Origin of the sequence: Flavobacterium sp. EDS, from assembly GCF_020991525.1 — a bacterium.
In the GTDB taxonomy this organism is placed as follows: domain Bacteria; phylum Bacteroidota; class Bacteroidia; order Flavobacteriales; family Flavobacteriaceae; genus Flavobacterium.
The window spans coordinates 173,014-288,356 of record NZ_JAJMOZ010000005.1; the positions used below are offsets into that span (position 1 = coordinate 173,014).

General features: G+C 31.5%; 94 protein-coding genes, 2 tRNA genes and 1 pseudogene (2 of these 97 only partly in view). 47 read left to right on the plus strand and 50 right to left on the minus strand.

Annotated features, from left to right (window positions below):
- From LPB87_RS09735 to LPB87_RS09745, 3 genes are all read left to right on the plus strand, one after another.
- On the plus strand, positions 1-534 hold the end of the coding sequence (locus LPB87_RS09735; RefSeq protein WP_129539232.1) for an AMP-dependent synthetase/ligase. It extends 1,242 nt beyond the left edge of the window; 534 of the gene's 1,776 nt are visible here — the last part of the coding sequence; its start codon lies off the left edge, out of view; the stop codon is at positions 532-534.
- Positions 535-708: 174 nt separating this feature from the next.
- Positions 709-1,758 (plus strand): proline iminopeptidase-family hydrolase, encoded by a 1,050-nt coding sequence (locus tag LPB87_RS09740; protein WP_230727773.1) that lies wholly within the window; start codon positions 709-711, stop codon positions 1,756-1,758.
- Positions 1,759-1,857: 99 nt separating this feature from the next.
- Entirely contained in the window at positions 1,858-2,982 is a 1,125-nt protein-coding gene (locus tag LPB87_RS09745) for an acyltransferase (RefSeq protein ID WP_230727774.1), read from the plus strand.
- Positions 2,983-3,027: 45 nt separating this feature from the next.
- Here the strand turns inward: LPB87_RS09745 and LPB87_RS09750 are convergent, their stop codons facing one another.
- Positions 3,028-5,268, minus strand: a complete 2,241-nt coding sequence (locus LPB87_RS09750; protein WP_230727775.1) for a hypothetical protein — start codon at positions 5,266-5,268, stop codon at positions 3,028-3,030.
- A gap of 86 nt (positions 5,269-5,354) precedes the next feature.
- A tRNA-OTHER gene (locus LPB87_RS09755) sits at positions 5,355-5,472 on the minus strand.
- 222 nt (positions 5,473-5,694) lie between these two features.
- On the opposite strand from LPB87_RS09755, the gene LPB87_RS09760 reads away from it, so the two are divergent.
- From LPB87_RS09760 to LPB87_RS09770, 3 genes are all read left to right on the plus strand, one after another.
- Entirely contained in the window at positions 5,695-7,116 is a 1,422-nt protein-coding gene (locus LPB87_RS09760; protein ID WP_230727776.1) for a hypothetical protein, read from the plus strand.
- An 18-nt stretch (positions 7,117-7,134) separates the two neighbouring features.
- Positions 7,135-7,527, plus strand: coding sequence for a hypothetical protein (locus LPB87_RS09765; RefSeq protein WP_129539237.1), 393 nt, complete (start codon positions 7,135-7,137; stop codon positions 7,525-7,527).
- 255 nt (positions 7,528-7,782) lie between these two features.
- On the plus strand, positions 7,783-8,253 hold the full coding sequence (locus LPB87_RS09770; protein ID WP_129539238.1) for a hypothetical protein: 471 nt from the start codon (positions 7,783-7,785) through the stop codon (positions 8,251-8,253).
- Positions 8,254-8,464: 211 nt separating this feature from the next.
- On the opposite strand, the gene LPB87_RS09775 is transcribed toward LPB87_RS09770, so the two are convergent.
- From LPB87_RS09775 to LPB87_RS09785, 3 genes are all read right to left on the minus strand, one after another.
- Complete coding sequence (locus LPB87_RS09775; RefSeq protein WP_230727777.1) at positions 8,465-9,010, minus strand: 3'-5' exonuclease; 546 nt, start codon at positions 9,008-9,010, stop codon at positions 8,465-8,467.
- Between the two features lie 49 nt (positions 9,011-9,059).
- The gene (locus LPB87_RS09780; RefSeq protein WP_230727778.1) at positions 9,060-10,157 is read right to left on the minus strand and encodes a slipin family protein; all 1,098 of its coding nucleotides are present in this window, start codon (positions 10,155-10,157) and stop codon (positions 9,060-9,062) included.
- Positions 10,158-11,288: 1,131 nt separating this feature from the next.
- Positions 11,289-11,361, minus strand: a tRNA-Asp gene (locus LPB87_RS09785).
- Positions 11,362-12,348: 987 nt separating this feature from the next.
- Here LPB87_RS09785 and LPB87_RS09790 point away from each other — a divergent pair.
- The 3 genes from LPB87_RS09790 to LPB87_RS09800 all read left to right on the plus strand — a co-directional run bounded on the left by LPB87_RS09790 (position 12,349) and on the right by LPB87_RS09800 (position 17,298).
- Entirely contained in the window at positions 12,349-15,441 is a 3,093-nt protein-coding gene (locus LPB87_RS09790) for a DUF6493 family protein (RefSeq protein WP_230727779.1), read from the plus strand.
- 6 nt (positions 15,442-15,447) lie between these two features.
- Positions 15,448-16,776, plus strand: a complete 1,329-nt coding sequence (locus LPB87_RS09795; protein ID WP_230727780.1) for an SWIM zinc finger family protein — start codon at positions 15,448-15,450, stop codon at positions 16,774-16,776.
- 126 nt (positions 16,777-16,902) lie between these two features.
- Positions 16,903-17,298, plus strand: coding sequence for a helix-turn-helix transcriptional regulator (locus tag LPB87_RS09800; protein ID WP_230727781.1), 396 nt, complete (start codon positions 16,903-16,905; stop codon positions 17,296-17,298).
- A 152-nt stretch (positions 17,299-17,450) separates the two neighbouring features.
- Here the strand turns inward: LPB87_RS09800 and LPB87_RS09805 are convergent, their stop codons facing one another.
- From LPB87_RS09805 to LPB87_RS09860, 12 genes are all read right to left on the minus strand, one after another.
- On the minus strand, positions 17,451-19,262 hold the full coding sequence (locus tag LPB87_RS09805; RefSeq protein ID WP_230727782.1) for an AAA family ATPase: 1,812 nt from the start codon (positions 19,260-19,262) through the stop codon (positions 17,451-17,453).
- Position 19,263: 1 nt separating this feature from the next.
- On the minus strand, positions 19,264-19,734 hold the full coding sequence (locus LPB87_RS09810) for an ABC-three component system middle component 2 (RefSeq protein ID WP_230727783.1): 471 nt from the start codon (positions 19,732-19,734) through the stop codon (positions 19,264-19,266).
- The gene (locus LPB87_RS09815) at positions 19,727-20,779 is read right to left on the minus strand and encodes an ABC-three component system protein (protein WP_230727784.1); all 1,053 of its coding nucleotides are present in this window, start codon (positions 20,777-20,779) and stop codon (positions 19,727-19,729) included. The genes LPB87_RS09810 and LPB87_RS09815 overlap by 8 nt, the downstream gene beginning before the upstream one ends.
- A gap of 132 nt (positions 20,780-20,911) precedes the next feature.
- On the minus strand, positions 20,912-21,166 hold the full coding sequence (locus LPB87_RS09820) for a hypothetical protein (protein WP_230727785.1): 255 nt from the start codon (positions 21,164-21,166) through the stop codon (positions 20,912-20,914).
- A gap of 258 nt (positions 21,167-21,424) precedes the next feature.
- Complete coding sequence (locus LPB87_RS09825; protein WP_230727786.1) at positions 21,425-23,077, minus strand: hypothetical protein; 1,653 nt, start codon at positions 23,075-23,077, stop codon at positions 21,425-21,427.
- Positions 23,078-23,145: 68 nt separating this feature from the next.
- Complete coding sequence (locus LPB87_RS09830) at positions 23,146-24,297, minus strand: hypothetical protein (RefSeq protein WP_230727787.1); 1,152 nt, start codon at positions 24,295-24,297, stop codon at positions 23,146-23,148.
- A gap of 156 nt (positions 24,298-24,453) precedes the next feature.
- A complete protein-coding gene (locus LPB87_RS09835) occupies positions 24,454-25,254 on the minus strand; it encodes a TatD family hydrolase (RefSeq protein ID WP_230727788.1) in 801 nt (266 codons plus the stop codon).
- A gap of 434 nt (positions 25,255-25,688) precedes the next feature.
- Positions 25,689-26,588, minus strand: coding sequence for an AAA family ATPase (locus tag LPB87_RS09840; RefSeq protein WP_230727789.1), 900 nt, complete (start codon positions 26,586-26,588; stop codon positions 25,689-25,691).
- 4 nt (positions 26,589-26,592) lie between these two features.
- On the minus strand, positions 26,593-27,777 hold the full coding sequence (locus LPB87_RS09845) for a hypothetical protein (protein WP_230727790.1): 1,185 nt from the start codon (positions 27,775-27,777) through the stop codon (positions 26,593-26,595).
- Between the two features lie 3 nt (positions 27,778-27,780).
- The gene (locus LPB87_RS09850; RefSeq protein WP_230727791.1) at positions 27,781-29,058 is read right to left on the minus strand and encodes a class I SAM-dependent methyltransferase; all 1,278 of its coding nucleotides are present in this window, start codon (positions 29,056-29,058) and stop codon (positions 27,781-27,783) included.
- 70 nt (positions 29,059-29,128) lie between these two features.
- A complete protein-coding gene (locus LPB87_RS09855; RefSeq protein WP_230727792.1) occupies positions 29,129-30,145 on the minus strand; it encodes a T4 RnlA family RNA ligase in 1,017 nt (338 codons plus the stop codon).
- A 548-nt stretch (positions 30,146-30,693) separates the two neighbouring features.
- The gene (locus LPB87_RS09860; protein WP_230727793.1) at positions 30,694-31,137 is read right to left on the minus strand and encodes a hypothetical protein; all 444 of its coding nucleotides are present in this window, start codon (positions 31,135-31,137) and stop codon (positions 30,694-30,696) included.
- 1,174 nt (positions 31,138-32,311) lie between these two features.
- Here LPB87_RS09860 and LPB87_RS09865 point away from each other — a divergent pair.
- The 5 genes from LPB87_RS09865 (at position 32,312) to LPB87_RS09885 (ending at position 39,836) form a co-directional block, all read left to right on the plus strand.
- Positions 32,312-33,325 carry a WYL domain-containing protein gene (locus LPB87_RS09865; protein WP_230727794.1) on the plus strand — a complete coding sequence of 338 codons (1,014 nt, stop codon included), beginning with the start codon at positions 32,312-32,314 and terminating at the stop codon, positions 33,323-33,325.
- Positions 33,326-33,666: 341 nt separating this feature from the next.
- Positions 33,667-34,134 (plus strand): MarR family transcriptional regulator, encoded by a 468-nt coding sequence (locus LPB87_RS09870; protein ID WP_129539263.1) that lies wholly within the window; start codon positions 33,667-33,669, stop codon positions 34,132-34,134.
- Positions 34,118-36,508 carry a 3-hydroxyacyl-CoA dehydrogenase/enoyl-CoA hydratase family protein gene (locus LPB87_RS09875; RefSeq protein ID WP_129539264.1) on the plus strand — a complete coding sequence of 797 codons (2,391 nt, stop codon included), beginning with the start codon at positions 34,118-34,120 and terminating at the stop codon, positions 36,506-36,508. Before LPB87_RS09870 ends, LPB87_RS09875 begins: the two co-directional genes overlap by 17 nt.
- A 94-nt stretch (positions 36,509-36,602) precedes the next feature.
- On the plus strand, positions 36,603-37,784 hold the full coding sequence (locus LPB87_RS09880) for an acetyl-CoA C-acyltransferase (protein ID WP_230727795.1): 1,182 nt from the start codon (positions 36,603-36,605) through the stop codon (positions 37,782-37,784).
- Positions 37,785-38,045: 261 nt separating this feature from the next.
- Positions 38,046-39,836, plus strand: a complete 1,791-nt coding sequence (locus LPB87_RS09885; RefSeq protein ID WP_230727796.1) for an acyl-CoA dehydrogenase family protein — start codon at positions 38,046-38,048, stop codon at positions 39,834-39,836.
- Between the two features lie 203 nt (positions 39,837-40,039).
- On the opposite strand, the gene LPB87_RS09890 is transcribed toward LPB87_RS09885, so the two are convergent.
- Positions 40,040-42,052: a BCCT family transporter gene (locus LPB87_RS09890; RefSeq protein WP_230727797.1), complete on the minus strand. Its 2,013-nt coding sequence runs from the start codon at positions 42,050-42,052 to the stop codon at positions 40,040-40,042.
- A gap of 284 nt (positions 42,053-42,336) precedes the next feature.
- On the opposite strand from LPB87_RS09890, the gene LPB87_RS09895 reads away from it, so the two are divergent.
- Complete coding sequence (locus LPB87_RS09895; protein ID WP_230727798.1) at positions 42,337-43,431, plus strand: glycoside hydrolase family 18 protein; 1,095 nt, start codon at positions 42,337-42,339, stop codon at positions 43,429-43,431.
- Between the two features lie 77 nt (positions 43,432-43,508).
- On the opposite strand, the gene LPB87_RS09900 is transcribed toward LPB87_RS09895, so the two are convergent.
- The 3 genes from LPB87_RS09900 to LPB87_RS09910 form a co-directional block, all read right to left on the minus strand.
- Entirely contained in the window at positions 43,509-43,991 is a 483-nt protein-coding gene (locus LPB87_RS09900; RefSeq protein WP_129539268.1) for a hypothetical protein, read from the minus strand.
- A gap of 70 nt (positions 43,992-44,061) precedes the next feature.
- Complete coding sequence (locus LPB87_RS09905; protein WP_129539269.1) at positions 44,062-44,583, minus strand: DUF4251 domain-containing protein; 522 nt, start codon at positions 44,581-44,583, stop codon at positions 44,062-44,064.
- Positions 44,584-44,619: 36 nt separating this feature from the next.
- Positions 44,620-45,060 carry an META domain-containing protein gene (locus tag LPB87_RS09910; RefSeq protein ID WP_129539270.1) on the minus strand — a complete coding sequence of 147 codons (441 nt, stop codon included), beginning with the start codon at positions 45,058-45,060 and terminating at the stop codon, positions 44,620-44,622.
- Positions 45,061-45,275: 215 nt separating this feature from the next.
- On the opposite strand from LPB87_RS09910, the gene LPB87_RS09915 reads away from it, so the two are divergent.
- The gene (locus tag LPB87_RS09915) at positions 45,276-45,803 is read left to right on the plus strand and encodes a superoxide dismutase family protein (RefSeq protein ID WP_129539271.1); all 528 of its coding nucleotides are present in this window, start codon (positions 45,276-45,278) and stop codon (positions 45,801-45,803) included.
- 106 nt (positions 45,804-45,909) lie between these two features.
- Positions 45,910-47,115, plus strand: a complete 1,206-nt coding sequence (locus tag LPB87_RS09920; RefSeq protein ID WP_129539272.1) for an LETM1-related biofilm-associated protein — start codon at positions 45,910-45,912, stop codon at positions 47,113-47,115.
- A 41-nt stretch (positions 47,116-47,156) separates the two neighbouring features.
- On the opposite strand, the gene can is transcribed toward LPB87_RS09920, so the two are convergent.
- From can to LPB87_RS09940, 4 genes are all read right to left on the minus strand, one after another.
- A complete protein-coding gene (can, locus tag LPB87_RS09925) occupies positions 47,157-47,792 on the minus strand; it encodes a carbonate dehydratase (protein ID WP_129539273.1) in 636 nt (211 codons plus the stop codon).
- Positions 47,793-47,914: 122 nt separating this feature from the next.
- Positions 47,915-49,561: a SulP family inorganic anion transporter gene (locus LPB87_RS09930; RefSeq protein WP_129539274.1), complete on the minus strand. Its 1,647-nt coding sequence runs from the start codon at positions 49,559-49,561 to the stop codon at positions 47,915-47,917.
- A gap of 83 nt (positions 49,562-49,644) precedes the next feature.
- A complete protein-coding gene (locus LPB87_RS09935; RefSeq protein ID WP_129539275.1) occupies positions 49,645-49,929 on the minus strand; it encodes a hypothetical protein in 285 nt (94 codons plus the stop codon).
- Positions 49,930-50,065: 136 nt separating this feature from the next.
- Complete coding sequence (locus tag LPB87_RS09940; protein ID WP_129539276.1) at positions 50,066-50,545, minus strand: Dps family protein; 480 nt, start codon at positions 50,543-50,545, stop codon at positions 50,066-50,068.
- 110 nt (positions 50,546-50,655) lie between these two features.
- On the opposite strand from LPB87_RS09940, the gene LPB87_RS09945 reads away from it, so the two are divergent.
- Positions 50,656-51,597, plus strand: a complete 942-nt coding sequence (locus LPB87_RS09945) for a LysR substrate-binding domain-containing protein (protein ID WP_129539277.1) — start codon at positions 50,656-50,658, stop codon at positions 51,595-51,597.
- 37 nt (positions 51,598-51,634) lie between these two features.
- On the opposite strand, the gene LPB87_RS09950 is transcribed toward LPB87_RS09945, so the two are convergent.
- Together LPB87_RS09950 and mnmD are read right to left on the minus strand one after the other, a co-directional pair.
- Positions 51,635-51,832, minus strand: a complete 198-nt coding sequence (locus LPB87_RS09950; RefSeq protein ID WP_129539278.1) for a hypothetical protein — start codon at positions 51,830-51,832, stop codon at positions 51,635-51,637.
- Between the two features lie 167 nt (positions 51,833-51,999).
- The gene (mnmD, locus tag LPB87_RS09955; RefSeq protein WP_129539279.1) at positions 52,000-52,665 is read right to left on the minus strand and encodes a tRNA (5-methylaminomethyl-2-thiouridine)(34)-methyltransferase MnmD; all 666 of its coding nucleotides are present in this window, start codon (positions 52,663-52,665) and stop codon (positions 52,000-52,002) included.
- Positions 52,666-52,969: 304 nt separating this feature from the next.
- Between mnmD and LPB87_RS09960 the strand changes: the two genes are divergently transcribed.
- Together LPB87_RS09960 and LPB87_RS09965 are read left to right on the plus strand one after the other, a co-directional pair.
- Positions 52,970-54,040 (plus strand): branched-chain amino acid aminotransferase, encoded by a 1,071-nt coding sequence (locus LPB87_RS09960; protein WP_129539280.1) that lies wholly within the window; start codon positions 52,970-52,972, stop codon positions 54,038-54,040.
- Between the two features lie 79 nt (positions 54,041-54,119).
- The gene (locus LPB87_RS09965) at positions 54,120-55,259 is read left to right on the plus strand and encodes a lactonase family protein (protein ID WP_129539281.1); all 1,140 of its coding nucleotides are present in this window, start codon (positions 54,120-54,122) and stop codon (positions 55,257-55,259) included.
- A gap of 142 nt (positions 55,260-55,401) precedes the next feature.
- Here LPB87_RS09965 and LPB87_RS09970 read toward each other — a convergent pair whose 3' ends face one another.
- Entirely contained in the window at positions 55,402-55,785 is a 384-nt protein-coding gene (locus LPB87_RS09970; RefSeq protein ID WP_129539282.1) for a nucleoside triphosphate pyrophosphohydrolase family protein, read from the minus strand.
- A gap of 82 nt (positions 55,786-55,867) precedes the next feature.
- Here LPB87_RS09970 and LPB87_RS09975 point away from each other — a divergent pair, with 82 nt between their 5' ends.
- Entirely contained in the window at positions 55,868-56,056 is a 189-nt protein-coding gene (locus LPB87_RS09975) for a hypothetical protein (RefSeq protein ID WP_035624553.1), read from the plus strand.
- Between the two features lie 60 nt (positions 56,057-56,116).
- Here LPB87_RS09975 and LPB87_RS09980 read toward each other — a convergent pair whose 3' ends face one another.
- Positions 56,117-58,153: a dipeptidyl peptidase 3 gene (locus LPB87_RS09980; RefSeq protein ID WP_230727799.1), complete on the minus strand. Its 2,037-nt coding sequence runs from the start codon at positions 58,151-58,153 to the stop codon at positions 56,117-56,119.
- 274 nt (positions 58,154-58,427) lie between these two features.
- Between LPB87_RS09980 and LPB87_RS09985 the strand changes: the two genes are divergently transcribed.
- The 4 genes from LPB87_RS09985 to LPB87_RS10000 all read left to right on the plus strand — a co-directional run bounded on the left by LPB87_RS09985 (position 58,428) and on the right by LPB87_RS10000 (position 61,083).
- Entirely contained in the window at positions 58,428-59,543 is a 1,116-nt protein-coding gene (locus tag LPB87_RS09985) for a transcriptional regulator (RefSeq protein WP_230727800.1), read from the plus strand.
- Between the two features lie 63 nt (positions 59,544-59,606).
- The gene (locus LPB87_RS09990) at positions 59,607-60,149 is read left to right on the plus strand and encodes a sigma-70 family RNA polymerase sigma factor (RefSeq protein ID WP_129539285.1); all 543 of its coding nucleotides are present in this window, start codon (positions 59,607-59,609) and stop codon (positions 60,147-60,149) included.
- Between the two features lie 33 nt (positions 60,150-60,182).
- Complete coding sequence (locus LPB87_RS09995; RefSeq protein WP_230727801.1) at positions 60,183-60,596, plus strand: hypothetical protein; 414 nt, start codon at positions 60,183-60,185, stop codon at positions 60,594-60,596.
- A gap of 28 nt (positions 60,597-60,624) precedes the next feature.
- Positions 60,625-61,083: a sensor of ECF-type sigma factor gene (locus LPB87_RS10000; protein ID WP_129539287.1), complete on the plus strand. Its 459-nt coding sequence runs from the start codon at positions 60,625-60,627 to the stop codon at positions 61,081-61,083.
- Between the two features lie 64 nt (positions 61,084-61,147).
- Here LPB87_RS10000 and LPB87_RS10005 read toward each other — a convergent pair whose 3' ends face one another.
- The gene (locus LPB87_RS10005) at positions 61,148-62,203 is read right to left on the minus strand and encodes an oxidoreductase (protein ID WP_129541088.1); all 1,056 of its coding nucleotides are present in this window, start codon (positions 62,201-62,203) and stop codon (positions 61,148-61,150) included.
- Between the two features lie 117 nt (positions 62,204-62,320).
- Between LPB87_RS10005 and LPB87_RS10010 the strand changes: the two genes are divergently transcribed.
- The 3 genes from LPB87_RS10010 to LPB87_RS10020 all read left to right on the plus strand — a co-directional run bounded on the left by LPB87_RS10010 (position 62,321) and on the right by LPB87_RS10020 (position 67,073).
- On the plus strand, positions 62,321-63,595 hold the full coding sequence (locus LPB87_RS10010) for a hypothetical protein (RefSeq protein WP_230727802.1): 1,275 nt from the start codon (positions 62,321-62,323) through the stop codon (positions 63,593-63,595).
- Between the two features lie 136 nt (positions 63,596-63,731).
- Positions 63,732-65,690 (plus strand): KUP/HAK/KT family potassium transporter, encoded by a 1,959-nt coding sequence (locus LPB87_RS10015; protein ID WP_129539289.1) that lies wholly within the window; start codon positions 63,732-63,734, stop codon positions 65,688-65,690.
- 141 nt (positions 65,691-65,831) lie between these two features.
- Positions 65,832-67,073: a methyltransferase domain-containing protein gene (locus LPB87_RS10020; RefSeq protein WP_129539290.1), complete on the plus strand. Its 1,242-nt coding sequence runs from the start codon at positions 65,832-65,834 to the stop codon at positions 67,071-67,073.
- Positions 67,074-67,128: 55 nt separating this feature from the next.
- Here the strand turns inward: LPB87_RS10020 and LPB87_RS20745 are convergent, their stop codons facing one another.
- Complete coding sequence (locus LPB87_RS20745) at positions 67,129-67,242, minus strand: hypothetical protein (protein ID WP_347349508.1); 114 nt, start codon at positions 67,240-67,242, stop codon at positions 67,129-67,131.
- Between the two features lie 58 nt (positions 67,243-67,300).
- On the opposite strand from LPB87_RS20745, the gene LPB87_RS10025 reads away from it, so the two are divergent.
- Positions 67,301-68,809 (plus strand): recombinase family protein, encoded by a 1,509-nt coding sequence (locus LPB87_RS10025; RefSeq protein ID WP_230727803.1) that lies wholly within the window; start codon positions 67,301-67,303, stop codon positions 68,807-68,809.
- Positions 68,810-68,855: 46 nt separating this feature from the next.
- Here LPB87_RS10025 and LPB87_RS10030 read toward each other — a convergent pair whose 3' ends face one another.
- Positions 68,856-69,107 (minus strand): helix-turn-helix transcriptional regulator, encoded by a 252-nt coding sequence (locus LPB87_RS10030; RefSeq protein ID WP_230727804.1) that lies wholly within the window; start codon positions 69,105-69,107, stop codon positions 68,856-68,858.
- Between the two features lie 117 nt (positions 69,108-69,224).
- Between LPB87_RS10030 and LPB87_RS10035 the strand changes: the two genes are divergently transcribed.
- Positions 69,225-69,752 carry a hypothetical protein gene (locus LPB87_RS10035; RefSeq protein WP_230727805.1) on the plus strand — a complete coding sequence of 176 codons (528 nt, stop codon included), beginning with the start codon at positions 69,225-69,227 and terminating at the stop codon, positions 69,750-69,752.
- A 102-nt stretch (positions 69,753-69,854) separates the two neighbouring features.
- On the opposite strand, the gene LPB87_RS10040 is transcribed toward LPB87_RS10035, so the two are convergent.
- Positions 69,855-70,442 carry a recombinase family protein gene (locus tag LPB87_RS10040; protein ID WP_230727806.1) on the minus strand — a complete coding sequence of 196 codons (588 nt, stop codon included), beginning with the start codon at positions 70,440-70,442 and terminating at the stop codon, positions 69,855-69,857.
- A 1,009-nt stretch (positions 70,443-71,451) separates the two neighbouring features.
- On the opposite strand from LPB87_RS10040, the gene LPB87_RS10045 reads away from it, so the two are divergent.
- Together LPB87_RS10045 and LPB87_RS10050 are read left to right on the plus strand one after the other, a co-directional pair.
- On the plus strand, positions 71,452-71,781 hold the full coding sequence (locus tag LPB87_RS10045; RefSeq protein ID WP_230727807.1) for a hypothetical protein: 330 nt from the start codon (positions 71,452-71,454) through the stop codon (positions 71,779-71,781).
- A gap of 163 nt (positions 71,782-71,944) precedes the next feature.
- Positions 71,945-72,688 carry a hypothetical protein gene (locus LPB87_RS10050; RefSeq protein ID WP_230727808.1) on the plus strand — a complete coding sequence of 248 codons (744 nt, stop codon included), beginning with the start codon at positions 71,945-71,947 and terminating at the stop codon, positions 72,686-72,688.
- A gap of 84 nt (positions 72,689-72,772) precedes the next feature.
- On the opposite strand, the pseudogene LPB87_RS10055 reads toward LPB87_RS10050, so the two are convergent.
- The 3 genes and pseudogenes from LPB87_RS10055 to LPB87_RS10065 all read right to left on the minus strand — a co-directional run.
- A pseudogene (locus tag LPB87_RS10055) lies at positions 72,773-74,197 on the minus strand (YifB family Mg chelatase-like AAA ATPase); the annotation flags it as partial.
- 123 nt (positions 74,198-74,320) lie between these two features.
- Positions 74,321-74,782 (minus strand): GNAT family N-acetyltransferase, encoded by a 462-nt coding sequence (locus LPB87_RS10060; RefSeq protein ID WP_255673203.1) that lies wholly within the window; start codon positions 74,780-74,782, stop codon positions 74,321-74,323.
- Between the two features lie 162 nt (positions 74,783-74,944).
- A complete protein-coding gene (locus LPB87_RS10065; protein WP_230727810.1) occupies positions 74,945-75,874 on the minus strand; it encodes an AraC family transcriptional regulator in 930 nt (309 codons plus the stop codon).
- Positions 75,875-76,040: 166 nt separating this feature from the next.
- Between LPB87_RS10065 and LPB87_RS10070 the strand changes: the two genes are divergently transcribed.
- Positions 76,041-77,060, plus strand: coding sequence for an LLM class oxidoreductase (locus LPB87_RS10070; RefSeq protein ID WP_230727811.1), 1,020 nt, complete (start codon positions 76,041-76,043; stop codon positions 77,058-77,060).
- A 617-nt stretch (positions 77,061-77,677) separates the two neighbouring features.
- On the opposite strand, the gene LPB87_RS10075 is transcribed toward LPB87_RS10070, so the two are convergent.
- Positions 77,678-78,223, minus strand: a complete 546-nt coding sequence (locus LPB87_RS10075) for a GNAT family N-acetyltransferase (RefSeq protein WP_129539294.1) — start codon at positions 78,221-78,223, stop codon at positions 77,678-77,680.
- Between the two features lie 405 nt (positions 78,224-78,628).
- Here LPB87_RS10075 and LPB87_RS10080 point away from each other — a divergent pair, with 405 nt between their 5' ends.
- From LPB87_RS10080 to LPB87_RS10090, 3 genes are all read left to right on the plus strand, one after another.
- Positions 78,629-79,066 (plus strand): hypothetical protein, encoded by a 438-nt coding sequence (locus LPB87_RS10080; protein WP_230727812.1) that lies wholly within the window; start codon positions 78,629-78,631, stop codon positions 79,064-79,066.
- Between the two features lie 391 nt (positions 79,067-79,457).
- Positions 79,458-79,892, plus strand: coding sequence for a GNAT family N-acetyltransferase (locus LPB87_RS10085; RefSeq protein WP_230727813.1), 435 nt, complete (start codon positions 79,458-79,460; stop codon positions 79,890-79,892).
- Positions 79,893-79,933: 41 nt separating this feature from the next.
- A complete protein-coding gene (locus tag LPB87_RS10090; RefSeq protein ID WP_230727814.1) occupies positions 79,934-81,007 on the plus strand; it encodes an alanine/ornithine racemase family PLP-dependent enzyme in 1,074 nt (357 codons plus the stop codon).
- A gap of 56 nt (positions 81,008-81,063) precedes the next feature.
- Here the strand turns inward: LPB87_RS10090 and LPB87_RS10095 are convergent, their stop codons facing one another.
- Positions 81,064-81,471: a RidA family protein gene (locus LPB87_RS10095; RefSeq protein WP_129539298.1), complete on the minus strand. Its 408-nt coding sequence runs from the start codon at positions 81,469-81,471 to the stop codon at positions 81,064-81,066.
- A gap of 355 nt (positions 81,472-81,826) precedes the next feature.
- On the opposite strand from LPB87_RS10095, the gene LPB87_RS10100 reads away from it, so the two are divergent.
- The 4 genes from LPB87_RS10100 (at position 81,827) to LPB87_RS10115 (ending at position 89,394) form a co-directional block, all read left to right on the plus strand.
- Positions 81,827-83,242: a S41 family peptidase gene (locus LPB87_RS10100; RefSeq protein WP_230727815.1), complete on the plus strand. Its 1,416-nt coding sequence runs from the start codon at positions 81,827-81,829 to the stop codon at positions 83,240-83,242.
- 160 nt (positions 83,243-83,402) lie between these two features.
- A complete protein-coding gene (locus tag LPB87_RS10105) occupies positions 83,403-86,390 on the plus strand; it encodes an amidohydrolase family protein (protein ID WP_230727816.1) in 2,988 nt (995 codons plus the stop codon).
- 35 nt (positions 86,391-86,425) lie between these two features.
- Positions 86,426-87,733, plus strand: a complete 1,308-nt coding sequence (locus LPB87_RS10110; protein WP_129539301.1) for an amidohydrolase family protein — start codon at positions 86,426-86,428, stop codon at positions 87,731-87,733.
- Between the two features lie 344 nt (positions 87,734-88,077).
- Positions 88,078-89,394: an ammonium transporter gene (locus tag LPB87_RS10115; RefSeq protein WP_129539302.1), complete on the plus strand. Its 1,317-nt coding sequence runs from the start codon at positions 88,078-88,080 to the stop codon at positions 89,392-89,394.
- 90 nt (positions 89,395-89,484) lie between these two features.
- Here LPB87_RS10115 and LPB87_RS10120 read toward each other — a convergent pair whose 3' ends face one another.
- The 3 genes from LPB87_RS10120 to LPB87_RS10130 all read right to left on the minus strand — a co-directional run bounded on the left by LPB87_RS10120 (position 89,485) and on the right by LPB87_RS10130 (position 94,243).
- Entirely contained in the window at positions 89,485-91,575 is a 2,091-nt protein-coding gene (locus tag LPB87_RS10120; RefSeq protein WP_230727817.1) for a thioredoxin family protein, read from the minus strand.
- Positions 91,575-92,882 carry a tRNA lysidine(34) synthetase TilS gene (gene tilS, locus LPB87_RS10125; protein ID WP_129539304.1) on the minus strand — a complete coding sequence of 436 codons (1,308 nt, stop codon included), beginning with the start codon at positions 92,880-92,882 and terminating at the stop codon, positions 91,575-91,577. Before tilS ends, LPB87_RS10120 begins: the two co-directional genes overlap by 1 nt.
- A 74-nt stretch (positions 92,883-92,956) precedes the next feature.
- Positions 92,957-94,243, minus strand: a complete 1,287-nt coding sequence (locus LPB87_RS10130; protein WP_230727818.1) for an anthranilate synthase component I family protein — start codon at positions 94,241-94,243, stop codon at positions 92,957-92,959.
- Positions 94,244-94,453: 210 nt separating this feature from the next.
- Here LPB87_RS10130 and LPB87_RS10135 point away from each other — a divergent pair, with 210 nt between their 5' ends.
- Positions 94,454-95,353 (plus strand): DUF4349 domain-containing protein, encoded by a 900-nt coding sequence (locus LPB87_RS10135; RefSeq protein WP_230727819.1) that lies wholly within the window; start codon positions 94,454-94,456, stop codon positions 95,351-95,353.
- A 196-nt stretch (positions 95,354-95,549) separates the two neighbouring features.
- Entirely contained in the window at positions 95,550-95,924 is a 375-nt protein-coding gene (locus tag LPB87_RS10140; RefSeq protein WP_129539306.1) for a DoxX family membrane protein, read from the plus strand.
- A 131-nt stretch (positions 95,925-96,055) separates the two neighbouring features.
- On the opposite strand, the gene lpdA is transcribed toward LPB87_RS10140, so the two are convergent.
- On the minus strand, positions 96,056-97,459 hold the full coding sequence (gene lpdA / locus LPB87_RS10145) for a dihydrolipoyl dehydrogenase (protein WP_129539307.1): 1,404 nt from the start codon (positions 97,457-97,459) through the stop codon (positions 96,056-96,058).
- Between the two features lie 602 nt (positions 97,460-98,061).
- Positions 98,062-98,520, minus strand: coding sequence for an Lrp/AsnC family transcriptional regulator (locus tag LPB87_RS10150; protein WP_129539309.1), 459 nt, complete (start codon positions 98,518-98,520; stop codon positions 98,062-98,064).
- Positions 98,521-98,857: 337 nt separating this feature from the next.
- On the opposite strand from LPB87_RS10150, the gene LPB87_RS10155 reads away from it, so the two are divergent.
- Positions 98,858-100,060, plus strand: coding sequence for an aminotransferase class I/II-fold pyridoxal phosphate-dependent enzyme (locus LPB87_RS10155; protein ID WP_129539310.1), 1,203 nt, complete (start codon positions 98,858-98,860; stop codon positions 100,058-100,060).
- Positions 100,061-100,310: 250 nt separating this feature from the next.
- Here the strand turns inward: LPB87_RS10155 and LPB87_RS10160 are convergent, their stop codons facing one another.
- Together LPB87_RS10160 and LPB87_RS10165 are read right to left on the minus strand one after the other, a co-directional pair.
- A complete protein-coding gene (locus LPB87_RS10160) occupies positions 100,311-102,242 on the minus strand; it encodes an amino acid permease (protein ID WP_129539311.1) in 1,932 nt (643 codons plus the stop codon).
- A gap of 615 nt (positions 102,243-102,857) precedes the next feature.
- Complete coding sequence (locus tag LPB87_RS10165) at positions 102,858-103,802, minus strand: hypothetical protein (RefSeq protein ID WP_230727820.1); 945 nt, start codon at positions 103,800-103,802, stop codon at positions 102,858-102,860.
- A gap of 365 nt (positions 103,803-104,167) precedes the next feature.
- On the opposite strand from LPB87_RS10165, the gene LPB87_RS10170 reads away from it, so the two are divergent.
- Both LPB87_RS10170 and LPB87_RS10175 read left to right on the plus strand, forming a co-directional pair.
- Complete coding sequence (locus LPB87_RS10170) at positions 104,168-104,605, plus strand: MarR family transcriptional regulator (RefSeq protein ID WP_230727821.1); 438 nt, start codon at positions 104,168-104,170, stop codon at positions 104,603-104,605.
- Between the two features lies 1 nt (position 104,606).
- Positions 104,607-105,935: a serine hydrolase gene (locus LPB87_RS10175; protein ID WP_230727822.1), complete on the plus strand. Its 1,329-nt coding sequence runs from the start codon at positions 104,607-104,609 to the stop codon at positions 105,933-105,935.
- Between the two features lie 226 nt (positions 105,936-106,161).
- Here the strand turns inward: LPB87_RS10175 and LPB87_RS10180 are convergent, their stop codons facing one another.
- The 5 genes from LPB87_RS10180 to LPB87_RS10200 form a co-directional block, all read right to left on the minus strand.
- Positions 106,162-106,506: a hypothetical protein gene (locus tag LPB87_RS10180; RefSeq protein WP_129539316.1), complete on the minus strand. Its 345-nt coding sequence runs from the start codon at positions 106,504-106,506 to the stop codon at positions 106,162-106,164.
- 224 nt (positions 106,507-106,730) lie between these two features.
- A complete protein-coding gene (locus LPB87_RS10185) occupies positions 106,731-107,846 on the minus strand; it encodes an NAD(P)/FAD-dependent oxidoreductase (RefSeq protein WP_347349511.1) in 1,116 nt (371 codons plus the stop codon).
- Positions 107,825-109,699, minus strand: coding sequence for a LodA/GoxA family CTQ-dependent oxidase (locus LPB87_RS10190; RefSeq protein WP_230727824.1), 1,875 nt, complete (start codon positions 109,697-109,699; stop codon positions 107,825-107,827). The genes LPB87_RS10185 and LPB87_RS10190 overlap by 22 nt, the downstream gene beginning before the upstream one ends.
- An 8-nt stretch (positions 109,700-109,707) precedes the next feature.
- Entirely contained in the window at positions 109,708-110,730 is a 1,023-nt protein-coding gene (locus tag LPB87_RS10195; protein WP_230727825.1) for a hypothetical protein, read from the minus strand.
- 120 nt (positions 110,731-110,850) lie between these two features.
- Positions 110,851-113,565, minus strand: coding sequence for a S8 family serine peptidase (locus LPB87_RS10200; protein ID WP_230727826.1), 2,715 nt, complete (start codon positions 113,563-113,565; stop codon positions 110,851-110,853).
- A gap of 582 nt (positions 113,566-114,147) precedes the next feature.
- Here LPB87_RS10200 and LPB87_RS10205 point away from each other — a divergent pair.
- Positions 114,148-114,975, plus strand: coding sequence for a M57 family metalloprotease (locus LPB87_RS10205; protein ID WP_230727827.1), 828 nt, complete (start codon positions 114,148-114,150; stop codon positions 114,973-114,975).
- Between the two features lie 346 nt (positions 114,976-115,321).
- Positions 115,322-115,343 carry the start of a serine hydrolase domain-containing protein gene (locus tag LPB87_RS10210; RefSeq protein WP_230727828.1) on the plus strand. It continues 1,175 nt past the right edge of the window, so the window shows 22 of its 1,197 coding nt (coding positions 1-22); it begins with the start codon at positions 115,322-115,324; the stop codon falls past the right edge of the window.

Below are 115,343 nucleotides of genomic sequence, written 5' to 3' on the forward strand. Positions count from 1 at the left end.
TTGGGCTATTATAAAGATCCTGAAAAAACTGCAGAAGCTTTACAAAATGGTTATTTCCATACAGGAGATATCGGAGAAATCGACAGCGAAGGTTTCCTTAAAATTACTGATCGTAAGAAAGAAATGTTCAAAACTTCGGGAGGGAAATATATTGCTCCTCAAATGATTGAGAACATGATGAAACAATCTCGTTTTATCGAACAAATAATGGTTATTGGTGAAGGCGAAAAAATGCCAGCTGCCTTTATCCAGCCTAACTTTGAATTTGTAAAAGAATGGGCTAAAATTCATAAAATAGTTTTAGGAAACTCTAACGATGATATCATTACAAACGTTCAAGTAATCAAGCGTATCAATGAAGAAGTTGAATCTGTAAATGAAAAATTTGGACATTGGGAAAAAATCAAACGTTTTGAACTTACTCCAGATGTTTGGTCTATTGATGGTGGTCAATTAACACCAACTTTAAAACTAAAACGTAAAATAATCAAAGAAATTTACGCGCCACTTTATAAGAAAATCTACGGCGAATAAATACAATCGCTCCTTATCACATAATAGATTTAAAAGTTCATTCTTTAGTTAACACATAAGAAACTGTAAATCTGATATTAAATAAAAATTCCACCAATTAATTTCTATTAATTCGTGGAATTTTTTGCAATAAAAAGATTAGATTCGTTCCGAACAATCATAAAAATAAAAATCATGAGAATAAAATTCATCATTTGTTTCTTAAGCATTATATTATTTTCTAGTTGTAAAGAAGAAACTAAAATCGATCCCGTTAAAGCAACTTATTTAGATTTTTCTAAACGCGATGACCAACTTACTGGTGGGATAAAGATGATTCCGATTACTACACCAAAAGGAAAATTTAAAGTATGGACAAAAACTGTTGGTAACAATCCTACTATAAAAGTTTTATTACTGCATGGTGGCCCTGGACTTACTCATGAATTATATGAATGCTTTGACGGTTATTTCCCTAACGAAAGTATCGAATACATCTATTATGATCAATTAGGTTCTTATTATAGTGATCAGCCTACTGATAGTAGCTTGTGGACAAATGAGCGCTTTGTTGAAGAAGTTGAACAAGTACGTATTGCATTAGGGCTAGACAATTCTAACTTTTATATTTTAGGTCAATCCTGGGGCGGAATCCTTGCTATGGAATATGCTCTGAAATATCAGAAAAACTTAAAAGGCCTTATCATTTCCAATATGATGGCTAGTGTTCCTGAATATAATAAATATGCCAAAGATGTTCTCGCTCCACAAATGGATCCAAAAATCTTAAAAGAACTACAGGATATTGAAGCTAAGAATGATTTTGAAAATCCAAAATACAGCGAACTCCTTTTTAAAAATTATTACACACAGCATATTCTAAGAATGCCTCTTGAAGAATGGCCAGAATCTATAAACAGGTGTTTTAAACACATCAACCCAAATGTATATGTTTATATGCAAGGCCCTAGCGAATTTGGGATAACCGGAAATGCTACTTTAAAAAACTGGGATATCAAATCAAGATTAAAAACAATTACAGTTCCCACTTTGGCAATTGGCTCTAAATACGATACCATGGATCCGGAACATATGAAATGGATCGCAAACGAAGTACAAAACGGTCGCTTTTTATTTTGTCCAGACGGAAGTCATCTTTCTCAATATGATGATCCTAAACATTATTTCCCTGGCGTAATAAAATTCTTAAAAGATGTAGACAGCGGAAGCTTTAAAAAAGGATAAATTTTTATCACAAAAAATTAAAACCACGAATTTATATTCGTGGTTTTTTATTATATTTTTACGAAAAAAAATAATTATTTCTAATCCATCTACTATTTAATGAAAGAAGTGACAGATTTAAAAAGTTCTAAACCACATTATGAAATACTTGACGGTTTAAGAGGTGTAGCTGCCATTTTGGTTGTTATATTTCATGTTTTTGAAGTCCATTCTCATGGCGATTTTACAAAACTAATTATTAACCATGCCTATTTAGCAGTTGATTTTTTCTTTTTGCTATCTGGTTTTGTACTTGCGTATGCTTATGATGATCGTTGGGGTACAATGTCTTTAAAAGATTTCTTCAAGCGTCGTATCGTTCGTTTACAGCCAATGATTATAGCAGGAATGCTAATCGGGGCAATATTATTCTATTTTCAGGATTCACCTGGTATGGGTTGGGGAGGCATACATGATGTTCCTTTATGGAAAATGTTATTGGTTATGCTAATTGGCTTTACCGTAATTCCTGTAGGCAGAGGATTAGATATAAGAGGATGGAGTGAAATGCACCCATTAAATGGCCCTGCTTGGTCTTTATTCTTCGAGTATATTGCTAATATTGCGTATGCACTTGTTTTAAGAAAAACATCTAAAATTGTTTTATCTATTCTAACAATACTAGCTGCTGGAATAACCATTCATTATGCTTTAACGAATCCTGCTGGTAATATTATCGGAGGCTGGACAATTGATGATCCTACACAATTAAGAATAGGATTTACCCGCTTAACATTTCCGTTTTTGGCAGGATTATTATTAGCCAGAATCGGGAAACTACGTTATACTAAAAATGCATTTTTATCTGCGAGTTTATTATTAATTGTATTTTTATCTGTACCGCATTTAGGAGGAGATAATAATATATGGAATCGTCTATTTGAATGTTTTTGCATAATCATATTGTTTCCTTTTGTTATATGGCTAGGTGCTGGAGGAAAAGTACAAGGAAAGAAAGCAGCTGGAGTTTGTAAGTTTCTGGGAGATATATCTTATCCTGTTTATATAACTCATTACCCTATTGCCTATGTATATATGGCTTGGGTAACCAATAATAAACTATCATTAGCACAATCATGGCCTTATTTTTTACTAACTGTTATCGTTTCTATAGCAGTAGCCTATCTTACGATGAAATGCTATGATATACCGATTAGAAACTGGCTACGAAAGAAAGTCTTATAATTAAATCGAAAAACCACGAATAGTACATTCGTGGTTTTCTTTTTTTTAATCTATTAATAATTGAGTAACTGCAGCCGAATTGATTGCCCAATTTGCATCGTACACCTCATCGGCAGTTGTTGTTTCTACAATTTCCAATCCTTGTGCTTCGGCTTTAAGAGTCAAAAGACTACCTATGTTTAATTTACTGCTTAGCTTAGACAATAACGCTTTTACACCTTTATAATCTAATCCTTGTACAACTTGGCCTCCAAAAGTCATCTCTAACCAAATAATTTCTTTTTTGGCTACATCCAGCACTCCAAAAACTAGCCCTTTTGCAACATTTTGTGTTACTCGTACCTGATGATCTACACAAGATGGATCATAAGCAACTCCTGTTTTCTCAGATATTTTCATCGGATGTTTGCTATTCATCCAACCTACTATTAAATTTGGAGTTATACTTCCGTTACTATACGCATTACAAGTAAAGGTTACAAACTTGGCATTTGCTTTTGCTAATTCGGCAATATTAATGTTTATATATTCAGCTGTTCCAATTTTATTCGGAATATATCTGATATCTCCACTATGCTTACAACCTGTGGTTTCTAATCGGCTAAAAGAACAAATATCGGCACTATTTTCATAAGCAATATGACAGCTTAAATCCATATCCAGATGTTGTGCAGGTAAATCATTACCCCATTGCATAAATAATCGTACTTCATTACCTTCAATCGGAAAACGTGTTCCCATTAAAGCAACTGGTAAATCCTGAACAGTTTCGCTTCTATCTCCTATTGAAACTGGCATATTAAACAATTGTGGATCTATATAAATTGTCTTATTATCATTTGGCATAGCCGCAAATCTTTTCTTCATCGCCAAGACACACATATCTTCAATTTGCTTTTTCATTGCATCCAATTGCTCATCAGTATATAATGATAATAATCGATTTGGTTCAATTCTTTTATTAGTACCTCCCAATGGTTTCACACTTCTTTGAATCGTTTTATCAAAATAATTTTGAGCATACATATTCAAAGTAAAAACCAAGCGCGCTGGCACTTTATCAATGATTTCATTAAAATGTTCAATTGTTTCATCTGCTCCAAACCAAAGCATATTCGAAAATAACGAACGAGCGAATAATCCTGGGCGTTGTTTTAGCAAAGCAAAAGTTTTATCTGCATCTAATTTCAAACGAAAGTGATTCAGATTTCCTTGCCAAACTTCGTAAGTCTGGTTATAAAAAGTATCTAATAAAACGGCTAATTTTTCAAAGCCTTTTCTTTTACTATATTCTGGTAAACGTAATGCTCGTATAAAACGAACCCACATTCCTCTTTTTGGATGCATGATTTCGCAAGCGGCATCGGCACTCATTTCCAAGTTATTCAACCAATTGGCAACCATCAAACATTCTTTTCTAGAATATTTAAGTTTTAAGTTCTCTTTAGCTGTTAGCTTAGACTTAGCACTATTATCCAAGAAATGAGCCAAATGCTGGTTGTTCTTTTCAACTCTTTGAATGATTGTTTTTGGATCTATAATTTGCAATAAATTGGTTTTCTTATACCATAAATACCTCAAAATATCTGTTGGTGTTTTAAAATATTGTGTTGCTTTTTCGGCTTGATCTTGTTCGATTAAAGCGTCGATAACAAGCATCAACGTTTCTTTCATTCCAATAGCAACATCTGGCAATGGCAAATACGCAATTAAAGTTTTTAAACTTTCTACCTGAGTAGCATCCAAAGCTGTTTTTGATGTTAATAACGAAACAAAGAAATCATTCAACTCTTTTTCCGACCATAACTCTAAAACTTTTAGTTTACTTCCTTGTCCAAAATTTTCAATTTCTCCAAACTCGAATGGAGTTCCACAAAAAGGGCAACCATTATATCTTTCTAAAGGAAAAGTACCATTAGGAATAATATGCCCACATTGCAAAGTAATTCCGTTACTAGATTTAAAAAGATTAGCAAACCAAGTTACCATATGATCTAAAATCGATTCTCCAGTAGGAACGTTCCATTCTTTAACCAATGGAGTCCAGTTTTTATTAGTTCCTAAAACGTCTTTTAAAACGTCTAAAACTTCAACTTTATAATTTGGATTTACATTGTTTAAAGCATGCAATAACGATTCAGAAAAAGTGAATCCCAGTTTTGAAACGTTGGCGGCTAAAGCCAATGTTGTTCCTGATATTATTTGAACATCATTTGCAATTAATTCTGTTGGAATAAAAATTGCATTCTGACGTAAACTTATTTTTAAAAATTCTTTTGTTTTCATTTTTAATGATTTTAATAATTAGATAATTGTGTTTCTGGTTCTACCTAAAAGATTTTTGAAGTAAGAAACACTTGACCTTAATTTTGTGGAGCAGGTGGGATTCGAACCCACGACCTGGGCATTAAAAGTGCTAGAAGTAAGTTAAGATTGACCTTTAGGGATAATTTCAAAACTAACCTGCTCTAACCGCTGAGCTACTGCCCCATTATTTATAAATGTATTAATCGGTAATTGTCAAAGTATATCTTAAAGGTTATTGAAGTAACTTTAACTTGACCTGATCAATTCATTTATTGTATTTAAAAGAACGTGTTTTTAATTTCTTAAGCAAATATTCAAATTAAAGTACGCAATTATTTTGCGTAGATTAAATTTATTTTCAATTAAGTAAAAAAAATCTTATATTGTGATTTAAAAATCATAAACATGGATAAAAATACTTACAAATTAATAAATTATATCTTATCTTTTCTTGTTTTTTTTATTTTTGTTTGCTCCTGTAGCACTGAAGAAACTACATCAAATCAAACCTTAGATGTTCAAACTTGGTTTGAAAAGTACGAAGCTGAAAGCCCAAATTTTGATTTATTTCAAGATTTAGAATACAATTGGAGTCAAGCCAAAATAACAACCTCAGAAGATGGGACTGAAACCATTATTGTTCCTATCGTTGAACGCAAAAGAAATTCATCAGAAATTTGGAAACAAAATTTGTATCTTTATAAGATAAGTGAAAATAATTATGAAGCAATAATCTTTGAGATATTTCCCGATAAAAAATCAAAAAAAAGTAGTCAATCAATAGATGATGGTGATTTTAATGGATACATTAGTTCTTGGGATTTGAAAAATGGTTTTATAAAAGCGGCTCAATTTGAGAACAATAAAGTTGTTCAAGAAGGGATAATAGCAATGTTATCATCTGCCAGTAACAATGAACAAAGCAAAATGGTAGCTGACCCTTGTTATTATTGTCCTGATGAAGAAGAACCAACTGGTGGTAGCGGTGGTTCTCCAATACCGCTTAGAGAGGTTATAATTACATCTCCATCAGCACCACCATCGTTCCCTCCTATGACTTTTATCCCGCGTGGCCCCTCATCTGGTGGTGTGGTTAATCCACCTGAATATACAAATCCTCCTCGAGGCGGTGGTGGTGGTTCAAGTTCTCCTTCAGTAGAACAAATAATAAATAACCTAACAGGCAAAGCAAAATGTTTGAACACTTTATTAGATGAAAGGGGAAGTTCTTTTGTAAAAAAACTACTAGCAAACTTCCAAGGACCAACATCTGAGTTTGATATTGAAATCATTTCTAAAGACAAAGTAATTAATCCTGATAAGAATGGTATTCTTAGAGAAATAAATGGAAGAACAATCCATAGAGTGGGAAATAAGGTAATAACAATTGAAATAAGTACATCAAAAACAAATGAAAATTCTTCTTTGGAAGCAGCAAGAACAATTTTACATGAATATATACATGCCGATCTTTTTAGAAAACTTAATACAAAATCTGACGAAATTGGTGACTCAGGAGAAGATTTTAAAAAAACATATGATAAATATAAAAATGATCACGGGAACATTGCTACACTATATTTACAAAGTATGAAGACTGCATTAAAAGAATTTCATAAAGATGTCCTTACAAGTGATTATAATGGTTATAAAAAATATTTTGGAGAAGAACCAAGTGATTTATTTTACGAAGCAATGGCATGGCACGGACTACAAGAAAGTGGTGTTGATGCATGGACATCTTTATCAGAAGAAAGAAAAAAGGAAATTGCTAATTTAGATAAAAGAAGTAACTTATTAACAAAAACAGTTACTTGCTCAAACTAACATTATAAAATTTTAATTATGAAAACAACAATTATAATTACACTCTCAATATTTTGTTTTATTTCTTCAAGAGCACAACAAATAAAAAAAGACTCTATTTTTTTCGAATATGACAGTAATTATATACGGAACTTTATTGAAGCACCTACGGATTACTATTTAAAAGATAGTAGCGGTGGCAGTAAAGGTGCTTTTTTCTTTAAAGAAGTAAACGTTACTAATGATTTTAAAAACAAAAATACATTATGTTTAAAAAAGTTTATTAGAGCATCTAACTTTTATGACAAAAAAGAAAAACTACAGGATTATAAACTTACAGGGTATTTTGATCAATACGTCATTTTTCTAGTACGCAAAAAAGGTAAAAACACAGAATATATTCAGGTTGAACCATTTTTTTCGATTGAATAATAAAGGAACAACATTTCACTTAGGATTGGTGTTTCCATATTGATAAAAAAAATTAAATAGATTCAGAAAAGATCATAAATCTTGATATTGTGAAAATTAAAAAAACGAGCGATTACATGGGTAGGCTTAGGAGTCTTAGATAAAGAAAGAGGACTTACTACAATAGCTTGGGATAATTTAACTCCTAGTCAAAAAATAGATATAAATATTTTAATTAGGAATAATTTTTATAATGGTCCTAAAAATTGTAATTAAATGAAAAAAAAAATTAGCATACTCATGATTTTAGTGTTTGGTATAATAACAGCACAAACAAATAAAACTTGTTTTGATAAGTTTTATAGTGGTGATGAAAATTATAATAAACCAATTAAACATGTCTTTTTTGATGAGTCAAAGGGAGACAAAAAAATAAAAGATGGTACTAAAATATATTTTCACATGCAGGGAGAGTCTTTTATTTTTGATTCTAAAATAAATACTCTAAGTATTGAAAATTTCAAAAAATATCATTTAGAAGATCCTAAGAATCTAGTAGATAATGAATATTTATATTTCAAAAAAAAAATAAGTGAGTTTCAAAAAGGAACAAAAACAAAGATTCCTTTATCTAATGCAATGCCAATATCAAGAAATCACAAATACTTTAAAGTATATGTAATAGAAAAAACGAAGGGAAATATTTTTCTTAAATATGAAGTAGATTGGATATATTCAACATTTTAATTTAAGTATAGTAAAAGACGATGAATCGCATTCAATAGTTATGCTTATAAGTGTTATATCAACCTATTACACAATTAGAAACATAAAACAATAAAATTATTTTTATATAAGTATGTCTATCAGTATAATTGCTTTTGTCTACTATTTTTTTGTAAAACCACGAATAGTAAATTCGTGGTTTTTCTTATTTAATGCATGACATAACATACTTTTAATTATGCAAAGACCAATGCAAAATTTTAGCGATATTCTTTGCATCATCAACACCTCGGTGATGTGTTCCTTCTAACGGAATATTTAATAAATGCAAAGCACCATTCATTCCCGTTGGCTTTTGTAAACCGAATTTCTCTGCAAAATGAACTTTCACATTAATGTGCTCCTCTCCCATTGGATATGGAACACCAAACAACCTACATTGTTTTTTAAGCATATTAAGGTCGTACTGACCGTAACTTGCCCAAGTATATAAATCGGGTTGATACTCATCTGTCAATTTTTCAATCGCTTCTTCAAAAATTACTCCATTTTTATCCAGTAAATCCTGAGTGATGGTCGTTAATTCTGTACAAAACGGACTCACACTGGAGCGTTGTGGTTTTATCAAAATGCCCTGATTTTTAGTAATGATTCCTGTTTGGGAGTCCAAGACGGCTAATCCAATTTCAATAATTTCATTTTGCTGCCCTTTCGGGACTTCACCTTGCCAACATGTCGCTTCTAAATCTATGATAATAATTTTATCTGTAGTTTTCATTTTTTCTTTTTTTCAATATTTTAAATTTCTCTTTCATTTAAAAGAGCCTTTATTTAACGAAGATTTCCTTCAATTGACCAATGACGTTTCCACCACCTGAAATTGTAATCTCACCGATCTTATCAGCGATTTTTTCTACATATTCCATTTCTTTCAATTTCCACAACATTTCGTTTTCTTCCATCAACTTTGCTGTGTTTAACAAACTTCTTGTTGAGGCAGTTTCCTCTCTTCGCATAATGCTATTGGCTTGTGCTTTTTTCTCAGCAACCAAAACCTGATTCATGATTTCTTTCATATCTCCTGGCAAGATTACATCTCGAATACCTGCATCAGAAATTACCAATCCTAACTCATTTATCTTAGTTGTTACTTCATCTAAAATGTTTTCTGCAATCGTATCTTTTTTAGCTAACAATTCATCCAAAGTTAAACCTCCTACGAATGCTCTCAAAGCTAATTGCATGGCAACATACAATTGTTTTTCAAAATCTTTATTATCTACCAAAGCTTTCATGACGTCCACCACTTGGTATCGCACAAAGAAATTAATTCTCAATCCTGCTTTATCTTTAGTCAATAACTCCTGACCAGAAATCTCAACATGCTGCTGTCTGGCATCAACTGTTTTTACTTCGATTGTAATCGCATTATTCCAAAAATAATGAGTTCCAGCTCTTAATTCGGTTGTAAAGGCTCCGTTAACAAATAACAATGCTTTATCATTACTGGCAACAATGAATTTTCTTATGTACAACCTCAATTTTGCGTTCTCCAATAAATTCATTGGAATATTTTCGGTGATATAAATTTTAGATAAATCTATTTTAGTAAATTCATTTTTCACAATACCTTTCCAGAAAGCATATCTACCTGCGGTTAAAACTTCTTTAAAGTTACCATTTACAAATTGCATTACAATTTCGTTATCGGCTACCTCAACTATTTCAAGCATAGAAGCCAATACTTCATTTTGCAATATTATATTCAATTCATATGGCGCCTGAAATGGCAACCCCATATCATAAATCATAACATTTTTGTTTCCAAAAACCCAGTGTAAACCTTCTTCTAGTACTCTAACCAATTTTCTGTTCTCGAATACCAACCCTACTTGATATGCATTAATTTTAATTCTATTTATCATCACTATTTTTGTTTTTAGTTTTCTTTGTTTCAAGTTCAAACAAAGATTTTCTATTTTATTTACTATTTATTTCAAAAGCCAAATGCTTGACTTCTATTTTTTAACGGTTTGTTTTGCCACAGATTTCAAGGATTAAAATGATTTTCTCTAATCTCTATAAATCGTCTATCCTCTTTTCTCTTTCCTAATCTTTAAATAAAAAAACTTCATTGTCTCTCTCCTCAGAGAAAAACGGACGAATAGTTTGTTATTTGTTTGCTCCAATTGTTTTGCGATTCTATTTTGTAAAAGCGATTCTAAATTCTAAAAAAATCACTCAAACAATCAAATCGAAAAGAAAACGAGTTTTTCAAAATACATTGCTATTCGCACTGGTTTTATCATGAGTGTGAAATTTTGAACTTTACAATCCTAGTTCCACAGACAAAGACAAATCAGTTTTCTTTGGTTATGCATCTTTTTAAGAGTGATGCGCTCTAAATACAGATTTTCAGTCTGCTGATTACCATTTATCAAACCGAAACGAGTTCGGTGCAGGATTCGAACCTGCAGAAATTTCTATTGTTCTAACCTGACTGAACTATCACATTGCTGTGAGTGGGAGTCGAACCCACGACCGATAGAGAGATCGTTTTTTGGAAAACAATCAAAACCTCCAAATCAAGTTGCATAGAAAAACATAATACGCTTTCGCGAAAAGTTCCCTACAATGGTGCTATACAGAAACACGCAACAGGACTTGTTTGATATTTTTAAAACCATAGACCATCTTGCCTATAATTTCTTTATTTACTTTATTTAAAAGAACGTGTTTTATTTCTTGAGCAAATATTCAAATCATACTGCGCAACTATTCTGCGTAGACAATTAGAAACTAGAAAACTTTTTTATTTAGCATCTGAAAAGAGACTTTTAAGCTCTTGAAAAAATGCAACCAAAGCACAAAACCACTTCGTTTCACTTTGCGTATCTGCGACTTAGCAAGAAATTGATAAAGTATAATGCGCAAAATTATTTTCTCGCAAAGACGCCAAGGGGCTAAGTTTTAAAATCTTTATTCCGACAGCTATCGGAACTCTGTACCTCTGCACCTTTGAACCTTTCCTCCTCTATGCCTTCAAAAAAAATTAGCGGCTCATACGGGAGTCGAACCCGTTTCTCCCGAGAGACAGTCGGGAAGGTTAGCCAGTAACCCCAATGAGCCAGTTCCTTCTAGAGAACAATGTAATTCCGGAAGGACTCGAACCTCCATTCTACCAATTGAAATACGGAATTATTTATTTTCGAGCATAAAAAAAGCACCCGATTAAAGGTGCTTCATGAGATTTGATAAGATATACGTATCCTATTGCCAGTATCTATGCACCTGTATTGTAATAAATCCAAGATCGAAACTCGGGTTTAATAGTTGTTTTTTATATGTGTTATGAGTGAAATTCATTTTGTGTATTTTATTATATATTGAAATCATTGTCATTATTAGAAATTCGTTTTCCAAATTTTCTTCGGCAAAGATAAAGTCTAAAAAATCAATTATCCAAATCATTTTTAAATTTATTTTACTGATAATCAACCAATTAACTTCTGTTTAAAATCATAGAAATCCCTGTCCGCTTACATAAGCAGATCCTTAATTGTATCAAATGACTGTCTCTCATCAGATTACTTCTCAAGATTATATTTCGCTATTAGGTTTAATCATTAAACATTTTATCCTTTATTTTTTCAATTATTTTTATTTAAAAGTTATTTCCAGTCCAATTAGCATCATGTTGGACCGCATTATTATCACATTAAGCGAAGCCAAAATGTATCAAAAACAAAAAAAGCGCCCCGATATCAGGACGCTTTTATATTTTTATGTTGAATTTGAAACTACAATCTACTCTTCAATTCTATAAAATACATATCACATCCATAACCATCAGCAGGGAAATTCCCTACCAAACGATCGGTATATTGTTTTACTAACAGGTTCATATGTATATTCTTTATTTTCATTTCGAGGGCAAATGTAGGTCTTTTATTAATATAATTAAATAATCCTATGTAATTAATCCTGAAACATTTATCATTCTATCAAAAATAGCGACCAATAATCCCACATGTTTTTTTGGTTTACGTCAGAATAATTCCATATTTTTAAATATCTAATTATAAGATTCTATATCAATTCAGTCCCTATAATAGCATGAAAAAACACCTAAAATACATAGATGGGAATTCCGATAAATTTTGGCAAATTGAAGTTACAGGATTAGAATATACTGTTACTTATGGAAAAAATGGAACCAGTGGTACATCCCAAACAAAAAGTTTTGAAACAAATGATGCCTGCTTAAAAACCGCCGAAAAATTAGTAGCCGAAAAAGAAAAAAAAGGATACTCAGAAACTGGTGATGTCACAATAGCCTCAAAACCAAAAACAGCCAAAAGCGCAAATGCTGATCTAATTTTACAAGAATACGATGCCATTATAAAATCTAAAAACATTGATTTAATATTGCCTTTCCTGCAAGAGAAATCAAAAGGAAATATTGAAGCCTTAAAAAAGCACATCAAGAAAAACAAACGCTATTGGATGACGTACACTGAGTTGTCTAAAGATCCAGATTACGTAAAAAAAGGCAAACATGATTACGGATGGGGAACTCGTGGAGATAAAATACAAAGTGATATCATTACATTAAGTGCTATTGCATTATTTGACAAAACTGAGATTAATTCCTGGGATGAAACTCTAAATTTATTAAACGAAATAGACGAGAAAAAACAAGTTCTGGATGTTTTAGTATGGGCAAAACCCAACTGGCTAGGAACTTTTATTTTAGACAAGATAAAGAAACAAGACTGGGTTGGCTTTAATTATCATATTCTACGAAAACTAGAAGATCAGGATTTATTACAATTTAATCCAGAATTATATGCTTTGACTTTAGCAGCAACTAATGAATGGCGAGCCAAGATGAAAACTCGAAAGTTCATTACTAATTCATTAAATGACAGGCTGACTTACCAAAGAGATATTCCGGAATTGTTTAATTATGAAACGATTCTTCATAACAGTTTCTTTAGAGATAATGATTCTCAAGCACATGATGAGTTTCAAACTTGGGCAGTACTTTATAAATCGTTATTAGACGATAATAAAATGGAACGCCCTTTCTTTATCGAAAATGCCATCCTGATTCAAACCAAAGAATGGAACAATAACCTGAAATCTTTTTTCAGAAAAAGAATCGAAGAGTTTAATGTAACAGCAGAAGAACTTATTATCCATCAGGAAAATATTTTCTCTTATTTACATAATCCGTATCCGCCAATAACAAGTTACGGAATCGAGCTTGTAAAAAAAATGTACGAGCATCCTAAATTCAAAACCAAATCATTTTTTGAATGGCTAGAACCTTTAATGATGCGTAGTGATTGCAAAGCTGCGATCAAAAGTGTACTGCCTGTTTTAGAAAAAATCGGTAAATCGAACCCTAAATTAAACAAAACGATTGCATCAATTATAGCTGACGTTTTTGTAATTTCAGATTTGGCATTACAAGAACGAGCGAGTAAGATAATTGTAAAAATTGCAACCGAAAAAGATGCTGTTCTTAAAGAAAAACTATCTTCTTATGTTACTTTGATGCAAGGAAATATAAAATCGGGATTAAGCAATTTTATTGATAATGAAGCTTTAGCGGTTGACGACTCTAGTCTCGAAGAATATATATTTGCTCCTAAAAAAGAAGTCTTACTTATCGAAGAAGTACAGCTCCCTACTGATTGGAATGACGTTGTATTTCAGTTCGGAAACTTTATCGGTTCAGAAGAAGTACTGGATACTGAAATTCTATTGAACGTATATATCACGCAAAGGGATTTATTCCCATCTGATTATTCAGCACAATTACAACCTTATTTAAAACAACTGCAAAAGAGCTATTTTGAAAGTGTAAATAAAGATTATGTAAAAACCTTTTTGATGGATAAAATTATAAACATCGAAAATAAATTCAATAGCAAGCATAAACACTATTCTAAAATCAATACGCTGCTGTTAGCACAACCATTATTGGAGAAAGTACAGCAAAAAATAAATGAAAATTCGGCTTTACCACTACTCTCTTTCCCTAGCCATAAACCGTATTGGGTTGCTCCTAAGGTTTTATTAGAAAGGATTATTGCCTATCAAAATACAAACGAAGAAATTGATTTTCTAGATTTAAGCATTGCTATTTCGCGAATGCCAAGAGAAAATACCGAAGAAGCTATGTCGCTATTGGATAAAATAGAAGGAGAACTGAAACAGTTATTATCCTTTTGTTTGGGAGTAGATCAAAAATTAAATTTAGGTTCCGAATCTCTATTTTCGAAACTATTGGCAACAATGGGAAAGACAACCAAAGAAACAGGAATATTATCTCTTTGGGCTGTAGCAGCAAGAACATTTTATCCAAATGATACTTTCACCGAATTTGAAAATACATATTTAAAAGAGGTTCCTTTTGTGGTTTCTCCATTTGTACCTCAGGTTAAATTTAAAGAAAAATGGAATGAATGGACCAACTATCAAACCAAACAAAAAGAGAGAACTCCATCTTGGTATGAGCTACGATTTGACTTGCCTAATTACTCAAAAATTCCAAATTATTTATTGTACAGCCTAGATATCTATCAACGCCCTAATAGCTGGGATTATTTACTTAACTCTGCAGGAAATACCAATTACTGGCACAGTCTAACGCCACAAAATGATGATGCACTTGCTATAACACTATTACAAAATTGTGGTACTGGCGATGGATCAAAACCTGATTTAAAAGGTTTTCTGGATATTATAAATCGTCCTGAGTTTATATTTTCAGACACTTCTTTGCTTTTATATGCTTGTAGTTTCTTTCAGGAAAAGAAAGACATCCGATTAATGGCTTCTGAAGTTTTGATTAATTTGATCGAAAAACAAGCGATTGATATGGAAGTATTTGCTCATAAACTGGCTTTCTTAGCAACTGGAAAATATGGCGTATTCTTACGAATGGTTGATGGATTAATTGCCATAAAAGATGTTTCGCCATTGCATAACGATGCTTTACTGAAGTTGTTTAATTCCTTTTTTGAAAATCTTGATCTAAAAGACAAGTTACCAACGAGCTTCAAAAAAATCGTCGAAAACTATCTTGATGTTTTGACCAAAACAAATCAAAAACCATCGCCTAAAGCAACTGTTTTCTTTGAGCAATGGAAAGATAATGCTTCGCTTAAATCATTGATTAAGCAAATTTTAAAATAAAGAAAAATGACTGATTTAGAATATAATTATAAAGGAATCTCTACATATAGCAAATCCAAAGGAATTAATAATTTGGTTTTGGCACATCAAACCGAAATAGAAGAAGTTAATAATATCCCTTGCTTTTTCTGGGGAAGTTTAACCGATCCTTATGTTACTGCAAAATGTTGGAGTACAATTGCCAAAGTGGTTCGTTCTAGTTTTGGCCCTGTTCCTCCAAGTCTTCGTGATCCGATTGTATCGGCAGGAGCTGAACGATTGCGTTTTGAAGGATTTTCGTCCTGCAATGGTGTTTATGTAAGATTAGACATGAAACCCGAAGCTATTGATGGCGAATTTATTGCCAACGGAACAACCAATGTCGATTTTAATGACCCAATGCTAAATGCACTGAATGCCATTCAAAAAAACGAAAAAGTAACCCTTGCCGTTGGTCAGCAAGAAGTACAGGTCATTACAACCAAAGCTAAAGTGACCGAAAAGAAAGTGACTTTACCCATGCGATGGATTAAAGGTTTAACGAGTGTGCAGCTTTATCTTGCCGACATGGATGTTAAATATGAATTGAATAAAATTCAGACCATTCAGTTATTTCAAAGTTTGCCAAAGGGAAGCGTAAAAGGAGATTTTTTTATCACCAAAAGAGCGGGGAAATTCATGTTCTCGACTTTGGCTACAAACGATAGCGTACGAATTGGCGGTGTACAGCGTTTGCGATTGTTAGAAGGAATTCTAGCAATTGTAGATAAAATTTACATCTACGAATCTTCAGATAAACAAACTTGTGCGATAGTTTCTGAATTTGGGAAAATGCAATTGTTAATGGCTTTTTCTCCCGATTCGTACCGTGGATTTTCGGGCGAAGGAAATGTTCTTGAAACCATGACCGAAAACTTACCAATAGAATGGGTTTACGGATTGAACAGTTTACTCAAATCAAATGAAACTTTTGATCCTACGATGCTTTCTATAGAAAATGACATTGATTTTGGTACAATGGATAATCTAACTTCTAACTTATCCTCAATGGGATTATTAGGCTATGATTTAAGCGAAAAAGCCCATTTTTACCGTCGTCTTCCTTTTAAAACTGAGCGTATTTTGTCTTTAAATCCAAGGCTCAAAAATGCCAAAAAATTAATCGATAATGAAGACATTGAAATCGTAGAACGCAGAGCCGATTATATCGAAGCCAAAGTAAAAGGTTCTGGTGTAATACACAAAGTAATTATCGAAGGATCAAACCAAAGATGTACTTGTGATTGGTTTACTGCTTATCAAGGTAAAAGAGGTATTTGCAAACATATTCTAGGCGTAAAAATGACTATTTCTTAAAGAGTTGGATTTTATATAAAATAATTTAATTCAAATAAGAAGAAACATAATTTTACTCTTTACCAAATCAAACGCGTTTTTTACGAATCTCTATTTTTTTTAAAAAATTTTAATACCTTTGAATTTATGAGCACAGCAACTAAACCAAAACACATTGGCAGAAATATTAGCCGAATAAGAGAACTTCGTGGCATGAAACAAGAAGCGCTTGCACAAGCCATTGGTTCAAACCAACAAGCTATTTCCGGAATTGAAGGTAGCGAAGAAGTGGATGCTAAAAAACTGGTTGAAATTGCAAAAGCACTTGGCGTTACAGTAGAAGCTATTGAAAACTTTTCGGAAGAATCTGTTTTTAATTATTTCAACACTTATTATGATACTAGTTCTAATAATGGTCCTCAAGGAACTGGTAATACTTGTAATTTCAATCCTCTTGATAAAGTTGTGGAACTTTACGAACGTTTGGTTCAATCTGAAAAAGATAAGGTTGAATTTTTAGAAAAATTGATGAAAGGGAAATAATATTCTTTTTCTTTTATATAATTGAAAAAGCGCAAATCTTTGAGGTTTGCGCTTTTTTAATTCTTAAACAGTAATCTCCATCAAACAATTAGTCTGAAAGTAAATTAATTATGGATGATACTGCTTTTTGATTTTAAAGGTATGTTTTAAAGTTATTTTGGAATAAAACCAAATCTTCCCATTCCTTCTTTTTTTGTAAACTTAATATGATTAATTACTTTCAAAATATCAGACGGAGGCTCTTCATTTTCAAAAATTATTACTTGTGGACAAGAAGTTTTAGTTGCGCAATAACGATAAAAATCCATTGCTAAATCTTCAGTTATTCCTTCTCCATCTGAATCAGGTTTTTTATATGTAACCAAAGGAGAATCAAAAATCGGAACTCCCATTTTATATTCTTTGTGTTCTAAATACTCAGACAAAGCTAAAACAAATGTCGCATAAGTTATTGCTCTTTCTCCTTTACCAGATAAATTTCTATTTTTAGAACCAATAACAAAATCGTTTGTTTTTTCACTAAATGATATTGTTGAAATATCTGAATAATTACATTCATCTAAAATTTTATATATCTTTTCTGAAATAGAATTCATTATCGAAGTCGACAAATCATCATAAATATTCTCTTCATTATTTTCGAATGTATCCGATATTTCAGACCTAAATTGAGTAAATTTCCCTATACTTTCTTTTATAAAAGTCTCCTCTAAAACTTTATCTCTTTTTTTATATAATAATTCCAATTCTTTTTTTAAATCAAGTAATGATGAATTAATATCTTTTTCAATTAAAATTTCGACATCATTCAATAAATATTTTTCGAAATATAAATTACTTTCAACTTCAACTTTCTCTTTATTTAGCAGTAATAGAGATGCTTTTAATTCGTTTTGTAAAAAAAATATTTTTTCAATTTCTTTCTCACATGATGAAATAGTTTTTGATATTTCATCATTACTTGACAACGAATTAATTTCGTTATCACAATATGGACATGAATTTAGGTTTTCAGTATTTCCTAATAATAATGAGCCAGCTTCAATCGTCGCCTTCAATCTTTTCTTATCACTTGAATAATATTCATTAAGTAACTCAGATCTTGATAGGGTTTCTTGTAGTGCTTCTATTTTTTTTTCAAAATCAAAAATATTTTTACTATAGTTCTTTCTTTGATTATCATAAATAGAAAATTGCTTCAATAATTTATCTTGTTCTCTTTTTACAAATAATATAGTTTGATCTAATGAATCCAATTTAACATCTACAGTTTTATCCTTAGAAATATCAAATGTAAATTTTGCAATCAATTCATCTAATAGCTCAACTTTTCCCTTTTTGAAATTAATTATTTTTTCGTCTGGTTCAGTAATGATAGAAGAATCGTCTTTTCCAGTTACTAAAAATTTAACTACGTTTAATTCTTTTGTTTTTTGAAATCCGCCTTGTGCAAAAATTGGTGATTGAGTTTTTGTTATTTCAGTTTCAGATATTAAGCATAAATGACATAAATCCCTAAAAGATAACGAATTCTTAGTTCCCTTTGTTTTATTTTTTCTAATATCTATATTCTCCAAATTACAAAGTCCTAAAAAAAATGTCGAAATATTATTATCGTTGCCTTTTTTTAATTTTGTTAATAAGACTGTGGGTTGACATTCTTTAATTTTATCATAACTTTTTTCATATAAATTAAATTGTCCCCCACTTATAGAACGCTCTAATGTATAAGATTTCTTTTTTGATTCTATTTCTAAATAAATACTATTATAATTTTTCGCTTCAGGTGGCACTCTTTCTAAAGTTTGTCCTCCTAACATATAATTTAAGCAATCAAATATAAAAGATTTACCTGTACTAGTAGGACCACTAATAACATTTAATCCTTTCTTAAATTCAATTTCAGCAGGTTCTAATTTATTTCCTGTTAGTATCAATTTACTAATTAAAAATCCTTCTCTCATTTTAAATAATATCTAAATTATTATTTCCCTTTTTAACAAAATTCATCATAATTTCTTTTAGTGTCTTAGAATTTAAATTTTCTAAATATTCATTAACCCATATAGATCTTATCTGAAGATTTAATAAATACTCTTCACTTAAAGTATCTAAAAAAGTAGTAGATTGATCAGATGCAATAAACTCTATTCCTTGATCTGTATATAGTTTTTCAATTAATCCTTTTTCAATAAATAAATCAATACTTGAGAGAATCATTTCTCTTCGAACTAGTAATTCTCCTTTTCTATTTTGAACTGACGGATGAAGACTTGTCATTTTAAAATCAAAATCTCCACTATGAACAGTTAAATAATCAAGATAGACCATTGATTGTAAATCATATGACCTTGGATAAGTTGCATTTAAAACAGATAAAATTCTTAACCCCGTTTCTATTTTGTTGTTAAATGGATGTATTATGTAATTATTCATTTTCCCAATTTATTTTTCCCATATTGGAAAGTTGATGACAAATACCTATTCTATCTTGCGGTTTACTTACGTCCTTTAAAGGATTTGACGTAATTTGAGTTTGTTGAGCTTTATCTTCACTCATCTTAACTTTCTCATAGCTATCATTATGATTAGTCAATAATGTATTAGCAATTCCACTAAAAATTTCTTTCTGAAAATCTTCATAAGTATTTATTGGAAGGCTATCTCTATATAATACACGAAGTTGTTCTGCAAAATGGAAGCCTTCTCTAGCTTTATTGAAATGAATTAGATAATTTTTATCTATGTCACTAGTTTTAATAAACTTGCATTTACCTGTAGAATTATATGCTTTTAAAAGATTATCCACATATACAAGTTCGTTACTTTGAACATTAACAGGAATATCTTTCTCAGTAACTTTTGGCCTATCTGGTAAGCTCCCTCCAAAACGTGCTAAATGATTTGAATGATTGATATGTTCTTTTAAAACTTCTTTTCGTTGAACTTTACTGAAAATTGAAAAATCGAATTTTTCAAAATATTGTAGTAATTTTTTTTCTAATAAAATAGTTTTGTTTGTAATTTGATTGGCACAGTGTTTTTCCCAGTTTTCTTTGATTTCTGATTTTAATTTTTCGGGATTAATCAGTAATTTAGATAGTTTTGTTCCACAATCTTGTGGCGCAACAAAATAATATTTTTGAGGAACTGGGTATTCTTTAATAAATGAGTAATAAATAATTTTAGCAAATTCGCAATATACATTTGAAGGTGTTATAGGTGACTTATAATGCTTACACTGATAACAATCCCAGCGATAATTTAAATTTCCAACAGGATTATCTATATAGGCAACAACATCTCTTCCCATATCTCCAGCACCTCCAAGTTTTTCAATTGAGTGATATATAGATTTTTTCAAATCCAACCATTCTTCAATAAATTCTTCCCATTCATCTGGATAAAAGCTTTCAATACGTTTAATGGGAATAATATGCTGTCCATAAATTATTCTACTTGAAGAAGTATATTTAATCATAATCCATAATTGATTTTATCTAAGTCCATAAACATTTCATTGCAACCAAATTTATATTTTACAAATAATTTAATTATTTTATCAAAAAGACTTTCAACTTAAAACTAAACTATGAGCTATTTTCTATGAATCTTAATATTTTAAATCATTTGGAGTTGAGTTGGCATTATATGACGCCCAATTAATACATTCCATTACTATTAACCCATCATCAGAATCTACAAAAGTTCTAAAATAAGTAGATAAATCCTTTGCCGAAGTATTAACTCTATTAAAGCACCATAGAGATTCTAAAACACTAGTTGCCTTAAAAGAGTTTAATTCATCGTATAACTTTTGATAGTCACGTTGCTTACGTAAATCATAACTTAAAAAATATAATGCCATAATTATTTCACTTTAAATTTAAACTCAAATCTAATTACTATTTTTTTACTTATTTTACGGATAACCGTAATACTATTTTTTTTACTTTTCAAAAGTAAAAATTAAATTATATCTAGGTATGCGTATTTATACCTATTAGAAAACGTTAGATCCCAAAAAACTCCTTAGTATTCCTCGCAGTTTCCTCTGCAATCTTAATCCCCGAAACCCCTTTAAACTGCGCAATGGTTCCAGCAACAAAAGCAAACTTTAAGGTTTTTAATTGTTCTGTTCTTTTACCATTTTGAGGTTGAATGGGACAGATATATTTGTTACACTTTTTCTGTGTCGTATAATTATATGTGAGGGTGAGTTTTTAAATTTACATTGAATTTCATCACTCTTTATTAAACTAAGAATATTAGGTATTGCTTCTTTAGAATTTGAATTTGCTACTCCATATATAGTGTAATCATTATAATAACCATCTTCAAATTTAATTTCCAACAATTTATTTTTAGTGTCGTAGCTATATCCTTTAGGCAAATTATTAATCTTATATATTTTTTCTTCATATATGGGTTTGCCTATATTAATTCCCCCTATAACATTGTCATAAGCATTGTTTTGATTCTCTATTTCAATTGCGGTAATATTAGAAGGAGAATATTGTCCAAATATATCTATTCTAGACATCGCGCTTTCATAATTAAATATCCTTAGCGAGTCTTTTTCACTTGTTTTTAAATACATATCAGAAAATGAAAAATCTAAATTTCCGGAGTATTTTGATGGCAATGAAGCATAAATCATATATGAATTCTCCTTTTTTAGGGTTGAAATACCTATTTTCAAATCATTTCTTACAATAGAATCATTTAAATTCGCAAAACTTCTATATTTGGAATAATATGCATATTCTTTATCTTCTTCTTTATCTTCTTCTTTCTTTTCCAGAACTGGTATTGCTCCCAAGTCAATTGTCTTAACTTGACCTTTATTAGATCGTAAAAAGAAATTGAGCTTCTTAATTTTTCCTAAACCTCGTATAGTGACTATATCAATCCCATTATACAAATGATTAGGGTTTTTATCTTCTTCTTTATATCTGTTTTTTAGATCAAAATACGAACTCGTCATTTCTGGATAAGGCATATCGTTATTTCGATACCATAAATAATGTCTAAAATCTATAATGCGTCCTTCGCTTTCAATAGTTTTACCATCATCATCAACTAAACTCATATTTAATCTGTCAAAATCAAATTGTATCTCTGTATTTTGGCCATTTGTGCTTTCTTTACTATATCTATAATTTGGAATTTCGAGCCTTTCGTTTCTAAACAAATAATCATTATAACCCACGGCTATTTTATTCAAAGAATCCTTTTCCTTTTTTTCATTTCTTTTCCCATATGTATATGAATAATCACTTTTTTTAGACGTATTTTCAATCGCTAGTGTTGCTGCATCATTTCTAAAATCTAATACGGTTATATTCACTCCATCTTTAGAAATTTTTTCGCCTATATTAGATTCATCAATAGAAAACCGTTCATATCCATCTGGTATAAAAATTAACACTTTTACATTGTAAGAATTAGATTGTTCTTTGGTTAATACAAGTTTAAATGGATATTGTATGCTACTTACTTCTGAATGATCTATTGTAATATTTCCATTATCATTTTTAAAAATCTTTGTAGAACCTTGTAATTCTGCTTTTAATTTTTCGAAATTAAAAATACTATCATTATAAACAGGTTCGTCAGCATAACTACTATATAAATCTAAATTATAAAAGCCCCCTCCTCCAGAATAGGAATCTTCTAATTTTGCAAAATCTAAAAATACTTTCTGCTGTGCGGTCAATTCTTTATTACAAGAAAACAAACTAAAAACTAAAACAAAACCACAAATTACCTTTCTCATCTATATACTATTTTAAACAATCCTTATTACTATTTTATTATACTTCTAAAAAACGAACCTCATCAAGACTAGTATTCATCATCATCTTTTATTGGTTTTTTATTGCGTGTAGTAATTTCCCAATTCTCCTTTTGATAGGGATTATCCGTTTTTCCGATTTGAACTAAAAATCTTAATTCCCCTTTGCGGTCCTCATCTTTATCAATTAAAACTCTAAATTCATAACCTTTTATCTTTTCAACATATTCGTTAGCTAAAGGATTGTTTTGATAATAGTTTATTGCAACATTAATTTCTTTTGAAAACTGGGTATTGGTAGCTAAGAATTCTAATAATTGTAAAGCAGTTTCCTTTTTAAATTCTGTATCGTTTATTATATCTGGTTCTACTTTATAAAACGTAGTGAAATTTAACTCTAAATTGTCGCAACCGCCTACACTTGCAGTAATTATAGTGTCATTCTTTTTATAAATCTCTTCAATAGTTTCTGTATAATTATGCATTTCGATACTTCTGGTTCGTTTTTCTACTCCAGGAATAGCATTAAAAATGGTTTTAGATTTTAATTTTGCAACTTTGCAACTTGACAAATATGATTCTTCGTATAGGTTTCCGTTTTTATAAATAAAAGATAAAGAAGTCGATTTTAAATCTTCTACCGAACTAAAATAGGTTCTGTAATTTTGTGTAACCTTAATTTTAAATTTATCACCAATAAAATTTGCTTCATCAATTATATTATAAGAAAAAGGAGCATATCCCAGAATACTATGCGATTCTTTCTCTTTAATTTCATCTTTCATTATGTAAAAAATAAATTCATTGTTGGTGTTTGCATTTCCTCCCAACATTCCGTTGGATGATCTGTCAATTACATAATCAATGATTCCGTCATTATTAAAATCACGTTTTTCAAAAATTGAAAATGAAACGCTATATGGATCGCCATCATTTGCAAATTTAACATAATAAGGCAATTCGCTTATTTGCATTTCCTTATATTTCTGGCTACCAATCTCTTCGTTAATAAGTCTTTTCAAAAAATTACTTTCTATTTCGGTCGGAATTACTTTTTCCTCTTCTGGTTCTACAGCCGAAATGGTGTCTTTAATACTCTTTTTATGTACTGCTTTTACTTCTTTTTTACATGAAAATGCTAAGACAATAAATACAAGCAAGATTATTTTATTACTTTGAAAGCATACTGATTTAAGACTCATTAGTCAATTTATTTTTTATCTGTTAAAATATTTAAGTTTAATTGTTTTTTTGGGCATTTATTAGATGTAATACGATCCCAAATTAACAAATAAAAAACCACAAAATCACAAGATAAATTTGCAAATTTGCGGTTAAGACAAATTAAATTTTTAATTCTAAATCCCAAAAAACTCTTTAGTATTCCTAGTTGTTTCGTCTGCAACTATAATTCCCGAGATTCCTTTAAACTGCGCTACTGTTGTAGCAACAAAAGGCAGAAAAGCAGGTTCGCAACGGCGTTCGTGGTATTTCTTCAAGAGATTGTTAGGAACGTTTTTTGGGAGCATGAATGGCGCATCGGTTTCAATCATCATTCGGTCAAGCGGTACGTACTGAATCACTTCTTTTAAATGGTCAAAACGTTTGCTGTCGGATATTGCTCCTGTAAAACCAAGATAGAATCCGTTATCGAGATAGGTTTTGGCTTCTTGTAAACTTCCTGTAAAACAATGCACCACCGCTTTTGGCAATTGTGGCAAATAATCTTTTGTAATACTCATAAATCGTGTAAAAGCAGCTCTTTCGTGCAGGAACAATGGCTTCTGAACTTCGATTGCTAATTCTAATTGGGCTTTGTAACAGGTTTCTTGTACGTTTCTTGGCGAAAAGTCACGATCAAAATCGAGTCCGCACTCGCCTACCGAAACTACCTGTTTCTGCTTTAATAAGTTTCGTAGTTTTGAAATACTTTGCGCATCAAAACTTTTCGCATCATGCGGATGTATTCCAGCTGTTGCGTATAATATTCCAGGATATTCTTTTGCTAGTTCAGCCGAAGCTTCACTATTTTTTACGCTTGTTCCTGTTAGTATCATTTGCGATACATCGGCATCTAATGCATTTTGTATGACATCATCTATGTCATTGTGGAATTGTTTATTGGTTAAATTAATACCAATATCTATATATGTTTTCATGTTTTTTTTAAGTTACAAAGTTCCGATAGCTATCGGAACAGAGGTTTTTGCTCTTTGAGTCTTTGTTTTTTATTGTTTTTTTTGCCACGTAGGCGTTAATTTTCTTTGGTTTGTTTTAATCTCGCTAAGTCGCAGAGTCCCTAAGTTTTTATTTTTGCCACTCCCGATAGCGATCGGGATAATCAGATTAAAAGGATTTTAAAAATCTACTGAATCTGCAAAATCTGCGTGAAACAATTCTTTGCGTGCTTCGCGTAATTTGGACTGCGAACTTTGCGGTTAAAAACCTTTGAACCTTTAAATAACCAACTATTTTCCCATACTAAACTACCGCGACTTATTAGCTGCGCAGGAAGGATTTGAACCTCCGTCTGTTGGATTATTTTTATTTCCCTCAGTGTCTACTCTACATAACCATTGAGCCTTAAAAGAATTTAAAAATCCCCATAATACACTTGGAAGCACGGTAATTTCAAATCTTTTCGCCATGTATCTACTACTTGGTTTCTATCATCGAGAACAAACTCTACAAAGTATTTATTTTTTATAGATTCGTTATAGATTTCGGTTTTGATGATCGAATCTTTTCGGTTATCCTGACTTTTTCGCATAATTAGGTCATCGAATTCTATTGTATGTTTTTCTAGGAAACGCAAAGTCGGTTCTTTGTATCTATCTTCTCTACCTGAAACCAACAATATTTCATAACCTAATTTCTTGTAGTTTCTCAACACATTAGCTACTGGTTCATTTAATTCATCCTGATCGCATTTACTTGCATCAAAAGGATTTCTCCCATTCATCAATGCCAATGTTCCGTCTAGATCGCAGATAATTGCTTTTGGCAATTCTGGATTTTGAATTGTGTATTCTAAATTTGTATTCACTTTCCTTATTGATTTAAAATCAAACTTTTCTTTTGTTTTTTGCAATTGATGGTACATATTTTCAATCACTTTTTTTGGTACTTTTCGATCTCTTTTTCCGTTTCGAATCAAAAGTTCTGCTAACGGTAAATCAAACACTTTGAATTCAATATTAGCCATTTCAGAGAAATCGTTTATAGGCTGTTTGATGTATTCTAACTTTACATTACAAGTATCCAGAATAACATTCCATCCATTTGAAAGCAAGGTTTTTATTTGCCCGTTAACAATTTTAGAAATCATACTTTCATATGCCGGATCCATAGCTTCCTGAAATTGCGAAAACCTAATTTCATCACGGCTTATTCTCATCGTTTTAGGTTCCGTTCGCACTTTCCACTCGGCGAAAGTACTTTTCCCTGATGCTGGACAACCCGTAAGTATCGTTAATGTTGGTATCTTTTTCATTTTGTTATAATCTTGGATCTAATGTTTTTTCTATTTCTTCGTTATTGATTCGCTTCAAGAGCAATAAACGCATCAAGTAATTTTCTTCTTCTAAATCTTTATACGGAATCTGAAGCATTTTCTGATTGATTTCCCAACCATTTATCGATTGTTCTAATTTCTTCTTTACATTCCTTTTCTCTAAATAATGATCAAAATCCTGATGAAAGTTCACTCCGTAAATCATCGTTAGGTAATTGTTATTTCTAACTTTAAAACACGGTGGCAAATTTTTAATGTAATTCTGAACTGGTTTAATCATTATGCCTTCTTCATTCTCATTAGTTAGTTTTTCAAAAAACGAATACATTTCCTTTAGCTTTTCTTCTTTGTTAGCACTGGTAATTTCTAAATGCAAAAAAGTGTCATCGTTTACCAATTCATAAGTCAAATTAGAATTTGGTATTACTTCATCTCCACCAATATTAACCACTTTTAAAATCGTAAACGGTTTAAAATGCAATTCGGCTTCATATCCAAATGTATTGATCTGATTCTGAAATACCTTTAATGATTCATCCTGTTTAGCAACATTCGGTATTTTTACAATTCCCAAAGATTCGTACTGACGAACAATATGTGATTTGTGTTTACTGCCGAATTCCTTTTTAGTTAATTGTTTTTTATCTGAAATGTATGTTGTAAACAATTCAGATTCTCTCACACTTTCTAATTTTTCAAGTAGTCCTGAAGATTGCAAATACACATTATGTGTCTTTAAGGCATCATAATATCCTATAAATTCTTTTTCGATTAATCCTGCTCCTAAAACCTTCCAAGGCAATAATTCTGAAGCTATTAAAATAGTTTCGAAATCTGGAAAAGTAATGATCATTTTAGCATGCAAATCCTTCAAACTGCTAATTGCTTTTTCTACATCAATATGATCCATTTTAAAACCATTTCTGGAAACGAAATAGCTTTCATCAAGATTTCTTTTCAAGTAAATGGTGCAATACGAACCCATGTATTTTTTTTGAACTACAAATTCGGTTACGCCTTTTCCTAAATAATAATTTACCGCTTCCTCGATACTTTCTATTTCATTTTTTGTCCTGCTTTTTGGTGCTGGCGAAATGGTTGGTGAAAAATCATTTATCTTATTTTTACAAAACCACTCTATTCTATTTCTTACTCTATAGTCTAACATCTTTTACTTTTTTTGAATGATTACTGCACTTGTTGGGTAAACTCCATTTACACAATCTCCTACTCCATAATAGGTTTTAGGGTTTGGAAAAATCTCGTCAATCAATTCCACAAATTCTGAATTTGATAACTCAAAATCGTGATCGTCGTGCCTAAATTCCTCTGTCAGTTCATAATTCACATTAAAATCTTTGTCTGGAGTTGTTACAAATAATTGGGTAAACTGTGTATTATCACGTATCCAAATTAATAATGCTTTTGCCTCTTCTAATGAATTATGCTCAATCACCTCACTTAAAATAATCTGATTTTCAAATCCTTTAATTTCTTCTAAACTTTCAACCCAATGCAAATTATCTGCATTCTCTATCCCAACTATTTTATCTGCAATAGGTTTAAAATCTACTTCGTCGTACGCATGATATTCCTGTGTAAATCCTTTTTTTAGCAACATTTTAAAATACTGCATTTCGCCACAACCAAAATCTAAAACAGGTTCATCAAAATTGATTTTATTACAAATGAATTCTTTTCTGGATTGATGTGTATCTGTAAAAACAAATTGAACCTTGTTATCAAAATACGTTTCTAACTGTGGTTTGAATTTTTCGAACTGAACTGGAGAACGCATAATTCTTTTTATAAAAAGATAAAATACAAAATACGGAACACCCGAAATATTGGTTAACATTGTGATGTGCTTTTGAATAAAAAAGTCATCGATATAGGTATAAACCGCGTATTTGTTGGTAAAATGCGAAAACAAAGCTACAAGCGAAAATTTCTGTAAGGCTTCCCTAACCGTTGAACCTTCTATCTTTAATTCGAAATTACTTCCAATTTTATGCTGCAATGAAATTCCATCGATGTATTTTGATAAAAGATAGTTTCCGTTTTTGTACCAGCCCGAATCGATAAAAAAAGTAGCTACTTCTATCGTACATTTTTCAGTATCAACCTCATCGTAGTTTTTTTCTAACCAAGAAATTACTGTTTCACTTAAACTTGCATTTTCTTTATATAAATGATTGAAAAATTCAGTTGCCATATTTAAAGCCAATAGCGGACTACAGTAACTCTGAAAATCGATTTGATTTCCTTCTTCTGGCAAATAACTATGTTTGCCATCCATAAAAACACAATGATATTCTGTAGCTGAAATAACATTTCCTATAATAACTCCGTTTTTTAATTCTTTCAAATAAAGACCTTGATCCGTATTTGGATTTTTATAAAGGATATCTAAAAAGTATGTATTGTCTGATTTAAGTTTTATAATCATTGTGTTTATTTTTGTTAGACAAATATAGCTTTGCCACTACGCAATTATTTTGCGCAGTTAAATTAATTTTCTATTCTTCTTCTCTATTAAATGGTTTTTCGAATGTTGGTCGAATCATTCTCCAAATTATTTCGGAATAATCCATGTTATCCAACATTGCAAATAATACTCCTGAATATTGACAGGTCAAGAAATACAAAGCTGTTTCTTTACGGGAATCTAAAACTTTAAAATCTGCTTTGCATTGATTTTCAATTACCGCATATTGATTTTCTAAATCACTTTTTGTTTTTTTTACCCAATTAAAAAATTCATCAGGAACACGTTCCAAAACTTCTTCTATTGGTTGGTTGGTTTTCAAATATTCCCAAATGTTCAAATTAGAAACCTGAGTGATGATTCGGTGCAAACGAAGATATTCTTCAAATTTGATTTTGACTCTAAAATTATTCGAATATTTAATAACAAACCCTTCTTTATTGTCTTTATTCATTGCTGCTAATGAACCAATATCTTTAATTCCGTCGTATTTTTCTACAATGGGGAAACCAATATCTTCCAGCGCAAATTCTTCTCCCGATTGGATATCGATAATTGCCAGTAAAACCAATTCTTCTGCAACTCCATAATCTAAAACAATTCGATTTTGAGGATATATAATCTCAAATAAATAAGTTTTATTTTTATCCAAATGTGACCATGATTTTTTGTATTTCCCATGTAACATTTCGTTTGCTTTATCTGACTGACCGCTTGAAAACGAACCTCTACTTGCTATAAATGGTACCTCATCTATCCAGTATAAAATCCCCATAGAACCATCGGCTTTATCATACACTTCAAAAGTTGTATTAGGAATTGTTTGGTTTTCCATTTCTCCTAAATTAAAAAACTTAGGAAATGGTCTTGCAATCACATTAAAATTTTCATCAAGAATTAATCCTCTACAGTTTAATGTAACCTCATTCCATATTCTTTCGAATTGGGCACTTTGGGTATAATTATAAATGTATAAATCATAATTAGGGTGTTTGTTTACTCTAATATAATTTTTGGAAATCATCTCTTTTAATAATACTGTATTCATTTCTTCTTTTTGTTAAACAAAGATTCAAAAACTACTACGCATTTATTTTGCGCAGTGAAGAAGAATCCTATTTTAAGTAATCTAAATTACTCGTAAACATTGATTTATTTTGTGACCCTGATGAGATTCGAACTCATATTCCCTTTCGGGCATTGCGGCTCTAAATACGCTTCCCTACTTTCCCCAACGATTTCGGTGCTTCTGTAAATTCTACCCATTAGTCCGCGCAGGTCTAACCGGAATATCCGCAAACACTACAGCCAGTAATTTTTCTGTAGGCTTTTCCTTTTAAGCTACAAGGCCTTTTGTTTTGATGGTACAAAGGTTAAATTATAGTACGCAATGTTTTTGCGTAGTAAAAAAAGAAATACATTTCTTTGACATGATAAGATTCATAGAGATTAGTTCATTATTTAGTTTTTTACTTATTCTTAATAACAAAAAAAGCAACCCATTTCTAAGTTGCTTTTTTGTTTTATGCTCTTTGTGTCTTATCGTTGTGAGTGCAAAGTCAGGATACATTCACACAGCACATACGCTAAATTTTTCTATTCATTAGAACTCTTCGATAAAGTGACACCATCTAGTTTTTGTAAACTAGAAATTTTTATACTTAGTTCATTTATATCATTTATTGACAAGTCAACAAATTCTTCAAACTTTTCTTTTGTATATTTTTTTGAATAATAATCTCTATTATTATAAGACAAATAATTAACATCACTAAAAACCTTTGGAATAATTATAAAATTAGAAGTGTTTTCATGAGTAATCATATCCCATTCTAAACTACCTTCAAAAGAATTTATGACCAATTTTATTTTATTATAAATAGAGTCATTTTTTTCAATTTTTTTAAATCTAAATCTAAAAAAAGGAGAATATGAATATCTATTTTCTATTGAATACATATTAATTCTAGAAGTTTCAATTTCATACCCTATTGAATTTAAAGATATATATACCATTCTGTTAGTTTCGTTATTTTTCATCTATTTTTTTCTGTAGACTATTTGTTATGTTTTCAACTTTTACTCCATTAGGGTTTATCTTTTTTAGCATACCATATATACACCTTTTTTTTGTGTGTCATGGGTGAGTCATTCGCACCAGCTAGAGATAAATTAGCAAATTCTATTCTAAATAATAAACTGAATCATAACTTCCATATTTTTTTTATTTAACATATATGATTTAGTAACAAAATAATTTTTTTTACCATTTCGAATTGAATCGTAATCAATATTCTCAAAAAAATAAGTGTTTTTTTTGTCTTTAATATTGATAATTAATTTATAATCGTGCTTTTGTACAAAACTTTTTTTAAGTTGAAAATAATACTTTGCTTCCTTAAATAAGGTATATGCAGTATCTACTTTATTTTTATATTGAAAACTAACCCATTTTGATGATGTTTTTTATTCATATAAAAATCTTCCAATATAATACTGTCAGTATTAATCAAATTCAATTTAGTAATTAATTGGGGATTAAATTCTAATAACATTTTATCTTTTTTTACGTCATTAGAGGATTTTTTTTCTAAGTTTTCATCTCTTTTTCTGCAACTTATCAAAATAAAAAAAATGCTAATAATATAAGACTATGTATTTTCATATATTCCTTATTTGGCAGATTTGCCTTGTACATAATTCATAATTAAATCATTATCTATTTGTCCAAAATTAGGTATTTCTTGCAATTATCACAACCTAAATCTTCGAGTTTATCTCCATCGTCTCTACCATCCTTATTTTGGATTAAATGTATCTGATTCAAATTTTTCTGCGCTAAAGAGATTCGAACTCATATTCCCTTTCGGGCATTGCGGCTCTAAATACGCTTCCCTACTTTCCCCAACGATTTCGGTGCTTCTGTAAATTCTACCCATTAGCCCGCGCAGGTCTAACCGGAATATCCGCAAACACTACAGCCAGTAATTTTTCTGTAGGCTTTTCCTTTTAAGCTACAAGGCCTTTTGTTTTGATGGTACAAAGGTTAAATCATAGTACGCAATGTTTTTGCGTAGTAATATTAAAAGTGTATATTTATCATTGGTGTTACTTGCGTGAAGGAAGGAAGCGGCATCCTTTTTTGGGCTTCTTTAGACCAAAAAAGATATAGCATACTGCCTGACCCGAAGGGACACGCCCAAAAAACAAAACTATGTCACAAAACAAGAATGCATTGATTCGATACAAAACAATCGATAAATGCCTACAGAACCAATACCGAACTTGGACTCTCAACGATTTAATCGAAGCCTGTTCAGATGCATTATTTGAATATGAAGGTCGCGAAAACCGAATAAGCAAACGTACCATACAAATGGATATTCAACTTATGCGCAGCGAAAAATTGGGATACAATGCTCCTATCGTAGTTTATGATAAAAAATTTTATAAGTACGATGATGAGGATTTCTCAATTACAGATATTCCGCTTACAGAAACAGATATGAATGTTCTAACAGAAACAGTTTCTATGCTAAAACAATTTAAGGATTTCTCTTTATTTAGTGATGTTTCGGATATTTTACAGCGTTTGGAAGATAAAATCTATTCGGAGAAATCACATACCAATTCAGTAATTTATCTTGATAAAAATGAAAACTTAAAAGGATTGCATTATCTAGATGAAATTTATCAAGCCATCATCAAAAAAATTGTTCTTGTTATTACCTATAAATCTTTTAAATCCAGAGAAGAACAAAAATTTAATTTTCATCCTTTTATTCTAAAGGAGTTTAATAATCGCTGGTTTTTGGTAGGAAAGAAAAAAGGGGGGCAGCCGATAACCAATTTAGCTCTTGACAGAATTACCAGCATCGATTTTGATTTTAACCTCCCTTATATAGAAGAAGTATTTGATGCCGAGGATTTTTATAAGGATGTGGTTGGGGTAACTGTGAACCAAGGAATGAACGCTAGAAAAATTGAACTTTGGATTGATAAAGAAAATGCTCCTTATGTTTTAACAAAGCCTTTTCATGCTTCGCAAAAGCTAGAAAAAGAAAATGAGGACGGAAGCATCATTATTACACTAAAACTCAAGACTAATTATGAAATAGAACGTTTGCTTTTGGGTTTTGGTGATGGATTAGAAGTTATTAGTCCCAATGGATTGCGATTGCGGATAAAAGATAAACTAAAGAAAGCTTTACTTAAATATGGAGAATAATTTTTTCTGTTTTTTAAATTAAAGAAATATCTCTCAAGACATATCAATCCGAGATCCTAATTTACTGAGCTGATGCAACTTTTCAGATAATCGAACAGCTAAAATTTCAAAAAAAATATTATATTTCATTCGAGAAATAGAAAACTTAACCAACTCTATTTCAGAGCTAACATTTAACAAACTAAAAAATATTTTTCGAAATACTATGCATGCATAATATTTTTTTATTATATTTGAAATCGATATAGTTGCCAATAAACGAATTCGATTTAAATTAATGCAAAATATACTATCGTAATGTATTTCACATTAAAATTAAATAATCAAATACAATCTACCAAATGAAAGAAAAGACTATAGATTATATTTTACGCGCAACCTGGCAAGCTGTATCAAGAATGTACAATGAAGAGGCTGCAAAATATGATGGGACAATGGCTACTGGTTTTGCGCTATTAAGCATCGATAAAGAGGAAGGTACTCCATCGACAGCATTAGGTCCTAGAATGGGAATGGAAGCTACCAGCTTAACCAGAACGCTCAAATCTATGGAAGACAAAGGCTTGATTGTTCGAAAGAAAAATCCAACCGATGGCCGAGGGGTTTTAATTTATCTAACTGAATTTGGAAAAGAAAAAAGAGAGTTATCTAAAAATACAGTCTTGAAATTTAATGAAACAGTTAGAAACCACATTTCTGAAGAAAAATTAAAACATTTTATTGAGGTTTCAGAAATAATAAATGAATTAATACAAGATAAAAATATATTTAATCAAACAGAAAAAACAGAAAATGAAACGCACAATTAAAAAAGTTGCCGTAATTGGATCTGGAATTATGGGTTCAGGAATAGCTTGTCATTTTGCTAACATTGGTGTTGAAGTTTTACTCCTTGACATCATTCCACGTGAGTTAACCGAGGCCGAAACTAAAAAAGGCTTAACTCTAGAAAGCAAAGCCGTAAGAAACAGAATTGTAAATGAACATCTTGCTAACTCATTAAAATCTAAACCATCACCTATTTACAGTCAGAAATTCGCAAACAGAATCACGACTGGAAATACAACTGATGATATGGCAAAAATTGCCAATGTTGATTGGATTATTGAAGTTGTTGTAGAACGTCTGGATATTAAAAAATTAGTTTTTGAACAAATCGAGAAATTCCGTAAACCAGGAACTTTAGTAACATCAAACACTTCTGGTATTCCGATTCATTTTATGAGCGAAGGAAGAAGCGAAGATTTTCAACAACATTTCTGCGGAACACACTTTTTTAACCCTGCGCGTTACTTAAAATTGTTTGAAATTATTCCTGGTCCAAAAACTTCAACTGAAGTATTGGATTTCTTAAATGAATATGGATCTAAATTTTTAGGAAAAACTTCGGTTGTTGCTAAAGATACTCCAGCATTTATTGGAAACAGAATTGGTATTTATGGTATCCAGAGTTTATTCCACTTAGTTAAAGAAATGGGATTAACTATCGAAGAAGTTGATAAATTGACTGGTCCAGTTATTGGCCGTCCAAAATCGGCTACTTTCCGTACGGTTGACGTTGTTGGTTTAGATACATTAGTACACGTTGCTAATGGTATTTATGAAAACTGCCCAACTGATGAGCAACACGAATTGTTTAAACTTCCTGATTTCATCACAAAAATGATGGAGAATAATTGGTTAGGAAGCAAAACAGGACAAGGTTTCTACAAAAAAGTAGATAGAGATATCCTTACACTTGACTTAGACACTTTAGAATATCGTGCTGCTAAAAAAGCAAATTTTGCTACGCTTGAATTAACTAAAACAATTGATAAACCTATCAATCGTTTTAAAGTTTTGGTGAAAGGAAAAGATAAAGCAGGAGAATTTTACCGTAAGAGTTTCGCTGGAATGTTTGCTTATGTGTCAAACAGAATTCCTGAAATATCAGACGAATTATATAAAATTGACGATGCCATGAAAGCTGGTTTCGGATGGGAAAATGGTCCTTTCGAAATTTGGGATGCTATTGGTGTCGAAAACGGAATCGAAATCATGAAAGCTGAAGGTTTAGCTCCAGCTGCATGGGTAAACGATATGATAGCTTCTGGAAGCAAAAGCTTCTACTCTGTAAAAGAAGGCGCTACTTATTTTTACAACATTCCAACAAAATCACAAACTAAAGTTCCAGGACAAGATGCATTCATTATCCTAAACAACATTCGCGAAAGCAAAAAAGTTTGGAGCAATAGTGGTGCAATTATCCAAGATCTTGGAGACGGAATCCTAAACTTAGAATTCCAATCAAAAATGAATACTATTGGTGGCGATGTATTACAGGCTATCAATAAAGCAATTGACTTATCTGAAAAAGAATACCAAGGTTTAGTTATTGGTAACCAAGCAGCAAATTTTTCTGTAGGTGCTAATATCGGAATGATTTTTATGATGGCTGTTGAGCAAGAATATGATGAGTTAAATATGGCTATCAAAATGTTCCAGGACACTATGATGCGCGTACGTTACTCAGGAATTCCTGTTGTTGTAGCACCTCACGGAATGACTTTTGGCGGTGGATGCGAAATGAGCTTACATGCTGATAAAGTGGTTGCTGCTGCTGAAACGTATATGGGATTAGTTGAATTTGGTGTTGGTGTACTTCCTGGTGGTGGTGGATCAAAAGAAATGGCTTTAAGAGCATCTGACCTTTTCCGTAAAAACGATGTGGAATTAAACGTTCTTCAAGAATATTTCTTGACTATTGCTATGGCAAAAGTATCTACTTCTGGTTATGAAGCCTTTGATACTGGACTTTTACAACATGGTAAAGATATTATTGTAGTAAACAAAGACCGTCAGATCGCTGAAGCTAAAAAACATGCCTTGTTAATGGCTGAAGCTGGTTATACTCAACCAATAAGAAGAACGGATGTAAAAGTATTAGGAAAGCAAGCTCTTGGAATGTTCTTAGTTGGAACAGATCAAATGGAAGCTGGAAAATACATTTCTGAGCACGACAAGAAAATCGCTAACAAACTGGCATACGTAATGGCTGGTGGTGATTTATCTGAAGCGACTTTAGTATCTGAGCAATATTTATTAGATATCGAACGTGAAGCTTTCTTATCCCTTTGTACTGAAAGAAAAACATTGGAAAGAATTCAATATATGTTAACTAAAGGAAAACCACTTAGAAATTAGAAAATAGAACAAAGAGAAAAGAATATAGATTTTGAGACAAAGTAACAGTCTATTTTCTATGATCTATTTTCTATGATCTTAAAAAACAAAACAAATGAAAACAGCATATATAGTAAAAGCATACCGTACTGCGGTAGGAAAAGCACCAAAAGGAGTTTTTAGATTTAAAAGACCTGATGAATTAGCTGCAGAAACCATTCAGTTTATGATGAATGAACTGCCTGATTTTGACAAAAAACGTATTGATGATGTTATGGTAGGAAATGCCATGCCAGAAGCGGAACAAGGTTTGAACGTTGGTCGTTTAATCTCTCTTATGGGATTAAAAGTAGAAGATGTTCCTGGGGTAACCGTAAACCGTTACTGTGCATCTGGACTTGAAACTATCGGAATGGCAACTGCAAAAATACAATCGGGAATGGCAGATTGTATCATCGCTGGGGGTGCTGAAAGTATGAGTTTTATTCCGATGGGAGGTTACAAACCAACTCCGGATTATAAACTTGCTGCCGAAGGTCACGAAGATTATTACTGGGGAATGGGACTAACTGCTGAAGCGGTTGCTAACCAATATAAAATTTCCAGAGAAGATCAAGATGAGTTTGCTTACAACTCTCATATCAAAGCATTAAAAGCGCAAGCTGAAGGTAAATTCGACAAACAAATCGTTCCGATTACAGTTGAGCAAACTTTCATTAATGAAAATGGTAAAAAAGAAACAAAATCATATGTTGTAAACAAAGACGAAGGGCCACGTGCTGGAACTTCTAAAGAAGCTTTGGCTGGTTTAAGACCTGTTTTTGCTGCTGACGGAAGTGTAACTGCTGGTAACTCTTCTCAAATGAGTGATGGTGCAGCTTTTGTTTTAATCATGAGCGAGGATATGGTAAAAGAATTAAACCTTGAGCCTATCGCTAGATTAGTAAACTTTGCTTCATCAGGTGTTGAACCAAGAATCATGGGAATCGGACCAGTAAAAGCTATCCCGAAAGCCTTAAAACAAGCAGGATTACAATTAAAAGATATTGATTTAGTTGAGCTAAACGAGGCTTTTGCTTCTCAATCATTAGCTGTTGTTCGTGAGTTAGGATTAAACCCTGATATCGTAAACGTAAATGGTGGTGCAATTGCTTTAGGTCACCCTCTAGGATGCACGGGAGCGAAACTATCTGTTCAATTATTCGACGAAATGAAACGCAGAGGCAGCAAATACGGGATCGTTTCTATGTGTGTAGGAACAGGACAAGGTTCTGCTGGGATTTACGAGGTATTATAGATAAAGTTATCCGTTCAGTTTGTCATTCTGAGGAACGAAGAATCTCCACGACAATTATCGACATGATTTGTCAATCGTTGTGGAGATTCTTACGAAGATTCCTCCTTCGTCGGAATGACAATATTGAGGAAATAGATCATAAATAGAAAACAAAATAATTGAATTTCAAAAGATGACCACAAGTTTCATCAACAAGTTAGACAACAATCTTTCTTCTTGATTCTTGCATCTAAATTTAAAAAAATAAAAAAAAACAGAACCATGTCAGACAAAACAAGAGGAGGTCAATTCCTAGTAAAAGAAACAAAGTGCGAAGACATCTTTACACCAGAAGATTTTTCGGAAGAGCAATTAATGATGCGTGACTCTGTAAAAGAGTTTGTAGACAAAGAAATTTGGCCTAACAAAAATCGCTTCGAGAAAAAAGATTACGCTTTTACAGAAGAGAGCATGCGTAAAGCAGGTGAACTAGGACTTCTAGGAGTTGCAGTTCCAGAAGAGTATGGCGGATTAGGAATGGGATTCGTATCAACAATGTTGGTATGTGATTATATCTCAGGAGCTACAGGTTCGTTCTCTACTGCTTTTGGTGCTCATACAGGTATCGGAACAATGCCAATTACTTTGTATGGTACTGAAGAACAAAAGAAAAAATACGTTCCTAAATTAGCATCGGGTGAATGGTTTGGAGCTTATTGCTTAACTGAGCCAGGTGCTGGATCTGATGCAAACTCAGGAAAAACTAAAGCAGTTTTATCTGAAGATGGAAAATACTACTCTATTACAGGACAAAAAATGTGGATTTCGAATGCAGGATTCTGTAGCGTATTTATCGTTTTTGCTCGTATTGGTGATGATAAAAATATTACAGGTTTTATCGTAGAAAATGATCCATCTAATGGAATTTCTATGAATGAAGAAGAACATAAATTAGGTATTCGTGCTTCATCTACTCGTCAGGTTTTCTTTAATGATACCAAAGTTCCTGTAGAAAATATGCTTTCTGAAAGAGGAAACGGTTTCAAGATTGCAATGAATGCATTAAATGTTGGACGTATTAAATTAGCAGCTGCTTGTCTTGATGCACAAAGAAGAGTTACTTCTGGAGCTGTAAAATATGCTAACGAAAGAATCCAATTTAATACAGCAATTTCTCAATTTGGAGCAATTCGTTCTAAATTAGCAGAAATGGCAACAAATTGCTACGCAGGAGAAAGTGCTTCTTACCGTGCAGCAAAAGATATTGAAGACAGAATTATCGCTCGTGAAGCTGAAGGTTCTTCTCATCAAGAAGCAGAATTAAAAGGTGTTGAAGAGTACGCAATTGAGTGTTCTATCCTTAAAGTTGCTGTTTCTGAAGATGTTCAGAATTGTGCTGACGAAGGAATTCAGATTTTTGGTGGAATGGGATTCTCTGAAGATACTCCAATGGAAAGTGCTTGGAGAGATGCTAGAATTGCTCGTATTTACGAAGGTACAAACGAAATTAACAGAATGCTTTCTGTAGGTATGTTAATCAAGAAAGCCATGAAAGGTCATGTTGATTTATTAGGTCCTGCTATGAAAGTATCTGAAGAATTAATGGGTATTCCTTCTTTTGACACTCCTGATTTCTCTGAATTATTTGCTGAAGAAAAAGGAATCGTTGCAAACCTTAAAAAAGTTTTCTTAATGGTTGCTGGAAGTGCTGTACAAAAATATGGTCCAGACTTAGATGCTCACCAACAATTATTAATGGCTGCATCTGATATCTTAATCGAAATCTATATGGCAGAAAGTACTATTCTTAGAACTGAAAAATTAGCCAAAAAAGAAGGAGAAGCAAAAGTACAAGAGCAAATTGCAATGGCAAAATTATACTTGTATAAAGCTGTTGATATCGTAAACCTAAGAGGTAAAGAAGGTATTGCTTCTTTTGCTGAAGGTGACGAACAACGTATGATGTTAATGGGATTACGCCGTTTTACAAAATACACTAATATGCCAAATGTAGTGGCGCTTAGAGAAACGATTACTTCAAAATTAGTTGCAGAAAACGAATACTGCTTCTAAAACAAAAATAGTTTTTAGTCAATTTAATTTGTTCAAAACCGCAGCTGTCCCGAAAACACTGCGGTTTTTTTTATAATGCTATTACAGATTTAAAAAAGTAAAGCCACCGATTAAAAACTAAATTAAAATAATCAAAGATAAAATCCGTTTCATCCGAGTTCCTTTCACAAAGAGTTAGATAGAATTTAATCTTGAGTTATTAATTAACTATTTGGCTTCATAATCAAATCATGATCTCCTTCTGAACTTAGATTTAAAAAGCGTTCATATTCTCTCAAAACATCTGAGATGATTCCATCTTTAGTCAAATATTGAATATCGTATCCTTTACGATGATCTCCGAAATAAGTAATTGGTTGAAAAATGATTTCCAAATCCATATCTGGAGTATTTTTTTCCTTTAGTAAGGTTTCAGAAACAGTTTGTCCCTGAACCATAACACCGTATTTAAAGTTACGCAATTCATCATATTCTATTTCTAACTCGATAGCCTGCTGGGGTGAGGAGAAAGAATTTATATGTGCTTCAATATTATTTTTAGCCAATTCAACCACTAGCTCTTCAAAAGCTTTTTTCACAGTTTCATTCAAAAATTCATGAATATCTTTCCTTTTAGAGACTGTCACAATCTTTTCTAAATGCTCCTTCCAGTTAGTATTATTCCAATTTAAGCTTCCATGCGAATATTTTTTAGCACTATATTCACTATCTATAACTAATGCTTTCCACAAATTATAACATAGTAGCAACATAATAATTCCGAAAGGTAAAGCAGTAATTAATGTCATTGTCTGAAGAGAAGCCAAACCACCAGAATGTAATAAACTCAAGGACAAAAGCGATAATAAAACTCCCCAAAAAATACTTTGCCATTTTGGTGAGCTTGTAGCTCCTTTTGATGCTATACCATTCATTATAAAAATTCCTGAATCTGCCGACGTGATAAAAAATACGCAAATAATTAGAATCGATAAAATATTCAAAAAGGTAGTAAATGGAAAATAGGTAAAGAAATCAAATAAAAGTGTATCTGGATTTTTAGCAAATTCACTTAAAGCGCCATGTGCTATGTGTTCATCAATCCATACAGCACTGCTTCCAAAAACTGTCATCCATAAAAAATTAAAAAAGGCAGGAATAAATAATACAGCTAAAATAAATTCTCGTATAGTTCTTCCTTTAGAGATTTTAGCAATAAATAACCCTACATAAGGTGCCCAGGAAATCCACCATGCCCAATACAAAATAGTCCACTTTGAAAACCATTCCTGGCTTCCTTTTTCGTAAGCATACGTATTAAATGTCAACGAAATAAAATGACTTATATAGTGGCCTAAGCCTTCAGTAAATGTGCTTAGAATATAAATAGTTGGCCCGAAAACAAGTATAAACAACATTAATAAAACGGCCATAATAATATTTAGCTCGCTTAGTTTTTTAACCCCTTTTCCTAAACCTGAAATAGCCGAAGAAACAGCAATTATCATTACTACCAAAACAATAATAATTTGATAATTAAAACTAGATTCTGGAATTACATTAAGACTTACTAATCCGGCACTTAACTGCACAACACCGAAACCAAGAGTTGTTGCAATTCCAAAAAAAGTACTGCACAAACCAAAAACATCTACAATATTTCCGAATTTTCCGTGAATTCTACTTTTTAAAATTGGGTAAAATCCACTTCGGATTGCAAGAGGTAAATTATGCCTATAAGCAAAATATGCCAATGAGAGTCCCACAACACCATATATAGACCATGCGTGAAAACCCCAATGGAAAAAAGTATACAATTGCGCTTCTTTTGCTCGTAAATTTTCCGCCAAATTAGCATTGGCTGGAGTTGCGTAATGTGCCATAGTTTCCCCCACTCCAAAATACATCAACCCTATTCCCATTCCTGCTGCGAAAAGCATGGCTACCCATGAAAAAAAAGAATATTCAGGCTCAGAATCGTCTGTTCCTAATTTTATTTTTCCAAATTTACTAATGGCTAATGTGACTAAAAACAAAACAAAAATAGTTACCAACAATACATAAAGCCAGCTTAAATTTTTAAATATTATGTCTTTTACAAAATTAAGTGCCTGCTCTGCATCCTTTGAAAAAAATACACAAAACAATGAAATTGCAATAATTATGGTTAAACTTGGTAATGCGACAGATTTTGTAAAATTGGTTTTAAAGACACTTGAGCTTGTAAATTTATTCATGATAAAATGGTTTTTCACTGTTATTATCTAAAGTAGATCCGAATTTTAAATTCAGATTAAGGAAGTTTTTATAAATGTAAACTTTGATAATTTTATACAGAAGAATTGTAAATCTAATGAAAAAGAAATAATTCTCCCCCGTAAAACATCATAAAAGTTATTTATTAAAGCAAAAACTATAACAAATAAGCTCAATAGTGTGTATCTATTTAATTACTATTTCGTTTGAAATGTTTTATATTTAGCATTCAAAAAAACCAATTAAAAACTAAAAATTATTAAAAATGAAAAAATTAAAATCGATTATTTTCTTTTTCTTGTGCTGTTTTATCACAAACTCTTTTGCACAATCAGGAAAAAAAATTGACGTTATTGCTTATTATACTGGTGATGACAAACTTATTAACGACTATGATGTAAGCAAACTTACTCACATTATTTTTAGCTTCTGCCATTTAAAAGATGGCAAATTAAGTGTAGATACACCTAAAGATTCTATCGCAATCAAACACTTAGTTGGATTAAAAAAAACACATCCTAAACTTAAAATTATGCTTTCTCTTGGCGGATGGGGCGGATGCGAACCATGTTCTGAAGTTTTCTCTACTGCACAAGGAAGAAATGTTTTTGCAAAATCGGTAAAAGAAATTAATGATTATTTTAAAACAGATGGCTTAGACTTAGATTGGGAATACCCAGCTATTGAAGGACTTCCTGGACATTTATATCAAGCAGCTGATAAACCAAACTTTACTGAACTTGTAAAAGCACTACGTACAGCTTTAGGAAAAAAACATGAACTTAGTTTTGCTGCTGGAGGTTTTCAAAAATTTCTAGATGAATCTATAGAATGGAAAATTGTAATGCCATTAGTAGACCGTGTAAATATAATGAGCTATGATTTAGTAAATGGATACTCAACTGTAACAGGTCATCATGCTCCTTTATATGGTGGAACGCCAGATGCTCAATCTACTGACAGAGCAGTAGAATATTTATTAAACTTAGGAATACCAGCTAGTAAATTAGTAATTGGAGGAGCATTTTACACTCGTATCTGGAAAGATGTTGCAAATGTAAATAATGGTTTATATCAACCGGGAGTTCATATTGAAGGTATTGCATTCAAAAATTACGCAACTACTTTTACTGAGGCTAATGGATGGAAATATTTTTGGGACAATACAGCAAAAGCAGGATATTGGTATAATGAAAAAGAACAAAAATTTGCTACAGGAGATGATCTCCCTTCAATAAAAGAGAAAACCGAATATGCTATAGCTAAAAAATTAGGAGGTATCATGTTCTGGGAATTACCTTTAGACACTTTCAAAAACGGAATGGTTGATGCTATTTATGAAGTGAAAACAAAAAAATAAAAACATTATAAAAATAAAAATGCGTTAACATTTTCTTGAATTGTTAACGCATTTTCTTTAAACTAAAATTACCCTTTTTAGTTCACTTTAGATCTTTCGATTTCACCTATAAAAGGAATAGAATCTTGTATTTCACTGCTAATTGCTGTTTGTAAATAAAACTCTAACTGTACAAATTTGGCAGCATTAATAGCACCTATCGCCTTTTTAGCTTTGTTATACGTTTTGCTATATAATTTCTCATAGCTAAGATTATTTTTCAATAGCCCTTTTGCCAATTCATCGGCTTTAGCATCTGTAAGAGTAGCATAATTAACCGCATAATCATCTACTAATCTTAATTTTGTTATTCCTAATGATTTACGCTCAGCCTCATAATTATCATATACTTTCTTAAAAGCTGTAGTTTGCTCATCCGACAAATTCATATATTGCTTTACAAGTTCTGCTTTTGATCTTCCATATATACTTTGAATAACATCTAAATCTTCTTTCTCTAAAGATTGAGCAAAAGAATTTGCAGAAACCACTAACAATAATACGATAAGGACCTTTTTCATAATTTTAGTTTTTAATTTTATAGTAATAATTTTATTCTATTAGTATTAATTGAGCCTTAGCTAGAAGCTTTTATTTTTTATCAGCATCTACTTTCGGCGCGCTTATTTCACCATAATATGTAATTGATGATAAATTATTACTATTTATTGAAAGTGTCGTACTTCCATTAAAAAAAATAGAGAATATCAAGTTATAAACATCTTTTTTCCCTTTAACAATAGCTTTAAGATTATAGCTCTTTTTCTTTTTTTCAACTATTATATTTTCGGGTGCACCTTCAAATTTCATACCTCCCTCTCCTCCATAAGCAATATTATAACCACGCCCAAAAAACGGCAAGTCACAAGTTACTTTTTCTTGAGTAAAATCTAAAAAATAAGTATTATAATCTAATATGATGATCCTTCCTCCACGCGGAGAAAGTTTCTGAGCTTCGAACACAAAGTTCTTCGAATCAATTAGAGTTTCAATTTGTTTTTGCTGCTGTATTTCTTTTTCAGCTTTAAGCTCTTTAGAAGATTTTTTTTGTGCAAAAACAGAGAAACTGAAAAAGAATGACAGCACTAATAAAATGGATAATTTAGTTTTCATAAAATAAGTATTAGTTGCATTAAATTCAAACAAACTTTATTTTTTTGTAAATCGCATCATAGCGATATCACCAGAAATAAAGTTCAATGTTTTTCCGTTATCTGTAATATCATAAGAAGTTATCTTTAACATGGTGTCCATAAAAACCTGTTCTCCTTGATTATCTATACACATCATTTTAGTGGTTGCTAATCCGTCTCTAAAATTAATTTTATGACCATCAACATTTAGTTTTCCAGTAAAAGAGTTACAACTATTGTTTCCAGAAACTCTATTCTCTTTAGTATCAAAAGTTATCGTTGGTTTTTTATTTGGGTACAAACCGTCAAAAGCGATTCTGGGTCCTGTAATATAATTTAACTCCCAAGTTCCATTAAGTTCTGTTGCTGCATTTGTAACTGTAGCTTTATTTTTTGTAGCGTCACATGAAAATAAAACAATTCCTAATATAGCGAAGATTGCCATTTTTTTTATCATAATTTAAAGTTTTAAATTTTACAAAGAACTATTAAAAGACTGTTTTTAGCATTATTGCAATTAAATTCACATACGAATTTAAGCAATATTTCATCGACACTTATGATTTTACACTTATTTTTTAACTTGAGCTGTAACGTTTTTTACCATTCTATTTATTTTAATTTAATAATTTTAAGCTAACTTTACTTTTGATTAAAAAAAACACATACATTATGAAAAAAATAATTCTATCTCTTGTAGTAATTGCTACGGTTATTACTGGATGTAAAACTAAAAATAACTCAGAAGATTCTAAAAAATTAACCATCGCACTTGAGCCTAAAAGCAATAGTTCAGTATCTGGTACTGCAACTTTTGTAGAGAAAAAAGGTGAAGTAACATTTGTTGCAAAAATTAGTGGTTTACAACCCGGAGTTCATGCAATACACATTCATGAAAAATCAGATTGTACTGCCGCTGATGGAAGTTCTGCTGGAGGACATTGGAATCCAACATTTAAAAAACATGGGAAATGGGGTGTTGGCGAATATCATAAAGGTGATATCGGAAACTTTACTGCAGATGAAAAAGGAAACGGAACTATTACATTAAAAACAGACGAATGGTGTATCGGTTGTGGTGATCCTGCAAAAGATATTTTAGGAAAAGGATTAATCGTACATCAAGATCCAGATGATTTTACCTCGCAACCAGCGGGAAATGCAGGAGCAAGAGTTGCTTGTTCGGCAATCATCAAATAAACTTATCAAAAAAACCATTTTATTAACAAAGTAAGGTGGTTTTTTTATTTTTAATCAATCCTCAAATCACAAAAAAAAGATAGCTTTGTAGCTTCAAATTAAAGCAATGATTAACCCTTCAGCAACTGGTTGGATAGATAAATTTTTTAGTAAACAAAAGTTCGCAGAACATATAGTTACTGAAACTAATAATTCATTTTATCAAAAAGTTAGAGCAACAGGTTTCATTTATGGTCATATAATTACAATTGAAACCCCTGTACCAATTAAGACAAAAGGTTGGTTTAAAACTGAAATTTCAAAAGTAGCTTTATTAAATACTTTATTCGGTATTTACTCTTTAACTAAAAGCGATACTAATTCAGAACGTTTTATTACTGAAGCATTGACTTTTTATAATCAAATGAATCCCGAAGGTTTTAATCCCTTCAAAATACTACTCCCAAAAAGTAGTGATTCATTGACTTTAGAAAATATTATCAATGAACGCGTTCAGACGAATGATAGTATCATTAGCAAGAACTTTTCTCATTTAGTGACAAATGCATTACTTTTTATAGATGTTTTGGCTTTTCGTCAATATTTAATTCATGGGGCAATTCCTGAGAAATACCTTAAGAAAATTGAAGAAACCGTTATGAGTATTGTAGCATTGGCTTTAAAAACCAAAACAAATAAATCACAGTACGATGATTTATTGATTAAACTTTTTGAGGCTTCAATACGGTATAGCAAATTTTCTAAAGTTACTGTTGAAACCTTAGAGACATTACAATTACATCATTTTACAAATGAACTAGAGAAATATTATCTAATTGATATGGCCGGAATGGCTTTATGGAGTGATGGCGTTATAGAGAATGAAGAAGCTTATTTTTTACATACCCTATCAAGTATATTAGAGGTATCTGATGATTTTGTAACAGAAAGCATTAAAAGTACTAATGCATTTATTACTGAGCACAAAAAAGAGATTCCGTATTTTAATTACTCCAATCCGGTAAAGCATTTTTATGACCAAATGACAATGGGAGTTATTACGCTTATAAAACGCAATAAAAACCGACTCATTAAGGAAATCATCCAAAGTAAAGAATTAATGATTCTCCTTGCCAATTCGACGCTTAGAGATCTAGATGCAAGCGAAAAGAAGAAAGTAAAAAAACAATTATTAGATATTTGTAAAACGATTCCATCACTAACAATATTTTTACTTCCAGGTGGAAGTTTGTTATTACCTATATTAATCAAGTTCATCCCCACCTTATTGCCATCGGCATTTAATGAGAACTTAAATGATGAAAACGAATAAAAAAAAATCGCCTTTAAAGGCGATTTTTTTTATTTACATATTTACAATTTCAATTGATAAACTTCATCAAGCTCATCATTCGAACTAATATTTACATTTAGATCAGTTACAAATCCTGAATTTAAACCATAAACCCAACCGTGCAACATTAAATCTTGACCGTTTTTCCATGCACCTTGTACAATAGAAGTTTTTGCTAAGTTGTAAACTTGTTCTTTAGCATTTACTTCTACAAAAGCATTGAAACGTTCTGTTTCATCTTCAATAGAATTTAAATACTTATCGTGTAAGCGGTATTCATCTTTAATATGACGGATCCAGTTATCAATAATTCCTACTGATTGATTACCCATAGCAGTTTTTACACCACCACAACCATAATGCCCACAAACTATAACGTGTTTAACTTTTAAAACATTAACTGCATAATCTAAAACACTTAGCATGTTCATATCAGAATGAACAACCATATTGGCAATATTTCTATGTACAAAAACTTCACCTGGTTTTGCTCCAATAATTTCGTTTGCAGGAACACGACTATCTGAACAACCTATCCATAATAAAGGTGGTGTTTGTCCTTTTGCTAAATCTGCAAAATAATTAGGATCGCTAGCTAATGATTTTTCAACCCACTTTTTATTATTGTCCAATATTTGTTTATAAAACTCTTTCATTTTGTTTATTTTTTATAACTATCAATTTCTTGTGTTTAGAGGATTCTAAAAAAGTCATATGTAAAGTTACTTATTTTTAATCCTCCACAAACACAACACTACAGCTTATTTAATTATTATTTTTAAAATTTTTCTTTTTCTGTTTTTTTAACCATTGCTCTTTTTGCAACATCATAATAATGTTCTATAGACACATGATTTTGTAAATCGGGAGTGTTTTCTAACTCGTAAGCTTTTTTAAACCCTTTAAGCTTCACTTTAATATTCTGATCAACAGCTCTTGTTTCTTTAAACTCTTTTATTAAATCTAGAATATCATGAGCAATGTACACGGTATCCTGTGCGTTGATAATTACTTTAGAATTTTCTGGAATCGAATTTAATGTAAGTTTTATAGCTGCTTTATTCAAGAAAGAAACTTCTTGAGCAAGATCGATATGAATTACGTCTCCATCAGCATATTCTTCCTTTTTGAAGCTATATGCTCTTTTTAAATTACCTCTCAAGACGAAAATAACGCTAATTACAATCCCTAAAGCAACTCCTTTAAGCAAATCTGTTGCTACAACAAATACTAAGGTTGCTACGAATGGGATGAATTGGTACTTTCCTTTTTCCCAAAAATGAATAAAAGTTGCTGGTTTAGCCAATTTATAACCTACTAATATTAATATAGTAGCCAAAGTAGCTAATGGAATTTTATTTAAAATAACTGGAATAGCCAATACACTTATCAATAATAAAACACCATGGATAATTGCAGACATTTTTGATTTTGCTCCAGCATTATTATTTGCTGAAGATCTAACAACAACTGATGTCATTGGCAAACCTCCTAAAAGAGCACTTACCATGTTTCCGATACCTTGTGCTTTAAGCTCAACATTAGTATTTGTGTATCTCTTTTGTGCATCCATTCTATCTGATGCTTCGATACATAGTAACGTCTCGATAGAAGCTACAATCGCAATTGTTATACCTACAACCCAAACTTGAGGATTCGTTACTCCAGCAAAATTAGGCGTTACAATAATTGCTTTAAATTCTTCAAATGAAGTAGGAATTGGTAGCGATACCAAATGCTCTTTACCAATAGCTAAAGCACTTCCTGAAGAAATAAAAATTTCATTTAAGATTATCCCTGCAATTACAGCTACAAGAGCACCAGGAATTAATTTAAGCTTTTTCAAAAAAGAAACTTTATCCCATGCAATTAATATAACAAAAGAGACAAGGGTAATGATAACTGCTCCCATATGAATATGGTTGAAGATTTCAAACAAAGATGAAATTGTGTTACTTCCATCAGCTTGAACAAACGCCTGATCTCCTTCAAAATCAGCATCATAACCAAACGCATGTGGCAATTGCTTCAGAATTATAATAACTCCGATACCTGCTAACATCCCTTCGATTACATTGGTTGGGAAATAATTAGATATACTCCCCGCTTTCAAGAAACCTAATCCTAACTGGATTAATCCTGCAATAAAAACGGCAGTTAAAAACACATCAAAGGCTCCTAAGTCAGTAATTGCTGTTAGGATGATTGCTGTTAAACCAGCTGCAGGACCTGATACACTAATATGTGATTGACTTAAATAACCTACAACTATACCTCCAATAATTCCAGAAATAATTCCAGAAAACAGAGGAGCTCCAGAAGCCATTGCAATACCTAAACACAATGGGAGAGCCACTAAAAAAACTACTAAACCTGACGCAAAATCAGATTTAAGATTGGCAAAAAGATTTACTTTTCTTTTCATAATACAATAGTAAAAATGTTCATAAAATACCTACTGTACTACTTAAAATACAGTAAATGTTTAAAAAAATATAACCAGATGTACTATGCCAAATTAGGTGGAGGCGCAAAAATGCTTGCAGAAATTTTATCGTGCTTAGATAATTTTTCTGACAATATAAGATTTGATTTGTCAAACATAGGTAAATTGAACTCACCATAAAATGATGGATGATACACATAAACTTTGACTTCTTTATGTGAATGTTCTTCTTCTGAAAAACTATAAAACGCAGACACATCACATGTTTTCTCAATCATCGTCACAATCGGTGGCGTCGATAAGAAAGCAATAAAAATGATTAATAATGTGTAAGCGAGTTTTTTCATTAGTGCAAAAGTAGAGCTAAACTGATAAAATCAAAACACTAAGCTGAAAATTTTAAACAAATTTAACATTAACAAAAAAAACCAGAACAGCTAAGTAATGCTGTTCTGGTTTTTTAATTTATTCTATTTCATGATTTTACAAATCCTCTTCTAACCATGCTTTCATCATCCAAATTGTTTTCTCTTGCTCAGAGATAAAATCACTCATCATCGAATTTGTACCTTCATCATTTATTTCATCTGATTTCACCAAAATATCTCTTTCAATCTTCAGCAAATCTGTTAATGAGTCCACAATTAAATGAATTGCTTTTTCATCATTCGAGATATTTTTTCCAACTACAATTTTATTATTTTTAATATAATCCTCAAAAGTATGTAATGGTGTTCCTCCTAATGTAAGAACTCTCTCAGCAATTAAATCAATCTTTAATTGAGCATCTGTATATAATTCTTCAAACTTTACATGTAAATCAAAAAAACGTTTTCCGCGAATATTCCAGTGAATTCCTCGCAAGTTCTGATAATAAACTTGAAAATTTGATAGTAAGACATTTAATTCTTCAACAATTAATTCTGACTCTTTTACTGGTAATCCTAAAATATTAGTTTTCATAGTGTAATAATTTTATATTTCTATTAATTGTAAATTTAAAATAACTTTTTCTAAAATGCCATAAAAAAAAATTATATTTTCTTATTTTTGCATCAGAAAATACTATTAAAATGACCATAACTCAACTACAGTACGTTTTAGCCGTTGCTGAATACAAGAACTTTACTCTCGCTGCCGAAAAATGCTTCGTTACTCAACCTACGCTTAGTATGCAAATACAAAAAATAGAAGAAGAACTTAGCATCTTAATATTTGACAGAAGCAAAAAACCAATTCAACTTACTGAAATTGGCCAAAAGATCGTAAATCAAGCCAAAAACATTGTTAATGAAGCCGATAGAATAAAAGATATAGTCGAACAACAAAAAGGTTTTATTGGTGGCGAATTCAAATTAGGAATTATTCCAACAGTTATGCCTACGCTTTTACCAATGTTCTTGAATAATTTTATCAAGAAATATCCAAAAGTTAAGCTATTAATAGAAGAGCTTAATACAGACGAAATTATAACCAAATTAAAAAATGGACATCTTGATGCTGCAATTGCAGTAACGCCATTAGAAGATGAAAAAATAAAAGAGATCGTTCTTTATTTTGAACCTTTTGTTGCTTATATCCCAGAGCAACATTCTATTTTTCAAAAAGAAGAAATCGAAGTATCTGATTTAAATATCAACGAGATATTACTTCTACAAGATGGACATTGTTTTAGAGATGGTATTTTAAATCTTTGCAAAAACGGTACAGATGTTGAGCACAATGCTTTCCAGATACAAAGCGGTAGTTTTGAAACTCTTATAAAATTGGCAGACGAGGGTTTAGGCACAACTTTGTTGCCTTATTTACATACAATAGATTTAAAAGAAACAGACAAATTAAAGCTACGTCACTTTAAGGAACCTAAACCTGCCAGAGAAGTAAGTTTAATCTATCCAAAAAGTGAATTAAAAATTCAAATCATTGATGCCTTACGAAACACGATTGCTGGTGTTGTAAAAGGAGCTATTGTTTTTCAAAATGTTCAGATAATAAGTCCAATACAGAAGAAATAAAAAAAAGGAACCTAATTAGGTTCCTTTTTTTGTTTATCTATACTTTAACGATCAGTAAACATTCTTTTAATTCGGGCTTTCCGATTGTAAACTTTAATAACCACTCTTCCAATTGTTCCATTTCGTATGGTAATAGTGTTTTGATAGCTTTCTCTAATTCTTTTAAGAAAAGTACCGGGTTGAAACTTACTCTTTCGAGTATTGATTTCGTGTAATCGAACATTATTTTAGACATAATAAATTAAGATTATGGGGTTATCTCTTTATTTTATAACTCGAAGTAAAAATAAGCAATTTCTAATCAAGTACTCCTGTTTTAACTTATTTTTTTGTTTTATTATTTGCGAATACGTTTGCAAAAATACGAATACATCAATTTAAAACGAGTCTAAATAGTTTGATTTACATCACTTTACGAGCCCTAAACATCTCTCTTTTTCCTGGAGGCCCAGCTAATTTTTCAACAGTAAATCCTACCTCAATCATACTTCTTTTAACAACGCCTCGAGCGGCATAAGTTACAAGAACACCATTTGGCTTTAAAGCAGCATACATTCTTCTAAATATTTCAGTACTCCAAAGTTCTGGTTGTACTGGATAGCCAAAAGCATCAAAATAAATTAAATCAAAAACGGCAACATCATCGATTTCCTGAAAAAACTGTTTTCTTTTAGTTAATGCAAATAAATCAGTAAGCGCAATTGTTTCGTCCCAACTCATTTCATGCATGTTTTTAAACACACCATTATATTCGTCAGCTCCTAATTCGGTTACATAATTCATCATAAGCACTTCATTAGCTGCAACTGGATATGCTTCTACTCCAACATAATTAATACTTTGTCCTTTTTTGTTTGCTTCTAAAAAAGTAATAAAGGCATTCAATCCAGTTCCAAAACCAATTTCTAATATTGAGATAGGCTTATCATCGAATAACGAAAACCCATTTTGTATAAAGACATGCTTTGCTTCTTGAATTGCTCCATGTTTAGAATGATAACATTCGCCCCACTCTTCCAAATGAATTGTCGTTGAGCCATCTAGAGTTTGAATTATTTCTCTTTTCACTATTTATAAATCAGTTTATTGCTGTTTTTGTATTATTTAGAAGTCAAATTTAATCAAAACAAATGCGTAAAGCCTTAAAAAACTGTTGTTTTTTCAAAAATTTCATATAAAATCTATTGGTTTTTTTAACTTTTTTAGAAAATAAATAAATCACAATCAAATGCCATAATTAATAGTATTTTAGCAGTCAAATTATATATATATTACTTAATTTTGCAATTAATAAAATTTATTTCACATCTTTTCAATGTTTTAGATTACAATCTTAAGCAATGATTAAAGTTCATAAAAACCACACTTTATCATGAGTACAACTCAAACAAACAAAATTGAAATAGTTAAAGCAACTTCATCTAAAATAAATGATGTAGACTTTGAAAACTTAAGCTTTGGTGCTGTATTTACAGACCATTTATTTGAATGTGATTTTAAAAATGGAGAATGGCAAACACCAGTCATTAAGCCTTATGCTCCAATTTTAATGGATCCTTCTTCAAAAGTCTTCCATTATGGTCAAGCAATTTTTGAAGGAATGAAAGCTTATAAAGATGATAAAGATGCTATTTGGCTTTTTAGACCTGAGGAAAACCACAAGCGTTTTAATGCTTCTGCAGTTAGAATGGCAATGCCGGAAATTCCTGAGTCTATTTTCTTAGATGGATTAAATGAGTTATTAAAATTAGACGCTGAATGGGTTAAAAGAGGAAACGGAAGTAGTATGTATATCCGTCCGTTTATGATTGCAACTGGCGCTGGAGTTGTTGCAAACCCATCTGATGAATATAAATTTATGATTTTGCTTTCACCTGCAAAATCATACTACGCTGGAGAAGTAAAAGTTATTATTGCTGAGCATTACAGTAGAGCCGCAAATGGTGGTATCGGAGCTGCAAAAGCTGCTGGTAACTATGGTGCACAGTTCTACCCAACAAATTTAGCCAACAAAGACGGATTCCAACAAGTAATCTGGACTGATGATGCTACTCACACTAAACTTGAAGAAGCAGGTACAATGAATGTATTCTTCAGAATCAATGATACTTTATTAACTGCTCCAACAAGCGAAAGAATTCTAGACGGAATTACTCGTAAAAGTTTACTTGCAATTGCAGAAAAAGAAGGATTAAAAACAGAAGTTCGTTCTGTATTAGCCTCTGAATTAGTTGAAGCTGCAAAAGATGGATCATTAAAAGAAATTTTTGGTGCAGGTACTGCTGCTGTAGTAAGTGTCATTAAAGGATTCTCATACAAAGATGAATATCATGAATTACCTAAAGTAGCTGATTCTTACGCTTCTCTTCTAAAAGAAAAACTAACAGGAATACAAAACAAACTAGCTGAAGATACTTTTAACTGGACTGTTCAAGTAAAATAATTCATTACATTATATAACTAAAGGCGATTTTCTTAATGAAAATCGCCTTTTTTTGTTAAACCTAACTCACAAAAAACCAATGATAACCAATAAATTTAAAAAGAAAACAACCTTTCTTTTAATTACTATTCTCACGTGTATCAATCTTTATTCACAGGATAATTATGTTTTTTTTGGTTCGTATAATTGGGATAAAACTACCAACGGAATTTATGTATACCAACTAGACACTATAAACGGAAGGCTAAAAAAAATCACTACAGTAAGAAATATTGCCAATCCTTCTTTTCTAACCTTATCACCTAACGGAAAATATCTATATGCATGTACCGAAAGTAAAACTCCAGATGCTGGAAGCGTAAGTAGTTTTGAGTTCAATCCTGAAAAGAAAACACTTAATTTTATGAATAGCCAGAAAAGTGGAGGTGAAAATCCAGTTTATGTAACAGTTCATAAAAACGGAAGATGGCTTATTAATGGCAATTATACCGAAGGAAGTGTTTCGGTTTTCCCAATTGCTGAAGATGGAAAAATAGAACCAATTGCTCAAAACTTTCAATATACAGAAGGAAGTGTAAATCCAAAAAGACAAGACCGATCTCATATACACTCTACAATATTCTCTCCTAATTATGATTATATCTTTTTTCCAGATTTAGGCGCAGATAAAATAAGATGTTACCAATTTGATTCTAATCAAAGTCAACCTTTACAAACTACCGAAAACCCTTTTGAGAAGGCTCCTCTTGGAAGCGGTCCAAGACATTTTACTTTTCATCCTAACGGAAAATTTGGATATTGTATAGAAGAACTTTCAGGAACTATTAGCGCGTACAAATATATAAACGGAAAACTAGATGCCTTCCAGAGGATAAATACACATCCTGAAACATTAAAAAATAATTTTGAAAGCTCAGACATTCACATTTCGCCAGACGGAAAGTTCTTGTATGCATCTAATAGAGGACTAGAAAACAATATTGCTATTTTTTCTATTACCGAAGATGGCATATTAAAAAACATTGGTTATCAATCGACTCTAGGAGAACACCCAAGAGTGTTTGCATTAAATCCATCTGGAAGTTTTTTAATTGCAACCAATACTGGTAACGGGAATGTTATTGTATTTAAAAGAGATAAAGAAACTGGATTATTGAAAAAAGTAGGCAAAAAAATTACAATCAGAAATGTTTCCTGCGTCCAAATCAAACAATATTAAAAGGATAATAGTTTTAAAAGCTAAAATACAAAACACAAATTTCACTAATTAGCACTAATTTGAGCTTTTAAAATAAGGCTCATTTAATTGGTGTAAATTCGTGAAATTCGTGTTATCCTTCTTTATAACTAAATAGTAGTTATTATTTTAAAATCTTAGAAAAATCAGGTTTAAAATAATTTGGCCCCTTCATTACTTTTCCATCTTCACGATATATAGGCTGTCCATCCTCTCCTAGCTTACTCATATTGCTTTGTTGAATTTCATCAAAAACAGCTTCAATTTTTCCTTGTAAACCATGTTCAATAATTGTTCCACACAGAATATACATCATATCTCCTAAAGCATCGGCAATCTCTACTAAATCATTATTTTTAACTGCCTCAAGATATTCTTCATTTTCTTCTTTCATCAAATTGTAACGAAGTATATTTTTTGTCTCTCCCAAATCTGCAATTGGTGATTCGCTATGTCCAATTTTAAAAGCAGTATGAAATTCCTTCACTGCATCAATTTGTTTTTGCATAATTATATTTAATTAAATGATAAACTAAATTAACAACTATTCTTAAACTATTGCCTAAATTTGCCACAAAAAATTTAAACTTATGTTTAGTCAGGGACAATTAATATTTGCATTGTGTTTTTTTATCGCTTTTGTTATCGCAATGATATTTGCTTACAGAAAAGATGTAGGCCTTCACAAAATATTCTATAAAGGAAACTATAAAGTTTTGTTAGTTTTCATAGCATTTATCATTATTCTATTTTTGATAAAAATATTCTTCAAACGATAATATATTTCATAAAAAATGCCCGCTAAATAAGCGGGCATTTTTATTATTTAGATATACTTATTAGTTTTCTAAAGGCAAGAAACCAAAGTTTTTAGAGTAATTCAACATTTGCTCAGCAAAAGTTTTAGGTTGTTTTACTTCTATAGAAATAATCTTTCCTTTTGCATCTAACTTAGGCTCCAAAACAGGATTAACAAATCCGCTGTATGGCGCTGATGGAAATTGCTTATTACGTTCTAAAACCTCAGCATGTATTTTTTGATCTACTTTTACACCATAATTTTCTACCAAAGCTTTTCCTGCATTATAATCTCCTTCAGATTTTATACGCTGTACTTCACGCAATAACTGTCCGAATAAATCATGTAATTTATCGTAATCAGTAATATTAAAATACGTTTTACCGTTACGAGTAATTTTTTCGATTACATTGTCTTTCTTTCCTTTTTCAAAAACCCAAGCACTTACCCATTGACGGTTTCTCATGTGAGCTTCTTCGATGTTTGCTCCTAGGTCCAAACGAACCAATTGAGTCATTAATCCGTTACGGATATAACTATCATACGATTCCATTCCAACTTTTTTCCAATCATCAACTAATCCTATTTCTTGTAATTTTGGATTGTATAAGTAGTACAAACCAACTAAATCAGCTCTACCTTCTTCAAGAGTCGAAGCATAACTTTTCAAGGTTTCTTTTGGTGTTCCAACACCTTCATTTATTTGCCCAGAAGCATGACCTACAACTTCATGCAAAGCAGTATGTAATTTATCCCCTAGTTCTCCGTATTTTTTCGCCAATGCAATTTCTTCTTCATCATTAGCAAATTCTTGTAATTTACCGCTACCGCCTGATTGAGAATAAGCATCGATAATATTTCCTAATGAAACTGATTTTGAGCCATGTTCTGCACGAATCCAATCCGCATTAGGAAGATTTACACCAATTGGCGTACTTGGAGAAGCATCACCTGACTCTCCTGCAACGATAACCGTTTTATATGAAACCCCAACAACATTTTTCTTTTTATGAGCATCCATTAATGGAGAATTATCTTCAAACCACTGTGCATTTTTTGATATTACTTGCATTTTAGCCGACATATCAAAATCTTTAATCTGCACAACTCCTTCATAAGAACCTCTATATCCTAATGGATCATTATACACTTCAATAAAACCACTTATATAATCAATATTTCCTTCTGTAGCGTGCAACCAAGCAATATTATAATCATCCCAAGTTTTTAAACTTCCAGTTCTATAATATTCGATTAACAATCCAATTGCATCTCCTTGTTTTTTATTTTCGGCTACCGTTTTAGCTTTTTCTAACCAAAAGATAATTTTGTCAATTGCTGCTCCATACATTCCACCGCTTTTCCAAACTTTTTCTTCTAATTGTCCTTTTGAGTTTTTAACCAATTTAGAATTCAATCCATAAGAAATAGGTTTCTTTGGATCTGGACTTGTTTGTTTTTTATAAAAATCTTCCGCTTCTTCTAATGTTATTCCTTTTTCATAAAAATTAATTGCAGAACCAGCTAACAAACCTTTAGACTCATCAAGATTTACTTTTTTACTATCTACATCATCAAACAAAATAGCCGTAACGTCTGCTGCCAATTTAGTTTTTGTAGCTTTTAACAGACCTTCAAAATATTCTTTTGAGAAATCAGGCTTAATCTTCTCATTAGAGTAATGATGGTGGATACCGTTAGAAAACCATACTCGCTTAAGATAAATTTCAAAATTTTTCCAGTCAGAACTTTTTTTATCCCCTTTATAACTTACATAAACTTGCTCAAGTGCTTTTCTGATTTTTAGATTATTCTTATAGTTCTGATCCCACATTATGTCACGTCCAGCAGTTCCTGCTTGCGTAAGATAATATACTAATTCTTGTTCTTTGAGCGTTAAATTCTCCCAACCTGGTATTTGATAACGTAGTACTTTAATGTCGGCAAATTGCTCTACTGTAAAATCAAAAGGCTTATCATTGTTTGTTTTCAGCTTAGATGTATTAGCAACCTGTGCGTTACAAATAACCGAAACACCAGCAATCATAAAAATTCCTGCAGCTTTAAGTAATTTCATTATTAATGATATTTAGTTTATAAAATTGTTATTATCCATCAAAGATACATTTTCTTTAAAAAAAATATAAAAAACAACGTTAATATTACTTTTGAGTACTTTTTAAAAGCCAATTTTATTTATATTGCTTAATCATTTTTCCTTCAAATATTTTTTATAAAACTATTCGGAAAGTGAAAAAACTAACAAAAAAGACCTAGTTTTGGCCTTTTAATATTCTCTATCGAATATTAATAAAATTTATAACTTTACACCTGTAAACAACCAAGATACTATGAGAATTTTAAAATATATATTCCTACTATTACTATTAAGTTTAGTCTCATTAACCGTATTTGTAGCTACTCAAAAAGGTGATTTCACAGTTGAGAGAAGTAAAGTTATAAAGATACAACGTGCTCCTTTATTTAATTTCGTAAATGACTACAGAAACTGGGCTGATTTTAGCTCTTGGATTGTTGAAGATCCTACAACCCAATTTGTATATCCTCAAAACACCTCTGGATTAAACGCTTCATTTTCGTGGAAAGGAAATGACGGTAATGGAGATATTAAAACTACAGCTGTAACCGATACGCAAAGTATTAATCAAAAAATGAATTTCGACGGTAGTTTAGCAGATGTTTCATGGGTTTTTAAAGATACTCTTGGAGGCACAAAAGTTACATGGAAATCTAAAGGAACGATGAGCTTTCTTTTCAAAATATATTCAGCACTTCATGGTGGAGCAGATAAAGTTATTGGTACTATGTACGAAAAAAGTCTGGCCAACTTAGATAAAATATTGGTTTATGAAACCAATACCTTTGACATCAAAGTTGATGGAGTTGTAAAAAAACCAGAAACCTTTTACATTAGTCAAACATTTACAAGTGAGATTTCAAAAATCACTAAAAACGTTAGAGTTGTTGCTCCTCAATTAATTTCATTTTGCGAAGCTAATGGCATTGAAATCAACGGAAAACCTTTTGTCCTATACCACACTTACGACACAACAAATGGATTAGCAAAAATTTCGATCTGCCTACCTATCAAAAAAGAAATTTTTACTAGCGCTGGAAGTGATATTTCAACAGGAAAATTAGAACCATTCGAAGCTGTGAAAACAACTTTAAAAGGAGACTACTCACACACCAAACAAGCTATTGAAAAAGCTACTGCCTATATAAATAATCAAAAATTATCTCCTGATCTTAATTGGTCACATCTTGAAATTTACTCCGTAAGTAAATTTGAAATTGCGAATCCTTCAAAATGGGTTACTGAGATTTATTATCCAGTAAAACCGAAGGTCGTTCCTGTTGAACCACCTGTAGTTCGTACTCCAAGAGTAGAAACTACTCCAACTCATACTCCTCCTGTTGCAAAAGAAGAGGAATCTGAATTTTAAAAACCCGAAACGGACATTAAACCTTTTCGAATAATTCTATTCTAACTTATATAATTTATAAAGTTGACAGACGAAAAGGTATTTATACAAGAATTATTAAACCCGAAGACGCAAAATATAGCGTTTCAAAAGCTCGTATCTAATTACCAAAAACCACTATATGGTCATATCCGAAATATTGTTTTGGATCATGATGACGCTCACGATGTTTTACAAAATACATTTGTGAAGGTATTTCGACATCTAAATAAATTTAAAGGAGATAGCAAACTATTTTCATGGGTATATCGCATTGCAACCAATGAAGCCTTAACTTTCTTAACTCAAAAGGCAAAATTAAGCGGAATAACCTCCGAAGAACTACAAAATAAAACTATTGATAATCTGCAAGCTGACACTTATTTTGATGGAAATGAGATTCAGATAAAACTACAAAAAGCAATCGTTTTACTTCCTGAAAAACAACAATTGGTTTTTAAAATGAAATATTTTGAAGAATTAAAATATGAAGAAATAGCTGAAATACTAGGCACTTCCGTTGGAGCATTAAAAGCATCTTATCATCATGCGGTAAAAAAAATAGAAGCTTATGTTATATCCAATTAAACCTTTTACAAGTAATATAGTCTTACATATATCATGAAAGAATTTAAATTAGAAAACGAGCCTAAAATAGAAACTGGATTTAGAACTCCGGAGCATTACTTTGAAAATTTCTCTGTGAATTTATTAGAGAAATTACCTCAAAACGAACCTAAAACAATTTCTTTATTTGCTAGGAATAAAAAAGCACTTATTGCAATTGCCGCAGTTCTTATCATTGCTTTAACCGTTCCTGTCGTATATAAATATGCAACAAAATCTAAAGAGCTTGACGAGGCGACCTTAGAAACCTATTTATCCTATCAATCTAATTTAAATCAATATGATCTAATTCATGAACTAGACACAAACGATATTAAAAGTTTAGATCAAAATATTGCTTTAGGAGATGATACTCTAGAAGATCTCCTTGCATCGAACCCCAATATTGAACATCTAATTTTAGAATAAAAATACAATTACATTAAACATAATGCAGATGAAAATTAAAAACATACTTCCGATATTTATATTCTTAATCACTCTTCCTTTTTATGCTCAGAATGAGAAAATGGACGAAAAGAGAGAGAAAATAAAAGCATATAAAGTTTCTTTCCTCACAACCGAATTAGACTTGACTTCGGCTGAATCAGAAAAATTCTGGCCGATATACAACGCATATGATGACAAACAATATGAATTGAGGCATCAAAAAATGAAAGCATACACGAGAAAGTTAACTGAGGAGACCTTAAAAAACATGACTGAAAAAGAAGCTGCCACACTTCTTTCCCAAATCGAAAACACAGATGAAGAGTTATATCTCTTGCGCAAAAAATACACAACTAACTTGAAGAAAATTCTTCCTGCGAAAAAAATCATAATCCTTCGAAAATCAGAAGATGACTTTAATCGCAAACTATTACATCAATATCGAGATAAAGCAGGTAAAAACTAAATCCTACTTAAAAATAACAACAGCGGAGAACCCTTTATAATAATTACTTTATTATTTAGGGTTCTCATTTTTTAAAGTGGATTTGCACCATCTTATTATATCCCGCAGCAATTGCAGTATTTGAATTTATAAAACGTATTGTAAATAAACTAGGATCTGTAGACAATTGCTTCCAAGTATTCCCTCCATCTGCTGAGTAATACAAACCTAAAGCTCCAATTACAACAAGCCCTTTTCCCTTACTTTTCGGCACATACTGGACACAAGAAGCATAACCAAAACCAGTGTTCTGAGCAATTAAACTCCATGTTTTCCCACCATCTGTAGTAATTGCTTTATTATCAAAATTTTGCTCTGGAGTTTCATAATCACCGCCAGCAATAAAGCCATTTTTAGAATCATAAAAATCGGCTGTAAAAATCCCTGTCATTGTTTTTCCTTGTACAATGGGAGTCTCTGCAACTTTCCAAGTTCTTCCTTTATCACTTGAATAAAAAACTCGCGCTCTTTTTCCTCCAGAAACAAGCCAAGTATATTTTCCTTTTATAACAATATTAGTATTACTTGCTGCAAATGCACCTTCACCATTGGCCATAGTAGGCAACTGATCTGCCAATAACTTTGCCCATGTATTACCTCCGTCACGTGTTATTAATATTGAAAAGCTATCTTCGGTAGGATCTCCCAGGGCAATCCCTTCTTTATCATTCCAAAATTGCATACTATCATAAAACACTTTATCATTAACCTCCTTATAAACCAATTTAGTTATTTTGGTTTTCTTAGATACCTGATAAAGCAAAGCTGGATTTGCTACACTTAATACAAAAATATCTTTTGCAGTTTGCGCTATACTCCTAAACTCTAATTTTAAAGTATCTCTATAAATATACTCTACATATTTTTCTTTACCCTTTAAATCATAATATCCAAATCGTGAATTATCAGCTCCAAACCATACTTTATTTTTATCGATTGCTATTGCTCTAATACTTATTTTATCTTTAAATAACGTATCGATCACTACCGACTTAAACCCTTCATCAATTACTTTATAATCTACTGTCTGACAATGCATAACCAAACTATAAAAACTTAAAAAGAGAGCCAATTTCTTCATCATATTCTTAATATATTTTATGCTAAAATACAATTATTTATATAAAATCAAAACGCTAATTTTTTTTATGGCACAGTAATTGGATAATTCAAAACAACAATCACAATACGATACGTTATGAAAACTAAATTACTTTTAATAGGCCTACTTACTTTAGGGTTTGCTACAATGCAAGCTCAAGCTGGAGCTACTGTATATGCTAAAAATTCTGATATTAGTGATAATTTAGATTTAAGAGCTGTAGCCTCTATTTTTGGAGAATCTTCAAATCTTCAAGATTTTGAAAGAAGATTAAACGAACCAAAATACCAAATATCAAACCTTGACTTAAACAATGATAATCAAGTAGATTATTTGCGTGTAATCGAAAAAGTTGAAAACAGAACTCACGTTGTCATCATTCAAGCTGTACTCGACCAAGATATTTATCAAGATATAGCAACAATTGATTTAGAGAGAGACTCTTTTAATAAAGTCCACATTCAGGTTGTTGGAAACGACTTTATTTATGGTCAAAATTATATCTACGAGCCTGTATATACAGTTACCCCTGTAATTTACACATCGTTTTGGGTAACCAATTACCGTCCTTATTATTCAAGCTGGAGATGGAATTACTATCCAACTTATTATACTGCATGGAGACCTTACCCTATTTACAGATACAGAAGCAATATTAATATTTGTATTAACGTAAACAACCATTACAACTATGTAAACCATAGAAGAAGTAGTGTAGCAGTTGTAATATACAATTCAAATCGTTCTTATGGATATGAAAGACGTAATCCTAACAACGGATTTAGTCAACGTAACAATAATGTAAACAATAGATATGAACTGGATCAAAGACGTGTTGCCAGCAGAGAAACAAACAGAAGAAACAATACTTACTCTAATACTAACAGAGTAACTGATAGAACGGCATCAACTAATAGAGATTACTCTCAAAACAGAACAAATTCTTCTAGAGAAAATAATACTACAGTAAGACCAACTACTCGTGATTATTCTCAAAATAGATCAAACTCAACGGGAACGTCTGTAGATAGAACAAATACTTCTTCTAGAGATTATAATAGAGGGAATGCTACTCAAAGAACTGAAACGACTAGAGACTATACTCAAAACAGACCAAGTTCTACTGTAGCAACACCACCGCAAAGAACAGAGACTACTAGAGATTACAGTCAAAACAGAGGGAATTCTTCTAGAGATTATTCGTCTCAGAGAACAGAAAGTTCAAGAGGTAACTCTGAAAACAGAACTAGCTCAGCTAGACAATCAAGCCCACAAGGCTCTAATGATCAGAGATCAAATTCGGCTTCCAGAGGTAATTCTAACCCAAGAGAAAGCAGCTCTTCTGAAAGAGGCGGCAACCGAAGAGGCTAATTTTATTACACTTAGCTGATTAAAATAAAAACACGATTTAACCATCGTGTTTTTTTTATCTTTATTACTCATAATTTGATGTTAATTTGTTTTAAAACAGTAAATTTGACGCGACTTTTATAAAATTAAAAATTAAATGAGCGCATCACACAAGAACTTACATAGTAAGTTAACTTTCGGAGGTTTATTAATCACTTTAGGAATTATATATGGTGATATAGGAACCTCTCCTTTATATGTAATGAAAGCCATACTTGGCAAACATGTAATCGATGCTGACATTGTTTTAGGTGGTATTTCATGTGTTTTTTGGACATTAACACTTCAAACAACTATAAAATACGTACTCATCACATTAAGCGCTGATAATCACGGTGAAGGCGGAATTTTTGCTTTATACGCTTTGGTTAAAAAAACAAAGATTAAATGGTTGATTGTTCCCGCCATTATTGGGGGAAGTGCCTTACTAGCCGATGGTATTATTACACCACCAATTTCTGTTTCTTCAGCAATAGAAGGTATTAAAACGTATTACCCTAGTATTAATACTGTTCCTATCGTTATAGCAATCTTATTTGTTTTATTTACGATACAGCAATTCGGAACTAAGTTAGTGGGTAAATTTTTTGCTCCAATGATGCTTATTTGGTTTACCATGCTAGGTGTTTTGGGAGTAATACAAATTGTACATCATCCTGAAGTATTTAAAGCAATAAATCCTTATTATGCTTATCACTTACTTTCTATACATCCTGATGGTTTCTTCGTATTAGGTTTTGTATTTTTATGTACAACTGGAGCTGAGGCTTTATACTCTGATATGGGTCACTGTGGAAGAAAAAACATTCGTATAAGCTGGATATTTGTTAAATCGGCATTGGTTTTAAACTATTTTGGACAAGCAGCATTTCTTATTCATCATGAAGGCCAAACTTTACAAGGTTTAGGCGGAAATGGAAATCCATTTTATTTAATCATGGCTGATTGGTTTCAACCTATCGGAATTGTTATAGCAACTCTTGCTGCAGTAATTGCTTCTCAAGCGCTTATTAGTGGTTCATTTACATTAATAAATGAAGCTATGCGATTGAACTTCTGGCCTAAAGTAAAAATAAAGTATCCTACAGAAGTTAAGGGACAATTATATATTCCTTCTATCAACTGGTTATTATTCTTTGGTTGCGTTGGAATCGTATTGCATTTTGAAGAATCAGGAAAAATGGAACATGCGTATGGCTTAGCAATTGTTTTATGTATGATCATGACTACTATTTTACTTAATTTTTACTTGATTATGAAACGAGTAAAATTATACTTTATGGTTCCTTTAATTACAATATACCTAGCTATCGAGATTAGTTTCTTAATTGCCAATGTAACTAAGTTTGCAGAAGGTGGATACGTAACATTAATTATTGCATCTGCCCTTATTCTTATCATGACGATTTGGTTCTTGGCTAAGAAAATCAATAAAAATTACACTAAGGTTATCAAAATTGAAGACTATAAAAAAGTACTAATGGAATTAAGCGAAGACTTAACTATTCCTAAATATGCTACACATTTAGTTTATATGACTAATGCTAGTCGTGTAGATGAATTGGAAGAAAAAGTTATTTATTCTATTTTACAAAAGCGTCCAAAAAGAGCTGATATCTATTGGTTTGTTCACGTAAATATTTTGACTGAACCATACAAAACTCAATATAAAGTCACTGAAATTGCAAAAGACGATATTTATAGAGTTGATTTTAATTTAGGATTTAGAGAACCTACCAAAATCAACCTTATGTTTAGAGAAGTTATTCGTGATATGGTGAAAAAAGGGGAAGTTGATATTACAAGCCGATATGAATCATTGAATAAAAATAATATCATTGGAGATTTCAAATTTGTATTATCTGAGAAATTCTTATCTAACGACAATGATCTAAGATGGCATGAAAATATTATCATGAACTCCTATTTCTTTATCAAAAAGTTAAGTCTTTCTGAAGAACGCGCTTTTGGCTTAGACAGCAGTTCTGTGAAAATTGAAAAATTCCCAATGGTCCTTCATGCTCCAGAAAACATAGGTTTAACAAGGGTTCATTAAGCCTTGCTAAATAGTTACAAAACACTCTTTTAATTCTTAAAAGAGTGTTTTTTTTTAGATTGAAAATATAAAATGAACATTCAAAATTAAAAATTTAACTTTCAACCAATTAATAGTACCTTTGCAGCTCAATTATTTAAAATGAGATTACATAGAAATTTAGTTTATACGACCATCGATTCTTTAAATGCTATATTCAATGAAGGCGAATATGCAGATAAAGTGGTTGCAAGAGCATTAAAAAAAGACAAGCGTTGGGGAAGTTCTGACAGGAAATTTGTCGCAGAAACGATATACGAAATAGTTCGTTGGAAAAGATTATACAGTGAGATTGCTGAAGTTAAAGAACCTTTTGACAGAGACAACCTTTGGAGAATATTTTCGGTATGGGCTGTGTTAAGAGGATATCCAATTCCTGATTGGCGCCAACTGGAAGGTGTTCCTGAAAGAAAAATAAAAGGTCGTTTTGACGAACTTTCTAAAATTAGAGCTATTAAAGAATCTATCCCTGATTGGATGGATGAATTAGGAGTTAAAGAATTAGGCGAGAAACTTTGGGCTACAGAAATTGCTGCTCAAAACCAACCTGCTAAAGTTATACTTAGAGTAAATACTCTAAAAACGACTAAAGAGAAATTAAGAGCTATCTTAATGGACTTAAATATTGAAACTGAATTTTTAAAAGAGCAACCAGATGCTTTAGTTCTAAAAGAAAGAGCCAATGTATTCTTAACTGATGCTTTTAAACAAGGTTTCTTTGAGGTTCAAGATGCTAACTCACAACGTGTAGCCGCTTTTCTAGATGTAAAACCAGGAATGCGCGTTGTTGACACTTGTGCTGGTGCTGGTGGAAAAACGTTGCATATTGCTTCTTTGATGGAAAACAAAGGGCAGTTAATTGCTATGGATTTATACGAAAGTAAATTGAAGCAATTAAAGCTTAGAGCAAAACGTAATGGTGCTTTTAATATCGAATACCGTATTATTGACTCTACGAAGGTAATTAAGAAATTACATGAAAAAGCGGATAGAGTTTTAATCGATGCTCCATGTAGTGGTTTAGGTGTTTTAAAAAGAAACCCTGATGCTAAATGGAAATTGAAGCCTGAATTTATCGATAACATTCGTAAAGTTCAAGCTGAAGTTTTAGAAAGTTACTCTAAGATTGTAAAACCAGGTGGTAAATTAGTTTATGCTACGTGTTCTATTTTACCTTCTGAAAATCAAGAACAGGTAGAGAAATTCTTAAAAACAGAAATTGGTAAACAGTTTACTTTTGTAAAAGATCACAAAATATTGGCTTCTGAGTCTGGTTTTGATGGTTTTTACATGGCTTTATTAGAGCGTAAAGAGGTTAAAGAACCTAAAGAAGTAGTTGCATAATTACTCCTTTTACTCAATATATTTAAAAGAGCAACTCTAACAAGTTGCTCTTTTTTTATCCCAACCAACCATCTCGGTCTAAACTTCTATACTGAATTGCTTCGGCGATATGAGAAGAAATAATATTGGGAGCCGCTTCTAAGTCGGCGATAGTTCTGGCTACTTTAATTACTAATTATCATATATAGTTCATTGTTATTTTATACTTTTACAGAAAATATTAATAGATGAAAGCAGTCGCATATCTCAGAGTAAGTACACAAGAACAATCTTTAGAAAGACAATACGACGATATTAAAGAATTTGCTTCTAAAAAAAAATTAAATTTAGTTGAAATATTTGAGGATAAAATCAGCGCGACAAAGACCAAAACTGATGAAAGATTCGGATTTAATGAGATGAAAAAATATCTCCAACTTAATGGAGATGTAAAAAATATTTTAGTTTTAGAAATTTCTCGACTTGGACGAAAAAATAATGATATTCAAAATGTCGTTGAGCATTACATCGATAAAGGAATTAATATTCACATTAAAGACTTAAATATATCAACTCTTGATGATACTGGCAAACGATCATTTGCAAGTGATATGATGATTTCAATGCTAGGTGTAATGTCATCTAATGAAACACGACTACTTGGCTCAAGAATAAGTTCAGGAAAAATGTCGCGAGCACGCAAGAACTTAGCTTTCGGTGGAAAAATAATTGGTTATAAAAAAGGAGAAGACGGCACTCCTATGATTGATGAGGTTGAAGCACCAATGATTCGAAGGATATTTGAACTCGCAGGAAAAGACCTTGGTATGCGAAATATTTCTACATTGATCGAATCAGAGTTTGGGAGAAAAATAGCAATTGGAACACTAACGGGAATAATCAGAAACTCGTTTCACAGAGGGATAAGAAAGTACAACGACTTAGATTTAGTAGTTCCTGCAATTGTTTCAACAGATTTATGGCAAACAGCTAATGATTCCATTGATAGCAGAAGCAAATTTGGAAGTAGAACAAAGGTACATACCAACATTATAAAAGGAAAAATTAATTGCGTATGCGGGGCAATAATGCATCAGAAAGTCATCCCTCAAGGAAGAATCGATTCTTTTATTTGCAAGGACGAAACATGTAAGAATTCTATTAATAGACCGTGGCTGTTTAGAATGATACGTCGAATTGTTGAAAGACATGCACAAAAAACAAAGGATGAACAAGTACGCGAAAACTTTAAATTGCATATATTATCATATAAAGCTAAGATTGATGTAAATAACAAAGAAATTGAAAAACTTGAAAACAGACAAAAAAGAGCAAGAGATCTTTATCTCGATTTAGAGTACACAAAAGAAGACTATAATGAAATAAAATCTGAAACAAGCAAACAAATAGAAGAATACAATCAGATCAATACTAAACTTAATCAAGTCATTAAAACTTCTGAAAATGCACTAAAAACAGACATTAAACATTTTAGCGAAGACCTAGAGCTATTTAAAAATGAGATCAAAGAGATTATTAGTCATGTTACTATTGAAAAAGAAGAAGTTTCAATAAAAATTTTTGGATGGTCAGAATACGATCTTGCTAAACCTAATCCAATAAAACTCGGTTGGGAAGCAAGAAAACCAATAAATGAGCGATACCTCAACGAAGGACTTCCGTTTAGACACCCTATTAGTGATGATGATTTAGAAATGATGATTGACGATTATACAAAAAACCACCTCCCAAACTGACATTCTATAAACACCTAAGAATCATTTATTAACAATCTTTTTGTAGTTAGAAATCAAAAAGTTCTTTTAAATCTATTTTAAGCGCTAAAGAAAGTTTTATTGAATTAGTTAAAGTTATATTAGTTCGCCCATTTTCAATTCTAGAAATTGTTGTTTTATCAATAAACGACTCAGACCCCAAATCATTCATAGCAGTTGCTAAATCAAATTGGGTCATGTTTCTCGATTCTCTAATTCTCTTTAAGTTGATTCCGAATCGCTTAACGTAAAAATCGATTATTATTGATTCGTTTGGCATAATTTACCAATAATAGTTCATATCTTTATCCCTTGAGTAAACACATATGTCAACATGTAAACTATACCATTTTCAATATCAAAAAAAAACATTAACAATCAATAACCAATAATAGAAATGAGAAATTTAAAAGGAATTATTACCGTATTAGTATTAACATCAACATTCGGTCTGAATGCCCAAGTAGCTCCAACTACAGGAGAAAAAGTGTTAAAAGTAAAAGAAACTTACCTAGGAGAATACCTTCAAAGTATAGATACTACATCATTTTCATCAGTAGTAGTGAATGCAATAAAAGAAAGAGTTCCAAAAAAACTTATTAAATACGGATTTACAGACATTAAAATTTTAAAAGTCGGTAGGGTAAATGCTCCAATTAGCACCGCTACAAAAATGTCAAATTTTGTCGGAGGTAATGAAGCAGTTGGAAAAGATATGTTAAAGCAGGCAAAAAGTTATTCTGAAATAGTGAGAGCAATAGATAAAATGTATGAACCAAAGGCTGATATAGATTGGAAAATGCAAGTAATCATTTTAGATAATTTAACACACAAAGAATTCAAAATAAAAATTGCCAGTATGACCTATGCACCCCAATACATTATTAAAGAATCCGACTTAGTATTAGATTTAAGAAAAGATTGATGACAATAAAAATACTTTTGATAAATCTTAAAAGCACATACGCCTGAAAAGACGACACACCAAAAGGTTAATCTATTATGATTAACCTTTTTTTATGGTATTTTAAATCATTGTCTTTATTTTCCTAATTGTATTTATAGAAAGATTTGTCATTTTTTTCAATTGACTTAATGAGAAAGATTCATTTTTAATGTATTTAATTTCCCCTTTGTATTTACTTAAGAAATCCTCGTTTGTCTCTGTAATACCTTTAACTCTCCCTTTATACTTTCCTTTAATCTTTGCTATTGCAATACCTTCTGATATACGCTCTTTGATAGATTCTCTTTCAATTTGCGATACGTTTGCAAGTAAATCACATATCATTTTAAAAATGGGATTTGGCTTGTCGTCGATCCTTGAATGTAACCCAAGGTTCTCAACAATCAAATTCACATCTTCTTTATTTAGCAATTCCATAGTAGATTGAATATCATAAGCATTTCTACCTAATCTGTCAACTGAATGAACTATAATGGTTTTAATCGCACCGCTTCTAACATCTTCTAGTAATCTTTTTGCTTGCGGTCTTTCTGTAAATGGAACTATACCTGAAATGACATCAAAATATTCGAGTGTTGAAGAATCCTTCTGCCTAGACTCATTTTGTCCACTAGTAGAAATTCTAATATATTTTGCCGTTGTAATCATGTCGTCTTTATTTTTATAGTACAAATATAGTTTTTTTTTATTTCAATACTATCAAAAATAGACTAGTAGTTTTTGATACAACACAATCCTAATGAATACGTTTAAACTTAGTAAAAAATCATATTAATTTTAAACTATAGCTCAAAAATGACACACACACTAAGTAAGTTTGATTTGTCCCACATAATCGCTCTGTACTTTTAAAAAAGCTTAACTAATGATTACCAATGATTAACATTAAAAACACATATACTGGAGTATTGGTCTTATTGGTGAATTGAAGCAGAACACTTTATTTAACGTTTTGTCTCTATAAATCTTAAATTATGATCCTTCACATAAGTCATTTATCATCTCAGTAGTTTCAAAGTGGTTCTTTTAATAGTATAACTTCATAAAGCCACTGCTTAGAAATATTATTAATCAAAAAAATCATCTCTTAATAAGTGTGTGTGTGTGCAAAATTTAACTACAATATTAACTGTAAAAACAACAAAAAACACCTGCTTTGTAACTACCTGATAATCAACACTATCTCTACACTCCACTCAGTAGATAGAAACAAAGCCAAAAAAAAAAAAAACAGGTTAGTTTAAACAAGGTATTTATAAGTGTTTTATTAAAGAGTTATTTATATTAAGTTATGTAATAAATGAGATTTCTAAAGATGTGATGTAAGCCTGTTTATTAGATGAAAAATATAAAACCTCAACTCCATTTGTATTTGTCACATCACAAACGGAAATTTTTAGAAAATCCAACTAAGCGGTTTTTTTGAATCACATTGAGTAAAGTTCACAAAAGCCTTCTTAATTCTTTATTTAAAGTATTTTTAAGCATCATATACCTTGTTTTGCGTATACAACAAGTCTTGTTTGTTTAAACGGCTTAAAACGGCTTAAAATCACTTAAAAACAAACTACTCTTTGAGTACATGTTTTTGGATGAGAATTATTATCGTGACTATAATCATTAAATCGTTATATTTATAATCCTAAAAATTTAAAATATGGATAATTTTAAGGGCTTAGATTATGATAATTTCATTGAATATTTCAAAGTAGATTTATTCTCACGTCCCGTACTAGACCAACATTTTTACCCACACGATGTAATTGAAAATGATATTTTAAATTTTCACCTTCAACATTGTAAAGCTATTTTAAACGACTTTATTTTAAATTCGGTGTATGAACAAGCATGGTCAATGGACTTTGAAATAAAAGACAAGGATGCACTAAAACTTTTTAAGATGATTGTAAATAATTTACAAGATAGGATTGAAGATGAAATCAATGCATATCTTAGAATTGTCAAAATTAACCCTGTCAACTTATAATTAGCCCTATCATCGTTAATAATATCATTGCTAGTTATATTGTAAATTCATATTAAAGTTTCGCATGAAAATTTTATCTTAGCCAAAAACAATATTTTGATAAAAAACAGCTATAAAGGCTAAACCCTAGTGGCTGTGAATAAAAATAAACTTCTAAGAACAAATGAAAAAAAAAAGAAAATCAATAAACTTTATACATAAACTTAAATCAGTAAGAAAAGAAATAAAATTTATTTTCTTAATTTCATTATCCTCTGTTCTTCTCATAGAAATTGTATTTAAAAATTATAATGCTCCTTATCACTCCTTTTATGTTATTGGTGATATATATTTAAAAATTTGTTATTCAATAGTTGCAACATCAATTTTCTTTTTAATTAATCAACATATACCTAAAGAAAATAGAAATGTTAAAACCAATAAATTTATTCATAATAAATTGGTGACAGTTTTTAATGAATTGTCTTGGCTCTCTGAAAGATTAGACATAGATAAAAAGAATTTAGATATAACGGAAGAAATGGTAAAACTGGCATGTGAAAAAATAAATCCTAACTCACCTGTTGTAGAGTTTCAAATAAATATATTTTCAAATTGGCGAGAATATCTAATCTACAAAACAAACAAAATAAATCGTTTGCTTAGCGATGTTATGACTCTCAATTCATCAATTGAAACAGAATTATTAGGACACATAGTAAATATGCTTGATGCACTTGATCAATTTTATTATCTAGATAATAAAAATATGGGGCTTGGAAAAGATTTAACGTTTTACTCTCGTCCAATTTCAAATCTCTATGAAGAAAATTATAAGTTGCATAAAATACTGAGTTCAGGAAAATATAAAATCTACTTGAACACGAATATGAATGATTTTTTAAAGAACAGGAATACAAAAAAGTAAAACCTTCATTATAAGCAACTTTGCTAAATTAAGTTTAATATAATCTTCTCTTAAAATGCGCTATACATTAAAAATTTTATCATTTAAAATTCTGTCGTACGCTCTAGCCGAAAGATTAAGTCGTTCCATTGCTGTTTTTAATAATAATTTTGATTGTTCATCGAGTGCACAAAACTCCCTGATTTGCTTCGTGTTCATTTGAGCGTTGTAATTTATATTCTCGAATGTTTCAAATCTTTTAGCTTGAATTTCGCGCCCAGCCGTAACACGTTCTCGAATATGCACACTACTTTCGGCTTTATTATCATCCGCTAATTTTTCAAAAGGAACTGGTGTAACTTCTATATGAATATCAATTCGGTCTAATAATGGTCCCGAAATCTTGCTTAGATACCGTTGCATTTCGTGTGGAGAAGATTTTTGTGGTGCATCGGGGTCATTAAAAAATCCGCTTGGACTTGGGTTCATACTTGCTACTAGCATAAAAGAGGACGGATAGGTAACGGTGAACTTTGCTCTCGAGATTGTTACTTCACGATCTTCTAGAGGTTGTCGCATTACTTCGAGAACTTCTCTTTTAAACTCCGGTAATTCATCTAAGAATAAAACTCCATTATGCGCCATCGAAATTTCTCCTGGTTGCGGATAGCTCCCTCCTCCTACTAATGCAACATTCGAAATAGTGTGATGCGGTGAACGAAAAGGCCTTTGATTCATTAAGCCTACTTCTTTTAGTTTTCCTGCAACACTATGAATTTTAGTCGTTTCTAATGCTTCTTTTAATGTCATTGGTGGCAAAATACTTGGTAATCGTTTGGCTAGCATTGTTTTTCCTGCTCCCGGAGGTCCAACCAAGATTATATTATGTCCACCAGCTGCAGCAATTTCCATACAGCGTTTGATGCTTTCCTGCCCTCTTACATCCGAGAAATCGAATTCGGGAAAATCTAACGTTTTATAAAACTCTGCCCTTGTATCTATAACTGTAGTTTCCAGAGTTCCTTTTCCTTCTAAAAAGTCTATTACTTCCTGTACATTCTCGACTCCATACACATCTAAACCAGCTACAATTGCAGCTTCTTTTACATTTTGCTTTGGCAGAAAAAATCCTTTATACCCTTCTTCTTTAGCTTTTATAGCAATTGGCAAAGCGCCTCGAATGGGCTGTAGGCTTCCGTCAAGCGAAAGTTCTCCCATAATGACATACTCATCTAGTTCGGGTGCTTTTATTTGATCTGAAGCCACTAAAATGCCAATTGCCAAAGTTAGATCATAAGCGGAGCCTTCTTTTCGCAAATCGGCTGGCGCCATATTTATAGTTATTTTTTTGCCAGGCATTTTGTACCCGTTATTTTTTAGTGCAGCTGCAATTCTGAAACAGCTTTCTTTGATTGCACTATCTGGTAAACCTACTAAATGATACCCAATACCCGGATCCATATTTACCTCAACAGTAATAGTTGTGGCTTCTACTCCAAAAACTGCACTTCCGTATACTTTAACTAACATAATCCCTATTATTTATAAAAGTAAAAGTATTTAAATATAAATTAAAAACGCACTTATTTGTAATATTTAATTTACAAATAAGTGCGCTTCAAAACTCACAACCCTTAAATCCGGATTAAATTATTATACTTCCTTTCTCATCTGAATGTAATGACTTGTAAAACCTAATTTTTCATATGCTTTTATTGCAGATTCATTTGTTTGATATACTTCTAAGCGAAGTTCAGTGATTTCTTTTGAAATAGTCCATTCAGTAAGTCTTTCAATTATTTTATGTACAATACCTCTGCCACGGAATTTAGGATCAACGTACATAAATCCTAAGTAACCATATTGTGCATATTTAAAATAGGGCTTTGCATTGTCTAACCTTGCATAACCTGAACCAATAACTTCACCATCTAATTCTGCAACAAGTAGTTCTATATCTAGTGAACTCATCATTTTATCAATATCGTAATATTTGACACCTGATTTGTTTAATGTTGGATCAAATGACCTTTCAGCATTAATTAATTCTTGTTCAAAAGAGAGAAGCTTTTCCATATCATTATGGCTAGCACTGCGTATAATTATAGTATTCATTATCAAATATCTTTTCAATTAATTAAAACAACAACTAAACAATATATTAAAACATTCTGACAAATACAATCTCAAAACAAACATTACCAAGTTTTAGCACGATACCGACTTTACGCTATTGCAAAATATATTATGAGATCAAAAAATACAGATTCATCTTAACTATTTCATTTTTCCTTTTTTTCTAAAGAGGGATGGATTCATAGTTTTAGACTTTTTGAAAAATTTACTTAAATGTGTTTCATCTGAAAATCCCAATTCTAAAGCAATCTCGCCAATACGCATATCACTATGTAATAATCTTTTTTCAATTAATTGCATTCGATAATTTGTGATATACTGCTGAAGTGTTTCACCTGTATGCTTTTTGAAATAACGACTTAAGTAAGTTTCTGAAAAATTAAATTTTTCACTAATCAGGGTTATTCTTAATTGATCGGGGTTATAGATATTAGTTTGAATGTATTGCAATATTTTTGTGATTTTATTATCTGTAGTTTCTTTGATTCCTTTTGGTAGGTCTACAACCATATTTCGAGCAACAAGAACAATTAGTGTGTTCATTAATTGTTGAATTAAATCTTTACCATAAATAGTATCATTCGCAATCTCATTCATCATTATTCCAGTAATGGTATTAACTACTTCCCTATCCGATTCGTTATTAAGCACACAACCTGTTTTTAATTCCGCATTATTGAGAATGAATTCAAGCCTTTGTATATTGTCTAAACCTATTTTTTTATCGTGAATATAAAAGTTATTGAATTTTATTAATAAGAATTCTGTAGTCGTATCCACATCAAAAGAGTGTTTGTTATTTGGTGTAAGCAAAAACATATCTCCCGCTGAGTATGATGTTACATGAGTATCAACCCACTGTCTTCCATTTCCAGAAACCACATAAACCATCTGAAAATAATTGAATACAACATCTCTCAAAGGACATTCGTCAACTTTTTCAATAAGGATTTCATAAGGGGCATGAATATTTTTCTTTTTCATGTCATAAATATACCTAATTAATGCAGATATGTACGGATATCTACCTGTTTTTAATGTATAATTTTGTCTTTTTATAAATAAAGACACTGCAAGTAAATTATTTTGTGATTGATTAACTCACCAAAAACATAAGCAATTGTTAGTTGGTATTTTACATACAAAAGACTAATAAAGATAAAGCAATTACTTCGCCTATTTTCCTACTAGCTTATGTCTAAATATTATACCATTAAAAACAAAAATTATCTACATTATGAAAGAAGAATTAAATAGAGATTTTAGTAATCACATTGGATACAGTCGCATGTTTGCTGAAAATAAATTGACTATTGGTATTTTCCTTCCTCTGCGATTTTATGAAGGAAATATGAATGCATTAGAAGGGCAATCTGATTTAGTTTCCTTAATAGATCAACATAATTTTGCAGCTGTATGGACTCGTGACGTTCCTTTATTTGATCCTAGTTTTGGTGATGCAGGCCAAGTTTTTGACACCTTTAGCTATTTGGCTTATCTTGCTGCTAAAACGAAACAAATCACATTAGCAACAGGAAGTTTGGTTTTTCCTTTAAGGCATCCTGTCGACTTAGCAAAAGCCGCTACAACAATTGATCAATTATCAGGAGGGCGTTTAGTACTTGGCGTTGCGTCTGGGGATCGACCTGTAGAATACCCTGCTTATGGTATTGATATTAATACCAGTGGCGAACGTTTTAGAGAAACTGTTTCTATGTTTCGCTCTCTAATATCATCCAAACAAAATCAGGCTATACAATCTACTCTTGGACTAATCAAACAAAATGCTCAATTACTACCTAAGCCTGTAAACGATATGATTCCATTATTGGTTACCGGATCTAGCAAACAATCGTTGGATTGGATTGGAGAACATGCCGATGGTTGGTTAAGTTACCCTACACCAACAGCTACGACAGAGGGAGTGATGCAGTTGAAATCAAAGATTGAAAACTGGCGTTCGAAAATAATTCCTCGTGGAGTATTTCGCCCTCATGTAACAAATGAATGGATTGATTTAGTAGATGACCCTGATTTTCCTCGCACACCGCTTCGAGGCGGTTTTATACTTAAAACTGGAAGAAAAGGACTAATCCAGCTTCTAGAAGAGTGGCAATCAATAGGAGTTAATCATGCAGCTCTAGGAATACAATTTACCAAACGTCCAGCTTTAGAAACTATACAAGAACTAGCGGAAGAAGTCTTACCATTATTCCCAACCCACAAAGGCACAAAATCAGTACCTCTTCAATATTAATCTAAGTTTCAATTCGTATTTCACACAAAAAATGCGTTATTAAATAATAAAATATAATAATAGTTTTTACTATTCAAACAAGAACAAAGGGTGTCAAAATTGATACCCTTTATCTTTTGAAATATTACATCCAAAAAAAAATATTGACTATTTTAAACAGTACTCCTAAAGTCTATAAATCTATTTTAGATTACTCCATTTTACATTATATTTGACAGCCACACTGATTGTATTTCAACTTCAATCAATCAATTTTATAATACCTTAACCAATAACTATTCAAGCCTTTTTCCTTGTAATAGCTACACTACGATTTTAATTTTAATTCATCTAAAATGGAAATGCCCATCGATATAATTTACATAGAGCTAAAAGTTGTAGCAACTGTTGAATTAAACCTTCGGTAGCACTCACTGTTATTTTGTACATAATGAATATACTTAAAATTCAAATATTATGGTAACAGAAAAAGAGGATGTAAAATCCTCTTGAAATCCTAACAATAACTTATCGATAATCCCATAATTGCGGCATCTCAACGGTTCCGTTCAACACAGGTTTCATTGTTGGTGCTTCGCACGCAACGAAACCTTTACTGTTACGCGACGTTTTTTACATTATTTTCTTTCATCAGTGGACAGAATTGCATATCCATAATTATCTGACCAACCAGATTTTAGAGGTAATAATTTTCGTGTATGTGCTTCTCTAAGCATACCAACTTTTTCTAGAACACTGATTGAACCAATATTTTCAATTGCACAACCAGCTTCAATTCTATGCAGTTTCAAGTTTTCAAATCCAAAATCTATTATTTTTCTTAAACTTTCTGTTGCGTATCCTTTATTCCAAAATTTATAATCATATTGAAACCAAACTTCTGCATTTTTATAATGTTCTCTCCCTAAATTCATTCCAATCAAACCGATAAATTCATTTCCATCGATTAATTCAACTGAAAACGTAAATCGTTTAGAGCTTTCTTTATCATTTTCGAGAATCCAATTTTCAACAGTAATTTTTGTTTCGTTACTATTTTTTGGCATTCCCGATGTATTAAATCTTGCAGTTTCTTCTAATGATTGCAACTTATAAACATCTTCAATATTTAATATAGAAATTGGTTTTATCTTTAATCTTTCAGTTTTTAAATGTATGTTCATATTTTTTTAATTATTATTATCACACGATTTTTAGTAAAATGTCGCATAACTAGCATATATGCGAAACAAGACTTCGTGTATAGATCTGCCAGTTAGGTAGATTAGCAAAGGTTTGTTTCGTCTTATTTTTTTTAAAAATAATTAAAAAATACAAATAAGCAAAAGCTTTCATAATTGATACCCTTTCTCTTTTGAAATATTACATCCCTAAAAAAATATTGACTATTTTAAACAGTAATCCTAAGTCTTTAAATCTATTTGAGATTACTCCATTTTACATTATATTTGACAGTCACACTGATTGTATTTCTACTTCAATCAATTTTATAATACCTTAACCGATAACTATTCAAGCCTTTTTCCTTGTAATAGCTACACTACGATTTTAATTTTAATTCATCTAAAATGAAAATGCCCATCGATATAATTTACATAGAGCTAATAGTTGTAGCAAATCAGACAGAATTTGATATTTGGATGAGTGGAAGTCTTGAAATTACTATTAATGGTGAAAAACCATATGGTGAAAGTGATATCATAGATTATGATGCATTATTAGAAAGTTTAGAATCAGATGGTGAATATTTTATTTTTTCTTGTTGCTGTGGTCTTCCCAAATGCAGCGGTTGGTTACATCCAATAAAAGTTATTCATTCAGAAAGTCAAACAAAATGGATAAATCTGAATAGCAACAAAATTTGGCATTTCGATAAATCGGAACTTGAAGAACAAATAAAAACAATAAATAATGAAGTGAAAATATTTAAAAAATACTTTCGCGAAAAAGAAATTGAATACGTTGGATATGGATTTAACCTACAAGTTGAACATACCATTTTATAAAAAAATCATTAAATTTTTAAACTTAAATTTCTCTTTGTTTTATTAACAACGAAAACAATTGGCATTTACCACTATAACTCATAGTATCGCCCAATAATTCCTTTAATAAAAATTCTTTTTTTATACTAAAAAACTAACAAAACCAGCCTATTATTCATTTGTCAAAAACAAAATAAGCAGATTCTTTTAGTTATTTTACAGTTATTTTTCCTTAAATTGCGAAATATCTATCACATTTTTAGTCAAAAATTTTACTTGCCATTTATCAAATATAATTTTACCTATCAGGAATCTGACTAAAAAATCCGTATCAATTTGCAATTCATATTGCATCTTTTGCCTTTGAAAAAATTTCATAACTGGGCTCTAATAATCGAAAAAGAATAACAAAATGGAATTCAAGATAATTACTCCTGAACAAGGAGAGGATAAAACATTTACTGGTGAAATAATTGCTCAATTTCTTCATACACACCTAGAACAATATGGAGACACTCTTGAAGATATACTTAAGGCTATTGCATATGCAATGAACCCTGCTAAAGGAGGAACAATTGTACTTGGTTTGGAAGAAAATAAAATCGTGGGAGCTTGCGTCTTAAACAATACTGGAATGAAAGACTATATTCCTGAGAACATACTGGTATATATTGCAGTTGATAAATCCCAAAGAGGAAAAGGTTATGGAAAAAAATTAATGCAAAAAGTAATTGCTACCGTCGAAGGCAATATCGCATTACACGTAGAACCCGACAATCCTGCTAAGCTTTTATACGAGAAACTAGGTTTTACAAATAAATACCTCGAGATGCGTTTGAATAAATAAACCCCAACTATTAATTCAATAAAAAAAAGAAAAGGAACGCAATGGCATTCATCAAATTATACCGTAAAAAACTAGAGGAGAATTATACTTTTCTCAACAACATTTTCATTTCAAAAAATATTAAATGGGGCGTTGTATCTAAGCTTTTATGTGGAAACAAAATATACCTGAAAGAAATAATTGCTTTAGGAGTTACCGAAATTCATGATTCACGAGTTAGCAACCTAAGAAAAATTAAAGCATTAGATCCAAACATTCAAACTGTTTACATTAAACCTCCTGCAAAACGAAGCATTGCAAGCATTGTAAAATATGCTGATGTTAGTTTTAACACCGAAATTTATACCATACAACTGCTTTCGCAGGAAGCCGAAAAGCAAAATAAAATCCATAAAATCATTATTATGATAGAAATGGGCGATTTACGTGAAGGTGTAATGGGCGAAGATTTAGTTGAATTTTATGGTCAGGTTTTAAGTCTTCCAAATATTGAAATCCGTGGTATTGGCACCAACCTTAATTGCTTAAGTGGCGTGATGCCTACCCAAGATAAACTGATTCAGTTAAGTTTATACAAGCAACTTATTGAAGCTAAATTTAACATCAGTATTCCGTGGGTTTCTGGCGGAACTTCGGTTGCATTGCCTTTAATCATTAAGAATGCAAGACCAATGGAAGTAAACCATTTCAGAATTGGTGAAGCATTATTCTTCGGAAAAGATTTATTTACTGGAGAAACTATTGAAGGCATGCACAATGATGTTTTCAAGCTTTATACAGAGATTATCGAAATAACCGAAAAACCAGACATTCCCACTGGAGAATTAGGAGAAAATGTAGCGGGAAATACTTTTTCTATGAATGATACCGAGGATTTTGGAGGAACTTCTTTGCGGGCAATTCTAGATATTGGTTTACTCGATATGCAACCTCAGTACTTAGAATCTGATGATCCCGAAATAAGCATTGTCGATGCGAGTTCGGATATGTTGGTAATTGATATCTCTAAATCTAAAAAAGAATATAAAGTAGGCGACTTAATATCATTTAACATTAAATATATGGGAGCATTATACCTTTTGAACTCCGATTATATTGAGAAAACAATTGAGTAGTTTATAAAAAACGAGATGACATTCATCTCGTTTTTTATTTTAATAAGAGTATTGAATTATTTTGCTGCCCAGATTTCAATTTCTAATTTAATCTCTGGCAATCCCAATGCCGAAATATATCCAACAGTCATTGACGGATATACTTCTCCAAAAAAAGCATTCCACACAGCATAAAAAGCATCCCAATCTATTTCTTGAGTTGCCCAGATATTTACTTTAATTACATCATCTGCAACTAATTCCTGACTATCCAGCACCGCTTTTATATTCTGAAAAGTATTAGCGACTTGTTCGTTAAAGTTCTCAGGTAAATCTCCTTCTTTACTTGTGCCTATTTGTCCAGAAAAAGTATAAATATCTGCATTACCAGATATCTTCGTAACATGAGAATAATTGCCAACTGGTGCAGATAAGGTACTTGGATTTGATCTTGTTACCGCTTTTATTTTATTGTTTATGTTCATTTTTGTTTCTAATAATTATTATTTTTTTGACAACTTTTATTCCTCAAATAATTCCGAGCTAAACAAATTTAAAAGATGCAATTATAAATTTCCTTTCTCTTTTGAAATATTTAACTTGTTACATTACAAGATAAATCAATACTTCCCGCTGATTCATCATTCATAAAAAAAGCCATTTTCATTATTACAACTTCAATTCTACAAAAAAAACAGAGTAACTTATTACTTATAAATGGTTTACAATAAAATTATATATTAGCATGTATAAATTCTTCGTCTTTTATTATCTCGAGACTGATGGATTTCAATCATCAAAGCAGAAATAAAAAAACGTTATCAACCAAACCTAGTAATTATGAATAAACCACTTAAATCTTCAAAAAATAAGTTTGTTTTTTTTCTAATCCTATCCTTTACTATTGCAGTAAGTGTAAGCGGTCAACAGAAAACAATAACGGAGAAATTCAAAAAAGAAACCGTTTTAAAAATAGATTCTTTATTACAAGAAAATTACATATTTCCTGATAAAGCCAAATTAATTGGGAACCATTTAAAAAATGCCTATAAAGAAGGGAAATTCAAAAAATATGATTTATTAGATTCTTTCGCCGTAGCATTAACAAAAGAAGTTCGATTTATTAATAATGACAAGCATCTTGGAATCTGGCCTAAATTTATCCCTCCTGTTGATGAGAAAAAAGAGGTAGATAAAGATTCTTATGAAATTTATCTACATAATTATACCGACAATCGCAAACGCGCAAATGGTTTTAGAGAAGTCAAACTGATTGATAGTAATGTCGGATATATTAAATATAATAATTTCATACACGAGACAGACCAAACAATTGATTCTTACATGCACTTACTAGAAAATGCCGATGCAATTATTATTGATTTAAGATCCAATGGCGGTGGGAGCCCAAAAACTGTTCAATATTTTTGCAGTTATTTTTTCAAAGATCCTATATTACTAAACACTTTATATTTTAGGAAAGATAATTATACCGAGGAATTTTGGGTAAAAAAGGTAAATGGCAAGAAGATGATTGATGTTCCCTTGTTTATTATTACTAGTCCAAAAACTTTTTCAGGAGCTGAAGAGTTTAGTTACAATATGCAAACCCAGAAAAGAGCAACAATAATTGGTGAAACAACTGGCGGCGGAGCTAATCCTGGGGAGGTTTTCGATATTAACAATCGGTTAGAAATATTTGTTCCTAACGGAACAGGAATAAACCCAATAACAAAGACAAACTGGGAAGGTGTCGGTGTAATTCCAGAATATAAAACAACTCCCGATATGGCTTATGATAAAGCTGTAGAGTTGGCTCAAAAAACTGCTTTTGACTATAGAAATAGAAAGGCTGCTGAATCAAAAAAACTTTATCTAGAACTACAAGCTACAATTAATCAACAAACAAAACCTGTTAACGAAACTGATTTGGCTAAAATGGATCAGCAAATTTTTAATGCTGTAAAAAATTTAGCAGAGTCAGATTTATACAAAGAGGATGATATCGTTGCCTTGACTTTTCAATACACAAAAACAAAACCTTTTATTGCCGAATCTATCTTAAAGAGCAATTCAGAGTTGCATCCCAACTCGCCAATTGCTTTTTTAAAATATGGTGATATGCTCGAACAAAACGGAAAGAAGAATAACGCCGTAGCAGCTTTAAAAAAAGCCGTAGAGATCGCTACAGAAATTAAGGCTCCTTATCTTGATGGATTAAAAAATCGCTATGAAAGTGTCTTAAAAGGAAAATAGTATCAACCAATAATAGTAATATTTATACCCATTTAAAACAAAAAAAAGGTCAATTACACCCTTTCTTCAACTTGTTCAAATAAATAAAATAAATTTTAAGCATTAAAGTTGCTTAAGTATTAATATTTGCTATTTTTATGAAAAAATAACCTATATCTTTATGAAAAAAGCCTTATTACTACTCTTTTTGAGTACTTTTTTAACAAAAATACACGCCCAAGATTATTTTCCAAATAATGAAAGTATTCACAGTAAAAACAATAATTATACGGTTTTTACTAATGCAACTATTTATGTAACTCCAACACAAAAAATAGAAAAAGGTACTTTACTTATACAAGATGGAAAAGTAATTGGTGCAGGAAACAATATCGCTATTCCCAAAAACAGCGTCACGATTAATCTGGAGGGAAAAACAATTTACCCTTCTTTTATCGATATTTATACTTCTTTTGGAGTAGAAAAACCAAAAGGTTATTCTGGAGGACGCAACCCGTTATACGATACTAAAAGAGCTGGATATTACTGGAATGAAAGTATTCGTTCTGAAGTAAATGCATACGAAAGCTTTAAATATGACCAACCTAAAGCTGAAGAATTATTAAAAGCTGGTTTTGGAGTAGTTGGAACTCATATCCCTGACGGAGTTGCTCGTGGAACTGGCGTTTTAGTAGCACTAAATAATACTGAAAATAGTACTCGAATACTATCTAATAAAGCAACAAACCATTTTGGCTTTACCAGAAGCGCAACGACTAATCAAGCCTATCCAAGTTCTTTAATGGGGATGATGGCATTGCTTCGCCAAATGTATTTGGATCTAGACTGGTATAAAAAAGGAAATTCACCTACCAAGGATTTATCATTAGAAGCCTTGGCCAATAACGAAAAATTGACACAAATATTTACTACAGAAGACAAGTTAAACAGCTTAAGAGCTGCCAAAATAGCTAAAGAATTTGGATTGAATTATATCTTAAAAGGATCAGGAAACGAGTTTGAAAGAATTGAAGAAATCAAGAAAACAAATTCACAATTTATTATTCCGATAAACTTCCCAGAAGCATATGATGTTTCAAATCCATATCAATCTAATCAAATAGAATTAGCCGACATGCGTTTTTGGAATCAAGCACCAACGAACCTAAAGGTTCTTTCAGACAATGGAATTGTTTTTGCCTTGACAACTGACAAATTAAAGAAAACAGAAGATTTTAGAACCAATTTAATAAAAGCTATTAAATACGGTTTTGATAAAACAAAAGCATTAGAAGCCTTAACAACTGTACCTGCTACTATATTAGGAAAAAACAACGAAATAGGAAGCTTAAAAAATGGTAGCTACGCCAATTTTGTAATTACTTCAGGGGAGATATTTGATGAGAAAACCATTTTATATGAAAACTGGGTTCAAGGAAGTAAATATGTTATAAATGATGCTAATGCAAAAGATATTCGTGGTAATTACGATTTAACTTTCGACTCAACTACTTACAAATGGAAAATAGATGGCACAGCTACTGCTCAAAAATCGGAGATAACAACTGTCGATGCTAAAAAAATAACTAGTACATTTTCTACTGCAAACAATTGGATTACTCTATTAATAAGATCTAAAGATTCAACTAAAGCAGATTATAGTCGATTAACTGGACTTGTAGAAAACTCTCAAAAACTTTCTGGAAAAGCAGTTTTACCTAATGGCAATGAAGTACAATGGACAGCCATAAAAACGGCTCCTTTTGTAACAGAGAAAGATTCTGCTAAAACAGAAAAACTAAACCCAATTATGCCAGTTACTTACCCAAACATTGCTTTTGGTAATTCAAAAAAATTAACTGCACAAACTATATTATTCAAAAATGCCACTGTTTGGACCAATGAAAAAGAAGGAATCCTTGAAGAAACTGATGTTTTAATCAAAAACGGAAAGATAGCTGCTATAGGTAAAAACTTATCTGACGGATCAGCAACAGTTGTTGACGCTAAAGGCAAGCATATTACGAGTGGTATTATTGATGAGCACTCACATATTGCTATATCAAATGGTGTAAATGAAATGGGACACAACTCAACAGCAGAAGTAACTATTGAAGATGTTGTAAATTCAGAAGATATCAATATTTATAGAGATTTAGCTGGTGGTGTTACAATTTCACAATTACTACATGGATCTGCCAATCCAATTGGTGGTCGTTCAGCAATTGTAAAATGGAAATGGGGACAACCAGCAGAAGAAATGCTATACAAAAACCAACCTAAGTTCATCAAATTTGCACTGGGTGAAAACGTAAAACAATCTAATTGGGGAATCACAAATCCTACACGTTTTCCTCAAACAAGAATGGGAGTTGAACAAGTTTTTACTGATTATTTCCAACGTGCAAAAGAATATGATGCCTCTTGGAAAAAATACAATTCTGGTTCTAAAAAAGGAAAAGCGCCTAGAGTAGATCTAGAATTACAAACCATTGCCGAAATCATAAACAAAGAGCGTTTCATAACTTGTCACTCTTACATAGAATCGGAGATTTTAATGTTAATGAATGTTACTGAAAAATTTAACTTTAAAGTAAACACTTTTACCCATATTCTTGAAGGATATAAAGTAGCCGATAAAATGAAAGAACACGGAGTCGGAGCTTCAACTTTTTCTGATTGGTGGGCGTATAAATTTGAAGTAAATGATGCTATTCCATTTAATGGAGCAATTATGCACAATGAAGGAATTGTAGTGGCTTACAACTCTGATGATGCCGAAATGTCGAGAAGATTAAATCAGGAAGCCGCCAAAGCAGTAAAATATGGCAATATATCTGAAGAAGAAGCTTGGAAATTTGTCACCCTGAATCCTGCAAAATTATTACATATTGATGATAAAGTAGGTAGTTTAAAAATAGGAAAAGATGCAGATGTTGTCTTATGGAGTACAAATCCGTTATCTATTTATGCTAAAGCTGAAAAAACAATTATTGAAGGTGTTGTATATTATGATATTCAAAAAGAAACGGAACAAGAACTAGCTATTACAAAAGAAAGAAGCGAGTTAATAGGTCAATTGCTTCAAGAAAAAAATAAAGGAGCGGTAACACAACAACCGAAAAAGAAAGAAAAAAAAGAATATCACTGTGATACTTTAGAACAATAAAAACAAAAGATTCACAAATAGAAAAATAGAGAACTATGATAAGTAAAAAGACATATATTTTACTATTGGCATTTTGCATGCCAATAACTATAATAGCACAACAAATACCTGCTCCAAAACAAACAAAATCGGTTTTAATACTAAATGCCACTGCACATTTAGGCAACGGAACTGTAATAGAGAATAGTGCTATCGGGTTTAAAGATGGGAAAATAACATTAGTAGCAGATTCTAAAACAATCAGACTTGCTGCTAATGCATACGATACTACAATCGACGCTAGTGGAAAACATGTTTATCCAGGATTTATTGCTCCAAATTCTACCTTAGGACTTGTAGAAATCGATGCTGTAAAATCATCTAATGACGATGAAGAAATTGGAAGTATTAATCCTAATGTGAGAAGTATTATTGCCTATAATTCTGAGTCTAAAGTAATAGAAACTGTCCGCCCCAACGGAATTTTAATAGCTCAAGTTACACCTCGTGGAGGAAGGATTTCTGGAACCTCATCTATAGTACAATTAGATGCATGGAGCTGGCAAGATGCTATACTAAAAGAAAATGACGGGATTCATCTTAATTTCCCTCCTAGCTTTAAAAAAAGTGGTTCTTGGTTTGAGCCAGGCCCTATTGAAGCCAACAAAGATTATGTACCCCAAATTGAAGAAATCAATGCTTTTTTAATTAATTCTAAAGCCTATTTCGGGGACGCTCCAAAAGAAAGAAACTTGATTTTTGAATCGACGAAAGGGCTTTTTGATGGAACTCAAACTTTGTTCATTCATGCCAATGAAGAAAAACAAATCATCGATGCTATAAAATTAACTCAAGATAATGGAATCAAAAAAGTAGTTATCGTAGGTGGTTTTGAAGCCTATAAATCTGCTGATTTATTACAAAAAAATAATATTGGTGTGCTATTAAAACGCGTTCATGATATGCCACAAAGTGATGATCAAGACATTAACTTACCTTATAAAATGGCTAAAATATTAACTGATAAAGGTATTTTAGTTGGCTTAGAAAATAGCGGTGACAATGAGCGTATGAATACACGAAACTTAGCATTTTTGGCTGGTACATGTGCTGCTTATGGTTTAGATAAAGAACAGGCATTACAATTAATAACATCTAATACCGCTAAACTATTAAGTATAGATGAACTTTGCGGAACTCTAGAAACTGGAAAAGATGCTACTTTATTTATATCAGAAGGTGATGCACTCGATATGAGAACCAACAAACTTACTAATGCTTTTATACAAGGAAGAATGATTAGTCTGGAAACACATCAAACTAAATTATACAAAAAATACAAAGAAAAATACAATCAGAAATAAACGTTATTAATAATAGTTTGAACTATTTACAGCAGAGCCAAAAGACCTAAATGAGTAATTCATTTAGGTCTTTTTTTTTAAAAAAAATACTTATACTCTACATTTGATTAATAGCTAATCACGTCATAAAAAAACGTGCATTATTAATTAAATCATAAACTACAAACACTGAATAAACAAAACCTATCATTTGCAAAATTTAATTTTTACGTAGTTTTTAATCAATACCTATAAAATTAAGGGGGTGTAAATGAAAATTTAATAAAAATAAAACAGTTAGTGCTATTTTTTATGGGGACATTAAATCATTTTATACTTTTATCAAAATTTAAAACTAACCAACTATGCGAAAAATTATTTTAACTGTGATTCTTATCACGATTTTGGTACTAACCTTTCTCTCTAATTTTATCTTGTCTGATAACCCTATTCCTGCTGAAGCTGTAAAGTTTGATACTGGAGATACTGCTTGGATGATTGTTGCAACCGCATTTGTATTGCTAATGACTCCAGGATTAGGTTTCTTTTACGGAGGAATGGTAGGCAAGAAAAACGTAATTAGTACCATGCTTCAAAGTTTTATGGCAATGGTAATTGTAACCATTTTATGGGTAGTTATTGCATTTGGATTGGCATTTGGTCCATCAATAAAAGGTATTATAGGTAACCCAACTTCAAATTTATTTTTTCAAGGCGTAGGCACTAATACCGCGTGGGGTCTTGCTCCTACTATCCCTTTTATGTTATTTGCATTATTTCAGGCAAAATTCGCCATTATAACCCCAGCTTTAATAACAGGAGCATTTGCAGAACGTGTTCGTTTTTGGGCCTATCTATTATTCATGGTGTTATTTATATTAGTCATTTACTCTCCTTTGGCACATATGACTTGGCACCCAGAAGGTATTTTCTTTAAAATGGGCGTACTTGATTTTGCTGGAGGAACAGTTGTACACATGAGTGCAGGTTGGGCAGCATTAGCAGGAGCCATATTTTTAGGAAAAAGGAAAGTTCAAAAAGTAAATCCTGCTCGTATTACCTATGTATTACTAGGAACAGCATTATTATGGTTCGGATGGTTCGGATTTAATGCTGGTTCAGCTTTAGGAGCTAATGGTTTAGCCGTTCAAGCCTTAGGAACAACAACAGTTGCTGCCGCTGCCGCTGCAATGGCTTGGGTGTTTCTTGATAAAATTTTAGGACATAAATTGTCTGCACTCGGAGCTTGTATTGGAGCAGTTGTAGGTCTTGTAGCGATCACTCCTGCTGCAGGTTTTGTAAGCATTCCTCACGCAATCTTTATTGGATCATTTGCCGCGATTGTGAGCAATCTTGTTGTTGGCCAATTTCCTAAAGGAAAAATCGATGATGCACTAGATGTCTTTGCTTGTCATGGTGTAGGCGGTATGGTAGGAATGGTATTAACTGGAGTTTTTGCTTCTAAAGCGATTAATCCAGCCGTTGGAGACAATCAAGGGCTTATTTTTGGAACCTCAACATTATTCACAAATCAACTAATAGCAATGGTGATCGTATCTGTTTTTGCCTTTGTAGGATCTTATATTCTTTTCATTATTGTAAACAAAATTACACCTCTAAGAGTAACTGAAGAAAAGGAAGAATTAGGATTAGATATCTCTCAACATGGAGAATTCTTGTAGAAAAACATTCTTAATCTAACATAAATAAAAAAGCACTCTAAGTATAAATTAGAGTGCTTTTTCTTTGAATTAACTTCACCTTTTATTTAATTATTTAAAATTTGAAATACCTTCTTTTAACCATTTCAAATATTCATCTGCTCCAACATAACTAATTGTAGGTTTCGTTTTGTTTAGATTATTACCTTCTAAATCGGTCATAATATACAATGGCTGTGTGTTCGTTTTATATTTAGAAATCATAAAATCAGTCCATTTATCACCTACTGTAATAATTTTATCTCCAGATTCAGTTACGTATTGCTTATCTGCAGGCAACTCTCTTTTATCATCAACATATAAAGAAATAAGAACAATATCATTTTTTAGTATCGGGAGAATTCTTTCATCCGACCAAACATTATTTTCCATCTTTCTACAGTTCACACAAGCATAACCTGTAAAATCTAGCATAATAGGCTTATTAATAGATTTAGCAAAAGCTACTCCGTCTTCATAGTCATGAAAAACCATAATTCCGTGTGGGCCTAATTCTGCACCATCAGGTAACCCTTTATCTGAACCAACATTCGAATTATTTGATCCTCCAACTCCAAATGGGCTTTCGCTATATTGTGGTGGTGGTGGGAAAGCGCTAATTAATTTTAGCGGTGCTCCCCAAAGTCCTGGAATTAAATACACAGTAAAAACTAGCGTAAGTAGTCCTAAATACAATCGACCAACTGAAATATGCTGTAAAGGACTATCGTGTGGTAATGTAATCTTACCGAATAGATATAATGTTAACGCTGCGAAAATTGAAATCCAAATTGCTATAAAAACTTCTCTTTCTAGTAAGTGCAATTGTAAAACTAAATCAGCATTTGATAAAAATTTGAATGCCAAAGCCAATTCAAGGAATCCTAGAACAACTTTTACTGTATTTAACCAACCACCTGATTTTGGTAATGAATTTAACCAACCTGGGAACATTGCAAATAACATAAATGGTAATGCTAATGCTAATGAGAAACCAAACATTCCAACGATTGGTCCAATAATACCATTTGTAGCTGCCTCAAACAAAAGTGTACCTACAATTGGTCCAGTGCATGAAAACGATACAATAGCCAAAGCCAAAGCCATAAATAAAATACCGATAACCCCACCTCTATCTGCTTGTTTATCAACCTTATTTGCCCATGAATTAGGCAACATAATTTCGAAAGCTCCTAAAAATGACGAAGCAAAAATAATTAATATAACAAAGAAGATTAAATTAAACCAAACATCTGTAGAAAGGGCATTCAAAGCATCAGCACCAAAAATCCATGATACTAAGAAACCAAGTAAAACGTAAATTACTATAATTGAGATACCATAAATAATTGCATTTCTTATTCCTGTAGCCTTAGTTTTACTTTGTTTTGTAAAAAAGCTAACCGTCATAGGAATCATAGGAAACACACATGGAGTAAGCAATGCTGCAAAACCAGATAAAAATGCAATAAAGAAAATAGACCATAAACTTCTTTGTGGAGCCGACTCAGGCATTTCCTGATTATCTACCGTTACATCTGCATCATCTTTCGCTGTATCTTCAATTACAGTACCTGCAGTAGTTTTTGTAGTATCAACTATTACTCCATCTTTTGGAGTTTCTTCCGCTTTTATTTCATCAATTTTAACAACTGGCGCTGTTGCATCCATCTTAAATGAAGCTGGAATAGCAATAGAGAATTTCTTATTTAAATTGATACAAACCTCTTTACAAATCTGAAAGTCGAATTCGACTTCGATTGTTTTTATATCAGGATTTATAATTGTTATTTCTTGTTCTATATGCGCTTTCCCTTCAAAGAAAGTTTCATTAACACCAAATATATCATTAAATGCTGTTCTAGTTTTTCCTTCTTTGGCTTTGCCAACCAAGTTATAATTCCCTTTTTGATTTTTAAAAGATATTTCTAATGGTAGTGGCCCACCATCTGGAGTAAATTGAGAATATATGTGCCAATCTTTCTCAATAACTCCATCAAAAATTAATACAAAATTATTACCTGATTTTTTCTCGATTTTAGAAGTCCATTTTACTGGTTCTAATATTTGTGCATTCCCTTTTGCAAAAGCAAAAAAGAAAAGCAATAAAAATACGATCGAGTTATTCCAAAATTGTTTTGATAGTAGATAGGTTGATTTCATTATTGTAATTCTATTTTTAATATCTTGTTTGTAGTATTTTCTATTTTAAAACGTTCATCTTGTCTGATTCCTACAACCCAAACAATTTGATTTTCTGAACACAGTATCCATGTATTTTCTTTTTCAACCAAGGATAATTTTTCATCTTTAAAAAGCTTACTTACTTTTTTAGATTTCCCATTCATTCCAAATGGATAAAAAACATCTCCTTCTTTCCATTTACGTAAAAGCAAAGGGAACTGGATTTTTTCAGAATCAACAAATATAGCTTTATTTGAGTCTATAGTTATGTGACCTACGTTACAGAGTTTTAATTTTAAGGGTAAATTAACTTCTTTGTCATTGCTGTCTATATAAAACTCTTCTTCCTTTATTTCAGGAATTGGACTCAAAATTAATGTTGTTCTATCTTTTATCAATCGAAACTCTGGCGAAAAAACCTGCTTACCCGACTGACTTTCAACCAACTCATAAATATCATCCCAAGCCGAAAATTCATATTCCTTAAGCCATTGGTATAAATACGATTTATAATTTGTTAATCGCTTTAATTGAGTTAAATCAAAATGGATTTCATCATTAATTTCTTTCGCAACTTGTTGATACACCATAATCGAGGCATCTTCTACCATAATTTGTGCTTCTTGCAAATATTCTTGCGTCTTTTGGAAAGCCATCAAAAAATTAGGATTTATCTCCTTTAAAATCGGAACTAAATCATGACGGATTTTATTTCGCAAATATTTATTTGACGCATTACTGCTATCCTCGCGCCATTCAATATTATTATCCTCAGCATATTGTTTTATCTCTTCTCTTGAAAATGGTAAAAGAGGACGAATAAGCGAATCGTTTTGCTCCGGAATTCCAAGCAGTCCTTCTAATCCTGTTCCTCGGCTTAAATTAATTATAAATGTTTCGAGGTTATCATCGGCATGATGTGCTGTTAAAATATAATCATACCCGTTGCTTTCTAAAAGTTCATAAAACCAATTGTATCGCAATTCCCTCGCTGCAACTTGAGTTGAAAGTTTGTAATCTTTAGCGAAAGCTTCTGTATCAAACTGGGTAACAAAAAATGGGCATTTTAAAGTAGTTGCTGCTGAACTAACAAAATCCTGATCTCCAAAACTCTCTATTCCTCTTAATTGAAAATTACAATGTGCTATCGCAAAATCATAATCTAATTGAGTAAATAAATGAACCATAACCATACTATCCAAACCGCCACTTGTAGCTAGGAGTAATTTCTTTTTTTCTAAAAAAGGAAATGTTTGAGCAACATGATTTTTAAATTTCTGAAGCATATCTTAATTTAGGTCTTTTATTGGAATTTATTTTTACAAATCGGCTGGTTAAAAATACAAAATAGTTTCATTAACTACTGTAATACTTGCTGCATGGCTTTTGCCTTGAGTAAACACTCAGCATATTCTTTTTCAGGAACCGATTGTGCTGTTATGGCACTACCAACCGAAAATGAAATGTATTTTTTTTCTTGATTATATAAAATACTTCGGATAACGACATTAAAATCAAAATCTCCATCAGGTGTAAAATACCCCACTGCTCCACTATACAAACCTCGTTTGGTTTCTTCTAAACTTTCGATGATATTCATTGCCGAAATCTTTGGTGCCCCAGTCATGCTTCCCATTGGAAAAGTAGTTTTTAAAACATCGATTGCTGAATATTGTGAATCTAATCTTGAAGTAATCGTAGTAATCATTTGATGTACTTGCAAAAAAGAATAAATTTTGCATAATTCAACCACTTTCACTGACCCTTTTTGAGCTGTATGTGATAAATCATTCCGAACCAAATCGGTAATCATAATATTTTCGGCACGTTCTTTTGGATCTGCTTCCAATTGCTTTTTAGATTCCTCATCAACTACTGCATCCTCAAAACGCTTTGAAGTTCCTTTAATAGGTTGTGAGATAATCTGATCTCCTATTTTTCGAATATATCTTTCTGGCGAAGCCGATAATAAGAACTGCTTGTGATTTTTAAAAAATACAGTTAATGGCGCTTGCGATATTTCATTTAACTTCTCAAATTTTTCTAACGGATTAATAATCGCATCTTCTGCGTAAAATTCCATGCAAAAATTAGCTTCATAAATATCTCCACGATGAATATGCTCTAAAACTGTATTTACTTTAGAAATGTAATCTTCTTTCGAAATTCGTTGCTTAACCTCAACTTCACTAAGCGTAATATAAGATTGAGATTCAAGTTCTACAATCTCATTATAATCACCTACTATCTCATCATCACACATTAATAAATATTGAATCTCTAGTTGATTTCCTTTCAGTAAAAATATTTTTTTAGGCTGAAAGAAAAATAAATCTGGAAATTCTAATCCATCAAAATTAGAAGATTGTAACTCTTCGATATCATTTTTTAAATCATAGGTAAGATAACCAAAAAGCCAATCTTTGGTTGTTTGTTGGTATTGTTTTAAATCTTCGAATGCGTTATGGAAATCAGTTTTTATTGACGTAAAAGCATCAACAGCCAGCAAACAATCGAAGCTTGAATATTCTTGTGGATATAAATTACTATCCATAAAAACAACTTCTCGGTATTGTTGTGCCCAAACTAAAAGCTGCTGTTTAAAGACTGCAGGATTTGGAATATCCTTATAAATTGAAACTCTCAAAAATTGTTTTTTTTTAATGCCTCAAAATTACGACAAAAAAATTCCTTCGATAAAGTAATCTCAAAAAATATTGGCACGCTTTTTATTACACCACATAATAACCCATTTCTAAAATTAAAACGATTATCGAGAGAAAACTACTTATACCCTATTTTAAAAAAAACTATCACAAAAAAACTATTTATTAATCAATACTTATATCAATCACCTATGAAAACAATTGCAAAATTCGGTTTGACTACATTAGTAATCATCACTATATTATTTTCCTGTAAAAAAGCAGATTCTCTCGCTGAAGATTCCCTTTCAGATTCGTCTAATTCTACTACAGATATTATTTCATCGTCAGCTGCTGTTGAAAAAAAGGACAGTAGTCATCAGTTTATTCGAACAGCTGATATAAAATTTAAAGTCAAAAATGTAGCTAAATCGACTTATGCAATTGAAAACGCAACTGTAAAATTTGGAGGCTTTGTTACTTACACTAATTTACAAAGTACAATTCATGATGAAATACAAACTAAAATAAGTCAAGACAGCACTTTACAAACTACAAAATACTCTGTAATAAACAACATAACGATTCGTATCCCTAACACGCGACTTGATACAGTTATAAAAACAATTGCCAAACAAATTGATTTTTTGGATTATCGCGTTATTAAAGCTGATGATGTCTCTTTAAAATTACTTGCTAATCAATTGGCACAGAACAGAAGTGCAGAAAATCATAAAAGAATTGAAAAAGCAATTGACAACAAAGGCAAAAAAATAAATGATGTTATGCAAGCCGAAAATACTCTTGCTGAACAAAAAGAACAAAATGATTCTAGCAAAATCGAGAAACTATCTTTAAAAGATCAAATTAATTTTAGCACTATTACTTTACAACTATATCAAAACCAATCTTTAAAACAAGAAGTAATTGCAAGCATTAAGGACAACAATACGTACAAACCAAATATTGGTATCGAAATTATAGATGCACTAAAAAGTGGTTGGTACATATTGCAAGGAATAATTGTGTTTTTCTTAAGTATATGGCCATTTATTTTAATTGGAACAGTTGGAGTATTTATTTATAGAAAATATGTTAAAAAAGGCTCGTAAATATAACAAACCATGTATTTATTTATAGCACAAAAATCACTATATTTGATATAGCATTAAACAAATTACAAAACAAAACTAAATAGTTTACATAATTCATAATAATTTAATAATTAAACACGTTTTTCTAATTATTAAAATCAGGCAATTTTATATCAAAAATTGTATTTTTCAACCTATAAAAATCATCTATATCATGAAAATCGCTACTATTATTATCAGAACTTTAATTGGTCTATTACTACTTTTTGCTTCTGTGAGTTACTTTTTACATTTAATGCCTGAACCCGAAGTAACTGGAAATTTTAAAGCATTCAATGTAGGTTTAATTGCATCGACCTATATAATGCCATTAGCAAAATCAATAGAATTAATTTGTGGTATTGCTTTTGTAACCGGACGCTATGTAACTCTTGCCAATATTTTAATTCTCCCTATTACTATAAACATATTATTTATTAATTATTTTATGACTCCAGAGAATTTACCTGTTGCTGGTTTATTGTTTTTAGGAAATCTATTTTTAATCTACAGATATTGGGATAATTACAAAAGCGTATTTACTGCTTAAAACGTACTACCTTAGACGCACTGCGGTACATCTCTACAGAACATAAAAAACAAAAAACCCGACTAAATTAATTGTCGGGTTTTTATTTATATATGATGTTAGATACATCACATTAAATCTTTACAACGTTTTTATACGTGTAATGCTCTGTTATCTGTAGCAGCCAATGCAGCCTCTTTTATTGCTTCTGCAAATGTTGGATGCGCATGGCTCATTCTTGAAATATCTTCAGCAGATGCTTTGAATTCCATTGCTGTAACAGCCTCTGCAATTAAATCAGCTGTACGTGCTCCAATCATATGTACTCCTAAAACCTCATCAGTTTTAGCATCTGCAATGATTTTTACAAATCCATCTAAATCTCCACTTGCTCTTGCACGTCCTAAAGCTTTAAATGGGAAACTTCCAACTTTATATTCCGTTCCTGAAGCTTTTACTTGCTCTTCTGTTTGTCCAACAGCAGCAACTTCTGGCCAAGTGTATACCACACCAGGAATTAAGTTATAATCAATATGTGGTTTTTGACCTGCTAAGATTTCAGCAACCATTGCTCCTTCTTCTTCAGCTTTATGTGCCAACATTGCTCCACGAACAACATCACCAATAGCATAAATATTAGGAACGTTTGTTTGTAAATGGTCATTTACTTCAACCTGTCCTCTGTCTGAAATTTTTACTCCAGCTTTATCAGCATTCAATCCGTCTGTGTAAGGACGACGCCCAACAGAAACTAATGAATAATCTCCTTCTAAAGTAATTGTTTCTCCTTTTGCATTTTCAGCCTGAACTACAACAGCATCACCGTTTCTTTCTACTGATTTTACTTTATGAGAAACGTAGAATTTCATTCCTTGTTTTTTCAATACTTTAGTTAATTCTTTAGACAAAGCTCCATCCATTCCAGGAATAATTCTGTCCATAAATTCAACTACAGAAACTTGCGCTCCTAAACGTAGGTAAACTTGCCCAAGCTCGATTCCAATAACTCCTCCTCCAATAATAACAAGGTGTTTTGGAACTTCTTTTAATGCTAATGCTTCAGTAGAAGTAATGATTCTTTCTTTATCAATTTTGATAAAAGGCAAAGATGAAGGCTTCGATCCTGTTGCAATAACAGTATATTTAGCTTCAATAGTTTCTGATGTTCCATCTTCTTTTGCAACAGCAATATGTGTCGCATCTACGAAAGAACCTAAACCATTAAAAACAGTAATTTTATTTTTATCCATCAAGAAGTTTACTCCTCCTGCTGTTTGATCTACAATTGCTTTTTTACGAGCAATCATTTTCTCTAAATTTATTTTTACATCTCCAGAAACTTCTATTCCGTGATCTGCAAAATGTTTGATTTCAGCATAATGATGCGAAGATGCCAATAATGCTTTTGAAGGGATACATCCTACATTTAAGCATGTTCCTCCAAGCGAATTATACTTTTCGATTATAGCTGTCTTGAAACCTAATTGTGCGCAACGAATTGCCGAAACATATCCGCCGGGACCTGAACCTATAATGACTACGTCAAATGAACTCATAGTATTTGATTTTTTATTTTTTTAGCGATACAAAATTAAGGAATTAAGTTTTGTTTAAAGTTTAAAGTTAGAGTTTTTTCTCAGGATTTCTTGAACTATGGAAAACTTATTGTAATAAATACATAAAAATGTTAAATTTTATTTCAGATTTAGTAGAAAACGCTGATTGTTGATTTTTGAATTAAAAAAATCTCACGCAAAAACGCGAAGACGCAAAGTGTAGAGTAAATACTCTTAATCATCTTTTTTTATCAAGTTTGAAATCCTGAGCGGAGTCGAAGAACAATGTAGGGTTTCGACTCCGCTCAACCTGACAAGTTTGTGTTTATATATAAAGTGTATTTTTAAATGTTTGTTATACTAGATCATACTTAGTATTCAACCTCTTTTCTACTTCTTCCCAACTACTACCTATGCTTTTTCAGGAAGATATTTTTTACGCTCTTCTGATACCCTATTGTAGTGTTCGTCACGTATTACCGAATTAACTTCTTCTTGATTAATCGCATCAAAAACTCCTTCCAAAACTTCTAATTTTGAATCATCTTCTATAATTTTCCCAAAATCAAGTATAAGTTTGTGTCTTAATTCTTCAAAAAAACTCAAAAAGAAATCACTGTAGTATTCTTTACTTCACTAATCATAAAAGTACTTTGCGTACTGCCGATATGCTGTAAGTTTGTGAGTTTGGTTACTAAGAACTCCCGATAGGCTTCCATATCTTTTACTAGTACTTTAAGAATGTAATCGTAATCTCCACTAACATGATGGCACTCGAGAACTTCTTTTAACTGAGTCACTTCACTTTCGAATTTGGTTAAAAATTCTTTAGTATGCTGAATGAGTTTGAGATGACAAAAAACTACGAATCCTTTTTCTATTTTAGATTTATCTACTAAGGCTACATATTTATGAATGATTCCTTCTCGTTCTAGTTTTTTTATTCGCTCATAAACTGCTGTTACCGAAAGATCTAATTTTAAAGACAATTCTTTGGTTGTTTTCTTGCTATCTGTTTGGAGTAACAATAGTAGTTTTTTATCAATGGAATCTAATATCATAAGCGATTGGTTTATAGACTGAAAAATAATCTGTTTTAATCATATTTCAAAATCAAATTTAGACAATAAATCTATTAAAATATAAATTTATAGTCTAAAAATCTAAAAATAAAGACTATGATTGATTATTATTCTAATATGTCATTATTTTGAATATGATTTCTGACATACTGGGTTTCATAGCCCCGATAGCAGCGACATCCTTTTTCTTTTTCTTTAAAAAGGAAAAGATATAGCGAAGAGCGGGATTAGCTCCTGATTCTTTAACTTAGATTGGATGATATATAAATAGTAACTAGAGGATGAATTTATTTCGTTCTTCATAATAACAATAACAATGGAAAATTTTAATCCGGCTGACAAAATTCAGGATTTGCAATATTTTGGTGAATTTGGTGGTGTAAACCCATCAATTTCAGATTCTTCAACTTATACTTTTCTTTCAGCAAAAACAATGTTTGACACTTTTGAAGGAAATATGGAAGGTTGTTATTTGTATTCCCGCCACTCATCGCCAAGCAACCTCTATTTAGACCAAGCACTTGCTGCTATGGAAGGAACTGAAACTGCAAATGTTTCGGCTTCAGGAATGGGAGCAATTACGCCTACACTAATGCAATTATGCAGTACGGGAGATCACATTGTTTCGAGTAGAACTATATATGGTGGAACGTACGCTTTCCTTAAAAATTTCACACCAAGATTTGGCATAAAAACAACTTTTGTAGATATTACAAAATTAGATGTTGTAGAAGCTGCAATCACTCCTGAAACTAAAGTTTTATATTGCGAAACAGTAAGCAACCCTTTATTAGAAGTTGCAGATATTGCAGGATTATCTCGTCTGGCAAAAAAATACAATCTAAAATTAGTTGTAGATAATACGTTCTCTCCCTTGTCGGTTTCACCAGCAAAATTAGGTGCTGATATCGTGATTCATAGTTTAACAAAATACATAAACGGTAGTAGTGATACTGTTGGTGGTGTAACTTGTGCTTCAAAAGAATTCATAAATAGTTTGAAAAATGTAAATAGTGGTGCTAGTATGCTTTTAGGCCCTACTATGGACAGTTTACGTTCTGCTAGTGTAATGAAAAACCTTCGTACACTACATATTCGTATCAAACAACACAGCCATAATGCTCATGTTCTAGCTGATAAATTTGAAAAAGATGGACTTAAAACTGTTTACCCTGGTTTAAAAAGTCATCCTAGTCATGCGTTGTACAAAACAATGATTAACCCTGAATATGGTTTTGGCGGAATGCTTACAATAGATGTTGGTTCTCTGGCTAAAGCCAATGAATTAATGGAGTTGATGCAGGCACGAAATTTAGGATATTTAGCGGTAAGTTTAGGTTTTTACAAAACTTTATTTAGCGCTCCAGGAACCTCAACTTCTAGTGAAATTCCGCTAGAGGAACAAGCCGAAATGGGTTTAACAGATGGTTTAATTCGATTTTCAATAGGATTGGATAATGACATCGAAAGAACCTATCAGATGATGAAAGCCTGCATGGTCGAGCTTGGGGTTTTATAAACACGAAACAATTCTTTATAAATAAATTTGCTTAATTTTTAATTGGTTTGTTTGAATCCGCTTGAGTTATTTCTAAGCGGATTTTTTTTATTATAAATTAGACTTTTCTAGATTCCCTTAGATTGTTATACTGGTTAGATCTACTTAGGTTTTGGTATTCTGTAGCTTTTAAAAACCAAAAAAAATCCGTTCTGAAAATAATCAGAACGGATTTTTTATTTGAATAGTTTCTTTTACTAAAAACTAGATATTACAGCTTTACTAAATTAAGCTTACTATTTTTTCGACTAAAACCAAAATAAATACAAAGACCAATAAGCAACCAAACCGTAAAGTAAATCCAGTTCCAAACGCTTAATTCTGCCATCATATAAAGACAACAAATTAAACCTAATAATGGAATTAAAGATAGATTTTGTTTAAAAGCCCAAACTGTTAATCCAACCAAAACGATTAAGAAAATCCACATTGGTATTTTATGTTTGAATAAGCTTAATCCACTTTCATACTTAATAGAATCTGCTACTGGCAAACCAGCAATTACGCTTGCATACTTAGCTTCATCTTTTTGATATTGCTTTAATATTAATTCTAAATCTGGTTTTTCGGTTGTAGCATTAGCAGGATCAACAGTTACTAAATAATCATATACCATTTTTGTATGACTTTTATCCAGAGAGGTGATTATATCTGCTGATTCATGAATTTGAGTTTCATTCATAATAAAACTCATTGTTGCTTTTTTGTTGTATCCAAAAGAAAACACCAATCCTATAATCAACAAAAGCGGCATTATAAATTTTGAATTTATATAAGGCGTTGTAAATTTCCCTCTTGGAATATCTGGTTTGTTTTGCAATACTAAAACTCCTGCACAAACCAATACAAAGGCAAACAAAGTTCCTATACTACACAAATCAGTAACCATTGTAAGATTTAAAAACAAAGCTGGAACTGCTACTACAAAACCAGTAACAATAGTAGCGTATGATGGTGTTTTGTATTTAGGATGTACTTTAGAGAAACGTTTTGGCAATAAACCGTCACGGCTCATACTCATCCAGATACGAGGTTGTCCCATTTGAAAAACTAATAAAACACTCGCCATAGCTACTACAGCACTTACTGCTATAATTCCTGACATCCATTTTAAATCTAATTTCTCGAATACAAAAGCAAGTGGATCTCCTACATTAAGTTGGTTGTAACTCACCATTCCGGTAAGTACCAATGCAATTGCGATATACAAAATGGTACAAATTATAATTGCCCACATCATTCCTCGTGGCAAATCTCGTTGTGGATCTTTACATTCTTCGGCAGTTGTTGAGATTGCATCAAAACCTATATAAGCAAAGAATACTGCTGAAACTCCTTTAAGAACTCCAGTTACTCCATTTGGTGCAAAAGGATCCCAATTAGCTGTATCTACATAAAAAACTCCAACTGCAATTACCAAAAGTACCACACATAATTTTACAACAACCATAATATTACTCGCATTACGAGATTCTTTCATCCCACGATATATCAATGCTGTAATTAAGATAATAATTAATAAGGCTGGTAGATCGGCAACAAAATGAAATGAACCTATCAGAGGTGACGTTGTCCATGCTGTGTATGCTGATTGCAAAGCTGGCTCTAAATTCTCAAATGATTTTCCGCCATGCATTAACGCTGTTGCATCATTAAATCCATTAGAAGCTGTTAAATAATCCATTTGAACCCATTGGGGCAGATGGATTCCTCCGCTTGAGAGCAATCCTGTAAAATAATCACTCCACGATATGGCCACGGTTATATTACCAACTGAATATTCCATTATCAATGCCCAACCAATGACCCAGGCTATAATTTCTCCAAAAGCTACATACGAATACGTATAAGCACTTCCTGAAACGGGAACCATCGAAGCAAATTCTGCGTAAGCAAAAGCTGCGAAACTACAGGCAATCGCTGTAAAGAGAAACAAAAAAATAACTGCTGGACCTCCATCGGCACTAGCTTTACCAATTGTACTAAAAATACCTGCACCTACAATTGCTGCAATACCAAAAGCTGTTAAATCACGCGCCGTTAAATGTTTGCCTAATGAATCATTCCCATTGGCATTATTTTTTTCGACTTGACTTAAAATATCTTGTACTGTTTTTTTTCGAAATAGACTTGAAAACGACATAGGTGTATTGGCTATTAATAATTAATTTATTTCGGGCTTTTTGCTTTTATTTTGCAAATAATGCAAAAAATATCCTGAAATCAAATATATAAAACGATTTTGTTTTGTAACACTTTTGATGAACTTTTTATCAAGATCTAATATTAAGCAAAAAAAATGAGACCACAAAAATCTAATCTCAAGTTTTACAAAATGAGATCATTACATCCTTTTATTCTTTTATATTAGATCATTTTTATCCTTATTTTTTTATAATATTAAGTAGAAAAATGAATATCCATATCAAACTATTAAATTCATCTATTCAATATTTTTTAAGAATATCCTTCTCTTTTTAATAATAACATACAATAACAAAAAAAACTCTTCCTAATTAATTCTTCCTAATAATTAAAATGAAATTAATCAAAGTATGATATGGTTCTTAATGTACTCTGCCTCTGAAATAGATATTGATGTAAAAGAATTATATGATTTACTCTTGAGTTATTAGAAAGCTCAAAAAAACCTAATTAATCCTTACTCAATCAAATCAAGCATTGTTGCTATTTAATCGTAATGCTTGATTTATTAATTATCATTAAATCACAATTTCAAAAAAGAACTAGAGTATTATTATTTCTTTTGCATTTTAACGAACTCGTAGCTTTGCTGAATTGCTTTTTCTATAGTAACTTGTTGTGCTATAAATTTATTCCTCTCTGATGGTTTTATTTTAAATGTATTATCATTTAGCTGAAAGTCTTTTATCATATCAGGAACTGGAATATTAATATATATTTCCTGTTGGTCAATTGAACATTCCAGAAATCGTGCTTTTTTATCTTGCGTTTTATTTATAAAAACTTCAAATCCATTAGGGAGGAACTTAATATTTTCGATAGGTATATTTAAATCAAAGGCTAAAAAACCATAGATATCTTTAATTGTTTCCTGAATGTCAAAATCTAAAGACACTTTTTGCTCAAGATTACAAAACAATTCTCCTTGCAATACAATGTCCTCTAATATTTCTTTTTCTAAATTTTTGTCTGATAATCCTAACTCTTCTCTGCAATAATCTGCAAAGCGAAAAATAGTATGTTTATGACTTATATTCAAGGTTAGTATTTGTGTTTCGGGAACATAACTATTGGTTATATTCTGATATAATGATTTGAATTCTTTTATCGTTTTATCATTACCAACCATTACCATTTTTGCTAGTAAAAATTCTAATTGTGTAATCTTAACACGACTGATTTTTATTTTATTTGCGTCATCAAGGTTTTCATAAATAGTCTGTAAAAAATCCAATACTTGATTAAATAATACTATTTTTTGTTCAAAGACTTTTTCATTACGGCTTCGCTCCAGCTCTGTTTCTGATTGTTTACTTAACAAGACCATTGTAATAACAGCTGCGAAGATGGTTCCGAAAATTGCCGCAGCAAACTCCTGAGATGCCTTTTGTCCTAAATTTTCAAATAAAGGTTCAAAAGCCAGAAAGGAAGAAAAAGCAATTATAAAAACAAATAATGCATTTCTAAAATTTTTATCTTTTTTCAAAAATTCAATCATATCACATTTATTATTAAATATTTTCCAATATAAGGATAATACTTACAATAAAACAATATTTCAGAAATATTGTTTTATTCTATGCTAGAATTAAAATAGTGCAATTTAAAATTGATAAAAGTTAATCTACAAAAATACAGCTTCATTGCAGTACCTAATTTATTTAATGGAGAGTTAATAAGTTGATCCATGCAGTTGCAATAACTTCTGGGCTATTATATTTTCTACTAATCTATTACACTGCTTTTAGATCTCATAAAAACTAGAAATAAATACTTAATTTATAAAAAAACGAAAAAATATTTTTATTTAATTGATATATCAATTAAATTTACATCAACTATTGATACTTCAAGCAACTTAAGATGAAAAAAAATAATCCAACAGGAACTGTTCTTTATACAATTGAACAAACAATAAAAGAGTATAGAAAGATTTCACAAAAAAACATAAGCCAAATTGTAAATGATATTACAGTTGACCAAGCTTTAGTACTTATGATTATCAATAAAAACTCAGATTATTCACAAAAAGAAATAGCTGAATTAATTTTTAAAGACAATGCTTCGATTACCAGAATTATTGAATTGATGGTGAAAAAGGAATATCTAACAAGAAAAATGAACGAATTAGATAGAAGAAAATTCAACCTAGAAATCACAGAAAAAGGAAAAAAAACGATTGAATTGTTAACTCCAGTTATATACAAAAACAGACAAATTGCTCTAGAAGGATTATCAGAAAATGAAATTGAATTACTGGATAAAGTGCTAACTAAAATAATTTCAAACTGTAAAAACTAAAATGAAAAAAGCACATCAAATAACTAAACTAGGACTATCCTTGATATTCCTACTACTTCCAACTCTATTTTTTGGACAAAAAGACATACCAACTAATCTTGCAAAATACATGCAAGCTCAAGTCGATGTCAATAATTTTAGCGGAACTGTTATTGTAACAAAAAACGGTTCGATTTTACTAAAAAAGGCTTACGGATTGGCTGACTACGAATGGAATATTAAAAACACCGTAGACACGAAATTTCAGTTGGCATCGGTAACAAAACAATTTACTGCAACGGCTATTCTTCAATTAGTAGAAAATGGAAAATTGTCACTTGATGATAAACTAAGTAAATTCTTTCCTGATTACCCAAAAGCTGATAGCGTTACTATTCATATGTTATTATCTCATTCATCTGGACTTGGTTTAGGTTTTAAAGAATTAGCATTAACTACCATTTCGGCTGATTCTGCCTATAATGAAATAAAGAAAATACCTTATGAGTTTGAGCCAGGAACCAAAAGCGAATACAGTAATATTGGATATTATCTATTGGGCAAGATTATTGAAAAAGTATCTGGTGAAAAATATGTCGTTTATTTGAAGAAAAACATATTTGAGAAAGTAGGAATGAAGAATACAGGAGTCAGTAATAATGATTCGATAATTTCAAAAAAAGCAAAAGTTTATCATATAACCGAAAAAGGATATGTTCACAATCCATATATCAATTGGACATTTAATATCGGACATGATGGAACTTATTCTACCGTTGAGGATTTGGCTTTATGGGACCAAGCGCTTTATGGAACAACTATCTTATCAGCAGATATGAAAAAGCGAATGTTTACTTCTTATAATAATCAGGGTTATGGTTACGGACTTATGATTAATCCATTTTATAATCATGGTCATCAACTTATTGCACATGATGGTGGCTTCTTTGGTACAATGACTTCTTTTAATCGATTTACTGATGACAAAATTTTTGTTACAGTACTTTCTAATAATGAATCACCTTCTTATATCATAGCGTACAGCCTATCGGCAATTGCTTTACAAAAAGACGTAGAACTTCCGTACAAACATCATCAAGTAAAAGCAGACATTACGCAATATGATAAATATATAGGCAAATATGGGGAGATTGAAATATTCAAAAATGGAGAAAAGCTATTTTATAATAGCTTAGAAATGGAACTCTTACCTGAGTCTAAAACAAAATTTTTTAGAGCAGACAATAATGATAGGACAGTCGAATTCATACAAAACAAATCAGGGATTTACAATTCTATAATTTTGACAAAAGGGGGCGTAAAAGAAATTATAATGAAAAATAATCTGTAAAAAAATACAAACCCCTAACAATAATATGGGATAACGTGATTCTAAATTTTAATGTACTTAAGTAAGAAGCAATTTACTTCTTCAATTTTCTCCAACCATACTCTAAAATCTTAATTGAATCCAAAACTCACTCATTATCTATTACTTTTACCCAGTATCATTTATAAAAAAATAGCTTATATAAAGAAAATCTTCATATAAGCTATTCTAAATCAATATATTTATTTTACTGCTCAGTAACTACTTCTTGAACTTTAAGAACATTAGGTCCCATAGCGCTTGTAGTTGTCAATTTAATAAAATAAGTATAAGGTCCATTTGGGCTTCTCTCAGCAATGTAAGCACAATTCCATCCTGTGCCCCATTTTTGTCCAGTATCCCAGTTTGCATTATGTTCGTTATCCCAAGACCATGCTTTTGTCTCTTTTTGGGGATCTGAAGGGAAGCCCGCATTATATACGTGAATTTGCCCTTGTTGTGCTCTAAATGGTGCATTGGTACTCCATCTTAGCCATAAATTTCCACGAGACTCATAAGCCTCTAAGGACCAAGAAAATGTTGATTGTGACATAATAAAAAGTATTTGGGGATTTTCCTACTCGTTTAAGGTTTTTCGGATGCGACCTATTGTTTCATCGTAAAACTTTTTATCAATTGTTTTACAGGGCATCTAAATTAAACAAATATAACGTATTGATTATGAGTACTTTTACCTGTTTTTAAAGCACCGTAAAAGTACTTCAGTAATTACCTACAGACCAAATACTTATCCTATATCAAACCATCTATCATCCATTACAAGTGTCTTCTTTCCCAAAAAAGATGTTTAGTCCAGCGTTGTTCAGATTGATATTGATTTTGCAACAGAGCAACAGACTTATTAAACAAAGCCATTTGAGAAGTAATATATTCAGACAATGAGTCAGTATTACCATTTAAAAACCCAGCTATTGCATTTGCAGCGTTATGTCCACTTACAAGTGCATTTGTAATTCCAAAAGAAGTTAATGGATCATAAGTGCATAATGCATCACCCACAGCAATCCATTGTTTACCACCTGGTTTATCTAATAAAGAAGTGGTAGCAGTTTTAATACCTACTTCGGTTGTTAAAGATTTTATTGCAGGGAGATAGTTTTTAAGATGTTGAGTCGTGGCAATTTTACTGAATAACCAATCATAAAGTGAAGTAGCATTATTCGAATGTAAATCGCTATCCGACATAAAATTGACAATTACTTTATTATCAGCTAACGGAGCTACATACCACCAGCCATCTTCTACTGATTCGATAAAGGTCATTCCTTTTAAAGACTCTTCTGATTGTTCTGCAATAAAATGATAAGAAGCTAGATTATCTATAATCTGTTTCTTAATTCCCATTTTTTTAGCTACGATCGAGGCTCTACCACTACAATCGGCTATAAAATCGGCAGTAATCGTTCTTGTTGTATTATCAGAATGGCAACAACTCACAATCATTTTATTCTCCTGTTGTGTAATGCTAGTAAGCCGGTAATTTTCTAAAATAATTACACCTCTTTCAATAGCAATATCCTGAAGTTGTTTTTCAAAAAGAGTTCGATTCAAATGCCTTCCGTCGCCATATGGTTCATTTAAAAAGTAACGCTGGCGGAGCGATGAATCGCCCCACACAACGTTATTACCTACATATAAACTATGAACTTCAGAAGTCAATATTTCTTCCAAACTTAATTTTCGGAATACGGCATTAGCACTGGGAGCTAGTGATTCTCCTAGTTTAACAGTGCTTCCCATATGGTTATCTATTACAACACATGGAATATGATGTTCGCGCAATGTTAATGCAGTTGCCAGACCAGCTGGACCACCTCCAATAATTACTACAGGTATGGAAGTTGGAGTTACTATAGTTCGTGTCTTTTTAATGGATGACTTTCGCGTGGTGTAGCTCTAAATAATCGCTCACTCACAGTACTTTCTCTTTCGGCATGTTTTACCTGTTCTAAAGTTGGATCAATACCTGCTGGCCCTTCTCGATCGGTTTCAACCCATAAGGTATCGGGTAAAAATTGCGATTGATTGTCAAGTTCTTGTTTAGTAATAATCCCCAACTGATGCCATTTAGCAACCATATTATTAATACGCGGTACATAGTTTGAAGTAAAATCACGCATCCAATCTACACGATAAGAGAAATGTTTTAACTTCTGTCCATCATTTGTTGTTGTCGCTTTCAATCGGTTGTAACTATCCATTGATAATATTGTATTAGGAACTCGTACTGACCAAAATGAAGGTAATGGTAAATAAAGTGTTACATCATAACCCGACATACAACTGGCTTCATCTGTTTGCCATGGCACGCCTAACCAACGTGTAAGCGATCCAGGTCCTGTTCCATCTAATGGCCCATTTTCAGACAAAGCAATTTCTGAAGTAATAATACCTCCATAATCATCTCTAACTTTTTCGTTTTTCGGTATAACTTTTAAGCGAAAAGGCTCGTCCCACATCATAAGATGTCTAAATGGCCATGTAATCTCAATTCCGGGATGAAAAGGACCTCCTAAACATTCTTCTAATGGAGCTTTTAATAAAGCATCAACCTGCTCGTTTACTGATAATTCATCAAAAGGAATAATTTCTTTTGGTTTTCCCGTTACAAAATTACCTTCGGACCACTGGCGAAGCATTTCATATTGGGTAGCTGTTACTGATAAGTCAACCGCTGGTAAATCTTCGTAGTCACCAAATAAATCTCCATAATGAGGAGGTAATTTAGTTGGTTCATATTCATTTGATTGATGATCTCTAAACCATTCAAATACTCGTTTTCTTTCTGATTCAAATTGAGTCCCTGGATTTTCTAACTGACTGATGAATTCCGGATTATTAAAATCACTTGGAGAATCTGTACCAAACAAAACAAAGAAACCTTCATTAACCCATTGTGTAGTACTCATTCGGGATAATATAGGATAGATATCTTCATAAAAATTTACTGTCCCTTTGGGAGTTATCCAGCCTTCATTTAAATACAAATCCTGAACTACATCAAGCATACTTACCACAGGAAATAATCCCTGCCCAAAATTTGGCGGAGTACAAGCTACAACAGCGGGCTTAGCATCAAATGTTTGCCCACCAATAGTCACTTTGGCTCTTACAACACCATCTGAAGTATCATCATGCCAGTCGTCGTTATTAGCAAAAGTTATGGCACGAATATTAAGTCGGGATTCACTTTTTCCATCACCACCAAAAAATAACAAACGTCCTTTGTCATCTGTTTTTAACTCGCCCAAAGAAACTTCTTTATCAAAAAATTTTCCTGTATCCAACTGATATTCTTTACCAGATATATTTTTGCCACTAATTTTTCTTGGTCCTGGGTCAATAACAAGCTGTTCTCTATCTACACCTGTAATACCTCCGTTACGCTTTAGACTTGGAATACTATATTCTCCTAAATCCAAAGCATTATTAAACTGATACCATGCCGCTTTTCTATTGGCTACATGCACATCCCATTCAATATTTACATCTGTTGCCGTATCTGTATTAATTTCATAAAGTGGATTGTCATTTTCGTCCAAAGCATAAATACGAAATAAAGGCACCTGTTTTTTAAATAAATTGTCGCCGTCTTTAAAACCGCCTTCAGCAACAGGAGCTACGCCTGGTAAATCAGAAGCCAGATAATATTCAGGAGAATTTCCAATTCTAGCTATTCCGATTGCTGGATAAATAGCTACTTTTTTTATATTTTTAGTATCCATAATGCTAGTTATTGGTTGTTTAATTGTCTTGGTACAATTGGTTCTACAGCGGGAACACCATTTTTAAAACGTCTTAAATCGGCTCCAGCCTCATATACAATTTTACGGGCATCGCTAATAGTACCTTGTGGTTTGTGTGCTTCTAAAGTACGCCACGGATTAAAAGAAAGGTTCTCACCATATTCTGCTTGACCCTGATTTGTAATATCCTGTTTTCGAATAACCAATGTAGCAATATGAACAGGAACAGATTCTGTTTCATCCCAAGGAGTCATTGCTTTATCCAATGGCATTTTTTCAGGATCTGTACGAAACTGAACCATAAATTTAAACTGTGCTTCACCCATATTTAGACGAGCTTGTAAATCGGCTTGCAAATAATCGGCTGAGTTTTGAGATGGTGGTGCGCTAAACGGAGGGCTTATTGGTTCTAATTTGTATTTTACAAAATGACTTTCTCCAAAAGAATATGGGAGTCCGCTCCAGTAAGGCGTCGTTAGACAGCTAGAAACAACTTTTCCCATTTCATCCAAAATACGTACGGTTTCAGGATGGTCTTTTAAATACAGATTATAATCATGATCGACTACTCCTGCCTTAGTAAACTTGCACATTTCTGTAGCATTATCTACAAAAAACACATTCATATTTTGTAAAATAAAGTCAGCCGTAGTTGCATTTTCACTAGATTCTAATAACTTTTTACCTGATACTCCAAACAGCTTGATCCCTATTCCCACAGTAGTCCTCATATCTGGAGCATAAGGAACTGTATCGCTTGAAAAACGTACCCAAGCTTCAAAATGGTCATGAGCAAAGATTCCTACTTTGTATTCTGGTGGTAATCCTGGCATCATTATAAAATCTGCCTTTGCAACACCATGAGGTTTAAGGAATACACCTCTGCGAACTGGGCATTGTCCGGCGATGATACGATTTCCCATGGTCGTATCAATAAACATTTTCTTGAGGGATAAAGCAAGATTGGTCTCGCAATCAATAGCCGCCTTTTTTGATAATTCGTTTTGCATATAGTTTAGGTTGTAGATTTGATTACTGCAATATAAAAAATACGAAAAAGATGGACTTAGGTAGTAATACGTGATTTTAGGATAATAAACAGAAACCTAAAAATAACTATTCTTATATGTTTAAAAAACTGAAATTTTTCCTGTTTGTATTCCTCCTAAGCTTGTTATTATCTTATAGATGTAAATTCCTGAAGCAATATTGTTCAGATCGATACTATTAGTTTTAGAAAACAATGAAGAAGTAATAGTATTTTGCCCACTAATATTGTACAAATAGAAAATAGCATTTTTCTCATTCTTGACTTCAATATTTAATTCTTCATTTTTGCTTAATAACGTGGGATAAACAAGAAATAAATCATCCTCTAAATAATTAGCATCTACAATTTTAGAACTGAATACATTATTGTTTTCTAAAATTATATTTATTTTATATCTATTGCTGCCTTTTATTGGGACAGTATCTATAAAAGAAAATGTTTTAGAGTTGACATCATTTATTGTGCTAATAACACTTTCTGAAGTATTAATTATTTTGACTAATTCTAACCTTTTGATATTGTATAAACTAAAAAGACTGGCACTAACTTTTACTTTGTTCTCTTCATAAACTTCTGCCAAAGCCAACTCGAAATAACAATTTGAGTTTTGAGCATATTGTAATGTAGACTCACTTTTTACTCCTTCGCTATTATCAAATACAGGCGTAACGGTGTGAATTTTTCCATCGGTATAGATATAATTAGCATTTGTTGTTTGTTCTTTAAATTCGAAATGATCTCCTGTCAATTGATAAATATTAAATAAAATAACATCAGTGGGTGTGTCCCAATTAATTTCTGTTGTGCCATCACAAACTAAACTAGTCCTTATATTTAAATCATAAGAAATCGTAAAGCTATCAGAGATATAATCAGTAGTACCAATAGTCATCTTTAATTTTGCTTTTGCGAATTTTTGCTCTGTAGGAATATAAGTAAATTGCTCGCTATCTAGATTTATACCACTTGCAATAATTTCCCAAGTCTGTCCATTATTGTAACTAATTGACAATTGTCCCGAGGTTCCCGAAAATGAAGAATCCCATTTAAAAGGAGAAATAGTTTTACCATCAAAGGGGAAATTATCATTACCAACAGGATAATTCCATTCAAATTGACGCTCTAATTCATATTCGTAGGCAATGCTATAATCCTGAGATGCATTTGAAATATATGCACCAATAACAGTAATATTGTAAGATCCTGGGGTGGGATTTTCAATAGTCACTTGTTCGATATTATTAAGTTTATCTTTTCCTCTTTTAGCCTGTTCTTGCGGAGTATCAGGGTTAAGAATCCATGGTAAAAAAGTAGTGTTGTTATTCGAAATAACTTCTATATCTAAATCGTTTATCAAACTAATATTACTGTTGATTGCGGCAGGCAAATCATTCCACACTAATGTAATTTTCAAGTTTTTTGCATTTGATGGAAGCGTAATTTCATGTGATTTTATCTGTCCTGATATCAAATTACCAGATATGATTCTATTTTCACTGATCGTTTTTAGAGATTTATTAGCATTTACATTACCGTAGCCATAGCTGAAATCTGGGCCGATATTGCCTAAATCTTTTGCGCTATTAATTAAGATTGCTTTTGTGAGAGCATTACTTAAAGAGGTATTATTTATAGTTTTATAATGTTGTTTCATAAGGGTAATAATTCCTGTAACTAACGCAGTAGAATTGGAAGTACCTTGTGTGCTAAAAGCCACCAGCTCCGGTTTTATTCGCCCATCATAGGCTGGTCCTTTTGAAGAAAACGGTATAACTACTTCGTTATGATCAATACAGCCCAACAGAATACTATTTTTAGATTGCTTAAAATTACCTGTAATAGATTTATAACCTTCAAGTCCACTATTACCAGAAGAAAAACAATGAGTCAAATCAGTATTTAAAAATAATTGTGAATCATAAGCATTTGCTAGCGAACCATAAAAATTCTCAATTACTGTTCCGTAGGAATGATTTTGAGTAGTTGCTCCTTGTAAAGTCGCTACTTCATCAGGATAGATATTCAAAAAGTCAGAAGATTGTATTTTAGCCTTTTGAGCGACTCCTTTTCCTAAGACAGAACTATTTCCTAATCCAGAGATTATAGTCGCCATAGCAGTTGCATGACTTGATACAGTAGCCGATTGCGTTGCCGATGGAATGTGCTTACTCAGCAAATCGATATCATTTAGATCAAAAAAATCATCTTTGATTGATACAATTTGGTTTTCTCCTGTTAAAAGAGAAAAATTAGCATGAGCTTTATTTATGTAATTGATACTAAAATTTTGATCTATTATCTTAGATTCTCCTTTTGGTTGTAACGATTCTTGTGAAATAGAAGACACACTGCTTAAACCTATAATCTCATCAATAATTTTTTTAGAATCACATTTTACAATTACAAGATTCTTACCTAATATTTTGATATCAGAAATATGCATCGATTCCAAGTCAGTAATTAACGATTCAACACTATCTGTAGCTATAATATATTCTTTGCCTTCTTTATGATTTGAAAAATTTGATGGTAGTTTCCATAAATCATTTACAGGCAGTGTTATTTCTAAAGATCTATTAGATCTTAAACTTCCATTTTCAACAATACAAAAAGTATCATCTAGTTTTTTTACAACCTTATATTTATTCTGATGCGCATTTTCTAAAGATGTAAAATGGTATTTCTCAAATTTATTTTCTCTTTCATGCTCTATATATTGTTTCCATTTATCAGGACTTTGAGAAAGACTGATTGTTGTTATCATAAAAAAAAGGAAAGTAATTTGTGTCTTCATTAACTGTAGTTATTAATTAGAATTTTAACCATTTTTATTAATATGAAACAAAAAAATGACTATCCTGACTATTTATGGCTCTTAAATTAGGTAAACAAAAAGACTCAATTTATTTATAATGATTTATATCACAAATATTTATACCTACTAATCAAACCAAAGTTATTAAATTATTTGTAAAAATTTTATTAGTTTTTATTTCATTCCTAAACTTCAAAATCTGTAAGAGTCATATTTATTTTTAAACCCTTGTTCCAATTTTAAAGCTACAAAATACTATAGAAGCTTTTTCTTGATATTTATAAAATAAATATGAATTTTACTACTGTAAGTGATTCCGTTTTACATAACTCACTGATTAATACTTAATTATTGATTTTGCTGGGCTCACAATGATTATCAGATAAATATTATAAAAAAGGTGTATAGAATAATTTAACAAAAATTGTTAATTTTGTTAAATCATATTTTTTGTAAGTATTTTTTTGATTAAAATTATATAAATTTGATAGTAATATAGTACTAATGTTTTGTAAAGCCCCTATAAATCAAACTATTAAACTAACCCCAAAAAACTATTAAATGAAAACAATTAAATCAATTTTAGCCTTATCGTTTATGGCATTAACGCTATTATCTTGTAACAAAGACGATGACTCAAATCAATCAAAGCAAGAAGCTCTCAAAGTAACACCGGATGTGTTAAATAAACTTAGAGAACTTTCACTGAATAGTACAGATGTTCAAGTGATCAAAAACACAAAACTAGATGGTTCTACAGAAGATGCATTCTTGATTGAAGGATGTATTATCATGACACCAGATCAATTAAACAAAATGGATCTCCAAGGAGGAATCACAACAGAACAATACCGCACTACCAATTTAGTATCCCCACAAACTATTACTGTTGTTGGATTATCAGGAACTGGTACATCAGCTCTATCTACAAATATGCGTGCAGGATTGCAAGCGGCAGTAAATAGATACAATAGCTTAGGATTATCTATTAACTTTACTCTAACCTTTAGTTCAAGTACCGCAGGTGCAGACATTGTTGTAAAAAGACAAATTGGATCTGCTGGTGGTGTAGCTGGTTTTCCTTCTGGAGGAGCACCTTATAGCTCAGTTACATTATATTCTGGATTAGATACTTACTCAGTTGGTGTAAATGCACACGTAGCGGCACACGAAATTGGTCATTGCATTGGTTTACGCCATACTGATTGGTTTAGCCGTCAAAGTTGTGGACAAAATTCAAACGAAGGAACTGCTGGTGTTGGAGCAATTCATATCCCAGGAACACCTACAGGATATGATGCAACTTCATACATGAGAGCTTGTTTCAGTTCAAGTGAAACTGGAGCCTTCAATTCTAACGATGTTACTGCTCTAAATTATTTATATTAAAAGTTGAATTAAAGGAATCTTTACAAAATATAAGAGGCTACTTCATTTTATGAAGTAGCCTCTTTTTATCAATTGACAGGAGATTTTAGCGAACACAATAATAAGTTTTCTGGTATCTGGGACAGTCCATTGATAAAAAAATGGAATCACTTTATGAGTATAAATTTACTAAGAATAAGCTAATAAAACAATCATTAAACATTAAAAAACAAAACATAAAACACTGATTTAAAACATATTAATCATTTTTTCAATACATTTTTTTTATCTTAGTAAATTAAAAATCCTTCTTAAAATAAAGACAGTATTTAACTGCAAAATATTTACATAATTTAAAAGCCACATTATGAAAATAAAAAACTCCCTCT

What these genes read in the sequence shown, in the direction of transcription:
- LPB87_RS09780 (WP_230727778.1), bottom strand. Translation starts at nt 10,157, where the DNA reads ATGATAAATAGAATTAAAATTAATGCATATCAAGTAGGGTTGGTATTC.
- LPB87_RS09910 (WP_129539270.1), bottom strand. Translation starts at nt 45,060, where the DNA reads ATGATAAAAAAAATGGCAATCTTCGCTATATTAGGAATTGTTTTATTT.
- LPB87_RS09815 (WP_230727784.1), bottom strand. Translation starts at nt 20,779, where the DNA reads ATGATTAAATATACTTCTTCAAGTAGAATAATTTATGGACAGCATATT.
- can (WP_129539273.1), bottom strand. Translation starts at nt 47,792, where the DNA reads ATGAAAGAGTTTTATAAACAAATATTGGACAATAATAAAAAGTGGGTT.
- LPB87_RS09950 (WP_129539278.1), bottom strand. Translation starts at nt 51,832, where the DNA reads ATGTCTAAAATAATGTTCGATTACACGAAATCAATACTCGAAAGAGTA.
- LPB87_RS09750 (WP_230727775.1), bottom strand. Translation starts at nt 5,268, where the DNA reads ATGAAAACAAAAGAATTTTTAAAAATAAGTTTACGTCAGAATGCAATT.
- LPB87_RS10030 (WP_230727804.1), bottom strand. Translation starts at nt 69,107, where the DNA reads ATGCCAAACGAATCAATAATAATCGATTTTTACGTTAAGCGATTCGGA.
- LPB87_RS09865 (WP_230727794.1), top strand. Translation starts at nt 32,312, where the DNA reads ATGTCACAAAACAAGAATGCATTGATTCGATACAAAACAATCGATAAA.
- LPB87_RS09875 (WP_129539264.1), top strand. Translation starts at nt 34,118, where the DNA reads ATGAAACGCACAATTAAAAAAGTTGCCGTAATTGGATCTGGAATTATG.
- LPB87_RS09945 (WP_129539277.1), top strand. Translation starts at nt 50,656, where the DNA reads ATGACCATAACTCAACTACAGTACGTTTTAGCCGTTGCTGAATACAAG.
- LPB87_RS09935 (WP_129539275.1), bottom strand. Translation starts at nt 49,929, where the DNA reads ATGAAAAAACTCGCTTACACATTATTAATCATTTTTATTGCTTTCTTA.
- LPB87_RS10050 (WP_230727808.1), top strand. Translation starts at nt 71,945, where the DNA reads ATGAAAAAAAAAAGAAAATCAATAAACTTTATACATAAACTTAAATCA.
- LPB87_RS10190 (WP_230727824.1), bottom strand. Translation starts at nt 109,699, where the DNA reads ATGGATACTAAAAATATAAAAAAAGTAGCTATTTATCCAGCAATCGGA.
- LPB87_RS10105 (WP_230727816.1), top strand. Translation starts at nt 83,403, where the DNA reads ATGAAAAAAGCCTTATTACTACTCTTTTTGAGTACTTTTTTAACAAAA.
- LPB87_RS10090 (WP_230727814.1), top strand. Translation starts at nt 79,934, where the DNA reads ATGGCATTCATCAAATTATACCGTAAAAAACTAGAGGAGAATTATACT.
- LPB87_RS09765 (WP_129539237.1), top strand. Translation starts at nt 7,135, where the DNA reads ATGAAAACAACAATTATAATTACACTCTCAATATTTTGTTTTATTTCT.
- LPB87_RS10010 (WP_230727802.1), top strand. Translation starts at nt 62,321, where the DNA reads ATGAAAACTAAATTACTTTTAATAGGCCTACTTACTTTAGGGTTTGCT.
- LPB87_RS09960 (WP_129539280.1), top strand. Translation starts at nt 52,970, where the DNA reads ATGAGTACAACTCAAACAAACAAAATTGAAATAGTTAAAGCAACTTCA.
- LPB87_RS10070 (WP_230727811.1), top strand. Translation starts at nt 76,041, where the DNA reads ATGAAAGAAGAATTAAATAGAGATTTTAGTAATCACATTGGATACAGT.
- LPB87_RS10165 (WP_230727820.1), bottom strand. Translation starts at nt 103,802, where the DNA reads ATGATTGAATTTTTGAAAAAAGATAAAAATTTTAGAAATGCATTATTT.
- LPB87_RS09880 (WP_230727795.1), top strand. Translation starts at nt 36,603, where the DNA reads ATGAAAACAGCATATATAGTAAAAGCATACCGTACTGCGGTAGGAAAA.
- tilS (WP_129539304.1), bottom strand. Translation starts at nt 92,882, where the DNA reads ATGCTTCAGAAATTTAAAAATCATGTTGCTCAAACATTTCCTTTTTTA.
- LPB87_RS10140 (WP_129539306.1), top strand. Translation starts at nt 95,550, where the DNA reads ATGAAAATCGCTACTATTATTATCAGAACTTTAATTGGTCTATTACTA.
- LPB87_RS09795 (WP_230727780.1), top strand. Translation starts at nt 15,448, where the DNA reads ATGACTGATTTAGAATATAATTATAAAGGAATCTCTACATATAGCAAA.
- LPB87_RS09930 (WP_129539274.1), bottom strand. Translation starts at nt 49,561, where the DNA reads ATGAAAAGAAAAGTAAATCTTTTTGCCAATCTTAAATCTGATTTTGCG.
- LPB87_RS10205 (WP_230727827.1), top strand. Translation starts at nt 114,148, where the DNA reads ATGAAAACAATTAAATCAATTTTAGCCTTATCGTTTATGGCATTAACG.
- LPB87_RS10180 (WP_129539316.1), bottom strand. Translation starts at nt 106,506, where the DNA reads ATGTCACAATCAACATTTTCTTGGTCCTTAGAGGCTTATGAGTCTCGT.
- lpdA (WP_129539307.1), bottom strand. Translation starts at nt 97,459, where the DNA reads ATGAGTTCATTTGACGTAGTCATTATAGGTTCAGGTCCCGGCGGATAT.
- LPB87_RS09830 (WP_230727787.1), bottom strand. Translation starts at nt 24,297, where the DNA reads ATGAGTCTTAAATCAGTATGCTTTCAAAGTAATAAAATAATCTTGCTT.
- LPB87_RS09980 (WP_230727799.1), bottom strand. Translation starts at nt 58,153, where the DNA reads ATGAAATTACTTAAAGCTGCAGGAATTTTTATGATTGCTGGTGTTTCG.
- LPB87_RS09790 (WP_230727779.1), top strand. Translation starts at nt 12,349, where the DNA reads ATGAAAAAACACCTAAAATACATAGATGGGAATTCCGATAAATTTTGG.
- LPB87_RS10110 (WP_129539301.1), top strand. Translation starts at nt 86,426, where the DNA reads ATGATAAGTAAAAAGACATATATTTTACTATTGGCATTTTGCATGCCA.
- LPB87_RS09965 (WP_129539281.1), top strand. Translation starts at nt 54,120, where the DNA reads ATGATAACCAATAAATTTAAAAAGAAAACAACCTTTCTTTTAATTACT.
- LPB87_RS09900 (WP_129539268.1), bottom strand. Translation starts at nt 43,991, where the DNA reads ATGAAAAAGGTCCTTATCGTATTATTGTTAGTGGTTTCTGCAAATTCT.
- LPB87_RS10000 (WP_129539287.1), top strand. Translation starts at nt 60,625, where the DNA reads ATGAAAATTAAAAACATACTTCCGATATTTATATTCTTAATCACTCTT.
- LPB87_RS09740 (WP_230727773.1), top strand. Translation starts at nt 709, where the DNA reads ATGAGAATAAAATTCATCATTTGTTTCTTAAGCATTATATTATTTTCT.
- LPB87_RS10085 (WP_230727813.1), top strand. Translation starts at nt 79,458, where the DNA reads ATGGAATTCAAGATAATTACTCCTGAACAAGGAGAGGATAAAACATTT.
- LPB87_RS10045 (WP_230727807.1), top strand. Translation starts at nt 71,452, where the DNA reads ATGGATAATTTTAAGGGCTTAGATTATGATAATTTCATTGAATATTTC.
- LPB87_RS10120 (WP_230727817.1), bottom strand. Translation starts at nt 91,575, where the DNA reads ATGAAATCAACCTATCTACTATCAAAACAATTTTGGAATAACTCGATC.
- LPB87_RS09940 (WP_129539276.1), bottom strand. Translation starts at nt 50,545, where the DNA reads ATGAAAACTAATATTTTAGGATTACCAGTAAAAGAGTCAGAATTAATT.
- LPB87_RS10095 (WP_129539298.1), bottom strand. Translation starts at nt 81,471, where the DNA reads ATGAACATAAACAATAAAATAAAAGCGGTAACAAGATCAAATCCAAGT.
- LPB87_RS10150 (WP_129539309.1), bottom strand. Translation starts at nt 98,520, where the DNA reads ATGATATTAGATTCCATTGATAAAAAACTACTATTGTTACTCCAAACA.
- LPB87_RS09860 (WP_230727793.1), bottom strand. Translation starts at nt 31,137, where the DNA reads ATGAAAAATAACGAAACTAACAGAATGGTATATATATCTTTAAATTCA.
- LPB87_RS09970 (WP_129539282.1), bottom strand. Translation starts at nt 55,785, where the DNA reads ATGCAAAAACAAATTGATGCAGTGAAGGAATTTCATACTGCTTTTAAA.
- LPB87_RS09920 (WP_129539272.1), top strand. Translation starts at nt 45,910, where the DNA reads ATGATTAACCCTTCAGCAACTGGTTGGATAGATAAATTTTTTAGTAAA.
- LPB87_RS09835 (WP_230727788.1), bottom strand. Translation starts at nt 25,254, where the DNA reads ATGAAAACATATATAGATATTGGTATTAATTTAACCAATAAACAATTC.
- LPB87_RS10015 (WP_129539289.1), top strand. Translation starts at nt 63,732, where the DNA reads ATGAGCGCATCACACAAGAACTTACATAGTAAGTTAACTTTCGGAGGT.
- LPB87_RS10035 (WP_230727805.1), top strand. Translation starts at nt 69,225, where the DNA reads ATGAGAAATTTAAAAGGAATTATTACCGTATTAGTATTAACATCAACA.
- LPB87_RS09800 (WP_230727781.1), top strand. Translation starts at nt 16,903, where the DNA reads ATGAGCACAGCAACTAAACCAAAACACATTGGCAGAAATATTAGCCGA.
- LPB87_RS09995 (WP_230727801.1), top strand. Translation starts at nt 60,183, where the DNA reads ATGAAAGAATTTAAATTAGAAAACGAGCCTAAAATAGAAACTGGATTT.
- LPB87_RS10025 (WP_230727803.1), top strand. Translation starts at nt 67,301, where the DNA reads ATGAAAGCAGTCGCATATCTCAGAGTAAGTACACAAGAACAATCTTTA.
- LPB87_RS09905 (WP_129539269.1), bottom strand. Translation starts at nt 44,583, where the DNA reads ATGAAAACTAAATTATCCATTTTATTAGTGCTGTCATTCTTTTTCAGT.
- LPB87_RS10155 (WP_129539310.1), top strand. Translation starts at nt 98,858, where the DNA reads ATGGAAAATTTTAATCCGGCTGACAAAATTCAGGATTTGCAATATTTT.
- LPB87_RS09885 (WP_230727796.1), top strand. Translation starts at nt 38,046, where the DNA reads ATGTCAGACAAAACAAGAGGAGGTCAATTCCTAGTAAAAGAAACAAAG.
- LPB87_RS10135 (WP_230727819.1), top strand. Translation starts at nt 94,454, where the DNA reads ATGAAAACAATTGCAAAATTCGGTTTGACTACATTAGTAATCATCACT.
- LPB87_RS09775 (WP_230727777.1), bottom strand. Translation starts at nt 9,010, where the DNA reads ATGAAAACTACAGATAAAATTATTATCATAGATTTAGAAGCGACATGT.
- LPB87_RS09870 (WP_129539263.1), top strand. Translation starts at nt 33,667, where the DNA reads ATGAAAGAAAAGACTATAGATTATATTTTACGCGCAACCTGGCAAGCT.
- LPB87_RS09985 (WP_230727800.1), top strand. Translation starts at nt 58,428, where the DNA reads ATGAGAATTTTAAAATATATATTCCTACTATTACTATTAAGTTTAGTC.
- LPB87_RS09810 (WP_230727783.1), bottom strand. Translation starts at nt 19,734, where the DNA reads ATGAATAATTACATAATACATCCATTTAACAACAAAATAGAAACGGGG.
- LPB87_RS09840 (WP_230727789.1), bottom strand. Translation starts at nt 26,588, where the DNA reads ATGAAAAAGATACCAACATTAACGATACTTACGGGTTGTCCAGCATCA.
- LPB87_RS09825 (WP_230727786.1), bottom strand. Translation starts at nt 23,077, where the DNA reads ATGAGAAAGGTAATTTGTGGTTTTGTTTTAGTTTTTAGTTTGTTTTCT.
- LPB87_RS09915 (WP_129539271.1), top strand. Translation starts at nt 45,276, where the DNA reads ATGAAAAAAATAATTCTATCTCTTGTAGTAATTGCTACGGTTATTACT.
- LPB87_RS09770 (WP_129539238.1), top strand. Translation starts at nt 7,783, where the DNA reads ATGAAAAAAAAAATTAGCATACTCATGATTTTAGTGTTTGGTATAATA.
- LPB87_RS10200 (WP_230727826.1), bottom strand. Translation starts at nt 113,565, where the DNA reads ATGAAGACACAAATTACTTTCCTTTTTTTTATGATAACAACAATCAGT.
- LPB87_RS09805 (WP_230727782.1), bottom strand. Translation starts at nt 19,262, where the DNA reads ATGAGAGAAGGATTTTTAATTAGTAAATTGATACTAACAGGAAATAAA.
- LPB87_RS10175 (WP_230727822.1), top strand. Translation starts at nt 104,607, where the DNA reads ATGAAAAAAGCACATCAAATAACTAAACTAGGACTATCCTTGATATTC.
- LPB87_RS09855 (WP_230727792.1), bottom strand. Translation starts at nt 30,145, where the DNA reads ATGAATACAGTATTATTAAAAGAGATGATTTCCAAAAATTATATTAGA.
- LPB87_RS10195 (WP_230727825.1), bottom strand. Translation starts at nt 110,730, where the DNA reads ATGCAAAACGAATTATCAAAAAAGGCGGCTATTGATTGCGAGACCAAT.
- LPB87_RS09745 (WP_230727774.1), top strand. Translation starts at nt 1,858, where the DNA reads ATGAAAGAAGTGACAGATTTAAAAAGTTCTAAACCACATTATGAAATA.
- LPB87_RS10170 (WP_230727821.1), top strand. Translation starts at nt 104,168, where the DNA reads ATGAAAAAAAATAATCCAACAGGAACTGTTCTTTATACAATTGAACAA.
- LPB87_RS09845 (WP_230727790.1), bottom strand. Translation starts at nt 27,777, where the DNA reads ATGTTAGACTATAGAGTAAGAAATAGAATAGAGTGGTTTTGTAAAAAT.
- LPB87_RS09850 (WP_230727791.1), bottom strand. Translation starts at nt 29,058, where the DNA reads ATGATTATAAAACTTAAATCAGACAATACATACTTTTTAGATATCCTT.
- LPB87_RS09895 (WP_230727798.1), top strand. Translation starts at nt 42,337, where the DNA reads ATGAAAAAATTAAAATCGATTATTTTCTTTTTCTTGTGCTGTTTTATC.
- LPB87_RS10080 (WP_230727812.1), top strand. Translation starts at nt 78,629, where the DNA reads ATGAAAATGCCCATCGATATAATTTACATAGAGCTAATAGTTGTAGCA.
- LPB87_RS10060 (WP_255673203.1), bottom strand. Translation starts at nt 74,782, where the DNA reads ATGAATACTATAATTATACGCAGTGCTAGCCATAATGATATGGAAAAG.
- LPB87_RS09760 (WP_230727776.1), top strand. Translation starts at nt 5,695, where the DNA reads ATGGATAAAAATACTTACAAATTAATAAATTATATCTTATCTTTTCTT.
- LPB87_RS10005 (WP_129541088.1), bottom strand. Translation starts at nt 62,203, where the DNA reads ATGAAGAAATTGGCTCTCTTTTTAAGTTTTTATAGTTTGGTTATGCAT.
- LPB87_RS09890 (WP_230727797.1), bottom strand. Translation starts at nt 42,052, where the DNA reads ATGAATAAATTTACAAGCTCAAGTGTCTTTAAAACCAATTTTACAAAA.
- LPB87_RS09820 (WP_230727785.1), bottom strand. Translation starts at nt 21,166, where the DNA reads ATGGCATTATATTTTTTAAGTTATGATTTACGTAAGCAACGTGACTAT.
- LPB87_RS10020 (WP_129539290.1), top strand. Translation starts at nt 65,832, where the DNA reads ATGAGATTACATAGAAATTTAGTTTATACGACCATCGATTCTTTAAAT.
- LPB87_RS10115 (WP_129539302.1), top strand. Translation starts at nt 88,078, where the DNA reads ATGCGAAAAATTATTTTAACTGTGATTCTTATCACGATTTTGGTACTA.
- LPB87_RS10160 (WP_129539311.1), bottom strand. Translation starts at nt 102,242, where the DNA reads ATGTCGTTTTCAAGTCTATTTCGAAAAAAAACAGTACAAGATATTTTA.
- LPB87_RS09975 (WP_035624553.1), top strand. Translation starts at nt 55,868, where the DNA reads ATGTTTAGTCAGGGACAATTAATATTTGCATTGTGTTTTTTTATCGCT.
- LPB87_RS10040 (WP_230727806.1), bottom strand. Translation starts at nt 70,442, where the DNA reads ATGATTACAACGGCAAAATATATTAGAATTTCTACTAGTGGACAAAAT.
- LPB87_RS10100 (WP_230727815.1), top strand. Translation starts at nt 81,827, where the DNA reads ATGAATAAACCACTTAAATCTTCAAAAAATAAGTTTGTTTTTTTTCTA.
- LPB87_RS10075 (WP_129539294.1), bottom strand. Translation starts at nt 78,223, where the DNA reads ATGAACATACATTTAAAAACTGAAAGATTAAAGATAAAACCAATTTCT.